General features: G+C 57.5%; 101 protein-coding genes, 2 pseudogenes and 1 riboswitch. Of the genes and pseudogenes, 37 read left to right on the top strand and 66 right to left on the bottom strand.

The genetic code is table 11. The features are described 5' to 3' along the window. Positions 1-417, bottom strand: a 417-nt coding sequence (locus tag AKU79_RS03595) for a helix-turn-helix domain-containing protein (protein WP_156209447.1), incomplete at its 3' end; no start/stop codon positions are given. Positions 418-517: 100 nt separating this feature from the next. Here AKU79_RS03595 and AKU79_RS03590 point away from each other — a divergent pair. The 3 genes from AKU79_RS03590 to AKU79_RS03580 are packed head-to-tail and all read left to right on the top strand — an operon-like array spanning position 518 to position 3,704. Next, positions 518-1,117, top strand: a complete 600-nt coding sequence (locus AKU79_RS03590; protein ID WP_050522210.1) for a DUF4432 family protein — start codon at positions 518-520, stop codon at positions 1,115-1,117. Position 1,118: 1 nt separating this feature from the next. After that, a complete protein-coding gene (locus AKU79_RS03585) occupies positions 1,119-2,648 on the top strand; it encodes a sulfatase (RefSeq protein WP_050522209.1) in 1,530 nt (509 codons plus the stop codon). Positions 2,649-2,651: 3 nt separating this feature from the next. Next, entirely contained in the window at positions 2,652-3,704 is a 1,053-nt protein-coding gene (locus AKU79_RS03580) for an ABC transporter ATP-binding protein (RefSeq protein ID WP_050522208.1), read from the top strand. 19 nt (positions 3,705-3,723) lie between these two features. Here the strand turns inward: AKU79_RS03580 and AKU79_RS19690 are convergent. From AKU79_RS19690 to AKU79_RS03555, 6 genes and pseudogenes are all read right to left on the bottom strand, one after another. Next, positions 3,724-4,172, bottom strand: a pseudogene (locus AKU79_RS19690) (hypothetical protein); the annotation flags it as partial. 896 nt (positions 4,173-5,068) lie between these two features. Continuing rightward, a complete protein-coding gene (locus AKU79_RS03575; protein ID WP_156209445.1) occupies positions 5,069-6,166 on the bottom strand; it encodes a flagellar basal body P-ring protein FlgI in 1,098 nt (365 codons plus the stop codon). After that, positions 6,163-7,128, bottom strand: a complete 966-nt coding sequence (locus AKU79_RS03570) for a flagellin (protein ID WP_197087219.1) — start codon at positions 7,126-7,128, stop codon at positions 6,163-6,165. The genes AKU79_RS03575 and AKU79_RS03570 overlap by 4 nt, the downstream gene beginning before the upstream one ends. 43 nt (positions 7,129-7,171) lie before the next feature. Then, positions 7,172-8,626, bottom strand: a complete 1,455-nt coding sequence (gene flgK / locus AKU79_RS03565) for a flagellar hook-associated protein FlgK (protein WP_050522205.1) — start codon at positions 8,624-8,626, stop codon at positions 7,172-7,174. An 11-nt stretch (positions 8,627-8,637) separates the two neighbouring features. Next, the gene (locus AKU79_RS03560; RefSeq protein WP_050522204.1) at positions 8,638-9,948 is read right to left on the bottom strand and encodes a flagellar hook protein FlgE; all 1,311 of its coding nucleotides are present in this window, start codon (positions 9,946-9,948) and stop codon (positions 8,638-8,640) included. 115 nt (positions 9,949-10,063) lie between these two features. Further along, entirely contained in the window at positions 10,064-10,906 is an 843-nt protein-coding gene (locus AKU79_RS03555) for a flagellar motor protein MotB (protein WP_050522203.1), read from the bottom strand. 228 nt (positions 10,907-11,134) lie between these two features. Here AKU79_RS03555 and msrB point away from each other — a divergent pair, with 228 nt between their 5' ends. Genes msrB through AKU79_RS03540 form a run of 3 tightly spaced genes read left to right on the top strand, consistent with a single transcriptional unit; the run spans position 11,135 to position 13,347 of the window. Further along, positions 11,135-11,578 (top strand): peptide-methionine (R)-S-oxide reductase MsrB, encoded by a 444-nt coding sequence (msrB, locus tag AKU79_RS03550; protein WP_050522202.1) that lies wholly within the window; start codon positions 11,135-11,137, stop codon positions 11,576-11,578. Further along, entirely contained in the window at positions 11,578-12,090 is a 513-nt protein-coding gene (msrA, locus tag AKU79_RS03545; RefSeq protein WP_050522201.1) for a peptide-methionine (S)-S-oxide reductase MsrA, read from the top strand. The genes msrB and msrA overlap by 1 nt, the downstream gene beginning before the upstream one ends. A gap of 57 nt (positions 12,091-12,147) precedes the next feature. Beyond that, positions 12,148-13,347: a cation:proton antiporter gene (locus tag AKU79_RS03540; protein ID WP_050522200.1), complete on the top strand. Its 1,200-nt coding sequence runs from the start codon at positions 12,148-12,150 to the stop codon at positions 13,345-13,347. On the opposite strand, the gene AKU79_RS03535 is transcribed toward AKU79_RS03540, so the two are convergent. Genes AKU79_RS03535 through AKU79_RS03495 form a run of 9 tightly spaced genes read right to left on the bottom strand, consistent with a single transcriptional unit; the run spans position 13,334 to position 20,821 of the window. Beyond that, positions 13,334-14,356 carry a histone deacetylase family protein gene (locus AKU79_RS03535; protein ID WP_050522199.1) on the bottom strand — a complete coding sequence of 341 codons (1,023 nt, stop codon included), beginning with the start codon at positions 14,354-14,356 and terminating at the stop codon, positions 13,334-13,336. The genes AKU79_RS03540 and AKU79_RS03535 overlap by 14 nt on opposite strands. Positions 14,357-14,358: 2 nt before the next feature. After that, the gene (locus AKU79_RS03530) at positions 14,359-14,820 is read right to left on the bottom strand and encodes a GNAT family N-acetyltransferase (protein WP_231580090.1); all 462 of its coding nucleotides are present in this window, start codon (positions 14,818-14,820) and stop codon (positions 14,359-14,361) included. After that, on the bottom strand, positions 14,817-15,743 hold the full coding sequence (locus AKU79_RS03525; protein ID WP_050522198.1) for a BKACE family enzyme: 927 nt from the start codon (positions 15,741-15,743) through the stop codon (positions 14,817-14,819). Before AKU79_RS03525 ends, AKU79_RS03530 begins: the two co-directional genes overlap by 4 nt. Further along, on the bottom strand, positions 15,744-17,075 hold the full coding sequence (locus tag AKU79_RS03520; protein ID WP_050522197.1) for an aminotransferase family protein: 1,332 nt from the start codon (positions 17,073-17,075) through the stop codon (positions 15,744-15,746). A gap of 1 nt (position 17,076) precedes the next feature. Next, complete coding sequence (locus AKU79_RS03515) at positions 17,077-17,844, bottom strand: amino acid ABC transporter ATP-binding protein (RefSeq protein WP_050522196.1); 768 nt, start codon at positions 17,842-17,844, stop codon at positions 17,077-17,079. Positions 17,845-17,859: 15 nt separating this feature from the next. Beyond that, complete coding sequence (locus AKU79_RS03510; RefSeq protein ID WP_050522195.1) at positions 17,860-18,516, bottom strand: amino acid ABC transporter permease; 657 nt, start codon at positions 18,514-18,516, stop codon at positions 17,860-17,862. Positions 18,517-18,528: 12 nt separating this feature from the next. After that, complete coding sequence (locus tag AKU79_RS03505) at positions 18,529-19,176, bottom strand: amino acid ABC transporter permease (protein WP_050522194.1); 648 nt, start codon at positions 19,174-19,176, stop codon at positions 18,529-18,531. 8 nt (positions 19,177-19,184) lie between these two features. Beyond that, the gene (locus tag AKU79_RS03500; protein ID WP_197087217.1) at positions 19,185-19,976 is read right to left on the bottom strand and encodes a creatininase family protein; all 792 of its coding nucleotides are present in this window, start codon (positions 19,974-19,976) and stop codon (positions 19,185-19,187) included. Positions 19,977-20,035: 59 nt separating this feature from the next. Then, positions 20,036-20,821, bottom strand: a complete 786-nt coding sequence (locus AKU79_RS03495) for a transporter substrate-binding domain-containing protein (protein ID WP_050522192.1) — start codon at positions 20,819-20,821, stop codon at positions 20,036-20,038. 142 nt (positions 20,822-20,963) lie between these two features. Here AKU79_RS03495 and AKU79_RS03490 point away from each other — a divergent pair, with 142 nt between their 5' ends. Beyond that, a complete protein-coding gene (locus tag AKU79_RS03490) occupies positions 20,964-21,920 on the top strand; it encodes a LysR family transcriptional regulator (protein ID WP_197087215.1) in 957 nt (318 codons plus the stop codon). A 95-nt stretch (positions 21,921-22,015) separates the two neighbouring features. On the opposite strand, the gene AKU79_RS03485 is transcribed toward AKU79_RS03490, so the two are convergent. From AKU79_RS03485 to AKU79_RS03465, 5 genes are all read right to left on the bottom strand, one after another. Then, complete coding sequence (locus AKU79_RS03485; protein ID WP_050522191.1) at positions 22,016-23,404, bottom strand: TRAP transporter large permease; 1,389 nt, start codon at positions 23,402-23,404, stop codon at positions 22,016-22,018. A 3-nt stretch (positions 23,405-23,407) separates the two neighbouring features. Next, positions 23,408-24,088, bottom strand: a complete 681-nt coding sequence (locus tag AKU79_RS03480) for a TRAP transporter small permease (protein ID WP_050522190.1) — start codon at positions 24,086-24,088, stop codon at positions 23,408-23,410. 65 nt (positions 24,089-24,153) lie between these two features. Continuing rightward, positions 24,154-25,161, bottom strand: a complete 1,008-nt coding sequence (locus AKU79_RS03475) for a DctP family TRAP transporter solute-binding subunit (protein ID WP_050522189.1) — start codon at positions 25,159-25,161, stop codon at positions 24,154-24,156. A 382-nt stretch (positions 25,162-25,543) separates the two neighbouring features. After that, the gene (locus AKU79_RS03470; protein ID WP_050522188.1) at positions 25,544-26,662 is read right to left on the bottom strand and encodes a Gfo/Idh/MocA family protein; all 1,119 of its coding nucleotides are present in this window, start codon (positions 26,660-26,662) and stop codon (positions 25,544-25,546) included. A gap of 73 nt (positions 26,663-26,735) precedes the next feature. Further along, positions 26,736-27,437, bottom strand: a complete 702-nt coding sequence (locus tag AKU79_RS03465; protein ID WP_197087214.1) for a GntR family transcriptional regulator — start codon at positions 27,435-27,437, stop codon at positions 26,736-26,738. Between the two features lie 90 nt (positions 27,438-27,527). On the opposite strand from AKU79_RS03465, the gene AKU79_RS03460 reads away from it, so the two are divergent. Genes AKU79_RS03460 through dctP form a run of 6 tightly spaced genes read left to right on the top strand, consistent with a single transcriptional unit; the run spans position 27,528 to position 33,099 of the window. Then, on the top strand, positions 27,528-28,685 hold the full coding sequence (locus AKU79_RS03460; RefSeq protein WP_050522186.1) for an LLM class flavin-dependent oxidoreductase: 1,158 nt from the start codon (positions 27,528-27,530) through the stop codon (positions 28,683-28,685). Next, entirely contained in the window at positions 28,685-29,575 is an 891-nt protein-coding gene (locus AKU79_RS03455; RefSeq protein ID WP_050522185.1) for an aldo/keto reductase, read from the top strand. Before AKU79_RS03460 ends, AKU79_RS03455 begins: the two co-directional genes overlap by 1 nt. Then, positions 29,575-30,081, top strand: a complete 507-nt coding sequence (locus tag AKU79_RS03450; RefSeq protein ID WP_050522184.1) for a flavin reductase family protein — start codon at positions 29,575-29,577, stop codon at positions 30,079-30,081. The genes AKU79_RS03455 and AKU79_RS03450 overlap by 1 nt, the downstream gene beginning before the upstream one ends. Before the next feature lie 46 nt (positions 30,082-30,127). Next, a complete protein-coding gene (locus AKU79_RS03445) occupies positions 30,128-30,718 on the top strand; it encodes a TRAP transporter small permease (RefSeq protein ID WP_050522183.1) in 591 nt (196 codons plus the stop codon). Continuing rightward, complete coding sequence (locus AKU79_RS03440) at positions 30,718-32,007, top strand: TRAP transporter large permease (protein ID WP_050522182.1); 1,290 nt, start codon at positions 30,718-30,720, stop codon at positions 32,005-32,007. Before AKU79_RS03445 ends, AKU79_RS03440 begins: the two co-directional genes overlap by 1 nt. Before the next feature lie 33 nt (positions 32,008-32,040). Further along, the gene (gene dctP / locus AKU79_RS03435) at positions 32,041-33,099 is read left to right on the top strand and encodes a TRAP transporter substrate-binding protein DctP (protein WP_050522181.1); all 1,059 of its coding nucleotides are present in this window, start codon (positions 32,041-32,043) and stop codon (positions 33,097-33,099) included. Positions 33,100-33,153: 54 nt separating this feature from the next. Here dctP and AKU79_RS03430 read toward each other — a convergent pair whose 3' ends face one another. The 3 genes from AKU79_RS03430 to AKU79_RS03420 are packed head-to-tail and all read right to left on the bottom strand — an operon-like array spanning position 33,154 to position 35,514. Beyond that, entirely contained in the window at positions 33,154-33,870 is a 717-nt protein-coding gene (locus tag AKU79_RS03430) for an LrgB family protein (RefSeq protein WP_050522180.1), read from the bottom strand. Beyond that, positions 33,867-34,217 (bottom strand): CidA/LrgA family protein, encoded by a 351-nt coding sequence (locus AKU79_RS03425; protein ID WP_050522179.1) that lies wholly within the window; start codon positions 34,215-34,217, stop codon positions 33,867-33,869. The genes AKU79_RS03430 and AKU79_RS03425 overlap by 4 nt, the downstream gene beginning before the upstream one ends. Before the next feature lie 37 nt (positions 34,218-34,254). Further along, on the bottom strand, positions 34,255-35,514 hold the full coding sequence (locus AKU79_RS03420) for a urate hydroxylase PuuD (RefSeq protein ID WP_050522178.1): 1,260 nt from the start codon (positions 35,512-35,514) through the stop codon (positions 34,255-34,257). A 100-nt stretch (positions 35,515-35,614) separates the two neighbouring features. Between AKU79_RS03420 and AKU79_RS03415 the strand changes: the two genes are divergently transcribed. After that, a complete protein-coding gene (locus tag AKU79_RS03415; protein ID WP_050522177.1) occupies positions 35,615-36,538 on the top strand; it encodes a LysR family transcriptional regulator in 924 nt (307 codons plus the stop codon). An 11-nt stretch (positions 36,539-36,549) separates the two neighbouring features. After that, a complete protein-coding gene (locus AKU79_RS03410; protein WP_331458369.1) occupies positions 36,550-36,987 on the top strand; it encodes an RbsD/FucU family protein in 438 nt (145 codons plus the stop codon). Here the strand turns inward: AKU79_RS03410 and AKU79_RS03405 are convergent. After that, entirely contained in the window at positions 36,971-37,897 is a 927-nt protein-coding gene (locus AKU79_RS03405) for a GntR family transcriptional regulator (protein ID WP_050522176.1), read from the bottom strand. The genes AKU79_RS03410 and AKU79_RS03405 overlap by 17 nt on opposite strands. A gap of 129 nt (positions 37,898-38,026) precedes the next feature. Between AKU79_RS03405 and AKU79_RS03400 the strand changes: the two genes are divergently transcribed. From AKU79_RS03400 to AKU79_RS03370, 7 genes are all read left to right on the top strand, one after another. After that, complete coding sequence (locus AKU79_RS03400) at positions 38,027-39,052, top strand: zinc-binding alcohol dehydrogenase family protein (protein WP_050522175.1); 1,026 nt, start codon at positions 38,027-38,029, stop codon at positions 39,050-39,052. Then, entirely contained in the window at positions 39,049-40,569 is a 1,521-nt protein-coding gene (locus AKU79_RS03395; protein WP_050522174.1) for a sugar ABC transporter ATP-binding protein, read from the top strand. The genes AKU79_RS03400 and AKU79_RS03395 overlap by 4 nt, the downstream gene beginning before the upstream one ends. Continuing rightward, positions 40,566-41,564, top strand: coding sequence for an ABC transporter permease (locus tag AKU79_RS03390; protein WP_050522173.1), 999 nt, complete (start codon positions 40,566-40,568; stop codon positions 41,562-41,564). Before AKU79_RS03395 ends, AKU79_RS03390 begins: the two co-directional genes overlap by 4 nt. A gap of 61 nt (positions 41,565-41,625) precedes the next feature. Beyond that, positions 41,626-42,573 carry an ABC transporter substrate-binding protein gene (locus AKU79_RS03385; protein ID WP_050522172.1) on the top strand — a complete coding sequence of 316 codons (948 nt, stop codon included), beginning with the start codon at positions 41,626-41,628 and terminating at the stop codon, positions 42,571-42,573. A 58-nt stretch (positions 42,574-42,631) separates the two neighbouring features. Continuing rightward, on the top strand, positions 42,632-43,426 hold the full coding sequence (locus AKU79_RS03380) for an L-fucose dehydrogenase (protein ID WP_050522171.1): 795 nt from the start codon (positions 42,632-42,634) through the stop codon (positions 43,424-43,426). A gap of 9 nt (positions 43,427-43,435) precedes the next feature. Then, positions 43,436-44,950: a UxaA family hydrolase gene (locus AKU79_RS03375; protein ID WP_050522170.1), complete on the top strand. Its 1,515-nt coding sequence runs from the start codon at positions 43,436-43,438 to the stop codon at positions 44,948-44,950. 3 nt (positions 44,951-44,953) lie between these two features. Further along, positions 44,954-45,787, top strand: a complete 834-nt coding sequence (locus AKU79_RS03370) for an amidohydrolase family protein (protein ID WP_050522169.1) — start codon at positions 44,954-44,956, stop codon at positions 45,785-45,787. Between the two features lie 3 nt (positions 45,788-45,790). Here the strand turns inward: AKU79_RS03370 and AKU79_RS03365 are convergent, their stop codons facing one another. From AKU79_RS03365 to AKU79_RS03320, 10 genes are all read right to left on the bottom strand, one after another. Then, positions 45,791-45,976 carry a hypothetical protein gene (locus tag AKU79_RS03365; protein ID WP_331458368.1) on the bottom strand — a complete coding sequence of 62 codons (186 nt, stop codon included), beginning with the start codon at positions 45,974-45,976 and terminating at the stop codon, positions 45,791-45,793. 40 nt (positions 45,977-46,016) lie between these two features. Continuing rightward, positions 46,017-47,561 carry a nitrite reductase gene (locus AKU79_RS03360; protein ID WP_050522167.1) on the bottom strand — a complete coding sequence of 515 codons (1,545 nt, stop codon included), beginning with the start codon at positions 47,559-47,561 and terminating at the stop codon, positions 46,017-46,019. Continuing rightward, positions 47,536-48,750, bottom strand: a complete 1,215-nt coding sequence (nirJ, locus tag AKU79_RS03355; protein ID WP_050522166.1) for a heme d1 biosynthesis radical SAM protein NirJ — start codon at positions 48,748-48,750, stop codon at positions 47,536-47,538. The genes AKU79_RS03360 and nirJ overlap by 26 nt, the downstream gene beginning before the upstream one ends. A gap of 1 nt (position 48,751) precedes the next feature. Beyond that, positions 48,752-49,234, bottom strand: a complete 483-nt coding sequence (ahbB, locus tag AKU79_RS03350; protein WP_050522165.1) for a siroheme decarboxylase subunit beta — start codon at positions 49,232-49,234, stop codon at positions 48,752-48,754. After that, positions 49,231-49,704 (bottom strand): Lrp/AsnC family transcriptional regulator, encoded by a 474-nt coding sequence (locus tag AKU79_RS03345; RefSeq protein ID WP_050522164.1) that lies wholly within the window; start codon positions 49,702-49,704, stop codon positions 49,231-49,233. The genes ahbB (AKU79_RS03350) and AKU79_RS03345 overlap by 4 nt, the downstream gene beginning before the upstream one ends. Next, positions 49,704-50,690: a siroheme decarboxylase subunit beta gene (ahbB, locus tag AKU79_RS03340; RefSeq protein WP_050522163.1), complete on the bottom strand. Its 987-nt coding sequence runs from the start codon at positions 50,688-50,690 to the stop codon at positions 49,704-49,706. Before ahbB (AKU79_RS03340) ends, AKU79_RS03345 begins: the two co-directional genes overlap by 1 nt. Continuing rightward, entirely contained in the window at positions 50,690-51,835 is a 1,146-nt protein-coding gene (locus AKU79_RS03335) for a cytochrome D1 domain-containing protein (RefSeq protein WP_050522162.1), read from the bottom strand. Before AKU79_RS03335 ends, ahbB (AKU79_RS03340) begins: the two co-directional genes overlap by 1 nt. Then, positions 51,832-52,134 (bottom strand): c-type cytochrome, encoded by a 303-nt coding sequence (locus AKU79_RS03330; RefSeq protein ID WP_050522219.1) that lies wholly within the window; start codon positions 52,132-52,134, stop codon positions 51,832-51,834. The genes AKU79_RS03335 and AKU79_RS03330 overlap by 4 nt, the downstream gene beginning before the upstream one ends. Then, entirely contained in the window at positions 52,127-52,930 is an 804-nt protein-coding gene (cobA, locus tag AKU79_RS03325) for a uroporphyrinogen-III C-methyltransferase (protein ID WP_050522161.1), read from the bottom strand. Before cobA ends, AKU79_RS03330 begins: the two co-directional genes overlap by 8 nt. Before the next feature lie 70 nt (positions 52,931-53,000). After that, entirely contained in the window at positions 53,001-54,758 is a 1,758-nt protein-coding gene (locus AKU79_RS03320; RefSeq protein ID WP_050522218.1) for a nitrite reductase, read from the bottom strand. A 177-nt stretch (positions 54,759-54,935) separates the two neighbouring features. On the opposite strand from AKU79_RS03320, the gene AKU79_RS03315 reads away from it, so the two are divergent. The 8 genes from AKU79_RS03315 (at position 54,936) to AKU79_RS03280 (ending at position 63,341) form a co-directional block, all read left to right on the top strand. Further along, the gene (locus AKU79_RS03315; protein ID WP_331458367.1) at positions 54,936-56,921 is read left to right on the top strand and encodes a 4Fe-4S binding protein; all 1,986 of its coding nucleotides are present in this window, start codon (positions 54,936-54,938) and stop codon (positions 56,919-56,921) included. Beyond that, entirely contained in the window at positions 56,918-57,784 is an 867-nt protein-coding gene (locus AKU79_RS03310) for an FAD:protein FMN transferase (RefSeq protein ID WP_050522159.1), read from the top strand. Before AKU79_RS03315 ends, AKU79_RS03310 begins: the two co-directional genes overlap by 4 nt. A gap of 143 nt (positions 57,785-57,927) precedes the next feature. Further along, positions 57,928-58,380: a c-type cytochrome gene (locus AKU79_RS03305; protein WP_050522158.1), complete on the top strand. Its 453-nt coding sequence runs from the start codon at positions 57,928-57,930 to the stop codon at positions 58,378-58,380. Between the two features lie 11 nt (positions 58,381-58,391). Then, positions 58,392-59,789, top strand: coding sequence for a cbb3-type cytochrome c oxidase subunit I (locus AKU79_RS03300; protein ID WP_050522157.1), 1,398 nt, complete (start codon positions 58,392-58,394; stop codon positions 59,787-59,789). A 5-nt stretch (positions 59,790-59,794) separates the two neighbouring features. Next, the gene (locus AKU79_RS03295; protein ID WP_408002829.1) at positions 59,795-60,601 is read left to right on the top strand and encodes a CbbQ/NirQ/NorQ/GpvN family protein; all 807 of its coding nucleotides are present in this window, start codon (positions 59,795-59,797) and stop codon (positions 60,599-60,601) included. Between the two features lie 7 nt (positions 60,602-60,608). Beyond that, positions 60,609-62,522: a nitric oxide reductase activation protein NorD gene (locus tag AKU79_RS03290; protein WP_050522155.1), complete on the top strand. Its 1,914-nt coding sequence runs from the start codon at positions 60,609-60,611 to the stop codon at positions 62,520-62,522. Beyond that, positions 62,519-63,076, top strand: a complete 558-nt coding sequence (locus AKU79_RS03285; RefSeq protein WP_050522154.1) for a cytochrome c oxidase subunit 3 — start codon at positions 62,519-62,521, stop codon at positions 63,074-63,076. Before AKU79_RS03290 ends, AKU79_RS03285 begins: the two co-directional genes overlap by 4 nt. 4 nt (positions 63,077-63,080) lie before the next feature. Continuing rightward, a complete protein-coding gene (locus AKU79_RS03280) occupies positions 63,081-63,341 on the top strand; it encodes a hypothetical protein (protein WP_050522153.1) in 261 nt (86 codons plus the stop codon). 87 nt (positions 63,342-63,428) lie between these two features. On the opposite strand, the gene AKU79_RS03275 is transcribed toward AKU79_RS03280, so the two are convergent. Beyond that, positions 63,429-64,004, bottom strand: coding sequence for a DUF4202 domain-containing protein (locus AKU79_RS03275; protein WP_082223907.1), 576 nt, complete (start codon positions 64,002-64,004; stop codon positions 63,429-63,431). Next, entirely contained in the window at positions 63,989-64,690 is a 702-nt protein-coding gene (locus AKU79_RS03270; protein ID WP_050522152.1) for a Crp/Fnr family transcriptional regulator, read from the bottom strand. Before AKU79_RS03270 ends, AKU79_RS03275 begins: the two co-directional genes overlap by 16 nt. Positions 64,691-64,904: 214 nt before the next feature. Between AKU79_RS03270 and AKU79_RS03265 the strand changes: the two genes are divergently transcribed. Genes AKU79_RS03265 through AKU79_RS03245 form a run of 5 tightly spaced genes read left to right on the top strand, consistent with a single transcriptional unit; the run spans position 64,905 to position 69,805 of the window. Beyond that, on the top strand, positions 64,905-65,558 hold the full coding sequence (locus AKU79_RS03265) for a transglycosylase SLT domain-containing protein (RefSeq protein WP_197087212.1): 654 nt from the start codon (positions 64,905-64,907) through the stop codon (positions 65,556-65,558). Further along, positions 65,555-67,627 (top strand): flagellar biosynthesis protein FlhA, encoded by a 2,073-nt coding sequence (gene flhA, locus AKU79_RS03260; protein ID WP_050522150.1) that lies wholly within the window; start codon positions 65,555-65,557, stop codon positions 67,625-67,627. The genes AKU79_RS03265 and flhA overlap by 4 nt, the downstream gene beginning before the upstream one ends. Beyond that, positions 67,624-68,403, top strand: coding sequence for a flagellar biosynthetic protein FliR (locus AKU79_RS03255; protein WP_050522149.1), 780 nt, complete (start codon positions 67,624-67,626; stop codon positions 68,401-68,403). Before flhA ends, AKU79_RS03255 begins: the two co-directional genes overlap by 4 nt. Next, entirely contained in the window at positions 68,400-69,494 is a 1,095-nt protein-coding gene (locus tag AKU79_RS03250; protein ID WP_050522148.1) for an EscU/YscU/HrcU family type III secretion system export apparatus switch protein, read from the top strand. Before AKU79_RS03255 ends, AKU79_RS03250 begins: the two co-directional genes overlap by 4 nt. After that, positions 69,491-69,805, top strand: a complete 315-nt coding sequence (locus tag AKU79_RS03245) for a hypothetical protein (protein ID WP_050522147.1) — start codon at positions 69,491-69,493, stop codon at positions 69,803-69,805. Before AKU79_RS03250 ends, AKU79_RS03245 begins: the two co-directional genes overlap by 4 nt. 224 nt (positions 69,806-70,029) lie before the next feature. Here the strand turns inward: AKU79_RS03245 and AKU79_RS03240 are convergent, their stop codons facing one another. The 10 genes from AKU79_RS03240 to AKU79_RS03195 all read right to left on the bottom strand — a co-directional run bounded on the left by AKU79_RS03240 (position 70,030) and on the right by AKU79_RS03195 (position 80,394). Further along, positions 70,030-70,422, bottom strand: coding sequence for a GFA family protein (locus AKU79_RS03240; protein ID WP_050522146.1), 393 nt, complete (start codon positions 70,420-70,422; stop codon positions 70,030-70,032). Between the two features lie 35 nt (positions 70,423-70,457). After that, positions 70,458-73,265 (bottom strand): DUF2339 domain-containing protein, encoded by a 2,808-nt coding sequence (locus AKU79_RS03235; RefSeq protein WP_050522145.1) that lies wholly within the window; start codon positions 73,263-73,265, stop codon positions 70,458-70,460. A 28-nt stretch (positions 73,266-73,293) separates the two neighbouring features. Then, a complete protein-coding gene (locus tag AKU79_RS03230; protein WP_050522144.1) occupies positions 73,294-73,947 on the bottom strand; it encodes a DUF1523 family protein in 654 nt (217 codons plus the stop codon). 10 nt (positions 73,948-73,957) lie between these two features. Continuing rightward, complete coding sequence (locus tag AKU79_RS03225; protein ID WP_050522143.1) at positions 73,958-74,224, bottom strand: hypothetical protein; 267 nt, start codon at positions 74,222-74,224, stop codon at positions 73,958-73,960. Then, positions 74,221-75,582 (bottom strand): DUF6638 family protein, encoded by a 1,362-nt coding sequence (locus tag AKU79_RS03220; RefSeq protein ID WP_050522142.1) that lies wholly within the window; start codon positions 75,580-75,582, stop codon positions 74,221-74,223. Before AKU79_RS03220 ends, AKU79_RS03225 begins: the two co-directional genes overlap by 4 nt. Next, positions 75,579-75,905, bottom strand: a complete 327-nt coding sequence (locus AKU79_RS03215) for a hypothetical protein (RefSeq protein ID WP_050522141.1) — start codon at positions 75,903-75,905, stop codon at positions 75,579-75,581. The genes AKU79_RS03220 and AKU79_RS03215 overlap by 4 nt, the downstream gene beginning before the upstream one ends. 91 nt (positions 75,906-75,996) lie before the next feature. After that, the gene (locus AKU79_RS03210; protein ID WP_050522140.1) at positions 75,997-77,937 is read right to left on the bottom strand and encodes an AAA family ATPase; all 1,941 of its coding nucleotides are present in this window, start codon (positions 77,935-77,937) and stop codon (positions 75,997-75,999) included. Between the two features lie 18 nt (positions 77,938-77,955). Next, positions 77,956-79,068: a hypothetical protein gene (locus tag AKU79_RS03205; protein ID WP_050522216.1), complete on the bottom strand. Its 1,113-nt coding sequence runs from the start codon at positions 79,066-79,068 to the stop codon at positions 77,956-77,958. Between the two features lie 8 nt (positions 79,069-79,076). Next, the gene (locus AKU79_RS03200) at positions 79,077-79,346 is read right to left on the bottom strand and encodes a hypothetical protein (RefSeq protein ID WP_156209441.1); all 270 of its coding nucleotides are present in this window, start codon (positions 79,344-79,346) and stop codon (positions 79,077-79,079) included. Continuing rightward, positions 79,321-80,394, bottom strand: coding sequence for a coiled-coil domain-containing protein (locus AKU79_RS03195; RefSeq protein WP_050522215.1), 1,074 nt, complete (start codon positions 80,392-80,394; stop codon positions 79,321-79,323). Before AKU79_RS03195 ends, AKU79_RS03200 begins: the two co-directional genes overlap by 26 nt. 230 nt (positions 80,395-80,624) lie before the next feature. On the opposite strand from AKU79_RS03195, the gene AKU79_RS03190 reads away from it, so the two are divergent. Next, positions 80,625-80,975: a cupin domain-containing protein gene (locus AKU79_RS03190; protein ID WP_050522214.1), complete on the top strand. Its 351-nt coding sequence runs from the start codon at positions 80,625-80,627 to the stop codon at positions 80,973-80,975. A 62-nt stretch (positions 80,976-81,037) separates the two neighbouring features. Here AKU79_RS03190 and AKU79_RS03185 read toward each other — a convergent pair whose 3' ends face one another. From AKU79_RS03185 to AKU79_RS03150, 8 genes are all read right to left on the bottom strand, one after another. Continuing rightward, a complete protein-coding gene (locus AKU79_RS03185; RefSeq protein WP_231580089.1) occupies positions 81,038-81,853 on the bottom strand; it encodes a L,D-transpeptidase in 816 nt (271 codons plus the stop codon). A 202-nt stretch (positions 81,854-82,055) separates the two neighbouring features. After that, entirely contained in the window at positions 82,056-83,294 is a 1,239-nt protein-coding gene (locus AKU79_RS03180) for an aminopeptidase P family protein (RefSeq protein ID WP_050522138.1), read from the bottom strand. 199 nt (positions 83,295-83,493) lie between these two features. Further along, positions 83,494-84,195, bottom strand: coding sequence for an ATP-binding cassette domain-containing protein (locus AKU79_RS03175; protein WP_050522137.1), 702 nt, complete (start codon positions 84,193-84,195; stop codon positions 83,494-83,496). After that, positions 84,195-85,370 (bottom strand): ABC transporter permease DevC, encoded by a 1,176-nt coding sequence (gene devC / locus AKU79_RS03170; RefSeq protein WP_050522136.1) that lies wholly within the window; start codon positions 85,368-85,370, stop codon positions 84,195-84,197. Before devC ends, AKU79_RS03175 begins: the two co-directional genes overlap by 1 nt. Beyond that, a complete protein-coding gene (locus AKU79_RS03165) occupies positions 85,367-86,578 on the bottom strand; it encodes an HlyD family efflux transporter periplasmic adaptor subunit (protein ID WP_050522135.1) in 1,212 nt (403 codons plus the stop codon). The genes devC and AKU79_RS03165 overlap by 4 nt, the downstream gene beginning before the upstream one ends. Before the next feature lie 116 nt (positions 86,579-86,694). Next, a complete protein-coding gene (locus AKU79_RS03160; RefSeq protein ID WP_050522134.1) occupies positions 86,695-87,549 on the bottom strand; it encodes a C40 family peptidase in 855 nt (284 codons plus the stop codon). Beyond that, positions 87,546-88,937: a leucyl aminopeptidase family protein gene (locus AKU79_RS03155; RefSeq protein ID WP_050522133.1), complete on the bottom strand. Its 1,392-nt coding sequence runs from the start codon at positions 88,935-88,937 to the stop codon at positions 87,546-87,548. Before AKU79_RS03155 ends, AKU79_RS03160 begins: the two co-directional genes overlap by 4 nt. 120 nt (positions 88,938-89,057) lie before the next feature. Then, the gene (locus AKU79_RS03150) at positions 89,058-89,441 is read right to left on the bottom strand and encodes a hypothetical protein (protein ID WP_050522132.1); all 384 of its coding nucleotides are present in this window, start codon (positions 89,439-89,441) and stop codon (positions 89,058-89,060) included. Between the two features lie 139 nt (positions 89,442-89,580). Between AKU79_RS03150 and AKU79_RS03145 the strand changes: the two genes are divergently transcribed. Continuing rightward, entirely contained in the window at positions 89,581-90,228 is a 648-nt protein-coding gene (locus tag AKU79_RS03145; RefSeq protein ID WP_050522131.1) for a carbonic anhydrase, read from the top strand. Between the two features lie 37 nt (positions 90,229-90,265). Here the strand turns inward: AKU79_RS03145 and AKU79_RS03140 are convergent, their stop codons facing one another. The 11 genes and pseudogenes from AKU79_RS03140 to petB all read right to left on the bottom strand — a co-directional run. After that, complete coding sequence (locus tag AKU79_RS03140) at positions 90,266-91,873, bottom strand: DUF4139 domain-containing protein (RefSeq protein ID WP_156209439.1); 1,608 nt, start codon at positions 91,871-91,873, stop codon at positions 90,266-90,268. Positions 91,874-91,987: 114 nt separating this feature from the next. Next, positions 91,988-93,010, bottom strand: coding sequence for an aspartate-semialdehyde dehydrogenase (locus AKU79_RS03135; RefSeq protein ID WP_050522213.1), 1,023 nt, complete (start codon positions 93,008-93,010; stop codon positions 91,988-91,990). Between the two features lie 119 nt (positions 93,011-93,129). Further along, positions 93,130-94,296: an MFS transporter gene (locus AKU79_RS03130; RefSeq protein WP_050522129.1), complete on the bottom strand. Its 1,167-nt coding sequence runs from the start codon at positions 94,294-94,296 to the stop codon at positions 93,130-93,132. A gap of 133 nt (positions 94,297-94,429) precedes the next feature. After that, the gene (locus AKU79_RS03125; RefSeq protein WP_050522128.1) at positions 94,430-95,674 is read right to left on the bottom strand and encodes an MFS transporter; all 1,245 of its coding nucleotides are present in this window, start codon (positions 95,672-95,674) and stop codon (positions 94,430-94,432) included. A gap of 105 nt (positions 95,675-95,779) precedes the next feature. Continuing rightward, positions 95,780-96,472, bottom strand: coding sequence for a thiamine ABC transporter ATP-binding protein (locus AKU79_RS03120; RefSeq protein ID WP_050522127.1), 693 nt, complete (start codon positions 96,470-96,472; stop codon positions 95,780-95,782). Next, positions 96,459-97,997: a thiamine/thiamine pyrophosphate ABC transporter permease ThiP gene (locus AKU79_RS03115; protein ID WP_050522126.1), complete on the bottom strand. Its 1,539-nt coding sequence runs from the start codon at positions 97,995-97,997 to the stop codon at positions 96,459-96,461. Before AKU79_RS03115 ends, AKU79_RS03120 begins: the two co-directional genes overlap by 14 nt. Continuing rightward, on the bottom strand, positions 97,973-98,962 hold the full coding sequence (gene thiB, locus AKU79_RS03110; protein ID WP_050522212.1) for a thiamine ABC transporter substrate binding subunit: 990 nt from the start codon (positions 98,960-98,962) through the stop codon (positions 97,973-97,975). The genes AKU79_RS03115 and thiB overlap by 25 nt, the downstream gene beginning before the upstream one ends. A gap of 19 nt (positions 98,963-98,981) precedes the next feature. Then, complete coding sequence (locus AKU79_RS03105; protein ID WP_050522211.1) at positions 98,982-99,959, bottom strand: thiamine ABC transporter substrate-binding protein; 978 nt, start codon at positions 99,957-99,959, stop codon at positions 98,982-98,984. A 36-nt stretch (positions 99,960-99,995) separates the two neighbouring features. Further along, positions 99,996-100,103: riboswitch (TPP riboswitch) on the bottom strand. A gap of 33 nt (positions 100,104-100,136) precedes the next feature. Further along, positions 100,137-100,679, bottom strand: coding sequence for a dihydrofolate reductase family protein (locus AKU79_RS03100; protein WP_050522125.1), 543 nt, complete (start codon positions 100,677-100,679; stop codon positions 100,137-100,139). A 71-nt stretch (positions 100,680-100,750) separates the two neighbouring features. Then, positions 100,751-101,605 (bottom strand): cytochrome c1, encoded by an 855-nt coding sequence (locus AKU79_RS03095; protein WP_156209450.1) that lies wholly within the window; start codon positions 101,603-101,605, stop codon positions 100,751-100,753. Between the two features lie 20 nt (positions 101,606-101,625). Further along, positions 101,626-102,490: pseudogene (petB, locus tag AKU79_RS03090) on the bottom strand (cytochrome b); the annotation flags it as partial.

Raw genomic sequence — 102,490 nt, 5'->3', positions numbered from 1 at the left:
GTCCTCGCTCCAATCGAACTGGAAAGCCTCGCCCGGCGCGAACACCAGCGGCACGAAAGTCCCACGATCTGTCGTGTGATGCGCACGCTGCCGGTCACCCTTCCATTCCCGCACAAAGGCCGCAACACGTTCGTAGGAACCGTCATATCCAAGCTTTACAAGATCGGCATGCATCAGCTTCGCCGTTCGGCGTTCCTTGCGTGATTTGCGCTGATCAGTCGTCAGCCACGCAGTAAGATGCTTAGCATAAGGGTCCAGCTTGCTGGGGCGATCTGGCACCTGAAATGCAGGTTCAACAATCCCCTCCCGCAGATACTTCTTGATCGTGTTGCGAGATACGCCCGTCCGCCGCGCGATCTCGCGAATAGGCATCTTATCCCGCAGTGCCCATTTCCGAATTACCCTCAAAAATCCCATGTCTATCACTCCATGCGCCCCCAGCTGATTCAAGCCGGGGCAAGGTTACACATGGGTCAATTCTCAATGACAATTTCTGCTGGTGCCGGGTCAGTTCTCAATGACAATCAACAGCGAGGGCGAAGTCATCCAGTCCATGACCTTTCGCGGCGCAATCCGCTTGCGGCGGCGGATCGAAATCCCCCTGGGCGGCACAAGCCTGACCCTCCGCGATACTGTCACCAATATCGGCCCGACCACGGTGCCAAGCATGATGCTCTATCACTTCAATCTTGGCTATCCGCTGGTCGATGCGGACAGCGTGCTGGACCTTGGCGCGACCACGCAGCTTTGGGCGAACCTCGACCATGAACCAAAGCACCCCTATGGCCCCCCTCCGCACCAGCCCGTCGCGGAAATCTCGGTCCACCGGCAACAGGCGACCAATGGCAAGGCGCGCTGCGGCCTGCACAATACGGCAACCGGCCTCAGCGTCGAAATCACCTATGCGACCGATACCTTGCCCTATCTCCAACTTTTGCGTGTACGCGGCGAGGGCTATTCCCTGATCGGCATCGAACCCTGCACCACCGCGAAACGCAGCCGTGCCGAGGCGCGCGATGCGAGCGAAATGCCCCAGCTTGCCCCCGGCGAAAAGCGCCACTTCTCGCTTGATGTCAGCGTCACCACCCAATCTTCCGAAATAGAGGCCACGTCCTGATATGCGTGTAATTTTTGTTCTGTTCGATACGCTCAACCGGCATTTTCTGGAGCCCTACGGCGCGGACCGGATGCGCACGCCGAACTTCCAGCGGCTTGCGGAAAAATCGGTACGCTTTGACAACCACTATGTCGGCAGCTTGCCCTGCATGCCCGCGCGCCGCGACCTGCTGACGGGGCGTCTGAACTTCATGCATCGCAGCTGGGGCCCGCTGGAACCCTTTGATCAGGCGATGACCGAGATCTTGCAAAAGCAGGGCGTTTACAGCCATCTGGTCACCGATCACTATCATTATATGGAGGTGGGCGGCGCCGGCTACCTCAACAGTTTTACCAGCTACGAATTCCAGCGCGGGCAGGAAGGCGACCCTTGGAAAGCGCATGTGACCCCCGATCTGGACCGCTATCGACAGAATTTCCACCCCTCGCAATTCAGCGACAAACTGGGCGCCTCGCCGCTGCATTACATGATCAACCGAGACTATATCCGCGACGAGGCCGATTTTTCCTCGGTACAATGCTTCGATCTTGGCTGCGATTTTCTGGACAAGAACAGTGCGGCGGACAACTGGTTCCTGCAGATCGAAACCTTTGACCCGCACGAACCCTTCCACGCCCCCGACCGCCTGCGCGCGCAATATCCCACCGCCTATGATGGCCCCATCCGCGATTGGCCGCCCTATGCCCGCGTCAGCGAAAGCAATGCCGAAGCGGATGAGCTGCGCGCCAATTACATGGCGCTGCTGGCCCATTGCGACGAACAGCTTGGCCGCCTGCTCGACAAGATGGACGCGCTTGATATATGGCGCGATACCATGCTGGTGGTTTCTACCGATCACGGTTACCTGACCGGAGAGCATGACTGGTGGGCAAAGAACAAGATGCCAGCCTATCAGGAAATCGCACATATCCCGCTGTTCCTGCACCACCCCGACCATATCAACCTTTGGGGCCAATCGCGCAACGGCCTCACCCAGACACCCGACCTGATGCCAACCTTTCTGGATGCGTTTGGCTGCACCCCGCCGGATGCGGTGCGGGGTAAATCCCTTCTGCCGCTTCTGCACGACCCTGCCACCACCAACCATGGCTGCGTGATTTTCGGCTATTTCGGCGGCGCGATCAATGTGACCGATGGTCGGCACAGCTATTTCCGCTATCCCGAAAACTTGTTAGAGCAGGCGTTTTTTCAATACACCCTGATGCCCAGCCACATGTTGCAACATTTCGCGCAAGATGAGCTGGCAACCGCAACGCTGATCCACGACCTACCATATGCGAACGGCTATCCGGTGCTACGCATTCCTGTGTCCTCCGCCTCGCCTTGGTATCACACCCACGGGCCGGCGGTGATGGAAGGCAATGCCTCGCTGCTGTTCGATACGGTCGCGGACCCGTTTCAGCAAAACCAGATAGCGGATGCGGGGCTTCACGCCGAAATGGCCCGCAAGATGATTGCCGAAATGAAGCGCAATGACGCCCCGCCCGAAGCATTTGCTCGGCTAGACCTAATTCCAGATGCGGAGACCTGACCCATGTCCAACCTGACCATTTCTGCCCTCAAAAAATCATTCGGGGCTGTGCAGGTGTTGCATGGCCTAGATGCCGAAATCCAAAGCGGGGAATTCATCGCCGTTCTTGGCGAAAGCGGCTGCGGCAAGTCCACCTTTCTGCGCATCGTCGCGGGGTTAGAGGATTCGACAAGCGGCAGCATCACGATTGACGGCAAAGATGTGACACAGCAGGCCCCCCGTGACCGCGATATCGCGATGGTGTTCCAGTCCTACGCGCTTTACCCACATATGACGGTGCGCCAGAACATCGACTTCCCGCTAGAATTGATGGGCATCGAAAAAGCCGATCGCGGCCGCCGCATCGCCGAAACGGCAGACCTTTTGAACCTGACCCCCTATCTGGACCGCAAACCCAAGGATCTTTCAGGCGGGCAGCGTCAGCGGGTCGCGATGGGCCGCGCCATTGTACGGGAACCGAAGGTGTTCTTGTTTGATGAACCGCTCTCCAACCTCGACGCCAAGCTGCGTGTGCAGATGCGCGGCGAAATTCGCAACTTGCAACAGCGGCTGAAGGTGACGGCCATCTATGTAACCCATGATCAGGTCGAGGCTTTGACAATGGCCGACCGCGTGATGCTGCTCAATAGAGGCAAAATCGAACAATTCGCCCCTCCGCTGGAACTCTATGACCATCCCGCAAGCGTCTTTGTCGCAAGTTTCGTTGGCACGCCGCCAATGAACCTGATTGACGGAGAGATTTTGGCCGACAGAACCATTGCCGCTTTGGGCACAACTTTCCCCTATGGCGGCAGCGGGCTGGGCGATGTAACGCTGGGCATGCGTCCTGAACAGATCAAACTTGCCACCACCGCGGATGCGCATTTCTCGGGGCGCCTGATATCCTCGGAAAATACCGGAGATCGGGTCAATCTGGTTCTTGATGTCGTCGGCACCCAGATGCAGGTCAGCCTGAATGAGCGGCACAACATTGCCCCCGGCGATGTGATCCCCTTCAAGATCGCAAGCGACAAGCTGCATGTCTTCAATCGGGCAACGGGGCTGCGCATTCCCTAGGTTCCTGTCTCATTGATCGTCAAAGCCAGTAGAGATTGGTTGCGGCAAAGGCGGCGAGGAGGCCCGTCCGGCATCTGTCGCAACGCGTTGCCACCCGTCGCCAGTCCCTCAAACGCCCGAACATAGTCTCGAAGTGCCACTTGGCAGCGCATGTTTACATGCGCGAGTAGGCGGCTTCGGCATTTGAAGCGACGCATGTCGTATTTCACCGGTTTGCAGCTGGGCTTCCCGCCCGGGACGCACGGTTTTATGCCTTTGTCTTTCAACGCATCTCAAATCAAATCGGCATCATAGCCACAGGTCTTTGCCCGGCAGCGGTTTGCCTGCAAACCTTGAGAGTATCCAACAACCATTCTGCCGCTAGCAAGCTGCTCAATAAGGCCGCAGCACCTGTATAATCGCTGATTCCACCTGCTGCCCTTAGGAAATGGATCGGCGACCATTTTCATCAGTGACAGCATGCGATTTTATCCCTCACGCCGATTGTTGCAATTGTGTGCCCGGCAACGGTTCATTCCCCCCCTTGGTCCGCCCCCCCTTTCGGGACATTGCTGCGCAATACCCTGTCGGGCAGTGATCATTCGACCTCCCCCCCCTTTTCACCCCAAGGCTCAAAGCCGTACCCCACCCACACATGCTTTGCATTTGCTACAGGGCAGCGTGTGAATTGAGACTGGTCTCGTCGATCAGTCAGGCATGACAGCCTAAGGCAAATTGGAGGGGCTGGAGCCTAAGAAGACGTGGGCCATTTGGGCGTGACCAGCCCGAACCCGGCCAAATGCCCACTAGTTATATTGTTCAATCGCGTAGTCTGCCGTACAAAGCACCGATGCGTCCGAAAAGGTCGTCCATAGTGGCATCGGTCCAAGCCCGACGGACGACGCGCGCTTGTTTCCCTGCGCTCCTCACTGCAACAATATCCATGACGAGACGTGACCTGCCATTACAACTGCCTCCGCACCAGCAAAACTGTGCTTCTCCCCCTTTACCAAGGGTTTCACATAGATCGCAGAGATAATGCGCATAGCATGGCCATGTGTCTGGGCAATCCACCCCGAAATGTGACGCGGCGCAAGCGTCCATCGCCACGATACAGGCTTTGTGACCTGACAAAACCTAAGTCGGCCGTAATCGCGACATTGACTTGTTGATCATTCAGACGCCAACAGCCTTGACGCCGCAAACCTGAAAACTGTCCATAGTAAGAACGATCGCCAATATGCCAATCTCCGACATGGATGCCTACCTCTTGTTGGCTACAACAAAACCATTTTGGCACAATTGTTGACGTTGGGCAGGCGCATCCAATGCATCAACTCAGATTGCGCCCTGCGACTTCGCTGGGCAATGCATGCATCGCTGACTTAATGAACCAGGAACTCGGCATGAAGCGCACCCGCAGCATTGATGCTTTTAAGAATGTCGATCATGTCGTGCGGGGCAACGCCCAAGGCATTCAGGCCCGCCACGACTTCGGACAGGTTGGTAGACCCGTCAACCTCGGCCATTCCTGTGCCTGGTGCGGGCGTAATACTTGCCTTGGTCCTAGGGACAACAATAGTTTCTCCTTCGCTAAAGGGATTTGGCTGCACGACGATCGGGCTTTCTTCAACACGCAAGGTCAAACTGCCCTGCGCGACCGCAACACGACTGATCCTTACATCAGCACCCATCACAATCGTACCAGAACGCTGATCAACAACGACCCGGGCGCGTGTTTCAGGCTCGACCAGAATATTCTCGATCCGCCCAATGGCATGTGCGGGCGAGGGCATGCGCGCTGCCCCCATGTCAAAAGCAATGGTGCCGGCATCAAGCATCACAGCCACACCTCGGCCAAAATTGGTATTGATCGCCCCCTCGATACGCCCTGCGGTTGTAAAATCGGGGGTCCGCAACGCGAGCCGAATGGTTTTCAGACCTGCAAAATCAAAATCAACCTCATGTTCTACTCGCGCACCTGACGGAATCACTCCCGCCGTTGGCACCCCTTGAACCACGCGCGCCGCAGCGCCCTCGGCGACAACGCCGCCGGCGATAATTGTCCCTTGCGCAACAGCATAAACTTGGCCATCTGCGCCATTCAAGGGCGTCATCACCAAGGTTCCGCCCAACAGGCTTTTGGCATCCCCAATTGCCGATACGGTAACATCTATGCGCCCCCCCATGCGCGCAAACGGCGGTAAAGTGGCGGTTACAAACACAGCCGCGACGTTCTTGGGCCGGAATTGCTCACCGTTCACATTTACGCCCAAGCGTTCCAAAAGATTGGTCATGATTTCTTCGGTGAATGGCGCGTTTCGCATGCCATCCCCTGTACCATTCAAACCAACCACAAGCCCGTAGCCGACGAGGTCATTTCCCCGAACACCGTCAAACTCTACCAAATCTTTGATCCTGATTGGCGCGGCAAGTGCCAAACTCGGCAAGAGTAGCAGAAGACAAAGAAGCCTAATCATTATAAGAAATCCACCAAGCTTAGGCGTGAAAGTCGCGCAGTAACTGAATACAATGTTTCCAACTGTGTCTGCGCCGCTTCCATTCGGGTTGCAGCTTCATAGGGGTCGACCGCCAAAAGATCTGAACGCGCCAATTGCAGCGCTGACGTTTCGGCCTCATTGCGCGTTTGCGCCAAGTCAACTCTTGCCTGAGCCAACCCAATTTTCCCGGCAAGAACGGCGCGATCTGACTGGTTTTGCAGCATTTGGCTTCCGGCTGCAAAGGCCAGTTCTGCGCCTGTCTTGGCATCAGCTATGACCGTACCACGATCGACCAACGCAACCATAGCCATAGATTTAAGGGTATCCCTAATCGCCGGATCTGCGGCTGTTACCCCAAAATCGAGCTTGTCTTCAACCGAGATCGAAAGCGCTAGAGCGGCCCCGCCCCCTACGTAGCCAACGGCTTCATAGCCGCTTGGATCGTTGAACCAGGCCGAAACCGCTGCCTCAACATCCACAGCTGAAACAGCACCAGCCCCGACAACGGCAGCTTCAATCGCCAAAAGGATTGTGTCTGCGCTTGCAACGGCCGGGCCATCGCTTGCGACACCTGCAAAGATCGTTTTGTCGCCAATTCGCGTATTCAGCGAAGACAAGAGCGCGTCAAATTTCTGTGCTCCGTCGACAACAAGGCCATTCAGAATTGCAGGCTGAGTGTCTGTCGCGGCATTCATCAATGAGATTCCGACTCCGTCGGTAAGCCGATCCAGTTGTTCCAAAACCGTTTGCATGCCACCGGTTATCCGTGTTCCCGCATCCGTCGCGACTTTGTAGCCGTCCAATCGGATCAGAGTGGATTCCAAACCTGTCAGGTTCGAAAACGCCCCCCCAAGCTTTCGCCCGACATCTGCGGTAATCCCGGTCGTAAGCTCTTGGGCTGCTGTATTGGCTGCCTGCTTCATGCCTGCAGAAAAACGACGCATGCTAACAGTTTGCGCCAAGTCGCCGATGCCATTCATACCCATCTTACATTCCCAACAAAATTTGCAGCATATCGTCTGCGGTTTGGATGACTTTCGCATTCGCAGCATAGGCTTGCTCAACCATCAGCAGATCCTGAAGTTCGCGGTCGGTATCGACGCCGCCTTCCAGCTCTAAACTATACAAGGCCGTCGCGCGCGCGGTGGTGAAACCGGTCTCGGTTTCAAGCATCAGTCTATCGCCCGCGACCGAGGACAACAGCTTTGAAGCAAGCATAATCGTATCGCTTGCCCCCCCTGCAAACTGCCCTGATGCCGTGGTTCGGGCGTCATTCAAGGCCGATTGCATCGCAGCGAAAAGTGTCGAGTCCCCCGCCGCACCAGGCGTGGTTGCGCCGATGCCATCCCGGGTCCGCCAAACCGCGCCGCCATTTGACGCGTCAACCGCAGTGTTTAGCCCGATCCGCGCCGCAAGCCCCTCTTCATTCGCGGCAGAAAAGGCCAGACCGCCATCAGTGAACAAGCCGGCATCCGTCGCCGACAAAGTCGGGTCGACGGATGGGTCTTGAAAACGTGAAATAAGATCGCGCGCCAGCGCATCAAGTTCGGCCTGTGCTGCGGGTGCCAGATCATCGCGCACTGCAAAATTTGCGGCCAATGAGCCCCCGGCAATTGCGCCTTTGTCTCCGGTATCAATCGCGCGACCATTGATTGTTAGACCTGATAGCGCGCCTGATGCCAAGGTCATATCAGGGGTGATCAGCGACACCGAGGAAAACCCCAGTTTTGACGGCAGTCCATCCAGCAGCGCCGCGCCGCCCGTCGTGTACAAAGCCACCTTCCCGTTTTCACGCGGAATCTCTCGCAGGGGAACGATTGACGACACTTGATCAATCAGTTGCTGGCGCTGATCCAACAAAGCAGAGACGTCTTGCCCGCCCCCGCTGGTCGAGGCAATACTTGTGTTCAACTTTGCAATCGAAACCAAGGCCCCATTGATTGCCTCAACTTCAGACGCAATTTTGGCGTCGGCATCGCTTCGCGCTGACTGGATTTTGGTTGATACCGATCGAATGCCAGAGGCAACCGCGCGCGCGCCCTCGACGACTGCGCTTTGCCGGACGCTGCTTTCGGGTTCGGCCGAGGCCGCAACCAATGCACTGTCAAAAGCTCCCAGCCGACCCGTCAAGGAAGCGCCGTCTTCCGGACTGCCCAAAGCCGTAGCCAACTGTGTCAGGAAATCCAAACGGCCATTCATATTCGAGGCACTGGCATCGGCAAGCCGCCGATCTGCCACAAGAGCATGATTGATTTCACGCGACACGCCGATCACCCGAACGCCTTGACCGCTGCCCCCAAGGGTTTGCGCCCCAACCTGCAGTTCGCGCCGCCCGTAGCCATCGGTCAGCGCGTTCGCAATGTTTGACGAAATCAACTCCGCAGATCGCGCAGCTGCCGTCAGCCCGGATAGTGCGCTCGACATGGATCCTGAAATGCTCATCCTTCAGCCGCCTATCGTTTGATGTTGGTGGTTTCTTGCAACATCTCATCAACGGTCTGAATGACCTTTGCGTTGGATGAATAGGCACGCTGCGTTTGAATCAGTGCCGTCAACTCTGCGGCAACATCTGTGGTCGACCCTTCACGGGCGTAACCAACCACAGACCCGGTTGGGCCATCGCCGGCATCCCACAAGAAGAACGAGCCCGAGTCTGGTGAAATCTGGTAGGTCTGATTGTTCAACGCAACAAGGCCATTCAGGTTGGGAACATCAACCAAGGGAATTTGATACAAGCGCCGCGTGAATCCTGTGTCATATGTGGCATTGATAAAGCCGTTCTCATCAATTTCGACGGCGGTCAAATTGCCAACGGGCGACCCGTTTTTCGTAATCGAGGTCGGTGCAAAACTGTCAGAAAGCTGGGTCAACCCGTTCGGGTCGCCAAGCCCCCCGATCTTCATCGACATCGGCCCCCCGGCGACCGTTAAAGCCAGCGTACCATCTGTCGCATTATAAACACCGCCCGAAACCGTCGTCACAGAGCTCAGCGTCCCGCCCGAGCCGCGCGTATCGTCAAATGTCAAAGTATACTCACCAATAACAGCCCCTGCCTGCGCGGAATCGGTGATAACCATGGTCCATTCATTGGACGAGCCTGTCGCAGGGACGGTTGGCGTAAAGCTGACATCCAGTGTTTCGGATGTGCCCAAATTGCCAAAATACTCGATAGACAGCGGAAGTGTGGTGCCCGGCGAGCCTGTCGCCGTGCTGGTTGCAGGCAGGTTCACACCCAATTTCATCGCTGTCGTAGGGTCACCGGCTTGCTGGTTCGCATTAATCGTAACCGGCCTTAATCCGGTAACCGTATCGCGCGGCAAAACCGGAATTGTGCCGTCCGAATTTGCAGGCCACCCCAACAGCACCAGCCCAGAGTCAGTACGCAGCACACCGTCTGAATCCGATCGGAAAGAACCTGTCGTTGTCATCATCATCGAACCATCGCCAACGCCATCGGCCGAAACATTGACCGCCGAAACGACGGGCAACATACCACGCCCTGAAATCGCAATATCAAGCGCGTTCGACGTACCCACCAAAGCACCACGCTGATCGATCATCCTGTTGCTTGTGGCCCGCACACCACCGGCGGAATATACGCCTGCCCCTGCCGCATTGGTGATAACCATGCTTTGGAAATCTGCGTCAGCCCGCTTATACCCATAAGTGCCTGAATTAGCGATGTTATCGGAAATTGTCGCGAGCCGGGTGGCATTGGCGTTCAGCCCTGCCACCCCGGCATTGAGCGAAGAGGAGATTGTCATAAGTTAGCGCCTTTCTGCTGCTAGGACCCCAAGTCAAAGTCCAAACTGCACGCTGCGCCTTAAGATCGTCCTAATAGCTAAAACTTGATCTGATTTTCCTGTGTATTGGCCCCTTTCAACGGTCTCTGCGCAGCAAAACAACCTCTATCCGGTTGTTGCGGACAGCCATCGGATCTGCAGTTATCGCCTTTCGGTCTGCAAAACCGCTGACACGCTGTACACGCCCCGAATCGCTGCCTGCCTCTTGCAACAGCTCGCGCATGGCTTGGGCCCGTGCCGCTGAAATTGCCCATGACGGATTCTCTATCAGCATAATGGGAAAGGCGCGCACATAGCCGTTCACGGCGAGCTTGTTGGTTGTAATTGCCAGAACTTCGGCAATAACCACGGCGATTTCTTTGAGTATCGGCGTCGGTTCTGCAGTCTGGCCTTCAAACAGGGGCAGATCATCCAGATCAAAAATCTCGATAATCAAGCCCTCATCGGTGACCTTTGTGGTGACGTGGCGCAGCGCACGCTGCATCGTCATGCTCTCACCGCTTCGCGCCGCCAGCGCCTTTTCAATCTCGGCCGCTTTGTCCTGCATTTCACGCCGCGAGAGGGCATCATCTTCGCCATCCTCGCCACCGCTTGGCAAAGTCTCATTTGAGAACGCGGCCGACGCACCTGTGCCGCTTTCCATGTTCTGACCGTCGGCGGTTATGCTGTCGCCGCTAAAGGCCCCATCCCCGCCGCCGGAAATACGGTTGATCGGAATCGTCGGGCTGAAATAATCAGCCAGCCCTTTCCGTTGTTTTTCAGTTGTCGCATTCAGCAGCCACATAAGCATAAAGAAGGCCATCATGGCCGTCACAAAGTCTGCATAGGCAACTTTCCACGCCCCACCATGGTGCCCGCCGCCTTTTATAACTTTCTTACGCTTAATGATGACTGGCCTGGCATTTGATTGCCGGTCCATCACACCACCCTTTTATTCACCCGATATCAGGTTTACTGCAAAGGGATGAACGTCACGTTAACCTGTACAATTGTTCAGATTGCAGTGGGCGTGCGGCCTGTCTGTCTGCTCACGAAACATTGCCCACATCCTGTTTGGGGTTTGCGCTATAACACCCCACATATAGCCCGTGTCTGCTATCGCACACATAGGTAATACACTGACCCAAGCCACAGATAAGAGGTGAAGATGACCTATCAGAAAACCAAAGAAGCCCTTGCGCGGCTGACCCCTCAGCAGTTTGATGTCACACAAAACAGCGGTACCGAACGGGCATTTACCGGTGAGTTCGACAAGCATTTCGCACCGGGCATCTACGTCGATATCGTCTCGGGTGAGCCACTGTTTGCGTCTTCGGCCAAGTTCAATTCGGGCTGCGGCTGGCCTGCGTTTTCCAAAGCCATTGATACCGAAATGGTAACGGAACTCAGCGATACCAGCCACGGGATGCGCCGCGTCGAGGTACGGTCCAAACATGCCGACAGCCATTTGGGCCATGTCTTCAACGATGGCCCGCGCGAAATGGGTGGCTTGCGTTACTGCATCAACTCGGCCAGCCTGCGCTTTGTGCCGCGCGATGACATGGAGGCCGAAGGCTATGGCGCCTATCTAAGCCAAGTGGAGGAAAATTGATGGAAACCGCAATTCTGGCAGGCGGCTGCTTTTGGGGCATGCAAGACCTTATCCGCAAGCTGCCCGGCGTTATCGCAACCCGCGTCGGCTATACCGGTGGCGATGTGAAAAACGCGACCTACCGCAACCACGGCACCCATGCCGAAGGGATCGAGATCAGGTTTGATCCGGCCAAAACCAGCTACCGCGCGTTGCTGGAATTTTTCTTTCAAATCCATGATCCAACCACGATTGACCGCCAAGGCAATGACCGCGGCACCAGTTACCGCTCGGCCATCTACTACACCTCTGATGCGCAAAAACAGGTGGCGCTGGAAACCATCGCCGATGTCAACGCAAGCGGGCTTTGGCCAGGCAAAGTGGTCACGCAAGTTGAACCAGCAGGCGATTTTTGGGAGGCCGAGCCCGAGCATCAAGACTATCTTGAACGCCTGCCCAATGGCTATACGTGCCACTTCCCCCGTGCCAATTGGGTTCTGCCCAAACGCACAGCCGAACAGGTCGCCGAATAACTGCCCCCTTTTTCCTGCCCCTAAACGCGGGGCAGGCAAATTATAACGGACCCCTAGATGACCCTTGCCGCGCTGATTATCCTGCTGGCTTTTGCCGCCTATTCCCTGTTCAGCAAATCCATCGCGCGCTCGGTCGTCACTTTGCCTATTCTGTTCACCGCTTTGGGTTTATTGCTGTCAGACAGGCTGAATGCGGCCCTGCCCGCAGCGCTTATCTATGACGGCAAGAAAATTCTTGCCGAAGTGACGCTGGTATTGGTGCTGTTTTCAGATGCCAGCCATGTGCGTTTCAACAAGCTGAAAACCGATTGGCAACTGCCCGCACGCATGTTGGTGATTGGCCTGCCGCTGACCGTGGCCTTGGGTACGGCTGTGGCCTATTGGCTGCATCCGGCCTCGGGCTGGGCGATGGCCTTGTTTACCGCGGCCGTGCTAACGCCGACCGATGCCGCGTTGGGGCAAACTGTGGTGACCAGCGACAAAGTGCCCGGCCATCTTGGCCAAACCATCAATATCGAAAGCGGGTTGAATGACGGGTTGGCGCTGCCATTCGTGCTGTTTGGCGCGGTCTTGGCCTCGACATCGGCGACGGGGTTAGAAACCACCACAGGTTTGGCCCTAGAGGCGCTGCAACAGGTTACCCTCGGGCCCTTGGTCGGTATCACCGTGGGCTGGTCTGCCGCCCGCGCGATGGATTGGACCAAGGCCCAGGACACGATGAATCAGGCCGGCGGCGCCGTAGTTTTCCTCTGCACCGCCTTTATCGCCTATGTTTTGGCGGCGCTGGTCGGCGGCAACGGCTTTATCGCGGCTTTTGTCGCCGGTATGGTTTTTGGCAACAGTTTTCAGCACAACATCCGCACCATCAGCACCTTTATGGACAGCGAAGGCCAGTTGCTGACCATGGCTGCCTTTCTCATGTTTGGCGCGTTTTTGCTGCCTGCGGGTCTGGCCTATGCCACACCGGGCACGCTGCTTTTGTCCGTTCTGTTCCTGACAGTCGTGCGCATGCTGCCGATCTTTCTCTCGCTGGCAGGTACAGGGCTGCCCCTGCGTGAAAAGCTGTTTCTGGGGTGGTTCGGCCCGCGTGGCATTGCCTCGATCCTGTTCACGCTGCTGATGATTGACCAGTTCGACTTTCCCAAAGAAGAGGCCTTTTTGGCCACGGTCTCATTGACCGTTGGCCTGTCAATCCTGCTGCACGGGCTGACGGCCGGCCCTTTGACCAAGCAGATCGACAAACCTAAGCCTCGGTAAACCCGCCCAGAACGCTGGTCAGATTATCACCCAAGGCATCGCAAATATAGCCGCCCTCTTGCACGAAAAGCGTGGGCAACCCCAGCCCCGCAATCGCCGCCCCAATCCGCGCAAAGCCGGGCGTGGTTACGGCCAGCCCTTTGAACGGGTCACCCTCATAGGCATCCAGCCCCAAGGCCACCACAACCACATCCGCGCCAAAGCTGCGGATCTGCGCCAGTGCCGCATCCAAAGTCGCCAAGAACCCCGCATCATCGGTGCCACGCGCCAAAGGCAGGTTCAGGTTATACCCCAAGCCCGCGCCTTCGCCCCGTTCATGCGCGTGGCCCCAGAAAAACGGATAAAACCTTGCAGGGTCGGCGTGGATAGACACTGTCAGCACATCGCGACGGCCATAGAATATGCCTTGTGTGCCATTGCCATGATGCACATCGACATCCAAAATCGCTGGCCGTAACCCGTTGGCCAAAAAGCGTTCTGCCGCGATGGCCGAATTGTTCAGAAAGCAAAACCCGCCGGCCAGATCACCAAAGGCATGGTGCCCCGGCGGACGCGACAGCGCATAGGCCGCCCGCTCGCCCCCCAGCACAACGTCGGCCCCGGAAACCGCAGATTGCGCCGACCAATACGCCGCCTCCCATGTTCCCGACGCGATGGGGCATGCTGTGTCACCCTGATGGTACCCCGCCTGCCCGATTGCCGATTTCGGATAGCTGTCGCCGCGATTTGCGGGATGGATATTGGGAATAACCTCTTCGCCTGCCCCCTCAATCCGCCGCCAGCGGGCATAGATGTTTTGCAGGAATGTCAGATACTCGGCCGAATGGATCGCCGCGATCGGACCCAGCCCCGCATCCACAGGCGCCTGCACCTCGCAGCCCGCCGCGCGCGCGCCTGCCAGCAAAATATCTATCCGCTCGGCCTGTTCGGGGTTGGGCAAAATTGCCCCGTTGGCCATGAAATGGCGCGGTGTATGCTTCCATTGCCGGTCGTCAAATATCGCTTTCATGGCTATCCTTTCAGGCGCATCAGCGCTGCGCCGTGCAAAATCATATTGGTATCGGCCTGCGCCTCAAAACCCGCGCGGGTGTAAAACGCCTGGCCGCCCGCATTGCTGTCATAGACTGACAATTTCACAAAAGCCGGTTCCCATTCACGCAAAGCACGCGCCAGCAACTGCTGCCCCAGCCCTTGCCCGCGACAATCTGCATCAACCCAAAGATCCGACACAAACAGCCCCAGCCCCCCCCGCGTGGTGGAAAACAAAGGCGACGCCAGCAGCGCCCCCACCGGCACTTCACCGCGCCGCGCCAGTAGCGCCTGCCACGCAGGGGCCGCGCCAAAGCCTGCGGCCTCTAACGCCGAAACGCTGGCCAAATGCGTGTCGCCCAAATCTTGTGACAATTGCGACAAGGCCTGATGCAACAGGGCCACATCGTCACAGGTCACAGGTGAGATCGTAATTCCAGTCACATCGCCGTCCTATCTGCGCCCTTCAGCTGCAGCATCTCGCGCACCTCGGCGGGCGTGGCGACAGTGCGCCCCAAAGCCTCGACAATGCCACGGATTTTCACAACTTGCTCGGCGTTTGACCGCGCCAGAACCCCGCGTGAGATCATCAAACTATCCTCAAGCCCCACGCGGACATGGCCGCCCAAAATCGCCGACATGGTAATCAGTGGCATCTGGTGCCGCCCCGCCGCCAGCACCGAAAACATATAGTCATCTCCGAACAACCGGTCGGCAATCAGCTTCATATGTGTCAGGTTTTCCGGGTCCGGCCCCATGCCACCCAGCACGCCAAACACGAATTGAATGAACAATGGCCCCTGCACCAGCCCCCGATCTTTGAAATGCCGCAGCATATAAAGGTGGCTGATGTCATAGCACTCAAACTCGAACTTCGCCCCACGCTGCGTGCCCATTTGGTCCAGCACATGCGCCATATCGCGCGGCGTGTTTTTGAACACCAGATCGTCCGAGCCTTCCAGAAACGGCTTTTCCCAGTCGAATTTCCAATCCGTAATCTTCGCCGCCGCCGGATAAAGCGCGAAATTCATTGTTCCCATGTTCAAACTGCACATTTCGGGCGCGGCCTGTTTGGGTGCGGCAAGCCGTTGGTCCAACGTCATCGTGGCACTGCCGCCGGTGGTAATGTTCAGCACTGCATCTGACGCCTGTTTGATCCGTGGCAAAAACGCCATGAAATGCTCGGGCGCGGCCGAAGGCCTGCCATCAACCGGGTCCCGCGCATGCAAATGCAATATTGCCGCCCCCGCCTCCGCGGCATCCACAGCGTTTTCAGTGATTTGATCGGGTGTAATCGGTAAATAAGGCGACATGGAAGGCGTGTGAATTGACCCCGTAACCGCGCATGTGATGATAATCTTGGACATTCAGGCCACACTTGCGGGCAGTTCCGCCACATATTGCGCCAGTGACCGGTCCAGCAAATCGGTGATCTCATCCAGCTGCGCCTCGGTCGTGATCAGCGGCGGGCAGACAAGGAAATGATCACCGGACGTGCCGCCCCGCGTGCGGCGGGAATAGATGATCAGGCCGTTGTCATAGGCAATATCGACCAAGCGCGCATGGGCATTCAACGCCGGGTTCAGCGGCGCCATTGTCTGGCGATCGGCCACCAGTTCAAATGCTGTCAGCAGCCCCTTGCCGCGCACATCGCCGATCAGGGCATAGCGTTGCATCAAGCCCCCTAGCCGCCGCTGCAAGGCTGCACCCATGCGGGCGGCGTTTCCGGCCAAATCGCGCTTGGCAATCTGGGTCAGCACCGCCACCCCCGCCGCACAGGCCAGCGGGTTGCCCGCATAGGTAAAGCCGTGAATAAACCCGCCATTGGCCATGACGGCCTCGACCATGTCATCCCGTGCAATCATCGCCCCCAGCGGCGCATAGCCCGCGCCAAACCCTTTGGACAGCGCGATCAAATCCGGCGTTGTGCCCCAATGCTCGGCGCCGAAAAACCGGCCCGTGCGGCCGCCGCCTGTCATTACCTCATCATGGATCAGCAACACACCATACTGGGTACATATCTCGCGAATACGCTGCATATAGCCCGCAGGCGGCACCAAAGCACCTGTTGAGGCCCCACCCACCGGTTCCACAATAAAGGCCAAAACCGTTTCTGGCCCCTCTTGCAAAATCGCTGTTTCCAGCATGTTGGCATAGTGCAAGCCCGTCGCGGGGTCATCCATATCCAACCCGTCCAGATAGGCCCGCGGGGCCGGAATTTTCGGCATCCGCTGCATCATCGGATCAAAGGGCGCGGCCATCGGCGCATAGCCGGTAATCGCCAGCGCGCCCAGCGTGCAACCGTGATAACTGGGATAGCGCGAGATCACCTTGAACCGCTGCGGCTGCCCTTGGGTAATCACATATTGCCGCGCCAGCTTCAGCGTGCTTTCCACCGCCTCGGACCCGCCGGACACGAAAAACACCTTGTTCATCCCCTCGGGCGCCAGATCCGCGGTCATCCGCGCCAGTTCTTCGGAACTCTCGGTCTGAAAATGCAAGCGATAACCAAAAGTGGATTTATCCATCTGCGCCCGCATCGCCTCCAGAACCGCAGGGTCGGAATGGCCAAGGTTTGACACCATCGCACCGGACGAGCCATCAATATAGCGCTTGCCGTTCACATCCCACATGTAGATGCCCTCGGCGCGGTCGAGAACGGGGCGCGGGGATTTGGTTTGGTAAAACAGGTTGCTCATATCAGCCCCCGTTCCGCGCAAGATGCTTGCGCAGGAAATTGCGGGTGCGTTCTTCCTTCGGGGTTTTGAAAATAACCGAAGGCGGGCCTTCCTCAACCACAACCCCTTGGTCCATAAACAAAACACGGTCACAGACCGAGGCCGCAAAGTCCATCTCATGCGTGACGATGATCATGGTCATGTGCTCTTCGGCCAGTTGCTTCATGACCATATTCACCTCTTCGACCAGCTCAGGATCAAGGGCGCTTGTCGCCTCATCAAACAGCATCACCTTGGGTTTCATCGCCAAGGCCCGCGCAATCGCAACCCGCTGCTTTTGCCCCCCCGACAGCCGCGAAGGGTATTCGTCAATCTTTTCCAGCAACCCCACTTTGGTCAGCTGCTCTTCGGCCAGCTTGTTCGCCTCGGCCTCAGACAGCCCTTTCAACATGCGCGGAGCAAGGGTGATATTGCCGCGCACAGTAAGGTGCGGAAACAGGTTAAAGTGCTGAAAAACCATACCAATATCTTGGCGCACCTGATTGACGTGCTTTTCGTATTGGCGATGCGGCAGCTTGCGGTTGATCTGCACGCCTTCCAGCCACACCTCGCCCGAGGTCAGCGGGTCCAGCTCGTTTATCGCGCGCAGCAGTGTCGATTTACCCGAACCAGACGGCCCGATAATCGCGACGATCTGCCCGCGATCGACGGTCAGGTTGATGTCTTTCAATACCTGCAATTTGCCAAAACTCTTGGCGGCATTCTTGATTTCAACGAAAGCAGATGTCATCCCGATCCCTTTTCCTTAGCGCGAAGCGGCAATGCGGCGTTCCAGCCGGCGCAGGCCAGCCTCTAGCGCGAGGTTGATGATGTAGTAGCAAAAAGCGGCAGCAAGATAGAATTCAAACGGCCGGTAAGTGCGCGAAATCGCCTGCTGAGCGGCAAGTGTCAGCTCCATCACGCCGATCACCGAGACCAGCGCGGAATCCTTTAGCAAGGCGATCATATTATTGCCCATCGGCGGTATCACGGCACGCACGGCTTGCGGAATGATAATCCGCCGCAGGGTTTGCCCGCGCGACAGGCCCAACGTCCGCGCGCCCTCATACTGGCCCTTATCCACCGCCAGAATAGACGCCTGAATCAATTCGGAATTATACACCGCAAAATGCAGCCCCAAACCGATGACCCCGGCAACAAAGGCAGGCAGATCGATGCCAATCTGAATAAGGCCGAAGTAGATCAGAAACAATTGCAGCAACAACGGTGTGCCCATGAAAAGCCATGCGAAACCCCGCATCGGCAGGCGGATAACCCAATGGCCATAAAGCGCGGCCACCGCAAAAATGATCCCGCCGAAAAACGACAGCAACCCCGCGCCAATGGTGATGGCAATTGTCCAGCCCATGCCTTGCAAAAGCACGCCGAAGTAGCTGGGCACTACACTGAAATCAAGCCCCATGGTGATGCCCCTTCATGTAATCCGCGCCTTGCGGTCTAGCCAGTTAATCCCTTGGCCAACCACGTAAATAATGATCATGTACAAAGCACCCGACAGCAAAAACATCTCAAACGGTTTATAGGTGCTGCCAATATAGCGCTGCGCCGTATAGGTCAGTTCAATCACCGAGATGGCCGCAACCAGCGCCGTGCCTTTGATCAGCGCGTTAATGTTCACCCCCAGCGGCCGGATCATCATCCGCATCGCTTGGGGCAGCACAACCTTGCGCATGGTCTCCCAGCGGCTCATCCCCAGCGTGCGTGCAGCCTCGGTCTGGCCCTTATCGACCGATTGGATCGCGCCACGCATGGTTTCGGCCATATAGGCGCCGATATTGACGCCAAGCCCAATCACCCCCGCCTCAAACGCATCGAGCTGAATGCCAATCTGCGGTCCACCGAAATAAAAGATGAAAAGCTGAATCAACGCCGGCGTGCCACGAAAAATGCTGACATAGGTGGCACCGATTGCCCGCAAGATCGCGCTGCGCGACATCCGCGCCGCCGCCCCCAAAGCCCCGCAGATCAGGCCCAGAATGGTGGTTAGAACCGACAGCTCTATCGTGACCCAAGCCGCCTCAAGGAAAAACGGATAGACCCGCAGGATAAGTTCAAAATCCATGCCGCCCCCTAATGATGATCGGTGCGCGGCAAAATCGGCAACGCGCGGATTTCACGGACAAGGGCGGTGGTTTCCTCAATCGCCGCAGCTAAAAACTTCTTGCCATTCCCGGCCGTTGCCACCGTCGGGTCGCCCATCGTGCCATCGGGTGACACCGCCGACCACCACCGCATCAGCATGGCGCCGCCGCCTTTGCCCGCCAGATCGAGGTTGAAAAACTTGCTGTTCGCATCATGCACATTTTGCGTAGCGGCGCGGGACAGATCGACCCGCTCGGGGTGCAAATGCATATACATCGCCGCCTCAAATTCACCGGCATGGGCAATCCCGCCCATCTCGGACGTGCGAATCTCATTAATTCGTGCCGACATCAGGTTCCAATAACTGGCCGAGACGCAGATAACCCCCGTCTCAATCACCGTTTTCCGCGCCGCAAGGTCCAGAACCGGATGGTTGGACCCGTGGCTGTTCAACAGCAAAATCCGCCGAAAGCCGTGATGCGCCAATGACTTGCAAATATCACAGACAAAGGCGATCAGCGTTTCGGGCTGAATCCAGATTACCCCCGGAAAATCCTTATGATGCTCGTTGAACCCATAGGGCACAGCGGGCATCACAAACACCTCATCCGGTGCGGCCGCCGCCACGCCCTCTGCCACAGCCATGCCCAAAACCGTATCGGTATCCAGCGGCATATGCGGCCCGTGATCCTCTGTCGCCGAGACGTTCAGAATAACCACGCGGTCCTTATCGGCATCGCGCACGTTTTCCCATGTCAAATGTCCGTAAGTTGTCGTCATGCGCGGCCCTCTAGGTAAAAATGGCCCGCCGGAATGCCCGGCAGGCCAGATTTCACAGTTCAGCGAATGTCGCCGCCGACCCATTCGTTGGCGATCGCAAGATAGGTGCCGTCTTCCATCATGCTGTCCAACGCAGCCTTCATCGCTGCCGCCAGTTCCGGGTTACCTTCACGAATAGCAATCCCTGCGCCCACTGGCACAGCCGACGGGTCATCAATCACCGCGAGGTCATATTGGCCGGCTTTCATCGCCAGCATCACCGGAATCGAATCGTTCACAATCGCATCGACACGGCCATTGGTCAGCTCCAGCAACAGCTCGGGCAGGCCTTTGTAGGTGTTGATGTCATAGCCTTGGTCCCGCGCCCATTGCTCATGCGTCTCGCCCAAGGTCACGCCCACTTTCACGTCTTTCAACTGCTCGACGCTCGTAATTGGCGAACCCTTCTTGGTGAAAATCGCACGCTTGGTGGTGTAATATGGCCCGACAAAATCAATCACCTTGTCACGTTCCTCGGTGATCGACATCGAGCCTACAACAGCGTCGTATTTATTGGCCAGCAAGCCTCCGATAATGCCATCCCAGGCAGTGGTGATAATCTCGGTCTTCAGGCCCATCCGCTTGGCGATCTCGGTACCGATCGCCGGGTCAAACCCCACAACTTCGTTCTTTTCATTCACAAAGTTAAAAGGCGGGTACTGCCCGCTCATCGCAATCTTCAAAACGCCGCGCTCTTTGATTGCGTCCAGCTCATCGGCAAAAGCCGCAGGTGCCAGCGCCATGCCCATAGCAGCCACACCGCCTGCAAGAACGGTACGGCGCAGAATGTTTCCAATTTTGCTCATGTTCAGTTTTCTCCCGGTTGAATGTTTGTTTTTGGGCCGCCGCGCTGCTTTCACAACCAAAGGCGATCAATGACACATAAGTTGCATTGACTGGCATCATAGGGCAAATAGATAATAAAAATGGTTTGGATAGATCTTGTCTATGCTGAAAAAATACGAACAGCGCCTGCCCTGGCAACTCGATTGGAACCTGCTGCGCACCTTTATGGTTGTGGTCGATGAAGGCGGCATCACGCCCGCCGCCAATTTCCTAGGCCTGAAACAACCCACCATTTCAGCAGCGCTCAAACGGCTTGAGGATAGCTTTGGCCGCAAATTGGTGAACCGCTCGCCCAATCATTTCAGCGTCACCCCCCTCGGGCAGGTGCTCTATGCCGAGGCCCGATCAGTCTTTGGCACCATCTCGCAACTGCCCAATCTGATGAGCGGGATGGACGACCAAATCACCGGCCATATCAGCATCGCTGTTGCCAGCCATGTCGTCTCACGCCACTTCGATACCGTGCTGGAACAGTTCAACGCCGCACACCCGCAGGTCACCTATTCCATCTCAACCATAGACAGCGCCGAGGTTATCGCCCATGTGCAGCAAAACCGCGTCACTCTGGGCATTTGCCTGCTGCAAGAACCACCTTTGCGGCTGGAAACCCAAGTGCTTTACCGCGAATATTTCGGCTTTTACTGCGGCCCCAAACACCGGCTTTTTGGCCGCGACGATATCCGCCTGACCGAATTAAAAGGCGAAAATGCCGTGTCTTTCCAGACAGATGAGGTAAACGGCCCACTCTTTGGCGTCGCAGGTCTGCGCCAACAACTCTGCATGAAACCGGGTTTAAAAGGCATCTCCTCCAGCCTGCCCGAGGTGCGGCGGATGATCATCTCCAACATCGGCATCGGGGCGTTGCCTGTCCACGTGGCCCAGCGCGACGTCGCCCAAGGTCTGCTTTGGCAATTGCCGCCCTATTCCAACCTGCCTGCGATTGACATCTACCTGCTCACCAACCCCAAACGCACCAAAAACGGGGCCGAGGCGGGCCTGTTACACAACCTCAACGCCACGCTCACCCAGACCCCTCTGTCAGAGCGCACCTACCGCTAAAGCTCCACAAAAAGACCCCGCTTTCTGTTCGGCACAAATATCCTCAGGGGGGAATTCGCCGTCAGGCGAAGGGGGGCGCGAGCGCCCCCGCTTCTTCACTTGATAATCGTCTCCGGCCCCATGATTGACGTTGGCAACCAGGTTGAAAGAAACGGGATATAGGTGATCATGATCAGGAACACGAACAACACCGCCAAAAACGGCAGCGACGCCCGCACCACCCGCATGATCGGCATCCCCGCCACGCCCGAGGTCACAAACAGGTTCAACCCGACCGGCGGCGTAATCATCCCGATTTCCATGTTCACCACCATGATGATGCCCAGATGGATCGGGTCTACCCCCAGCTCAATCGCGATCGGGAACACCAACGGTGCGACAATCAGAATCAGCCCCGACGGTTCCATGAACTGACCGCCAATCAACAAGATCACGTTGACGATAATCAGGAAGGTAATCATCCCCAGACCAGCGCCCAACATCGCCTCGGTAATCTTTTGCGGAATCTGCTCATCCGTCAGAACATGCTTCAAGATCAACGCGTTGGCGATGATGAACATCAAAGTGATGGTCAGCTTGCCGGCCTCGAACAGCGTCGCCTGTGTGTCCTTGTGGAAAAAGCTGGTCAGTATCGCCTGCGGCTTGCGCCACAAGGCTACATTGCCCGCATCATCCTGCAACGGCCCCATATCGCGATAGATAAAGTTCGCAACAAAGAACGCGTAAACCGCAGCGACCGCCGCCGCCTCGGTGGGCGTAAATATCCCGCTGGTAATGCCCGGAATGCCATAGAGACCGACCATGATGATCGCAATCAGCATCAGCCCCCAGAACGCATCGCGGAAGCTTTCCCACACTTCGCCCCAGCCGTTCCAATCGCCCTTGGGCAGCTTTTTCACAATCGCAATACCCAAAATCGTCGCCATCAGCATAAAGCCTGCCAACAATCCCGGAATAACGCCTGCCAAAAACATCCGCCCGACCGAAACATCGGTCGCCGAGGCATAAACCACCATCACAATCGACGGCGGGATCAGAATCCCCAGCGTGCCTGCGTTACAAATGACGCCCGCCGCGAAATCCTTGGAATACCCAACCTGCCGCATCGCCGCAATCACAATCGACCCGATTGCCACAACAGTTGCCGGCGAAGACCCGGACAAAGCCGCAAACAGCATACAGGCAAACACGCCCGCAATCGCCAGACCACCCGGCAAATGCCCCACGCAGGCAATCGCAAAGCGGATAATCCGCCGCGCTACCCCGCCCGTCGACATGAATGACGAGGCCAGAATAAAGAACGGAATGGCCAGCAGCGTCGCGTGCCCTTCCATCGCCTGATACAAAGTCTGCGCAATCGAGGCCAGCGACGTATCGGAAAACATCAGCAAGAACAGAATGGAACTCAGGCCCAGCGATACCGCAATCGGCACGCCGATCAGCATAAAGCCAACGACCATCACAAATAAAAGTATGACTTCCATGGCTTATTCCTCGTAATTCATGTGGCGAACATCTTCGATTGCGTCTTCCGCCTCATGGCTCACGATCAATCCCTCACGCTCTCCGGTCACAATGCCCCACCCCGCCTGAACAAAACGGAACAACAACAGCGCACTGCCAAAAGGCAGCATGAAATAGGGGATAAACCGTGGCAGCTTGCCATAGGCCTCGCCCGCGTTGAACGTGCCTTCGATAAACCGCAACCAGTCGGGCATCGGAATGGTTTCCGTCTCATACCAACCTTGGTCGCGCGTTTTTATAAATCCTTCGGGAAACCAGCGCCCGCCGGTTTGCTGAAACCCGCCAAAGGGCGCCCAGTAATCCCACGCGCCTTTCATCAGCAAAACCGCGTAGAGAATGCACAGCGCCGCCGCGACCAGCGCCAGAATGCGCCGCGTTTTGCCGGGAAACATCACGATCACCGCATCGACGCCCAAATGCGCCGTTACCTTGACCGCATAAGACATGCCAAACAGCACCAGCCAGGCAAACAGCGACAGCGTGAATTCAAACCCCCAAAAGATAGAGCTGTTGAACCCGTATCGCAAAACCACATTCGCGAATGTCAGCAAGGTCATCAGGCCCAAAATCACGGCAATTGCCGATTCTTCGAATGTGTTGACAACGCGGCCCAAGGCCGTTCGCGGCACGTATTTCGTGCTCATCGCATCCCCTCCCAAGGAAGTGTGGGGCGGCGCACAGATCCCTCGGCGCGCCGCAAATGCCGTGCTTAGTGCTTGGCGTTGATCGCCTGTGCGGCGTCAATGTTGTCTTGGCCAACGCCTTCGGCAAACTTGGCCCAAACCGGTTTCATCGCATCAACCCAGGCTTGGTTTTGCTCTGGCGTCAGTTCACGAATAACACCGCCGGCATCGATGATCGACTGGCGCGCCGCGAGGTCAACCTCGTTCACCGCAGCGTTGCGTTCCACCGTGACCTCTTTCAAGATCGTCAGCATCTGGTCGCGAATGGCTGGGTCAAGGCTGTCCAGCCAATCAACAGATGCGACGACCATATAATCCAGCAAGCCGTGGTTGGTTTCGGTTGTGCCGTCTTGGACTTCATAGAACTTCTGGCCATAGATGTTCGACCAGGTGTTTTCCTGACCGTCCACAACTTTGGTCTGCAACGCACCATAAACTTCCGAAAACGCCATTGGCTGCGGGCTTGCGCCCAGCGCTTCCATCTGCGCGACAATCACGTCAGATGGCTGCACGCGGAATTTCAGCCCTTTGGCATCTTCCGGCACTAGCAATGGCTTGTTGGCCGAAAACTGCTTCATCCCGTTGTGCCAGAACTGCAAACCTTGCAAACCGCGGCGCACCATCGAATCTTTCATGGCTTGGCCGGTTTCCGAATTCTGGAACTCATCCACAGCGGCGATGTTCTTGAACATGAACGGCAGATCGAAAATCTGGAAAACCTTGGTGAAGGCTTCGAATTTCGACAAGGACGGCGCAGCCAGTTGCACGTCGCCCTGCAACATTGCCTCAAGCACTTGGTCGTCATCATAAAGGGTCGAGTTCGGGAAAACCTCAACGCAGGCTTTGCCGTCCATCTCGGCGTTCACGCGGTCGGCAAACAGTTGCGCGGCAATCCCTTTGGGGTGCTTGTCCCCGTTGGTCACATGCGCAAATTTGATCTTAACTTCGCCATCATCACAACCCGCGCTTGCAAAAGCTGCAGTTGTTGTCAGTGCCAATGCGGCGGCAGTCATGGCTAGATTGGTGAATTTCATGTCTCTCTCCCTTGTTAACGTCGGTCTTGATGACCGTTTGGCCATACAGTCTTACGGGTTTCTCTTGGTATGTCACGGAAGTTTTGCAAAACATGTCTGCACATATGCAAACAGAGCCACTGCTTAATTGCGCAGCGTCTGCATTCCCTCCGTCACGTCCTCCTCCGAATGGGCGCAGCATGCTGCCCCTCGCGCAAGCTTGGCCATAATTGGCACGAATACCAATCCTTTTGCGCTAACAGCGCAGCAATCATGCGGAGAAATCTTGCCAAACCTCTGGCGGAATGCTGCCAAGGCGGGTTCTGGCGGGTGTTTTAGCGCCCGAGGGCCAAATCAATGGCCCTCGCACTCTTCCATTTCGCTTCGGTCACTTCCGGCCAGTTCAGCGCGCTGGCGCCATGCCGCGCAATTCTGCGGCACCAATCACGCGACCCTCGGCCGCTGAAATCTGCGCCGCCATGCCCATGACCACGGCCCACCACCCATCGTCCAGCCCGACTTCGGGCTTGGCACCATTGGCCACCACATCAGCAAAGCCGCGGTGCTGATAGAATGTCGATCCGTTATGGTCGCCCGCCGCCAACAGCGACGGATCAACCGGCACGTCCAGCACAATCGGGCCGGCGGGGTCACGCGGGCTTACAGTTACCTGCGGCACAGGTGCTGCCCCCAGATGCGCAGGCCAGAACCGGCCCGGCCCCGGCACTTGGCATTCAATCTTGCCCTTTGGCCCAACCGCGCTGATCTCTTCTTGATAACGCGAGCCTTCGGCGAACATGCACAATTCAAGCATCGCACGCATGCCGTTTTCAAAATCGACAATCACATAGGCATTGTCCCAAATGTCCGATTTCTCGCCGTTATACACCTCATCCAGATGGTTCACGTTCTGCCCACCCGAGGCCATGATCTGCACAGGGTCACAGCCCGCAATCAAACGCATCAGATCAAAGAAATGGCAGCATTTTTCAACCAGCGTGCCACCCGAGTTACGGTTAAAGCGGTTCCAATCGCCGACCTTTTCCAGGAACGGAAAACGATGCTCGCGGATGGTCAACATCTTGATGCCACCGGTCGCCGCCTCGGCTTGCGCAATCAGGTGCGCCACTGGCGGCATATAGCGGTATTCCATCGCCACCCAAATCGGCGCAGGGTATGCTGCCCGCAATGCGGCCAGACGCGGCGCATCGGCAGGGTCGGTGAACAATGGTTTTTCACACAACACCGGCAGGGGGCGAATCGCGGCGATTTCTTCCAGCTGTGCCAAGTGCATGAAGTTCGGGCTGACAATCAGCAGGCAGTTCACCGCCTCAACCGCCAGCACCTCGGCCACCGACCCCACCATCACCGCATCCGGCACCAAGGCCTGTGCCCGCGCGGCCATATCGGGGTTCGGCTCATAAATCGCCACCACCTCGGCCTGCGGCAACAGGGCGATGTTGCGCAAATGCTCTTGCCCCATCATGCCGCAACCGATGATGCCATACCGAACCGTTTTCATTCTGATTTCCTCATGTTTGACGCATCCTCCTGCGTCTTCTTTCAATTCTCGACGCGTTACACGGCGTCGGGTCTCACTTCAAACGCGCGACATATTGCGCGATATTGGGGTCGTACCACGTCCAAGAGGCCTCGGCCGTTCGGCCATCCTGCCCCCAACTGACGCGGGTAATCTTTGGCAAAGGCATGCCTGCCCCATGCGGAAAATCCTCTGGCACCCAATCGGGGCAAGGCCCTTGGCCCACCCGATCCTCGGCCCGCGCAATCCACAGGCCCAGCCGTTCGCGGTAATACAGATACAACGATTCCGAGAGATCGCTTTTCGCGATCACCGGCACATAGCTGCCATCCAGCCAGATCTCTTCAATCGCTGCCAGCTTGCCCGATAAAAAGCGCATCCGCCGAATCCGGTGGCCTTCGGCACTTTCGCCAAACACGGGCAGGTTCTCGTCTTTCACGCGACGCTCGACCGACAAAACCCGCGCTGTGGGCAAACCACCCCCCGCCACCAGTTCCAGCCGGAACATCGCATAGACCGAGGCGGGGTCTGTCACGGCACGAATGTAATTCCCCGAGCCTTGCACCCGCACCAACATGCCTTTGGCCACAAGTTCCTTTAGCGCCTGCCGCAACGTGCCAACGGCTATCCCCAGCTGCGCCGCCATCTCACGCTCGGGCGGCAATTTCTCGCCATCAATCAATCGCCCAGCCGCGATGTCACGGATCAGCAATTCGCTGATCTGCATGAACATGGGCAAGGAACCGGGGGCTGGCATTGGCTGCTCCAAATAAATTGATACAGTATTGATCTACATCAAATGCGATGCTACGCAAGTGAAAAGCTGAATCTCAGGGAGAGAGAATCAATGACTGTCGTTCCAATCACATCACCCGATCTGGATGCCGCCGAGGTAAGCTGGTTCGCGGCCCTCTGTTCCGATGATTACCAGTTTCTTGGCCAACCCGATGGCGCGCTGCGCTCGTCCTGGGAACATTGCTCAAGCATCGTGAAACGCGCTGAAAAGCACGGGTTCCGCAACATTCTCTGCCCGTCTTCCTACCAAGTCGGTCAGGATACGCTGTCTTTCGTGGCAGGCTGCGCGCCAATCACCGAAAACATCAATTACCTTGCCGCCATCCGGTGTGGTGAGGTGCAGCCGGTCATGCTTGCACGCACCGTGGCAACGCTGGACCATATGCTAAAGGGTCGCCTGACCCTGAACGTCATCTCCTCGGACTTTCCGGGTGAGGTGGCCGAAAGCAAATTCCGCTATAAGCGCAGCCATGAGGTCGTTGAAATCCTGCGGCAAGCATGGACCCAAGATCACATCGAATATTCAGGCGACATCTATCAGATCAGCAAACTGTCGGCTGACCCTGCCAAACCCTACCAGCAAAACGGCGGCCCTCTGCTGTATTTCGGCGGCTATTCCCCCGATGCGCTGGAACTGTGCGGCGCGCAATGCGACGTTTACCTGATGTGGCCCGAACCCAAGGACCAACTGGCCCAGCGTATGCGTGACGTACACGCCCGCGCCGAGGCGCATGGCCGCACGCTCGACTATGGTTTGCGCGTCCACATGATCGTGCGCGATACCGAGGCCGAGGCCAAGGAATACGCCGATTACATCGCCAGCAAACTGGATGACGAATACGGCAAACTGATCCGCGACCGCGCGCATGACAGCATTTCGCTTGGCGTGGCGCATCAGGCCCGCGCCCGCGAACTGGCCGACCAGTTCGGCTATATCGAACCCAATATGTGGACAGGTATCGGCCGCGCCCGTTCGGGCTGTGGCGCTGCCCTTGTCGGGTCAACCGATCAGATTATGTCAAAGCTTGAGGATTACCAGAAAATGGGCATCCGCGCGTTTATCTTCTCGGGCTACCCGCATCTGGATGAATGCGATCATTTTGGCACCAAGGTATTGCCGCAGCTTAAAACCTGTTCATTGCCACATGCTTACGGACGGGTGCCAGCCAGCACACCGGCCACACCACTTGGAAACGGGGAACGGCGCTAATGGAACGGATTACACTGGGCAAAATCGAGTTGTCGCGGCTGGTTTATGGCATGTGGCGTTTGGGCGATGATGCCGACACCAGCGCCAAGCACGTGCAGGCCAAGATCGAGGCCTGCCTTGCCCAAGGCATCACGACCTTTGACCAAGCTGACATCTATGGCGGGTATGAGGCCGAGGCCCTGCTGGGCCATGCCCTGCGTGCAGCTCCACATCTGCGCGACAAGATGGAAATCATCACCAAATGCGATATTGTGGCACCGGTTGGCCGCCATTCTGCCGTACGGGTAAAGCATTATGATACCTCGGCCGCGCATATCAACGCCTCTGTGGATGCCAGCCTGAAAGATATGGCGATTGACCATATCGACATGCTGCTGATCCACCGCCCTGACCCGCTGATGGACCATATGGAAACCGGCGCGGCACTGGATGCTTTGGTGGCTTCGGGCAAGGTGCGTGCGGTTGGGGTTTCAAACTTCCGCCCGTGGGATTTCACTTTGCTGCAGTCCGGCATGAAAACACCGCTGGTCACCAACCAGATTGAACTTAGCCTTGTGGCGCATGACGCCTTTACCAATGGCGACATCGCGTTTCTTCAGGAACGCGGCATTGCGCCGATGGCATGGTCGCCGCTGGCCGGTGGCCGCCTGCTGGCGGAATCGGGCGAAACCCTGCGCAACCGCCTAACCGAGATTGGCGCCGCACATGGCACCGATTGGTCGGCAGCCGCGGTTGCATGGCTGCTGCACCATCCGGCCCGCATCATTCCGGTGATGGGAACCAACAGCTTGGCCCGCATTTCGACAATCGGCGCGGCGATGGATATCAAGCTGGACCGCCAGACGTGGTTTGAACTGTACACCATGGTTCTGGGGCATGAGGTCGCCTGATGACGACAGCCGACGAGACCTGTTTCATACCCGACCCCAGCCAGCAACGCGCGTTTCGCGATGCCTTGGGCTGCTTTGCCACTGGCGTCACGATTGTCACCACGCAAACCGAACACGGGCCGATGGGCTTTACCGCCAACAGCTTTGCCGCTTTGTCGATGGACCCGCCTTTGGTGCTGTGGTCGCCCGCGAAATCGTCACAGCGTTTCGCGCATTTTTCGGGCGCAAAGCACTATGCGATTCATGTGCTGGCCAATGACCAGCCCGACCTGATCCAGCGCTTTATTCGCGGCGGGCTGGGGTTCGAGGCCATGTCCTTTGCGCATAACGCCGAAGGGGTGCCGCTTATCCCCAACACGTTGGCACGGTTTGAATGCGAACAAAACGCCACCTATGAGGGAGGCGATCATCTGATCGTCGTAGGTCGCGTGCTGCGTTGCGCCATGCGTGACGGCGCACCACTGGTGTTTACAAAAGGTCAGTATGGCGGGTTTACCGCCAACTGAAACGCCCCCGCAGCCATAAGGCCGGGTGAAATGGGAGGAGAGCGCCATGGGCGCAGTTTTAAGCCTGACCAACGGGCTGGGGATGGTCAACGCCGCCCTGTTAACCCTTGGTCGTCGCATCGGTGCAGGTATGGTTGCCGCAATGGTGATCATCATCCTGTTGCAGGTGTTTTTCCGCTACGTCCTTGGCAACGCGCTGGCATGGCCCGAAGAGGCCTCGCGCTTTTTGATGCTGTGGATGACCGGCCTTATGGCGCCCACTGCCTTTCGTCGCGGCGGATTTGTCTCTATCGAAATGCTCACCCGGCTTTTGCCCACCGCCGCCTCGGCCATCCTGTCGCTTTTGCTGCTGGGCCTATCGCTTGTTGTGCTGATCTCCGGCCTCAAAATCGGCTGGGCCGAGGTCACAGGCTTTGGCGGGCGTTTTGCCACCGACAGCCTGCACTACCCCACATCACTTGATTTCAGCACCATGGAAAAGATGCCGAAAAGCTGGATGATGCTGTCGATGGTTGTCGGCCTCGGCATGCTGATTTCGGTCTGCATAGAGCTGATTTTGCGCAGCCTTGCCACACTGACAGGCCGCGCTGAAAACCTGATCGAGATCCCCTTTACCGTTATGGGAGGCGCAGAATAATGCTGTCCCTTTTCCTGCCTTTGTTCCTTGTTTTCCTGCTGCTTGGCCTGCCGGTGTTTTTCGGTCTGATCGCCGCCCCCGCTATTTTGCTATGGCTGAATGGTCAGGAACGCGACATCGTGCTGCTGTACCGCAACGTCTATAACGGCATGGACAGCTTTCCGCTGATGGCGATCCCGTTCTTTATGCTGGCGGGCGAGGTGATGAACAAATCCAACATCACCATGCGTCTGGTTGAATTTTCACAGGCGATGATGGGCCATTTGCGCGGCGGGCTTGCGCATGTAAACGTGCTGTCGTCGATGCTGTTCGCAGGGCTGTCCGGCTCGGCCGTGGCCGATGTTTCGGCGCTGGGGTCGATGCTGATCCCCGCGATGGAAAAGCAGGGCTATACCCGCAGCTTTGCCGCCGCAATCACGGCTGCAAGCTCTATCATCGGGCCGATCATTCCACCTTCGGGCATCATGATTATCTATGCCTATGTGATGGGCGAAAGCGTGGCCGCGCTGTTTCTTGCGGGCATCGTGCCGGGTATCCTGATCGGTGGCGGCCTGATGCTGATGATCCATTTCCTTGCCGATAAATACAACCTGCCCGCCCGCACCCAGCGCGCCACATGGGGCCAACGCGGACAGGCCAGCATCAAGGCCATCTGGCCCCTGCTTACGCCAGTTATCATCCTTGGCGGCATCTTGGGCGGCGTCTTTACCCCGACCGAGGCGGCAGCGGTTGCGGTTGGCTATTCCACCCTCATCGGCTTTTTCGTCATGCGCACATTGAAACTGGGCGACATGCCGGCAATCCTGACCAATGCGGGCATGACCTCGGCTGTGGTCCTGTTGCTGGTGGGCGCTGCCATGGCGTTCAAAACCGTGGCCAGCCTTAGCCACACACCTGAACTGCTGGCCGAAATTATCCTTGGCCTGTCCGATAACCCGCTGATTTTGCTGTTCCTCATCAACCTCTTGCTGTTCGTCGTCGGCATGTTCCTTGATGCGGGCCCCGCGATTATCATCCTCGGGCCAATCCTCGGGCCAATCTTTACCTCGCTCGGGGTCGACTCGGTGCATTTCGCCATCATCATGGCGGTCAACCTGACCGTAGGCCTGCTGACACCGCCGATGGGCCTCGTGCTCTTTGTCACCTCATCCGTCTCGGGCCTTCGGGTTGAAACCATCGCCCGCGCCACGCTGCCCTTTCTCGCCGTCGAAGTGCTGGTGATCTTTATGATCACTTACATCCCGGCGATCAGCCTCACCGTCCCGCGCCTTTTCGGGTTCATCCACTAACCACACGACCAATCACTAGGGAGAGAAGACCAAATGAAAACCACACTGAAAACCCTGATGCTCGCCACGCTATTGGCAGGCACATCCACCATGGCACTGGCCGAGGCAATCACGCTGCGTGCCACCGCAAACAGCAACGAAGCCGACGAAGATTATGACGGCCTTGTCGTGTTCAAGAACTATGTCGAGAACGCTTCGAACGGCGACATCAAGGTTGAACTCTTCATCGGTACCCAGCTTTGCGCCAAAGGCGACGAGTGCCTGGCCGGCGTGGCAGATGGCTCGATCGACATCTACATCTCGACCTCGGGCGGTGCAGCGGGCCTGTTCCCCTACATCCAGGTTCTCGACCTGCCATATTTGATGAGCGATGACCGCGTGGCTGAAACTGTGCTGACCAGCACCGATTTCACCTCAAATCTGCGCAATATGATTTTGGCCGATTCCGGCGACAAAATCCGCCTGATGACCATCGGTAACACTGGCGGCTGGCGCAACTATGCCAACACCAAAAAGCAAGTTCATGGCCCGGCTGACCTTGCCGGCCTGAAAATGCGCACCGTTCCTGCCGACCTGCCACAAGAAGCGGCCCGCGCAGTGGGTGCCGCACCAACACCAATCGCATGGCCAGAGCTGTTCACCTCGCTGCAAACCGGCGTTGTTGAAGGCACCGCAAACGGCATCACCGACATCATGAACATGAAGTTCCCTGATGCCGGTCTGAAATACCTGACGCTTGATGGCCACAGCTACATGGGTGCCTTCTGGTGGATGGGCCAGGACCGTTTCGCCAGCATGACAGACGCACAAAAGCAAGTTGTGGTTGACGGCTTTGCCGCCTTGCAACAGGCAACTTTCGCCAGCCCGAAGCGCAAGGAAATTCAGGCCTATGCTGATTTCAAAGCTGCGGGTGGCGACATCTATGTGCCAACAGTCGAAGAAAAAGCTGCGTTCAAAGCCGCTGCTGCGCCTGTGTTTGAATGGTTCAAATCATCGGTAAAAGGCGGCCCGGAAGTTCTGGCAAGCTTTACCGCAGCCGTTGACCAAGCGCAGGGCGTGGTTGACGCCGAACGCGCAATGGAACTGAAATAAGCCGCACCAAGACGTGCGTTAAAACTTCGGGGCGCGCGGGAAACTGCGCGCCCTTTACATAAAAAGCCGTACAATCCACGGTGCGATGATCGCCGTCAAAACCGCGTTCAACCCCATGCCGATACCGGCAAAGGCCCCCGCCGTCTCATTCACCTGAAACGCCCGCGCCGTGCCTATCCCGTGCGAGGCCACACCGACAGCAAAGCCCCGCGCCTGCCAGTTCTTGATCCGCAACAGGTTCAGCAAAGGCGTCGCCATGACCGCCCCCATAATACCGGTCAAAATTACCAAAACCGCCGTCAGCGTTGGTGACCCGCCGATTGCCTCAGACACGCCCAAGGCAACAGGCGCTGTGACCGATTTCGGGGCCAGCGACAACAACACCTCGCCGCGCACGCCCATCGCATAGGCAATGCCCAGCGCCGAAATGATCGCCGTAACCGACCCCGCAACCAGTGCCCCGATCATCGGAATGGCCGAGGCTTTGATCTTGCCAAGATTTGCATATAGCGGCGCGGCCAAGGCCACCGTCGCAGGGCCAAGCATAAAGTGAACAAACTTTGCCCCTTCAAAATAAATCGGATAGGGTATCCGCGCCGCCCAAAGCAATGCGGCCAGCAAGACAACCGCAATCAACACCGGATTGACATAGGGGCGCTTGCCCGAGGCGCGAAACAACGCATCACCCACCGCATAGGCAACCAAAGTCGCGGTCAGCCATAGCAGCGGCTCTTGCGCCAGATAGGTCCATATTTCGGGCAGGCTGTTCATGCGCGCCCCCCCACCAGCCGCGCCAAGCCCACGAACACCAGCGCCCCCACCGCAATCGACAGCGCTGTGCTGACCAAAAGCGCCAACAAAATCGGCAAGCCGTCTTGGCCCAGCTTATCCAGATGCGCCACAATGCCCACACCCGCAGGCACAAACAGCAACGACAGATGCGACAACAGCCCGTTAGTGGTTGGCTGTACCGCTGCCGCCACTTTTGGCGCCGCGATGAAAAAGACCAGCAGCAAAACCATGCCAATCACCGGGCCCGGTATAATAAGCCCCAACCCGCGCGACAGGGTTTCGCCCGCCAATTGAAACGCCAAAAGCATGGCCAGATGGACGATCACGCCAAAACCCCTTTCAAACTGTGCCGATGGCCAAGGGTTAGTCTGCAGCCATCGTAAAAGGCAAATCCTTTGCCGCCGCGTGATACCATTTGCGAATGGCTGCCCGCTCGGGCGCCTCCATGAACGACACATTGGCCGGCGGCATTGCCTCGGTCGCGCCGGCCTGAATAAAAATCAGACGCGCGTTTTTGGCAATATCGGCAGGGGTTTCCAGCAAAATCCCTTTGGGCGCGCGGTGGATGCCATCATAGCCCGGCTCGCGGGCATGGCACATCGCGCAACGCCCCGGAATGATTGCGCTCGCCTCGTCAAACCCCTCGGCACTTGCAAATATCTGCTCACGCGGGGTCAGGGCGCGGGCTTCCGACTCTTCATAACTGTCTTGCATCAATGGCGTGGTAGATAGCGCCATGATCAGAATAAACAGCACCACAGTCACCAGCCACGTCCAATGCGGGCCAACGCCTGTGGCGTGCATGGTGTTAAAGTAATGCCGGATCGTGACGCCCATCAAAAACACCAAGGCCGCGATCAGCCAGTTATACTCGGTCGCAAAGGCCAGCGGGTAGTGGTTGGACAGCATCAAAAAGATAACCGGCAGCGTCAGATAGTTGTTATGGGTTGACCGCAGCTTGGCAATCTTGCCGTATTTCGCATCGGGCACCTGCCCGTTCTGCAAATCCTTTACCACAATCCGCTGGTTCGGCATGATGATGAAAAACACGTTTGCCGTCATGATCGTCGCGGTAAACGCGCCCAGATGCAGCAAGGCCGCACGGCCGGTAAAGATCTGGTTATACCCCCAAGCCATTGCCACCAGCAGCACAAACAGCAGCACCATCAGCAAGGTCGGTCGATTGCCAAGGCTGGATTTGCACAGAAAATCATAGATCAGCCAACCCAAAGTCAACGACGCCGCCGAAATCACAATGCCCTGAAACACCGACAAATCGGCCTTTTGCGCATCAATCAGGTACAGCTCGGCCCCCGCCCAATAGACGATCATCAACAAAGCCGCACCCGAAACCCAGGTCATATAGCTTTGCCATTTGTGCCAGATCAGGTGGTCGGGCATATTGGCAGGCGCGACCAGATATTTCTGGATATGGTAAAACCCGCCACCATGAACCTGCCATTCCTCGCCATAGGCGCCCTCGGGCATGTTCGGCACTTTGCGCAGCCCCAAATCCAGCGCGATAAAGTAGAATGACGCACCAATCCACGCCATCGCGGTGATGACATGCACCCAGCGCACGGCAAACCCAAGCCAATCCCAGATGATCGCCGCCTCATGCATGTCACTCTCCTTTTAGTTTCGCAAAGGTTAAACTGTCACTTGATTTGATTGTATTACAAAAAGACTTCTAGCTGTTTCAAAATAGTACTAACAATAGCCTATGGCATACTTGGACAACATCCGAACCTTTATCCGTGTCTATGAATTGGGCAATATGTCGTCGGCTGCCCGCGATATGCGCATTTCTGCGGCCGTCGCCTCGGCGCGTATTTCACAGCTAGAGGAACATCTTGGCGTGCGGCTGTTTCAACGCACCACGCGAATGCTGAACCCGACCGAGCAGGGCAACATCTTTTACCCCGGCGCGCGCAAAATCCTTGAGGCGGTGGATGAGGCCGAAGATGAGGTAAACGAGGTCACACTGGCCCCGCGCGGCGTTTTGCATGTCTCGGCGCCGTTGGGTCTTGGCCGCCGCTTGATCGCGCCCGAGGTGGCCGCCTTTCACACCGAATATCCGCTGATAAAAATCCGCCTGCGCCTGTCGGATCGCAAGATTGATCTGGCGACCGAAGGGCTGGATGTTGCCTTCTTTCAAGGCGTGCCCGAAGATTCCAGCCTGCGCATCCGCAAAATCGCCGATTGTGAACGGGTGCTTTGCGCCTCGCCCGCCTATATCGCGCAGCGCGGAACGCCCAAAACCATCGCAAGCTTGCGGGCCGAGCATGCGTGTTTGAACCTGCGCTATCCCGGCGCGCCCGAATTCCAATGGCCGCTGCAAACCAAAGAGGGTGTAAAGCGCATCGAGGTCAGCGGCCCGTTTGAATGTGATGACGGCGATGTGCTGACCAATTGGGCGCTGCAAGGCCTCGGGATAATCATGAAACCGCTGTTCGAGGTCGCAGACCACATCAAGGACGGGCGCTTGGTAACAGTGCTGCCCCAGCACCCCCCCGTGCCGATCCAGATGGCCTGTCTCTATTCGCATCGCCGCAAACAAGACCCCAAGGCGCGGTTGTTCATTGACTTTATGGCCACTCGCATTACCAAAAGCATCGGCGATTTGCGGCAGGCTCCATCTGCCTAAGCCGCCCCCCAATGAAGGAGACCACGATGCTGATAGGCCTGAACCCGCTGCTGTCACCCGACCTCTTGCACGCGCTTGCGGCGATGGGCCACGGTGATGAAATCGCGATTGTCGATGCCAATTTTCCCGCCACCACCTGCGCCAAACGCCTGATCCGGATAGATGGCGTCTCGACCACCGCCGCCTTAGAGGCCGTGCTGTCGCTGTTGCCGCTCGACAGTTATGTCGAACACAGCGCCAATGTGATGCAAGTGGTCGGTGACGCCAAAGCCGTGCCGCCGGCCGTCGCTGAATTCACCGCAATGATCGGCACGCGGGCGCGCGTCGGCTCGGTTGAACGCTTTGCCTTTTATGAACGTGCCAAGCAGTGCTTTGCCATTGTGCAAACCGGCGAAGGGCGGCTTTACGGCAATATCATCCTGACCAAAGGCGTCATTCCGGCGGCATAGCATCGGACGGGATAAGCGCATTCACCCGCAAAGACCCCAGCAAAGTCGCCTTGGAGGTCAGTAAATGGGCCGAGGCCGCAGCCACCGCGGCCGCCTCGTCCCGTCTTTTCAGCGCTTCGATCAAGGTCAGATGCTCGGCAATCGCAGCCTCGTTGCGGTGCCGCTCCATCTTTTTATCCCATTGGTAATGATAGTGAAAAATCAATGATATGCTCTTTTGAAACTGCGACACAAAGCGGTTTTCAACCACCGAGTTCAGCGCCATATGAAAAGCGCCATCCAATGGCGAGAAATCATGGAAATCGGTGTCAATCCGCGCGGCAAGATCGTGGTGCTGGCGTTCCAATGCATCAAGTTCGTCCCAGATCGCATGGGCTTTCGGCAGCTGCACCAGTTTGCGCACGGCGTTCAGTTCCAGCAGCGCCCGCAGCTCGGACAGCTCGATCGCGTAATCAGCAGTAAACCCCAGCAGCAGCCAACCGCCCCGTGGCCTGCGCGCCACCAACCCCGTTTGCGCAAGGCCCGACAGAAACTCTTGCAACGCGTGGGGCGGAACAGAAAATTCCTTGGCCAGCTTTGCCACGTTCAAAGGCGTGCCCGCAGGCACGTCAAATCGCAAAATCCATTCCAGAAAACATCTTTCAAGCACGTCACGCGGCACATAATCCCCGCGCAAGGGCAATCTGTCGGCTTTCACCGGCAAACGCAGGATGGTCTTTTCGCGGCCCTGCCAATGCACCACGCCCGCGTCACATAGCGCTGTAAGCACTGTCCGCACAATCGTACGGCTTACCTTCAACTGCTCGGCCAGCGCCGTTTCAGCAGGCAAACTGTCCCCCACCTGATGCTGACCGACCAATGTTAAACAATCGTTAAAGGCAGATCGAAACCGCTCATCCGTGCGCGCCATTTGCCCCCCCCCTGTTTCGGCCGACTGAATGTTTTTTGTATAGAAAGATTAAAAACAATAGGCAAGCGCGCGATGCCCTGTTTAACTGTGCTCAAGATAAAAACCAGATTCTGCGGGAGGGGAGGACCAATGGATCGGCAAAACGAAACCATGCCATGCGGCGTCTGCATTGCCCCCGGCCAGTTTGCCGTGGTCCCACGCGACATGCCGCAAACAGCCCCCAAAGGCTGGGTTCTGGTTGATACCGCCTCCGTCGGGATTTGCGGCACCGATTACCACATTTTCGAAGGCAAGCACCCGTTTCTGGAATACCCCCGCGTCATCGGGCATGAGCTGTCGGGCCATGTCGCCGCCGATGCGCCGGGCTGGGCCAAAGGGCAGCTTGTGGTCGTAAACCCCTATGTTTCCTGTGGCACCTGCCATGCCTGCACCCGCGGCAAACCGAATTGCTGCATGGCGATTGGCGTGTTGGGCGTGCATCGCGATGGCGGCATGTGCACCCGCTTTGCTGTGCCATCGGGCAATCTTTACCCAGCCGACGGGCTGTCACCCCGTCAGGCTGCGATGGTTGAATTTCTGGCGATTGGCGCCCATGCCGTAGCACGGTCGGGGGTTGCCAAGGGCGATCTGGTACTGGTTACCGGTGCAGGGCCGATCGGGCTTGGCACTGCATTGTTTGCCCGGCTGGCGGGGGCGACTGTCCATCTGCTGGATACCAGTGCCACGCGTTTGACGGCCGCGCGCACCGGCTTTGGCTTTGATGCCATCTTCCAACCCGGCCAAACCCTGCCTGCCCCAGATGGCTATGACGTGGTGTTTGATGCCACCGGCCATGCAGGCGCGATAGAGGCCGGCTTTGCCCATGTCGCGCATGGCGGCACGTATGTTCTGGTCAGCGTGGTCAAGGATCAGATCGCGTTTTCCGACCCCGAGTTTCACAAACGCGAAATGCGCCTGATCGGCAGCCGCAACGCGCTGAAGGCCGATTTTGAAACCGTCATGGCGGCGTTGCGCGATGGCCGGATTGACGCGGCCAAGCTGGAATCCGAGGTGCTGCGGCTTGACGCCCTGCCCACCCGCTTTTCCGAACTGGTCGCCAACCGCGACAGCATCATCAAAGTCATCGTAGATTTTTCGACCAAGGGGGCCGCATGACCGAACTTGTTCGCATGATGGGAATTGATAAGCATTTTCCCGGCGTTCACGCGCTGAAATCGGTGCAGTTTGATCTGGTCTCTGGCGAGGTTCACGCGCTGATGGGCGAAAACGGCGCCGGCAAATCAACATTGATGAAAGTGATGTCGGGTATCTACCAACCCGATGGCGGCAGCATTTCTGTGGCTGGCAAAACCGTCACCATCAACGGCCCCCGCGCGGCCCAAGACCTCGGGATCGGGATTATTCACCAAGAACTTGCCTTGATGAACGACCTGACAGTTGCGCAAAACATCTTTATCGGCCGCGAACCCCGCCTGCGGTTTGGCCGCTTGGATGAGGCATCGCTGAACGCGCAGGCCGAGGCGATCTTTGCCGCGATGAAAGTGCGCATCGACCCCCGCGCCGAGGTGCGCAGCCTGTCGGTCGCCAAGCAGCAAATGGTTGAAATCGCCAAGGCGCTGTCCTTCAAATCCAGCATTCTGATTATGGATGAACCCACCGCCGCGCTGAATGATGCCGAGACGAATGAGCTGTTCACCATCATCCGCCAGCTGAAATCCGAAGGCGTGGGGGTGGTATATATCAGCCATAAAATGGATGAAATCAAACGCATTTCCGACCGCGTAACCGTAATGCGCGACGGCGCCTATATCGGCACCGTGCAGGCCAAAGACACCCCGATCAACACCATTATTTCGATGATGGTAGGCCGCGAGCTTGAGGCGGTGCATGTCGAAATTCCCGACCTTTCCAACGCCCCCATGGCGCTTGAGGTAAAAGGCCTGAACCGTGGGCGACTAGTGCGCAATGTCAGCTTTACCCTGAAACAGGGCGAGATTTTGGGCTTTGCCGGCCTGATGGGTGCGGGCCGGACTGAGGTGGCCCGCGCGATCTTTGGCGCCGACAAGCGCGAAAGCGGCGAGATTTTGGTGCATGGCAAGCCCACGCAAATCCGCACGCCAAAGGATGCAGTTGCGGCGGGCATCGGCTATTTGTCCGAAGATCGCAAGCATTTCGGCCTCGCGCTCGGGCTTGACCTGCGCGACAATATCGCGATGGCCAGCCTGCCCCGTTTTGGCAACAGCTTTGGCGTGATTGATGACGCCAAACTGGGCGCTACTGCCGATGGTTACATCAAAACCCTGTCCATCCGCACGCCCTCGGCACGGCAGGAATTGCGCCTGCTATCGGGCGGCAATCAGCAAAAGGTGGTCATCGCGAAATGGCTGCTGCGCGATTGTGACATTCTGATTTTCGACGAACCCACGCGCGGCATCGACGTTGGTGCCAAGGCCGAGATTTACAAACTACTGCAATCACTTGCGGCACAAGGCAAAGCGGTGATCGTGATCAGCGCTGAACTGCCCGAGGTGCTACGCCTGTCACACCGTATCGCCGTGATGTGCGAAGGCCGTCTGACCGGCATTTTGCCCGGTGGGCCAGCCACCAGCCAAGAAGAGATTATGCATCTGGCCACCCTGCGCACCGATGAACCTACAGGAGCAATCGCATGACAACCGCCCCCGCCCTTTCCGCCAAAGCCAAACCAAAGGCCAATGGCGCGCAGCAAAAACTTTGGGCCTTTGCCAGTTTGATCGTGCTTTTGCTGTTCTTCTCGGTCGCCTCGCCCAACTTCATGCAAACCTCTAATATCCTTGCGATTTTGCAGGCGACTTCGGTCAATGGCGTACTGGCAATCGCAGCAACCTTGGTCATCATCACCGGCGGCATTGACCTGTCGGTTGGCACATTGATGACCTTTACCGCCGTCATTGCGGGCGTGGTACTAACCTATGCGGGCCTGCCCTTTGCGGTGGGCGTGGTCGCGGCCGTGGCGGCCGGCGCGGGTTGCGGGCTGATTTCCGGCACCTTGGTCGCCAAGATGAAGGTGCCGCCCTTCATCGCAACCTTGGGGATGATGCTTATCCTCAAAGGTCTGTCGCTGGTAATTTCGGGCACCAAGCCGATCTATTTCAATGACACGCCGGGGTTTGACCAAATCTCGACCGGCTCATTTGTCGGGGCCATCATTCCGGCGGTGCCACTGCCCAATGGCGTGCTGATCCTGTTTCTGCTGGCGCTGGCGATTGGCTATGTACTGAACCGCACCGTGCTGGGCCGCTATTGCTTTGCGCTTGGGTCGAATGAAGAGGCCGTGCGCCTGTCAGGCGTCAATGCCGATGGCTGGAAAATGGCGATCTATGCGCTGGCCGGCGGGATTTGCGGTATCGCGGGGCTGATCATTGCCTCGCGCCTCAACTCGGCACAGCCCGCCTTGGGCCTCGGGTATGAATTGGACGCGATTGCCGCTGTGGTCATTGGCGGCACCTCGCTTGCCGGCGGCCGCGGGTCGGTGCTGGGCACCATCATCGGCGCGCTAATCATGTCGGTTTTGCTGAACGGGCTGCGCATCATGTCGGTCGCACAAGAATGGCAAACCGTCGTCACCGGCTCGATCATCATCATCGCAGTTTATGCCGATATGATGCGGCGGCGCCGGCTGAGTTAACAAACCAGAAATAGGGCCAACCTATTCACACATCACCATAATTTTAACGGGAGAGAGAACCATGATGAACAGAAGAACCCTTTTCGCGGCTGTCAGTGCGGCGGCGCTATTGGCCAGCACCGGCTTTGTCGCAGCGCAAGACAAGCCCTATATCGCGCTGATTTCCAAAGGCTTCCAGCACCAGTTCTGGCAGGCCGTAAAGGCAGGTGCCGATAAGGCCGCAGCTGAATTTGACGTGACAGTAACCTTTGAAGGCCCGGATACCGAGGCACAGGTCGACAAGCAGATGGATATGCTGGCCGCCGCTTTGGCCAAAAACCCTGCCGCCATCGGTTTCGCCGCGCTGGATAGCCAAGCCGCCATTCCCATGCTGCGCAAGGCCCAAGAAGCCGGCATTCCGATCGTCGCATTTGACTCTGGCGTAGACAGCGACATCCCTGTTGCAACTGCGACCACCGATAACGCCGCCGCTGCCGGCCTTGCTGCCGATAAAATGGCTGAACTGATCGGTGATGCGGGCAAAGTGGCGCTGGTGGTGCATGACCAAACCTCGCGCACCGGCATCGACCGCCGCGATGGTTTCGTGAACCGCATCAAGGAAAGCCACCCGAACATCGAAATCGTCGACATCCAATACGGTGCCGGCGACCAGCTGCAATCGACCGAGATTACCAAAGCCATCCTGACCGCCCATCCTGACCTGAAAGGGATTTTCGGGGCCAACGAAGGTTCGGCCATTGGTGTGCTGAACGCGATCAAGGAAACCGGCCGGTCAGAAGTGATCGTCATCGGTTACGATTCCGGTGCGGCGCAAAAGGCAGCAATCATGGATGGGTCTATGGCTGGTGCGATCACGCAAAACCCTGTTGGCATTGGCTATGAAACCGTCAAGGCAGCGCTGATGGCATCCAAGGGCGAGTCCGTGCCAAAGCTGATCGATACCGGCTTTTTCTGGTATGACAAAACCAACATGGACGCGCCGGAAATCGCGGCAGTTCTTTACGATTGATTCATGACCTTGGGGCGGCCCGCGACCTATGGGCCGCCCTATTTATTTGGAGAGACTGATGGACCTGGGCCTAAGAGACAAAGTGGTGATTGTAACCGGCGGTGGCGCGGGCATTGGCGGCGCAATCAGCCGCGCTTTGGCCGCCGAAGGCGCCATTCCGGTTATCTTTGCCCGCAGCAAACCAGAACCCGCCTTTTTGGCCGCTTTGCAAGCCCAAGTGCCCGCCTGCGACTGGCTACAGGTTGAACTGTCAAATGACGATCAAGTGCGCGCGGCGGTTGACGCCACACGCCAGCGTTGGGGGCAGGTTTACGGGCTGGTCAATAACGCAGGCAATAACGATGGCGTCGGCCTTGATGCCGGCCCCGAGGCGTTTCGGGCATCCTTGAACAACAACCTCGTGCATTGCTACCTGCTTGCGCATCTTTTGGTGGGCGATCTCAAGGCCAGCAAAGGCGCGATTGTAAACATCTCGTCGAAAACGGCAGTCACAGGCCAAGGCAATACTTCGGCCTATGTCGCGGCCAAGGCGGCGCAACTGGGCCTGACCCGTGAATGGGCCGCAGCATTGGCCGCCGACGGTGTGCGCGTCAACGCGGTCATTCCGGCCGAGGTGATGACCCCGCTCTATGACCGCTGGCTGAAATCTCTGGACGATCCGGCGGCCAAGCTGGCCGAGATTACCGCCCGCATCCCGCTAGAGGGGCGCATGACGCTGGATGATGAAATCGCCGCGACCACCGTGTTTTCCCTGTCGCCCCGCGCGGGCCATACCACAGGGCAATGGCTATTTGTCGATGGCGGCTACACCCATCTTGACCGCTCGCTCTCCACGCTTTCCCCCCATGCCTGAAGGTGGCCCATGACCAACCAAACCAGCATCCGCCTGCACGCTGACGACAATGTCGATATTGCCCTTGCCGATTTAACGGCCGGTGAAACCGTGGCAGGCTATACCATGGTCGACGCCGTAAAACGCGGCCATAAAATCGCCAACCGTGCGATTGCTGCGGGCGAAAACATCCGCCGCTACGGCCAGATTATCGGTGCCGCCACCTGTGACATTGCGCAAGGCGCGCATGTGCATGTGCAAAACCTTGCGATGGCCGACCACGAACAGGATTACGCCTTTGGCGCACAGGCCACCCCCCTGCCCGCAATAACCGAGGCACGGGTGTTCCAAGGCTATCGCCGCAGTGACGGCCGCTCCGGCACCCGCAACTATCTGGGCGTGCTGACCTCGGTCAACTGCTCTGGCTCGGTCGCGCGCTTCATCGCCGAGCAGGCCGAGAATACCGACTGGTTCCGCGCCCTGAAAAACGTCGATGGTATTGTACCAATCGTTCACAGTTCCGGCTGCGGCATGTCGGGCGAGAATGAGGGCTATGACACCCTGTTTCGCACCCTGCAAGGCTATGCCCGCAACCCCAATTTCGCGGGCATCCTGCTGGTGGGACTTGGCTGTGAGGTGATGCAGATCCCTGATCTGATCGGCGCGGCACGGATGCGCGACGATGGCAATTTCCGCTATATGACCATCCAGCAAACCGGCGGCACACGTCGCACGGTGGAACGCGGCGTTGAAATGCTGCATGAAATGGCGATCAAAGCCGATGCCTGCACGCGCGAATCTATCCCCGTATCTGAACTGGTGATCGGGATGCAATGCGGCGGCTCGGACGGCTATTCCGGCATCACTGCCAACCCGGCGCTTGGTGTGGCATCCGACCTGCTGGTGCGCCATGGCGGCACGACAATCCTGTCGGAAACGTCCGAGATTTACGGCGCCGAGCATCTGCTGACCCGCCGCGCCGTCACCCCCGAAATCGGGCAGAAACTGGTTGATCGCATCCATTGGTGGGAGGATTACACCGCCCGCAACAAAGGCGAGATGAACAATAACCCCAGCCCCGGCAACAAACGCGGCGGGCTGACCACCATTCTGGAAAAATCGCTGGGGGCTGTGGCCAAAGGCGGCACTGCCCCGCTGGCAGGCGTGTATCTGTTCGCCGAACCGATCACCCAAAAGGGTTTCGTGTTCATGGACAGCCCCGGCTACGACCCCTGCTCGGTCACCGGTCAGGTTGCCTCGGGCGCGAACCTGATCGTGTTCACCACCGGTCGCGGTTCGGTTTCGGGTTATAAACCCGTGCCTTGCATCAAAGTGGCCACCAACACCGACATGTTCACCCGCATGGAGGAAGACATGGACATCAACACCGGCGACATTATCGACCGCGATGTCAGCCTTGCCGACAAAGGCGCCGAGATGTTCGAGATGTTCATTCGCGTCGCCTCGGGTGAGGTCACGAAATCCGAGGCGTTGGGCTTTGGCGGGGCCGAATTTGTGCCGTGGCAAATCGGCGCGGTGATGTAGCGTATGGAGTTTCTTGATACCCATCAACACCTTATCTACCGCGACCCGCTGCGCTATAGCTGGACAGATGACATTCCGGCACTGGCCCAGCGCAGCTTTACGCTGTCAAACTATGCAGCACTTACGGCGGGCAAAGGCATCATCGGCACGCTGTTTATGGAGGCGGGGGCAGACGATGCCGACTATCAGGCCGAGGCGCGGTTTATCGCAACCCTTTTGCGCGAACCGCTCTTGGGGCAAATCGCATCGTGTCGGCCCGAAACCGATGCAGGCTTTGATGCCTGGCTGGAAGAGTGCGAAGGCCTGGGCGTGAAAGGCTATCGTCGTATCCTGCATGTGGTGCCCGATGATCTGTCGCGCTCGGAGACCTTTCGCCGCAACCTGCGCAAAATCGGGGCCAAGGGCCTGCCGTTTGATCTGTGTTTCCTTGCCCGCCAACATGACGTGGCCGCGGAATTGCTGCGTGCCTGCGATGACCAGATATTTATGCTCGATCACTGTGGTGTGCCCGATATTGCGGGGGGCGGTTTTGCACCTTGGGCGGCATCGCTGCGGCGCTTGGCCGCCTTCCCCAACCTGAATTGCAAGCTGTCCGGCATCACCGCCTATTGCGCGGCGGGTCAGGGTGAAACCGCCGACCTTATGCCTTGGGTTGCGCATGTGATCGACTGTTTCGGCCCCAACCGGATTGTCTGGGGCAGCGATTGGCCGGTGGCCAACCTTGGTGTCGGCCTGCCGAAATGGATAGACCAAAGCCGCGCCCTGCTTGCGGCCCTAAGCCCGGATGAGGCCCGCGCGATCACACAGCACAATGCCCGCCGCATCTACGGGCTTTAACCGTCAGGACGCCTGCTCAATCAGACTGCGAACCCAGCGCGCCGCGGCATAGGTGGCAGGCAGGCCCAAAGGCAGGCACCACCACAGCGCCGCCACCGGCGAAATCGCGGGCAGGCCAATCGCTTGGGTCAAAAGCCCCAGCATGAACAGATTGATCGCCACAGCCGAGGTTGCAAAAGGCCACAGCAACGCCCCCAAGACCCACATGTTTTTATAGACGGGCGGGCCTTTAGTGGCTGGTTCCGTCGCTGAAGGTGATTTTGTTCCAGACATTATATTTCCCCGAAGGCTTGCGCATTGGCAGCCGCTTTACCTCTTCAAAGGTTTTCGCATCATACACGATCACCGCGCCGTCATCTTCCCAAATTGATACCAACGCATAGCGGCCATCCTTGGTAAACTCGGTATGCGCCACGGTTTTGCCCGGCGCAGGGTCAAGCGTACGCACAATCTCTAGGCTTTCCTTGTCAATGATATGCATCTTGCCCTTGTTCGGGCCAAAGAACACATCGGCCCAGACATAGGCCGAGTTTTCGTGACTGCGCAGAAAAAACCCCGGCCCTTCCATTTGAATGGTTTTCACCAGCTTAAAGGTTTCAAGGTCGATCACCGACAGCACCCCTTCTTGCAGATGCGGCGTGGCCATCACTTTGCGCCCGTGGCTGGTCCAGGTGATGCCTGACCCCAGATGCGGCATACCGGGCAGCGGTAGCTCGGCAATCTCATGGCCGACAACCATATTGACCACCACACCTTTGTCGCCTTCGCGGTTGGTGCCGATCAGGTTTGTATAGTCGGGGGTGAAAAAGAAATCATCCAAAGGCGCGTTAATCTTGATGCGGCGGCGGGCAAACAAGCCCTTCTCGGCGGCAAGCCCTTCCTCCATCGATTTTTCATGGCTGTGCACAAAGCCGTCATAAAACGGGCCGGCATCGGGGTCGGTCGCAATTTCCCAAATCTCGGGAACATCCTTTAGCGCCAGCACGAAACTGTTGCGCTGCGGCGCTTGGTACACCGCCGAAACGCGGCTGGGGGTGCCGTCATGGCCTGCCACATCGATCACCTTCGCCACAGTCAGATCATCGGTCGCCAGAATGGTCAGCGTGCGCGGCAGGTAATTGGCAACGGCCAGCCACTTGCCATCATTGCTCATCGCGATATTGCGCGAATTCAGGCCCGCCCGCACGCGCCCCACCTGTTGCAGCGACCAGATATCGTATTTCTGCACCCAACCATCACGCGACATGATGAACACATAGCGGCCATCGGGGCTGAACTTTGGGCCGCCATGCACGGCAAAGGGGGTTTCAAAACGGTCAAGCACATCGAACGTGTCGCCATCCAGCACAGAAACATGATGATCGCCGGTTTCCACCACCAGCGTGATATTCATCGGATCGGCCTTGAACACCGGCGCGCTGGCAGGCGTGTAATCTGCATCCAGACTGCGGGTGGCCTCAATATCGGCCTCGGTCCAGCTGGGCGGCGTGGCCAGCGGGGTACTGATATATTCAGCAACGGCGGCAATCTCTTGGGCGCTCAAGGTGCCTTTGAACGCGGGCATTTGCGTCGCAACACGCCCTCCCGCGATAATTGCCTCAAGGCTCTCACCCTTTAGCCGCCCAAGGCTTTCGGGGATCAGCGCGGGGCCAGTACCGCCCAGCCGTGTTTGCGCATGGCAGGCGGCGCATTGATCGACGTAAATCATTGCCCCATCAGGGTTGGCAAAGGCCGTAGTGGCAAGCAGACTAAAGAAAACGATGTGCCGGATCATGGCTTTTGCCTCGGAAAGGGGTAACGGTTAGGCGGTCGGCATCACCAATGCCAATCTCGGCGTTGGTCAGATAGCAGGCCGGGTCTTCGGCCCACGGATCGCCGGTAACTTGCAGCGCCCGAATGCGCGTGTTGCCACCGCAGACTTGCTTGAAAGCACAATCACCACAGCGGCCCTTTAGCGGGCGCGGGCGCTGGCGCAGATTGGCCAGCATGGCATCGGGGCCCGTCCACAGCGTTGAAAAGCTGTCTTTCTTCACCGATCCAATGGTGTAATCCGACCAATAGGTATCGGGATGCACCTTGCCTTGCGGGTCGATATTGGCCACGCCAAGCCCCGACGAATTGCCGCCCCACGCCGTCAGATGCGCGCGGACATGGGCGGTTTGTTCGGCACTGAAATTATCCGCAACCCATTGCAGAAAATAGACCGCATCGGCATCATTATTGCCGGTCACAACCTCGAAATCCTTACCCGCCGCAATCGCCGCCCAAGCGCGTTCAATCAGCACATCCATGGCGCGGCGGGTGTGGGAATGCTCGGTATCCTCGCCGCGGTGCTTGTCGCCGCGACCTGCATAAACCAGATGCGACAGATAGAATTTATCCACCCCTTCAGCCTGACACAAATCCAACATCTCATTCAAATGATGCCCGTTCTGTTCGGTGATCGTATAGCGCAAACCCACTTTGACGCCCCGCGATTTGCAGGCCCGCACACCGGCCATCGCCTCATCAAAGGCGCCATCAACCCCGCGAAACCAGTCGTTCGTGGCCCCAATCCCGTCGATCGAAATGCCTACATAATCAAAGCCAAGCGCATCAATCCGGTCAATGTTTTCAGCCACCCGCGTGCCGTTGGTTGACAGCGACAAATGCCGGAACTTTAATTCCTTGGCCCGTTCGGCCAGCGTGAAAAAATCAAAGCGGCTCAACGGCTCGCCACCCGATAAAATCAGCGCCGAAATGCCGAAGCCTTTCAAATCGTCCAGCACGCCCAAGGCCTGCTCGGTCGTCAACTCGCCCGGAAACGGCACATCGGCCGAGGTGGTATAGCAGTGTCGGCATTTCAGGTTGCAGGTGCGCGTCAGGTTCCAGATCACCACCGGCTTTACCCCGCCCGCACTGACCCGTTTGCGCACTGGCGTTGGTGTCACCAGCTCGCGCATATATTGGGTTAGTCGAAACATATCAGGTCCCTCCGCTGATCCGCATGCCGGTTTTTTTCAAGATGCGGGTGGAATAGAGAATGTCATTGGCACGGCATGCATCGCCCAAAATCCCTGCGATCACCTGACGCTTTTCCTCAACCTCGTCGCGGGTGCTGCCGTGAATCATCGCAAACAGATTATAGGGCCAGCCCTCGGCGCGCGGCCGCAAATAGCTGTGCGACACAAAAGGCAAAGCGCCGATTTTCTCGCCCAGATCGCCGGCGCGGGTGTTATCAACATCCCAAACGCTCATACCATTGGCGACCATGCCCAGCGCGTAATGATTGGGCGCAAGGGCAATCCGGCGAATGATGCCACGGGCCTGCATATCCTGCATCCGTGCAATCACCTCATCCTCGGTCAGCTTTAGCTGTGCCGCAACCACGGCATAGGGCTGCGGAGACAGCGACAACCCGCTTTGCGTGGCCGCGATAATACGGCGATCAACAGCATCCAGCGTCATGCCTGCACCCGAAAGCCGATGAAAAATTCCCGCAGCTTGGGAAAGCGCAGCACGGAATGGCCGGTCTCGGTTTCAATCTCTTGCGCCACACGCTCAATCCCTTGTTCGGTTTCGCAGGCCAGCACGAACCACATGTTCAGCCGGTGCATCCTTTCATAATTATGCGCGACCTCGGGGTGCGCATTGACCAAAGTCACGACCTCTTCAAATTCCGCTGCTGGCACCTCCATCGCGCAAAGGCAGAATGCCCCCCCCATCGCCGCCGCGTCGTAAAACGGGCCAAACCGCGTGATCGCCCCGATTTCGCGCAGGTTTGTGATGCGGGAAATCAGATCATCCTCGGCAATCCCCAGCGCGGCACCCGCCTCGGCAAAGGGGCGCTTGGAAATGGGAAAGCCCTCTTGCAACGCGTTCAGAATGGCGCGATCGGTAGCATCCAGTGCATCTGGCGGAAGGCTGCTGCGGCGCATCAGGCGGCCCTTTCTTGGGTTAAAAGCGCGCCGGATTGTTTGAAACAGCGCGTTGAAAACAGAACTTGCGGTGTAGCCCCTGCCAATTCCGGCAAGGCTTTGGCCTGCTCCAGCACGGCCAGCGCCTCGGCGCGGGTGCGGGCATGAATCATGGAATACAGCGGATATGGCCAAACATCTGGCAGCGTAACACGCTGGTAACACAGGCTAATCCCCGGCAGGGCCGCAAGCGACACCCCCGCCGCCGCAATCTGCGGGGCCGCGACATCCCAAACCACCATCGCGTTTGATGTCCATCCCACCGCGCGATGCCGTACAATCACCCCCACCCGCGTTAAAATCTCGGCAGCACTCAGGGCTGCAATGCGGGCAATGATATCGCCTTCAGTACGTTCCAACCGTTGCGCCAAATGCAGATAGGGCTGCGAAACCAGCGGCAGGCCAGACGACAGCGCCTGCAAAATCGGCCTGTCTTCGGGCCGCAGCACCATCATATCGGGCGCAGGGCGCGGCGCCATTTGCGCGCGGGGTCCGCACAAGGCAAAGCCCAGATCAATGTTGAACGCCCGCACCAGCCGCAGATCAAGGATCTCCAACCCCGTCACCTTTCGCAACCGCGCCAGCTGCGCCGCCAGCGCCTCCGCATCGGCCGCCGTGGCCACAAACCACAGATTCCACGCGTTTTCGCGCAGGTAGGAATGGTTCACCCCCGCCTCGGCGTTCACCAGTGCGGCCACCTCTTCAATCCGGTCTTCGGGCACTGCCATTGCCGCCAAGGTTGATGCGCCCGCCGTATTCGGCCGCACCGTGGCCCCCACCCGCGAAATCTGCCCCCGCGCCTGCAACGCCGCCAACCGCGCAATCACCTCTCCCTCATTCAGCCCCAAGTTCCGCCCCAGCACCGCAAAAGGCCGCGGCACCAGCGGGAAATTGCGCTGATAGTCATCCAGTAAATGGCGGTCGATCTGGTCCAGACGCTCGGTCATCACAACCCCGTCCGATGGGCGCGCGCGGTAAAGAAAATCCCCGACGGGCTTTGCGCCGGAATTTCCCCGATTTTCTCGCGGCTCTGGGTGTCATAAATCACGATCTTGTCGTCATCGCGCGATGAAATCCAAACCTCGGCCCCGCGCGGCGCAAATTCCATATGCAGCACGGCTTTGCCGGGGGTCAGGCTGGCAACCACCTTGTGATCGCGGCTATCAACCACTTGCACCGTATCGTTCAACGGCGTCGCAAAATTGACCCAGACAAAGGGCGAGGCAGGCTGCGCGATAATAAACACCGGCTGGCCGTGGGTTGGCGTGCGGTCAACCTCGGCCAATGTTTCGCGGTTCACCCACAGCAATTCATGCTGGCCCACGGCGGGCAAAACAAACTGGCCTTCGGTAAAGGCCCAGCCTTGCAGGTGCGGCATTTTATAGACCGGCAGGTCATCCTCGGTCTTGCCGTAATCCTTCAAAAACCGCACTGGCGCGGGGGTTTCATCCCACAGGTCAATCGCCGTCACACCCTTTTCGCCAAACAAACCAATCAGATAGGTATGGGCATCATCGGTCAGCACCGCGTCAAACGGGTTTTTGCCCACATCGCCCAGCTTGGTGACTTTCATCTCAGTGCCCGAGAAATCGGCCATGAACGCCTCGCCGCTGTCCCATGTCGACCACGCGAAACGGCGGCCGGGCACATCAACCAACCCGATGGTTTTGGAGTTGCCGGGAATATCCCCAACCAGCGCCAGCGTATCCGCGTCAAACACCTTCACCCCGCCGGGTTCATAATTCGACACCGCGATCAGCTTGCCATCGTCCGAGATGGCCCCGCCGATGGAATTGCCTGCCTGTATCACCCGCGCCGCAATGCTGCGCGTCAGCATATCCACCTTGGTCAACCCGCCATCGCGGCCAAAGACATAGGCAAAGCGTTCATCAGGGCTAAAGGTGACCGAGGCATGGGACAAATCGCCCAAGCCCTCAACCCGCCCGATTGCGGCATGGTCAGACCGGTCCACCACCAACAGCGACCCGGTGGCGCGTTCAACCACCACACCTAAATCGCCGGTGGCACAGCACGGGGTCTGCGCCAAGGCAGGCGCGGCCAACAGGGCAAAACATAGGGCAAGCGTTTTCATTTCTGGTCCTTCAAAAGGTAATGGGCAATCCAATCGGCCTCTTCTTCGGTCAAAAGCGGGCGCCATGGCGGCATCGCGGTGCCGGGAACACCGTCAAGAACGATCAAGGCCAGCGCCTCGGGATCAGCGCCATCCAGCGCCTCGGCGGTCAGGGGTTTGCCCAAACCACCCTTCATCGTCAGCCCGTGGCACGACCCGCAATCTTGAATAACCATGCGTTCCAACGCCACAGCCCTTGGCGCGGCAACCTCGGCCGAGGCCGCGACTGGCAACAAACACAGGGCCGCGATCCTAAGCATAGGCATCCATCCCCGCCCCGTCACAGGCCAGCGCCGCATGCAAAACGGCAGGCGCATAAAGCGAAACGACATGCCCGATGATGAACAACACCGGCAAACCCTCGGGCAAAACAGCCGCCTTGGCCGCGATATCATCCAACCGGCCCGTCACCCGCAATTCGCGCGGCGTCGTTGCACAGGCAATCGCCATTGCCGACATATCATGCGGCATACCGTGGCGGATAAGCTGGTCCGAAATTTCGGGCATATTGGCCACGCCCATGTAAACCACCAACGTGGTTTGCGGGTTGGCAAGGCTTGCCCAATCCAGATCCAGCGCCGCATCTGCCGCGCGGTGGCCGGTGACATAGCGCACACCCGTCGCCAATCCGCGATGCGTCAGCGCCACGCCGGTACTGGATGCGGCCCCTTGGGCGGCAGTGATACCGGGCACATATTCAACAGCAATTCCAGCGGCTTGCAGCTCGGCCGCCTCTTCCGATCCGCGCCCAAAGATCAACGGATCGCCGCCCTTCAGCCGCGCCACCTGCAGTCCTTGGCCCGCCAGATCAACCAGCAAAGCATTGATCCCGTCTTGCGACAGCTTGTGGCATTTGGGCAGCTTGCCCACGTCGATTTTCCGCGTACCTGCCGGAATAAGCGCCATAATCTCGGGGCTGACAAGCCGGTCAAACACCACAGCATCGCAGGCCTGCAACAGACGCAGCGCCTTGACCGTCAGCAAATCAGGGTCACCCGGCCCGGCACCGATCAGGAAAACCTTGCCCGAAATCATGCTGCGCGCGGTGTCTTTCATGGCGTCTCTCATTCAAAATGCGAAAAGGCAAAGGATGGGGCGGCAGGCAACCCGCCGCCCCGATGTTTGATCAATAAACGTCTTCGCGTGTGTTAAAGACGTTGAACTTGCCAGTTGGCGTAATCAGTGCCGGGTCCTTGATGACCTTTTTCAATTCCAGCGTTTTGTCATCAACCACGACAATCGCGCTTTCCTTGTCTTTGGCGTTCCAGACCGAGAACCACACCTCGGTGCCCTCTTTGTTGAACTCAGGCTGCACAACGCGCGGCTGCCCGTCTGCAATCCCTGCCCATTCACCGATTGGCAGCGTCACATATTCCGGCGCCTCGCCTGCCTTCATGTCGCTGATCTTGAAGACAGCAACCGAGCCAGAGGTTTCGGCATCGGGGTTTAGTGTCGCGTCAACATAGAGGTGGTCCGAGTTGGGGTGGGTTTTGATGAACAGCGAACCGCCGCCAAGGGCGCCAAAGCTGTCAACAATTTTCCAGGCGTTGTCTGCGTGGCCTTCGGGGTCTGTCCCGATAAGCGCTACAGATTCGTCACCAAGGTGCGACGTGGCCCAAACCGGCCCAAAGTCCGGGTGAACAAAGTTGGCACCCCGACCCGGATGCGGTGTCGCCCCACCGGTTTCGGTAATCGCAACAAGCTTCGATTCCTTGGTGTCGATCACCACCAGCTTGCCCCGCGCGTTTGCCGCAGTGATGAAATAGCGGTGCGTGCTGTCCAAGCCGCCATCGTGAAGGAAGCGTTCAGCCTCAATCTCGGTGGTTTTCAGGTTCTTCAGGTCGGTATAATCGACCATCAAAATCTTACCGGTTTCTTTGACGTTGACGATGAACTCCGGCTTATAATGGCTCGCCAAAATCGCGGCCACGCGGGGCTCGGGGTGGTAAACCTGCTCGTCATAAAGGTTGCCACGGGTGGAAACGATCTTTTTCGGCTCCAGCGTGTCGCCATCCATGATGACAAATTGCGGTGGCCAATAGTCGCCGGCAATCGCGTATTTGTCCTCATAACCCTCAAACTTTGAGGTCTCGATAGACCGCGCTTCCATCCCGACTTTAATTTCCGCCACCGGGCCGGGGGTTTCCATCCACAGGTCGATCATAACCACTTTGGCATCGCGGCCAATCACGAACAGATAGCGCCCCGAGGCCGAGATGCGGCTGATGTGAACGGCATAACCAGTGTTGATAATCGCTTTGATCTCATAGGAATCGCCGTCGATCAGGGCAATCTTGCCCGCATCGCGCAACGTGGTCGAAAAGAGGTTGTCGATATTGATATCGTTCATCTTTTCCTTCGGGCGATCCTCGGGTTTGACGATCACTTTCCAGCTTGCCATCATTTCCGGCATGCCCCATTCGGGCGGTTGCGGCGGATCAAGCAGCACATAACGCGCCATCAGATCAACATCATCCTCGGACAAATCGCCAGACGTACCCCAGTTCGGCATCCCTGCGGGCGAGCCATAGGTGATAAAGCTGTGCAGATGGTCATAGCCCAACTCACGGGTAATATCGGGGGTCAACGGCTTGCCGGTCGCGCCTTTGCGCAGCACACCGTGGCACCCTGCGCAGCGCTCAAAATAAATCTTGGTGCCGCGTTGGAATTCGTCTTGCGTCATCACGGGGTCGCCCTCTTTGCGGCCCGGAATCTCGACCTGAATTTGGCCAAGCGTGGTCATCGAAGGTTCATAAGCGGCGGCAGGGCCGTCTTTATGATCCGCAGGCTTGTCTTGCGCGAGGGCGGGGCCTGCAAGCAGGGCCAGCGCCAAAGCGGCACTGCTCAGCATCATGTGCTTGGCACGCGAGCGTTGGTGTTTCATCGGCTGTATCTCCGTATCGGCTGGTGAGGCTGACATCACTATGTCGTGATCTGACGACCGCCGCTTTGACTTACGTCAAGGCGCAAGGCGCGACCCTTTGGCAGGGTCTGCGCACCCCGAACCAAAGGCCAAGTGATGCAATTTTTAAAAGGAGCGTGCCTTTTCATAGCCCTCTGTTTGGCGGGATATGCACCGCAGGCAGCGGCCAGCGGCGTGTCAAATGACGTGTTGCAAACCATCGCACCAGATGCTGCCATGGCCCGCCAACTTCTTGATACCCAAGCGCCTGTTCAGGTTTCGCGGCAGGATGATGGCGTCCCCGGCTGGACGGTGCGGGCCGATGGGCGTGTGATCGGTTATATCGGCTCTACATGGGAAATCGCGGGCTCGGTTGGCTATTCAGGCCGGCCCTTGGATGTTTTGGTGGCGCTGTCGCCTGATGCCGTAATCCGTGGCGCACGGCTGATACAGCATAATGAACCCGTGCTGACATTGGGCATTTCAGACGAAGACATCGCCAAATATGTCAGCGGCTTTGCCGGTCAGAACCTGCGCGCGGCCGTCACCGAACGCCAAGACCTGCCCAAGGTCATTTCCCGCGCCACCGTTTCCACAGGCGTGATTCGCGATGGCATTTTGCGCACCGCCCGCACCTTGGCGATTGGTCGCGGGTTGATTGATGCCGCCGGTGGCATCGACCGGCTGGGTTTTACCCAAACCGATTGGCCCGGCCTTTTGGCCGCCAGTGCGCTTGTTGAAACCCGCGTTTCCATGACCGAGGCCGCTGCCGCACTTGCAGGCTCCACCCCGCCGCTGCAACCCGGAGACGGCGATTTCATCCACCTCTGGCTGGGCCTCGTAGACCCGCCAAGCGTCGGCCAATCCCTGCTGGGCCAGCAAAGCTATACCGCCGCCGTGGGCAATCTCGGCCCTGGCGAATCGGCTTTGGTGGTCATTTCATCGGGGCTCTATTCGCATCGCGGCACCGATTGGCGCAAATCGGGGGTGTTCGACCGCCTGACCCTTTCGCAAAACGGCACAACCTATCAGCCGGGCGCAGACAGTTATCAAATGATCAAGCGTCTGCGTATCGACGGCGCACCTGATGTCAAAGAGATCAGCCTGTTTCGCCTGCCCAAAACCATCGACCCGCTGGCCCCCTTTCGCGTAACCGTGCAGGCCAGTCGCCCCACGGTTGATGGCGTGGCAACGATGGACATCCTTGTCGATTACCGCCTGCCCGATGCCTACCGCCTTGCCCCGCCCCCGCCCGACGCACCGCTGTGGCAAACCATCTGGCAGGCAAAGCGCCTGCAAACCGGCGTGGTTGTCGGCATGCTCGCCGTGCTGACACTGATTCTATTTGCCCAGGAATGGATCACCCGCCGCCCCCGCCTGTGGCGCATCGGGCGCATCGGCTTTCTGACCACCACGCTGTTTGTGCTGGGCTGGGGGTTGAACGGGCAGCTATCGGTCGTGCAGGTCGTGGCCTTTGTCCACTCACTCCTGAACGGTTTTCGCTGGGAAACCTTCCTGATCGAACCCGTGATCTTCCTTCTCTGGGGCTTCACCGCGCTTGGCCTGTTGTTCTGGGGGCGCGGCGTCTATTGCGGCTGGCTTTGCCCCTTTGGCGCGCTGCAAGAGCTAACAAACACCGCCGCCCAGGCGCTTGGCGTGCGGCAAATCGCCGTGCCACAGGCCCTGCATGAACGGCTTTGGGTCATCAAATACACGGCCTTCGTCGGCATCCTCGCGCTGTCCTTCTATTCGATGCATGACGCCCTGATCGCGGCCGAGTTTGAACCGTTCAAAACCGCGATTTCCCTGCGCATGCTCCGCGCCTGGCCGTTCCTTTTGTTCGTGGCAGCCATCCTGTTCGCGGGCCTGTTTATCGAACGTTTCTACTGCCGCTACCTGTGCCCCTTGGGCGCAGGCCTGGCGATTCCCGCCAAGCTGAAAATCTTTGACTGGCTGAAACGCCGCCCGCAATGTGGCCGCGAATGCAGGCTTTGCGAAACCAAATGCACCGTCGGCGCCATAGACCCGCTGGGCCGCATCAACGCCAATGAATGCGTTTTATGCCTGCGCTGCCAGATCATCATGAATGACGCCCACAGCTGCCCCGTCTTAAAACGCCGCGCCCGCACAGGAGAGCCCGCATGAACCGACGCCGTTTCCTAACCATCACCGCCGCCGCGCTCTGCACCTCGCCCGCCGCTGCCAATCCTGCGATCTGGAAAGGCCGCGCTTTGGGGGCGGATGCGCAAATCGCACTTGTTGGCCTGCCCGAAAACCGCGCCGCCTTGCTCTGGCCAAAGATCGAGGCGCTGATTGACCTAATCGAGGCCGACTTTTCGCTGTTTCGCGACTCTACCCTGACGCGGTTGAACCAAACCGGCTATATCGCCAATACCACCCGCGCCTTTCAAACCGTAGTGGCCACAAGCGACCGCGTGAACAAGGCCACAGGCGGCATGTTTGACCCGTCGGTTCAGCCGCTTTGGCTGGCCACAGCGCAGGGCCGCGACCTGAACGCCGCGCGCGCCCTAGTGGGCTGGAATAAGGTGAAATGGTCGGAAACCGATATCCGCCTTGCCCCCGATATGGCGCTTACCTTCAACGGTATCGCCCAGGGCTTCGCCGCCGATAGCATCGCAGAATTTCTGTATGGCAAAGGCTATCACAATGTATTGGTCGATATGGGCGAGGTGATGGCGCTTGGCGATCACGGCGCAGACCCGTGGCGCGTCGCTATCGCGGGCCCCCAAGGCAACCGCCTGGGCGAGGCGCTGCTGCAAAACCGCGCGCTGGCAACATCTTCGCCGCGCGGCACGGTGATTGGCGCAGATGCACCGCATATCATCAACCCGCACGGCCCTGCCCCGCTGTGGAACACGGTTTCGGTTTCTGCCCCTTCGGCGGCTGTGGCCGATGCACTGTCCACCGCATTTTGCCTGATGGACCGCCCCGCCATTGATGCAGCCCTTGCCCAAACCCCGAACACGCGGCTGGAACATATTTCCTGACCAATAAACTGTGCATTTTCCTCCGAGCATTTGACTTTCGTTAAGGCACGACTCGCCCGCTCGCTTCACAGATAGTTTACCATCAACGGCCCCGAGCTTGCCCCGCGCATCCCTCGGGCAAGCTCTGAGAAAGGGAAGGCGCAATGCGCGAAGTCATGACCAAGAGCATGGCCCGTAATATCTTTTATGGCGGGTCACTGTTCTTTATCCTTATTTTTATCGGGCTGACGTGGAACAGCCACCGATATATCGTTACCACCTCGACCAATGCTGAAACGCTGACCCCTTCGGTCGCGGCAGGCAAACACCTGTGGGAAAAGCACGGCTGCATCAATTGTCATACCCTGCTTGGCGAAGGTGCCTATTTCGCACCAGAACTGGGCAATGTGATGACCCGCTGGGGCGTGAATGACGACCACGAGGCGGCAATGGACAGCCTGAAAAGCTGGATGGACGCCATGCCCACGGGCATCGAGGGCCGTCGCCAAATGCCACAATTCAACCTGACCGATGCGGAATACCGCGAATTGGCCGATTTCCTTCTCTGGACCAATACGATCAACACGCAAAACTGGCCACCGAATGATGCGGGCTAAGGAGGCCTGACATGAAATATCAAACTCAAAAAATTGCTCTGGTCTACTTTATCGTAGCCATGGCTTTGTTCGCCGTGCAGGTCAGCCTTGGCCTGATTATGGGCTATATCTACGTAGACGGAAACTTCCTGTCGGAAATCCTGCCGTTCAACATCGTGCGGATGCTGCACACCAACAGCCTGATCGTCTGGCTGCTTCTGGGCTTTTTCGGTGCTGCCTATTACCTGCTGCCCGAAGAGACCGAGCGCGAGATGTATTCGACCAAGCTCGCCTATCTGCAGCTTGCCATTCTTGTTCTTGGCACCGCAGGCGTGGTTGTAACCTATACCTTCAACCTGTTTGAAGGCAGCTTCCTGTTCGGCAAGGAAGGCCGCGAGTTTCTAGAGCAACCCCGTTGGGTCAAGGCCGGTATCGTTGTTGCGGCGCTGATCTTTTTGTTCAACGTCACCATGACCGTCTTGGCAGGCAAGAAAACCGCGATCACCAACATTTTGTTGCTGGGGCTTTGGGGGCTGTCGCTGTTGTTCCTCTTTGCCTTCGTCAACCCTGCCAACCTTGCATTGGATAAGATGTATTGGTGGTTCGTTGTCCACCTGTGGGTCGAAGGCGTGTGGGAATTGGTCATGGCCGCGATCCTTGCCTTCCTGATGCTGAAATTGACCGGCGTTGACCGCGAAGTGGTCGAGAAATGGCTCTATGTCATCGTTGCCACCGCGCTGTTCTCGGGCATCCTTGGTACTGGCCACCACTTCTTGTGGATCGGCACCCCCGGCTATTGGGCTTGGGTTGGCGATGTGTTCTCCAGTCTCGAAATCGTGCCGTTCTTTGCGATGATGTCCTTTGCCTTCGTGATGGTTTGGAAAGGCCGCCGCGACCACCCGAACAAGGCCGCTTTGCTTTGGTCGCTGGGCTGTGCGGTGCTGGCGTTCTTTGGCGCAGGCATCTGGGGCTTCATGCACACGCTGCACGGGGTTAACTACTATACCCACGGCACGCAGATCACCGCAGCCCATGGCCACCTTGCGTTTTACGGTGCCTATGTCTGCGTAAACCTGGCGATCATCACCTATGCGATGCCGGTGCTGTTGGGCCGTGACCCCTATAACCAGGTGCTGAACATGGCGTCCTTCTGGCTGATGTCGGGCGGGATGGTGTTTATGACCTTTACGCTGACCTTTGCAGGCACGGTCCAAACCCACCTGCAACGCGTGCTGGGCATGGGCTTTATGGAGGTACAAGACCAGCTTTGGATCTTCTACGCCATGCGCTTCGGCTCGGGTATTGCGGTTGTTCTGGGTGCGCTCTTGTTCATCTATTCAGTGATGGTGCCACGCCGTGAAATCGTAAGCCCCGGCCCGATCGAGCGCGACCGGCTGGAGCGTGACCCGGATCATGTGGCTGCGGAGTGATGGTTATGGATGGAACCCTGAACCTGAAGGGGGCGGCAGATGCCCCCTTCTACCTGCCCCAAGCCGATGAGATTGCGGTGTTTCAAGCGGCCTATGACAACCAGCTGCCGGTGCTGCTAAAAGGCCCCACCGGCTGCGGTAAAACCCGTTTTGTGGCCCATATGGCCGCCCAGCTTGGCCGCCCGCTGTATACTGTGGCCTGCCATGATGACCTGTCCGCCGCCGATCTGATTGGCCGCTACCTGCTAAAGGGCGGCGAGACGATCTGGGTCGATGGCCCCCTGACCCGCGCCGTGCGCGAAGGGGCTATCTGCTATCTGGATGAGGTGGTCGAGGCCCGCAAAGACGTGACCGTGGTCCTGCACCCGCTAACCGATGACCGCCGCATCCTGCCAATCGACCGCACGGGCGAGGAGCTGGAGGCCGCAGACGGCTTCATGCTCGTGGCCAGCTATAACCCCGGCTATCAGAACATCCTGAAAACCCTCAAACCCTCAACCCGCCAGCGCTTTGTGTCGCTGGAATTCACCTTCCCCAAACCGGAACATGAAATCCCTGTGGTCATGCGCGAATCCGGTCTGGATGAGGCGCGGGTAAAACCCCTCGTCCGCCTCGCCAATAAACTGCGCGACCTGAAAGGGCAGGATCTGGAGGAAGGCGTCTCAACCCGCCTAGTCGTCTATGCCGCAACCCTGATCCGCCAAGGCATGCCGGTTGAACGTGCCATTCTGGCCGCGATGATCGAACCTTTGACCGACGACCGCGATACCAAACGCGGGCTCCTCGATCTTGTAACCGCTGTTTTCGGGTGAGGCCAGCATGACCAAGATCGACATCGAGCCATGGGAACCCGAGGAAACGATGGGCAAACTGTGGCACGAGCTCGCCAGCCGTCTGGATGCACCAAGCAGCCACGACGGAGCCCGTGTCAACCTTGCAGAGGTTGGCGGACGGCTGGCAGTGCTTTTCCGTGGCCTCGGTGGCAATCCGGCAACCGAGATCAAAGCGGTGGGTGAGGAGAAATCCCACCACCGCCTGTCCTTTCTGCGCCGCCTTGGCACCGATACCGAACACCTGCCCCGCGCGTCCTTTGATGGCGAAAGCCTGCGCCTGCCGGAAAGCCTGTCCACCTTCCCCGCGCGCGAGGCTAACGCCGCGCTCTACCTGTGGCTTACCGCCAGCGCGGCCCATGCCGATGCCGCCCCCATTGAAACCGACAACCCGCTTGCCGCCGACATCGCAGCCCTAGATGCCGCCGATGCAATGGTGCGCAACACGCTCGAAAACGCCCCCGGCTTTACCGCCCTCTACCGCGATCTCTGCGCCGCCACCCTGGCCCTGCGCCCCCGCCCCACCCTGCCACGGGTAGAAGCCGCGATTGAGGCCCGCATCCGCCGCATGCTGGGCGATGATTGCCCGCAACCCGCTTTGCCCGCCAAAACCCCGCGCGGCTATAAACCCTTTCGCCCCGTAGCCCTGTGGCCCGACCTGCGGCATGTGACCTTTTCCGCCGAAACGCAGGTCGAGGCCCGCGCCACCGATGGCATGGCCGAGTCATCAGACAGCGCCAAAACCCGCCGCGCCAAACGCAAACGCGCCGATCAGGCCGAACGCAACGACAGCTTTATCCTGCATAAATTCGAGGCAATCCTGTCTTGGGCCGAATTCATCAACCTCAACCGCCGGGTCGAGGATGACGATGATGACAGCGCCAAAAAGGCCGCCGATGATGCCGAAGAAATCGGGCTTGGACAAATCTCCAAAGCCCCTGCCACCCGCCTGAAACTGCACCTTGACCTGTCTCCCGAAGATGTGGACCGAGAGGCGCTTTCCGGCATTTCCACCTATCCTGAATGGGATTGTCGCACTGGAGTTTACCTGCCCGCTCATACACGCATTTTGTCGTCGCAGGCACAGCCCATTGACCAATCCCCGTTTCAGGACGATCCGCGCGCGCAATCCCGTATCCGCGCCGTCAAACGTCAGTTCGAGGCTCTGCGTCCCAGCCGAATTTCGACCTCTGGCCACCTTGACGGCGACGAACTTGATACGGATCGGGCTGTCCGCGCACGGGTCGATTTTTATGCAACCGGCCAGGGCGATGACCGCATCTGGCGGCAAACCCGCCCGCAAATGCGCGATCTGGCGGTGTCGATTTTGCTCGATGTCTCACGCTCTACCGAAAGTGCGGTTCCGGGCCATGGCCATGATGGCCGCACAGTGATTGGTGTAGAACGCGAGGCACTGGCCGCCCTTGCGTGGGGCCTGAATGCCTGTGGCGACGACTTTGCCATTCACGCCTTTTCATCGCTGAAACGGAACCGCGTCTATGTGCAAAGCTGCAAGGATTTTGCCGAGCCGATGAATGACACCGTCATTCGCCGCATCGCGTCACTGACCCCCGGCCATTACACCCGTCTTGGCGCCGCCATCCGCCATGTGTCCAAGGAACTGTCCGGTCAGGCACGCAAACGCCGCCTGCTGCTGGTTATCACCGATGGCAAACCCAATGACCTCGATCATTACGAGGGCCGCCACGGCATTGAAGACAGCCGCATGGCCGTGCGTGAGGCCCGCCGCGCAGGCCACGCCGTTTACGGCATCACCGTCGATCGTGACGGCAAAGCATGGTTCCCGCGCATGTTCGGCCCCGGCGGCTTTACGGTCATTTCAGACCCGGACAAACTGACGCAGGCTTTACCCGAAATCTACCGGCAACTGGTCGGCGCATGACAGATACATCCGACGAAAGCGTTTTTGACCAACTGCCCGGCGATCTGATGATGTGGATTCTGATCGTGTCGGAATTGCTGGTGTTCGGTGCGGGCCTTGCCGCCTTTCTGGCTGTGCGCATCACCGACCCCGCCGGTTTTGCCGCTGCCCAAGACCACCTGCACCGCGCAGGCGCGGGGGTGAACACCGTGGTTCTGGTCACCTCGGGCTATCTTGCGGCGCGGGCCGTACAGGCGATTGAATCCGGCCGGATTGCTGCGGCGCGCTACAACCTTGCGGCTGCGGCGGCTCTGGGGCTGGTATTTCTGGTGGTCAAAGCTGCCGAATATGCCGAGAAAGCCGCCCAAGTTATCGGCACCGATACCCATGCGTTTTTCACCTTTTACTATCTGCTCACAGGGTTTCACGCGGCCCATGTCGTTGCCGGTATCGTCATCCTCGGCTTGGTCGCCGCCTTTCCCAAAACGGGTAACGCGCACACCGGTGTCGCCTTTTGGCATATGGTCGATCTGGTCTGGGTGCTGCTGTTCCCCGTCATCTATCTGTTAAGGTAAGAAAATGTCTCTGACCCGCGCTTGGATCGCGCTTCTTGCCCTATCTGCGATGTCTACCCTGCTGGCTTTGGGTCTGCACGCCGGTTGGGGCCGCTTGGGCCTTGGGCTGACAGCCAGCGCCATTCTGGTCCTTGCATGGGCCAAGGCCCGCATTATCGCGAACCGCTATCTCGGCCTTGCAGCCGCGCCGCCCCTCCGCCAAGGCTTTGCAACCGTTTTGGCCTTTTACATGTTGGGGCTTCTTGCGCTCTATCTGATGGGCTGACATCGCGCGGCGAAAAGATTAAGATCCGGTAAACGGAATATGCATTTTCGTGTTATATCAATGAGTTGAAAATATGTCCGCGTGCGGTCAATCGCGAAAAACCGCCGCGAAATCCTCGGGCAGATCAAATTCCCTCAACGCCCGCGCCCGCGCCTCGGCCGACATTTTCCGCGCAGTTTTTTCTACGATTTTCAGCAAATCCTCACCGCTGCGTTTGGCCGCGAAATCAGCAAAATACCAGCGGATGAACACGAAACAAATGATATCTTCCAGCGCCTGAACCTCTGGGTCGCGCTTGATCCCTTCTTTGCGCAGCAAAACACCGACCCGTGCCTGATCTTCGGCATTATAACCCGCCTCGGCCATAATCCCCGCCACGCGCACGCCATGCCGCCGCCCCTGCTCGCGCCGCCACGCATGGTAGCCTTCTTTGCCCTCAGGATAATCGGCGCGTTTCAACAACCACCGTTCAACATGCTGGCCCCGCGCCGCGATCCGCAGCACATCGGACGCATCCGGAAACAACCGCCCCGCCTCGGCCGACATACGCTCACCATAAAGCAAAGCGGCTGGCTGGCCATTTTCCAAGGTCGGGTCGGCAGCATTGGCGGCATCAATCAACTTCAAAGCGACGTGGATATCTTGCATCAATTCTTGCTCCATGACATGGCCGGATCTTCAAACGCAAAATCGCGCAGTTTCGCAATGTCGGTAATCGACGCATGGTTTTGCCGAATATTGACCCCATGATCGCGCAGCTTGGCAAAGGCACGACTCAGACTCTCGGGTTTCATCCCCAAACGTCCGGCGATCAATACCTTGTCATAGGGTAAAACCACCTCACAATTGCCGGCAGCACAATCAGATAGTTCAAGCAAGAACTCGGCCAGCCGCTGCGCACCTGTCTGGGCTTTCAGTGCCTCAACCTGTGCGACGAGTGATTGCAAATGAACAAACGTTGCAGACAGAATCGAGATAGCAAACTCGGGGTTTTCACGAATCTGCCGTAAATAGGCCTCTGCTTCGATGCGGATCACCCGGCAATCCGTCACGGCCTCGGCGGCAACCGGGTAAACATCATGCTGAAAGGCGACAGCTTCGCCAAAGCTCCGGCCTTTGGTAAAGACGCCCACAACAGCCTCGGCCCCGTTCGGCGCGATTCGGTAGAGCTTTACCCATCCGTTTAGAACAACATAGATTGCGTTTGCTTTTTCGCCCTGCAAGAACAGTGTCGCTCCGCGGTCAAATCCCCGTACCCGAGCCGTTTTCAACAACAGGTCAATTGCCTCTTGCGATGCGCCCGACAACAAGATCGACCCCGAAGCGATTTTTCTTTCGTCTGGCGTCATGTGCCGACCCTAACCATTTGCTTGGCCCCATAACTCGCATAATTACACAGCAAAGCCAATTGTTGGTTTGCTGACAAAAACACCATAAATCGGCCCCGCGAGTTATGTGCCGGTTACCAATTGGTAAGACTACGCCCCTAAGGTCAGTCTTGGGGGCTAGAACGGGCCCCGATAAAACGGTGGTGCAATGTATAGGTGGCGTCTTTTTTGCCAAATGATTCTGGCCTTTTGCTTAGCTTTTTTCAGTTCTTCAGCTCAGGCGTCTCCGGCCTCGCTATGCGAAGATGCCGCTCGATATGCATCGCAAAGCACGGGAGTACCACTTTCGGTATTGCGCGCTGTCGCGCTTGCCGAAACCGGGCAAACCAAGTTTGACAAAGATGACTATTCAGCTTGGCCTTGGACGGTCCAATCCGGCAATAAAGGACATTGGTTCGACAACGAAAATGCAGCGATCCAGTTTGTTCAGTCATTGATGGCCGAACAAAGAACCAACATCGACATCGGTTGCTTTCAACTTAACATGCGGTGGCACAGGCAAGCATTTCAAAACCTGAATGACATGTTTTCACCAAGAAACAATGCGCTTTATGCCGCGCAATTCCTGCAAAAACTGTACAGCCAGACCGGCGAGTGGCGGGCCGCAGTTGGCCGCTATCATTCTTCTGATGGCGACCGTGCCGAGGCTTATGTTCTTCGCCTTAAACGGTTGTATGAAGCGCATCTCGCAGGGCAATCGGCACCTATTCAGTTACCACCAACACAAAGAAACAGACCACCCCAGCAACGCTTTGGCCTTTCGGGCGCGCTCGGCCCGCTACTTCTGATTTCAACTGAGGCACGCCCATTGCTTGGAGGGCGGCCATGAAGAACCTGACAATCAAAACGATTTTTCAACCGACGATTCTGCTCGCGCTCGCGCTGATGGCCGTCATTGTGATGATGGTCTTGCCGGTCCCCGCCTGGATGCTTGATATAGGCTTGGCCGTCTCTTTCGCCCTCGCAATCTTAATGTTTACAGTAACGCTGTTTATCCAGCGTCCATTAGAGTTTTCTGCCTTTCCTACCATTCTGCTGGCGTCTCTGATGCTTCGCCTCGCGCTCAACGTCTCTTCGACAAAGTTGATCATCGGCCAAGGCCATACCGGAACCGGGGCGGCAGGCAAGGTTATCGAAGGCTTTGCAAATTTCATCATGGGTGGCTCGGTTTTGTTGGGCGTCGTGGTCTTTTGTGTTTTGCTGATCGTGAATTTCGTGGTGATCACAAAAGGCGCAGGTCGAATGGCCGAAGTGGGTGCCCGTTTTGCTCTTGATGGTATGCCCGGCAAACAGCTTGCGATCGACAGTGATATGTCGGCCGGTGCTATTGATCACGCCGAAGCCAAAAGGCGGCGTGAGAATGAGTTGGCGGAAACGAACTTTTTTGGCTCACTTGACGGTGCCTCAAAATTTGTAAAAGGCGATGCCGTTGCAGGCCTGTTGATCACGCTGCTGAACATTGTCATGGGGTTGATAATCGGTACTGTCGTTCACGGAATGCCAATCGGGCAGGCCTTTGAAACCTATGCGATATTAACGGTAGGGGATGGGTTGGTCAGCCAGATTCCTGCCGTCATCATTTCGATAGCGGTGGCCCTGCTTTTGGCACGGGGCGGACAGACCGGTGCCGCGGATGTGTCGTTCTTTGAACAGCTTGGCAGGTACCCCGGGGCATTGGCCACAGTTTCGTTCTTGATGGCGCTCTTTGCATTGGTGCCGGGGCTTCCGTTTTTGCCATTTATCTTGGGCGCTCTGATTTTGGGGGCGGCGGCCTATTGGGGGGCCGAAGCAGCCAACAAACCAAAGCCCGAGGCGGAGGAGAGCGTTGCAACGCCAACCGAGCGGCGTATGGGGGATATCCTTGATTTTGATGACATTCACATCGAGTTTGCGCCCGACCTTGTTGCGATGGTTTTGGATCCTGCAACGGGGCTTGATACCCGCATCGCAAATATGCGCAACCATATTGCTAGCGCTTTTGGCCTGATTCTGCCTGAAATCAGATTGACGGATGAGCCATCCTTGCCAACTGGAACCTACCGCATTCGCTTGCAAGGCGTTGAGCAGGTGCGCGACAAGTTGTACTATAACCGCGTACTGGCACTGCTGTCAGACGGCTTGCCGGTACCCGAAGGAATGGACGTACGCGAACCGGTCTATGGGGCCCCCGCAAGGTGGATTCCGCCGGATGCCCAGGAACAGGCGTCCATTCAAGGCCTTACGGTTGTCTCGCCGACAGAGGTGCTTGCGACCCATTTGCTTGAAGTGCTGAAAAACAATCTGTCGCGCCTGCTGTCTTTGCGTGGTTTACGCCGCCTGCTGGAAGAGTTTGCCAATTTGTCGGACCCGGTGCGCGCCGATGCAAACAAGCGCCTTTTGAACGAGCTGGTACCAGACAAAGTTCCCATCGATATGCTGCTAGCCGTTTTACGCCTTCTGTTGGAGGAACGGGTCTCTATCCGGAACTTGCCGCTCATTCTTGAAAGTATTGCCGAAGCGCGTTCGGCAGGAGCGCCAGAAGTTATTTGCGAGCACGTCCGACAACGGCTTGGCTTTCAACTCGTGGCAGCCTTACGCCGCGAGGATGGGACAATTCCGCTTATTCAACTGGCCCCCGAATGGGAAAAAGCCTTTTCCACCTATCAGATTGACGGCGAAAAGGGTCAGCGCGATGTAGCATTGCCACCCGATCAGTTTAGCCGACTTGCAAATAATCTGGCGGAAAAACTGAACAAGGCGGCTGAGAGCGGCTTGCATCCTGCCTTTATCACCTCGACCCTTCGTCGTCGTTTTCTGCGGACAGTATTGAGTGCCAAAGGCCTAAACGCGCCGGTGCTTTCGTATGAAGAAATCGGCCTTGAGGCCCGACCCGCTATGGTAGGCCAAGTACCAATATGACCCAGTTGCTCAATCTTCTGACCCAGGCAAGCGGATACACCGAACACTGGGTTTGGGTCATATTTTTGGTGTTCCTGCGTGTTGGGGCTGCTATGGCATTGCTGCCCGCTTTTGGTGAACAGGCTATTCCGCAAAGGGTTCGGTTGGCCATTGGCATTTGTTATACGATGGTCGTTTTGCCGATCGTCGCAGATCAGGTCGGACCCTATAGCGGCACGTTTGCGGGCCCAATTGTCGTTGAAGTATTGGCCGGTCTGGTTATTGGCATCGGGATGCGGCTATTCGTACATGCCCTGCAAATTGCGGGCACTTTGGCAGCACAAGCAACTTCGCTTTCGCAGCTTTTTGGCGGGCAAAGCGGTGAACCGCAACCTACAATGTCGCATCTATTTGTGATGACCGGCCTGGCCTTGGCTGTCAGCCTTGGGCTCCACATCCGTATCGCTGAGCTCTTTGTCTATTCTTACCAAGTCCTGCCCCTCGGCGTTTTGCCCAGCGGCGAGGATATTGCAAGCTGGGGTGTTTCGCAGGTTGCCAACGCGTTTTCACTGGCGTTCCAGATGGCATCGCCTTTTATCGCGGCCTCGCTCATCTATAACATTGCGCTTGGGGTGATAAACCGGGCGATGCCGCAACTGATGGTTATTTTTGTTGGGGCGCCGGCCCTTACGCTTGGCGGGCTTATGATGCTGGCGATGGCATCGCCTCTTTTGCTACAACTTTGGCACATGGCTTTGCTCACTTTCCTCAATAACCCGTTTGCAGGTGCGCCATGAGCGACGAGCAAAGCCCTTCGGACAAAGAACACGAAGCCACAGACAAAAAGCTGTCCGACGCACGTGAAAAAGGCGAAATTCCGCGGTCGAATGACCTGATTACTGCGGGAGCCTACTTGGGGTTTCTTTTGGCAGGGGCGGCACTTGGCGCAAGCATGCTCACAAAATCGGGCGAGGCCGCAGCAGCAATACTTGAGCAGTCCGACCGCCTTTCGGCCGTGTGGACAAAAGGTGCGGGGCGCAGTGTTTTTACCGTTCTGGCCACAGTGATCGGCCCGGTTGCTCCATTTTTTCTGATACCTTTTGCGACCGCCACGCTTATGATTCTCGCGCAGCGTGCCATGATATTCACGCCGTCCAAGCTTGCGCCAAAGCTGAACCGGATCTCGCCAATTTCGGGTATTAAAAATAAATTGGGCCGCAAGGGACTTTTTGAGTTTTTCAAAAGCTTTGTGAAACTGCTGATCATTTCTGTTCTGTTGTTCAGCTTTTTAAGCCATCAAGCCGATGACCTGTTGCGCATGATCTATTTGTCGCCGGCGGTTTCCATCGCGATGCTGTTTGAAATTGTCATCCGTTTTCTTGCCATCATCGCCATGCTTGTCCTTGCAATTGGTGGGATCGACTATTTTTGGCAACGGGCAGAGCACTTTAGGTCAAACAAGATGTCGCGCAAAGAGCTGATGGATGAGCATAAAAACGCGGAAGGCGACCCACACACCAAAGCAAAACGGCGCCAAAGGGGGCAGGAAATTGCGACGAACCGCATGTTGCAAGATGTGCGGACAGCTGACGTTGTAATCGTGAACCCGACGCATTTTGCAGTTGCGCTAAAGTGGGACAGGCTTTCCGGCCGCGCCCCCATTTGTGTCGCAAAAGGGGTAGATGAAATAGCGCAACGTATACGCGAACGCGCAGCAGAAGCCGCCATTCCACTACACTCTGATCCGCCTACGGCCCGTATGCTTTTTGCATCGCTCGACGTCGGGCAAGAGGTACACCCTGACCATTACCGCGTTGTCGCGGCCGCAATACGCTATTCAGAATCCATTCGTCAGCGAAAGACTGCGGCGCAGCGGGGGCCAGATTGAAAGATGTGAAAAACCTCAGACGTCTTAAGGCGCTGTCTGACCTTATCTTAAACCAGCATCTTGCCCGCCTGCGCGCATGTGCAGAGGCGCGAAACCAAAGCTTGCAACGCCTTAGCGATTTGGTTGTAGAACCGGATGATCAACTTGGTCCGTGTGCTTCGGCAGCGGCAGCATTTCAATATGAAAGGTGGGCAGAGTTACGGCGATCCGAACTGAACATTCTTCTTGCGCGCCAGACGGTTGCTTGGATGGGGGCACGCAAGGACGCAGAAGTAGCCTTTGGGCGCTCGGAAGTTTTAAGAAAACTTTAGCCAAGTTGTGCTTATTTTTTGCGGCAAGGGCTGGGAAACCGACCAAAGCGAACAACACTTAGCGCGACCACCAAAGGTTCAGCGACGGTCTTTTGCGCCGACAGGCTGCATCAAATAAATTCTTCCTTTAGCCATCGCAGAAACAATCAAAACTGATGATTTGAGGAACGGCTTTGAAGAAAGCGTGGTCGGAATGCTTGCGCCAACCCAAACGGTGTTTTGCGTTAATCTTGATGCGCCGGCTCGACCGGCCGGTCATATTGATGGCGTTCAGACACCGGAAACTCTGGCAACCATGCCTCGCGGCGCTGTGTCCACAACTCGTAACTTGGCACGAACTGGTTGGGGGCGTCAAAGGCACCGAGATGGACCTCGACCTCATGGCCACTGATGGAAAATACAGGCGAGCCGCAGCGCGGACAGAAAAACCGCCCCTTATAACTGTGCGTTACGCCAAAGACAGTTACGTCCGTCTCATGAAATATTGCTGCGGCGTGGAACAGTGCGCCGTGGTGCTTTCGACAATCAAGGCAGTGGCAAATGCCAACACGGTTCGGCTGACCGGTTGCAACAAAACGAACGGCACCGCAAAGGCATCCCCCTGTAAACGTTTCCATTCTTCACCTCCTTTCAAACCTTGATTGATGCCGGATTAAACCAATGGCGCTTTGGGCGAAGGCTTGACGGGCGCTCTGCGTTCCCATTGGGCTGTCATCTTTTGATTTAGCCATGCAAGGCCAACCAACGACAGCCCTAGCCCCATAAAAGAAAACACCCTAATCAAGCCAGAAAGGCCGGACATATCTACCAAGAACACTTTCGCAACAGTCAACGCCACACCTGCCATCGCAATCTTGCGCACATTATCGGACCGACGACTAAAGGCTAGCGCCAGCAACACAACCGAGGCGACAAGCATGGCCAGCGTATAGCTGTACAGCTCGGGGTCAGTAAAGCCGGGAACCGACAAGTCGGTGCCACGCCAGAGGCGGCGGATCTCCATTCCGACATAGCACGCAGCAAACGCGCTTGCCACGAGGGTGAAACCGATGCGCAAGAAGCGGCCGAGATGGGTAATCTTCCACCCGGCAGCTGCGAAAACCACGCAAAGAGGCAAAAACGCCAGTGCAAGGCTATCTAGAACCGGTGGCCCTTGAACCAATTCATTATAGCCGAACAAAGGGTTGGAAACAAAGAGCAGCACAAACTGTGTTCCCGCGGCTGCCAAACCATACACCCCTGCAACAATGGCGCGAATGATGGTCATCATCTTGCCGCCCATTTGCATCCGGTACAGCTGGTTCAGCGCCAAGGCGCACCAGATTGCCGACATCAGACCCATGACCCAATGGCTATCGCCTGCCTCTCTTGGCGCCACGCGCAGCAGGGTGACAGCAAGAAATACGCCAAGTATGGTCCAACACGCGCTTTCCAGCACGAGCGCGGTTTTCAGGCGTTGACCGCGCGAGATCCACCATGCGGCGGCCAGCAGTGCAAGTGTGGCAAGGAAGGCAAAAGCCACCTCAAAATAAGCGATTTCATACAGGTTGGCGGTATAATCCCAGCCCAAGGCCCAGTCAAACCCGGGCCAGACCACAAGCCGGAACGTGATGATCGCAACGGCGATCTGCACAAAATAGCTTAACGGCGGCATTGGGGAACGGCGATCCAACAGCGCCGTGCCCAGCACCATGACCGCCAACGCCACTGTCAACGCCGATTTTGTCAGCACAAGGAACACAGCCAGTGTGATCAGCGTCAGCGCACCTACGGCAAACAGGCCCATGCGCAATGGCGCGCCCTTATCTGCGGCTTGGGCGCGTAAGGTTAGCAGAACCGTCAAGCCCGCCATCGCTATTGCCGCAAGCGCCCATTGATATTGCCCCAGCACCGCTCCTGGTGTCCACAGGAACTCTAGGATAATCAGGGTTGTTGGGGCAAAAACCGCAGCACTAAAGGCCCAAAACGCGGAGCTGCGGCTTACTGCAGCGCTCTGCACTGCGCTTTGCATCCGCCAAAACATCAACAACGTTCCAAGCGCACCAAGCCCTGCCAACACCCAAACCGTCATCGGTACAGGGTTTGCAACCGGCGTTGCCTCGCCCACCGCAACCGTGATGCCGGCCTGTTGGAATTCGCCCAATAATGGGCCGTAATTGCTGCCCTCAAAGGCGAGAATTGCCAGAAACGCAAACCCGGGGAGAAGCACGTGATCATACAGCGCGGGCGCGTCACGCGTCCACAGCGTTGTGCCTGCAATCATTAGCGCCAATGTGAATACCGCCAGCCAAACGGTATCAGGCGACTGGGCGTTGGCGGCCACAGCAAGCGCAGCAATTGTGACGGCAAGCGTGGTACCAAATGCCATGCGCGTCGGAAACTCGGGCCGCAGTTTGCCCCGCGTTACCGCGGCATCTAAGAACGCAGCCCCTGCTTGGCGTGGAAATAGCCCGCGTTCGGGGATGGCAAGGACCGCGAACCAAGTTATCAAGCCGCCCGCAAGAAAGTGCAAATCCGCAACCCGATCGAGCCACAGCAACCACGAGCCTGCAATCGTCGCCACCAGGCCCAGCACCGAAATCCAGGCCCAACGCTTAACCGTATCAATTCCCAGCGCGACCATAGCAACAATGGCCAGATAGTAGTGAACCATCCACGCGTTGTCGGAACTGCTGCCGGTGATGAACGGCGCAAGTGACGCCCCCAACACACCCACCGCCGCCAGAACCGGCCCGTAAAACCAGCCCAAAACCAACGCGACCGCCGACACGACGCCAAGCCCTGCAAAGCAGGTTAGCGGGTCGATAAGGCCGTAAAGCGCGCGGGCGGCGAACACCGCCACATAGAGCACAACAATGCCCGCACCAGACAGGGTAGAGGGCAAAAACCGTGTCGCGCCCACCGCATCGCCATCTTCAAACTCATCACCGGTTTTGCGGCGAATATACTCGCCCCCCGCGATCAGCGCCGCACCAAACGCCAATGCCCCTGTCACCCGCCAGAACGGCGTCAACAATCCATTCTCGATGCCATATTGCACCATGAACACGCCGGCCAGCACCAAGGACGCAGCCGCGATCGCCAGAACCCAGTTTTCGCGCAGCCATGTCATCAACTTACTGATCAGATCAGTCCTGAACACAAAAGCTACAGGCGGCAGCACTTCGTCCGGCGCGGGCTGTGGCGGCGCTTTGGGCCAGAATTGCGGTATCGGCGCCTGTGGGGGCGCAGATTGCAGCTCTTTCGCCGCCTGAGGCGAAATCGTCGCAGCTTTCGTTTGCTCACCCTGCGACGAGCTGGACTTTTCCTGAAGCTCTGATTGCAATCGCACTATCAGCTGCTCTAATCGATTGACCTTTGATTTCAGGCCAAGATGCGAAAAGAATAAATAGGGAACAAGCAGTACGACCAGCAATGCTGCGGTCCCTGCAAAGATGACCAACATCTCTAGCTCATCCATGCTGCGCCCTGCCTATCCCCCAAAATGCCTAACGGCGCGGCTTGCCGGTCCAAGTCGCCAGCCATGCCTTAAAGCGCGCCCAAACACTATCGGCGGTCTCATCAAGCTCGTCAATCGTGTCGCCGATGCTTTCCAGTGTCGGGTCAATCGTGCGCTCGCGAAACTGCGCCCACATCCGCCACAGTAAAAAGAGCACGCCAGACAACACAATCAAGAACAGAATGTTGAACCATGGAATAATCCGCACATCAGGCCCATCGACCACCTTTACCGAAACTGCGTTCGGATAGATGGTGAAAAACTCATTGCGCCAACCGTAATGCGTGATCGATGCCCAAATCGGGTTTGCCTTGTCGTTCGAAATCAAAGCCTGCGCTTCGGCTTGCAGGTTGGAACTGTCCAATTTGAAATACGGTGGCCACCCCCAGCCGGTATCTTCATTGCGATAAACGATTATTTTACCATTGGCTTTTTCAGCATTGATAAAGCGCACATCGCGGTTGGTCCCTGCCGCGGTTCCCACGTCTGGGCTGGCCCAAAAGAACGAATTTTCGCCAAAATCAATGCGGCGGTTTTCGGTGCCAACGATCCGCACAATATCATGCTGGGGCAATGTGTAGTGAAAGAACGAGAATAGCAAAACTGCTATGATCGTGAAAAATGTCCATTTTACATAGCGCATTGGCGGTCCCTCAGGAAAAATTCAATAGATAGATTGCGGCTATCACGGCCAGCGTCGGGAGAACATAGACCAACCAAATCAACTTTTTACGCAGACCCTTTTCATAGGCGGCCATACCCGAGGCGATAAACTCCTCTCGGTCGCCGGGGCTCTGCGTGGCATCCCATTCTTTTTCCAGTTCTTCGCGCTGAACCGATCGCGAATAGAGGTTCAGCAAAAAGAACATGATCGTCATGCCGATAAAGCCGAACAGCATCAGGCGAAACAATCCAATCATTTGCGGGCCTTTCGAACGGCGCCCCACGGGCCGACCAGATCGGCCATCGTTGGGCTGGGTTTCGGTTCGGAACGCTCGGCCTCATCCATGCCCGGCTCGGCACCGAACAGGGCAGCACGCGCGCCCGCCTTATCCACTTGATACTCTCGTTCCAGAAAATCGGCAACATAACCGCGTTTCCGGTCGGACCATCTGGCATAGCTGGCGTAGAACAATTCTTTGTGGGTGATGAACATCTGCCGCACGTCCAAAGGCGCAAGCTGGCTGAGCAACATGTTAACCAAATCGCGGTCTTTGTGCGGGCGCGAGCGCAGCGTGTAAAAATAGGCAGGGTGCTCGGACGTAATCCGCGGCCAGTCACCTCCGCCTTCTACCCATGCCAAAAGCCGCGCAAGCCCAAGGAATTCTTGCGGCAAGTTCGCGCCCAAACGCTGCGCGATTTTACGCAAGTCATTTCGTGTCGCATGGCCAAGATCAAGGTTCAGCGCATCTGCTGCCTCAACCAGAATGAAGTCCATTTTCTGGCGCAGCACCGCCGCACTGTCCATGCCGCGTGCCTTGACAATCGGCTCGACCAGCCCGTTTTTCTCCAGCCAGTCCGCGATCATGTTGCGCTGGCTCAGGTCCATCACCTGGTCAATCGGCAGCGTGCCAAGGCTGTCACGCGGCAGCACCGAAATCACCGCCGGAAAACTGGCATCACGAAACACGTACAAACCGCCGAAATGCGAGGTCCAGAAATTCGCTTGTTCGAATGCCATCTTGGGCAGGGCAATCGGTACCCGCGTCACATCACCGGTCTTTTTCGCCAACCCGATCATCTCGGCTATCAAAACATCATCGCGCCACCCGGTTGGTTCAGTGCGAAAACGCTCAATCATCTGGCCCAGTTTGGCCGCATCGGCGACATGCCCGCCAATCGTGTCGCCTTCTACCGTAATTCGGCGAATATCCAGCAATCGCGAGGGGTTAGATACCTCATACACACTGTTAAACAGCTCGCCAGCCACGGCATCGCGGGCAGTCAGGGCAAATAACTGCGCCTCATTCGCCTCGATAAACTGCTTTAGCACACCACGCGATGTCGAAAACGTCACGTTCAACAGAGGCGCGGCTTTCTGCGCTGTGGTCAGCAAAATAAACTGCCGATTGCAGCCGTTGGGGTTAAGATAACGATCATCACCCAATTCGTCACCGATCTCGGGCGAAAACCCGGAAATATCAATGTGAAAATCTGTGAGAACTGTGCGCTTGCCCGCCAAGTGCTCCAGGGCGCGGTTATAGCGTTCAATCAGCGCGGGCGAAGAAACCTCGACCAGATTCCCGAACATCAGCCCCTTTTGGATAAGACGTTTCATGATCGGCCCCTCTCAGTCGTGGCCTTTACCAAATTGGCACGGCGGGTGAATGCAAATAGGTACCACGGCAACCAGAAGATAGCCGAGAAACCTGCCAACCCTGCCGCCTCCCAAAACCTCGGCTTCAAGTCAGCCATGCGGTCAGGATTCAGCGCAAACAACACCGCAACCGCCACACTCCCGCAAATGAGTATCCCCATCATCCGCGCATGGGACGGCCCTTTGTCAAACAACATCGCGGGACGGGTTACAAAAGGCACAACGGCAAAGGTGATAAAGACAAAGCCCGCAACAACAAGCAAAGCAAGGACCAAAATGTTCATTAAAAACACCCCCTGCTTTCTTTTCGGCTAAAATATCCTCGGGGGGGTCTGGGGGGGCAGACAGCCCCCCCAGCGATTGTCACAAAGACCATCATGATCCCTTCCCCTCCAAATACCGCCGCTTGGCCTCTTCCTGCCGTCCAAAATCTCGGATCATGTTCGAAATGGCCACCTCGTCCGACTTGTCGGCATAGCGGAACTCTGAATCCGCATAGCGGTTGATTTCTTGCACAACCATCTCAACGGTGATCGGCTGCTGCATACCCTTAATCATCGCCAGCTTTTCGTCATAGCCCTTAAACAAAAACAAGTCCGGCTGTTCCATCCACTCATCCGGCAGTTCAAAATCCATCGCCCGCACTTTTACAGCATCGGTGATGTTCTTGATCGCCCGGCCGGTAAAGCGCGGGTCGGCCTCTTGAATCGCCTTCAAGTAGGTGCCCAGTTTAACAATCGTGTCCAGCCGCCCAATATCGCGGCCCACCTGGTCCCATACTTTCAACAACCCGTCTTCATGCGGGCGGGAATGGCCCTCAAAGCTGGCGGCGACGGCGCGTTTCATTTCTTGGGCGGCAAATAAATCATGGTCACCCACCGGGATGTTATGGTTTTTGCCCATCAGCAGGGCGAGAATATCAATGTAGTCGTCGCGCGTTTGCGGCCCATCGACCAAGAACCGCGCACCCGCCCGTTGCCGCAGCGCATCATCGACATTTTCGGGATAATTGGAAAACATCCCAAATGTACAGTTGCCGCGCACCACAGTATTCGCGCCTGCAAAGGCCTCCATGAACACGGCAGTCACCTCTTGCTGGCCTGCGGATGATTGCTTGTCGCCGCGCTTGCCCGCGATTTGGTCGATATCGTCAATCGTCCCGAACCCGATCACCGCAGGGTCCAAAACATTGGTAATAAAGGCTTTGGCATTTTGCCCCGATTTGCCTTGATAGCTGTCGATCTGGTCAATCGAAAAGTTCTGATAGCGAAACGGATAGCCCGCTACCTTGCAGTAATCATTCAATAATCCTGCCATCATCTGGATCAGCGTTGTCTTGCCTGTTCCCGGTGCGCCATCACCCATAAAGGTAAAGATAAACCCGCCCATTTCGGCAAAAGGGTTCAACTTGCGGTCAAAATCATAGGCCATCAGCATCTTGGCCAAACGCAAGGATTGGTATTTGGCGATATGGTTGCCCACCACCTCATTCGGCTTTTTGAACGTCATCGTCAGCGCCGTGCCGCGCGCAGCCAGTGCCGGCTTGAAGCCCGCAATCGTCAGCTTGTCGGCCTCGACCCGCCAGCTTGCCGCGGTAAAGCCTGCAAGCCGTGGCGCATCTTGGCCGCGCAGTGCCACCGCAGCCATAAGCTGCTCGGCATAGGCCAGAACCGTTGCAACAAGGCTGGCGTCATCGCTTGCATGGGCGGCGATGGTTTGGTCCAATTCCCACAACGCGCCATGCAAGGCCAGCGGCGCGTTATCGGTCAGAATTTCCTCCACAGGGCCAATCTCGGCAGTGCGTTCATTCGTTTGCGGGGCTAGCAAAAACGCGGTTGCATTGCCAAAGGTATAAAGCACCGCCAATGCCTCGGCAGCCAACAGCTCGGTAAATTCGGCCTTACGCTCGGCAGGCAAACGGCCTTCTAGATTTGCTTTTTTCAGCTCTACCAGCGGCGTTTGGCGCGCAAACTCTTGCCCTACCGCCAGTGCAATTGCCAAGGCCCGACGCAATGCCTGCCCCACCGTGGCCTGAAGTGCCGAAGTCAGCGGGTCGTCATCATCCTTGTCGGCGATCCGGTCCAACAGGCGCACCCCTTCGGCCCGCGCAGTACTGCGCGTCACCAAACCCGGGGTCGTAGACCGAAACCTGCGCCCTGTGGCCGCCACACCCGGCGATTTTTCAGGTGCCACGGCCGTGTGTCGTGCAGTGCCGATACGGGGAGAGTGATCCACCCCCATCAGCATTTCGGTCGCCGCGCGGTAATGCGATTTAATATCGTCTTCGCGCAGTTCCATCGTGTCACGTGTGGTCATCTTGGCACTTCCTTAATCTTACCGCTGCGGTAAAACGCGGTCCCCCGCGCCCACAACAAACTTGCGAATATCGGCAAAACCCGGCGGGCTTTTTTCTGCCAAGGCCTGAAACGGACGTTCGGGCATGATCAACATTCGCTCCATATTGGTTGCGCCAATGTCGGCCAGCGTTTTGCCGATGAACGGACCCGAAGCGAAAATCTGCCGTTCTGCAGATGAAAACCAGCCGGTTTTCACGGTTTCCTCGCGTTCTGCCAACAAATCCTCAACCGTCCAGACAAATGCCCAATCCTGGCCCGGCTCGGGTTTGGCATCGGCCAGAACCTCCGAAATCGGGCCGGATTGCAGTGTGAAACTGCTGGAATACATCGGCCCAAGGTGGATGCGGCGCAGGCGTTTGGGGTGCAGGTCATCAAAATCGGTATCAAAGCCTTTGGCAATCGTCACAAGCTTTAACCCGTCGAGACTTTGCGCCATCAGATGCGCCTGCACTTGCGGCCAGCGCCGATTGTCACGCGGAAGCGGCGTTTTTCCGCTATCCTCAAGGTTCATCAGATAGATCACCGGCAAGTTGGTTTGCGTATCATAAACCGCCCAATGCACCAGCCACGACTTGCGGTCCGATGTTTCGCCCAGCCATTGCACGTCAGCGTCATTGCGCGCCCAAAACTGGTGCCCGCCGCGCAGGCTTTCATAATACAGCCGCTGCGACATGGTGAATTGCAGCTTGGTCGGGATGGCCAACTCACCCACAATCTGCCGGATCATCGCATCTTTCAGCTCGGTATCAGTGGGCAATTGCGCCAGATGTTTTTCGGCCTGCTGCGCGTCATTGGCCATGACCATCAGTTCTTGCGCGACCGGAAAGCCGGATTCATGCCGGTCAAAGGTCAGCTTGCCGGGCAAGGGCCCATCGACCCGCCCCGTCATCAGATATTTGTAGCCAAGCGCCTGAAAAGTCAGGTTCAACCGCTGCACATAGCCGCCGATAACCCGTGACTCGATTCTGGTCAGATGGCCCTCGGCCTCAAGTTCCGCCGCGACATTGGCCAGATGGCCGGTAATCCGGTCAAACTTGTCAAAATAGCGCCGGACAATGGCGGTATCATAAAGCTCTGCATGATCATCCATCAAGGTGTTCACTGATCGTCTTTCCTCTTGCGGCGAATATAGACGCCGACTGCACTAATCGCCACGAACACAGCCATAAACACGATCTGCCCAAGGCTGGGGGCCGCGATAAAGCCGTCGGTCGCGGCCCATAGGAACAGGCCCACCAAACCCGCCATGACCACAGCCCAAACCGACCAGCGATCGCCTTCGCCAAAGAACATGACATAGACCACCTCAAGCGCCCGCAGCGTGGCCCGCCATAGCCGCATCTCAGCCGCCATACTGGTTTTTGTCATGCTTTTCGACAATTGCAGCAAAGCGACGGGCGAACCGCTCATCCGCTTTGGCCTTGGCTTCCAGCACTTTGCGGGCAAAGACCATGTGGTCTTCGTGCGCTTCCATCATATCAGCCATGCGGTTGTTGGTGGCGGTACCAATCGCCGCCATCGCAGCCTGCGCCTCTTGGTCGGTTTTCACGCCGATTTCGTTGATGCGGTGGGCTACATCCTGCTGCTGTGCAGTTTTCAAGGATGAGGTCAGCGCATCATACAGCACCACGCGCTGCTTGGTGTCGGTCTGCAATTTGTTGATAAGCACCATCTGGGTGGCCGCTTGGTTTTGCAAGCTGTCCATCCATGTTTTTCCCTTTTCGATATAGCGTTCAAGGGTTTGCGACTTGGCCAGATCGACCTGCTCTTGCTGTACCAGCGCATTGTAGCGAGTGTTCAGCGCGGCTAATTCACTTTCCAGCTTGGTGCGCTTGGCGGCGTCTTGCTCGACGCTGATCTTGTTTTCCAATTCAATAATTGCGGGGTCCATGCCGGCAATCTCGGCGCGCACGGATTCAAGGCTGCCCACCGTTGCTTCGCGCTCGTCCAGCGTTGCAGTCAGGTTGGTTTCCACGCTGTTTTTCTGGCCGTTCAGCAAATCCAACTGGCCTTGCAACAGCTTGACAATTATATCCGATTTTCCGATTAAATCCTGCAACTTGTCGTCGATCGACGCCGCGCGCATACGTTCCTGCCGCATCGATTCTGCCTTGGCATTCGAGAAAACGCCAATAAAGCTTTCCATGCCTGTCTTGTTGCGCATTTCATCGAAATCGCGGCTAAAGCCGGCCGTCACATCATCCAGCCCCATGATCAGATCGGCGATATTGGCGTTCATCAGGTCGGTATGTTTGTGCACATCGTCCAGCGTGGCGCTTTCTACGTCAATCGCCGCCTCACCTGCCTCAATCTTGGCGCGAGCGGCCTCAATCCGGCTGGTGACTTCGGATATCTTCGTTTGCGCTTTTGCCACTTGCTCTTGGCTTTCACGGATTTTGCTGTCGAAATCTGCCATGCTGGTCTCCGATGTAAATACATTTAACATATGTGTAGGAGTTGCGGAAAATTCCAGCCCGTATCGCGAAAAAAATGCGCCACAGGTTCACCCCGAATTACCAATAAACTGCGACAAGGGGGCGGGGATTGCAAGATTCGAACGCAAAGGCCTTTGAGCTTGACCCGCCACCCCGACTTGAGGTGACATATGCAACCAACCGAAATGCCAAAACCAGCATTGGAACCCACATGCCAAACCCTGCTTTGCTTGCCCCCGTTTCACGCGACGGCATTCCACCCGAAACCGAACGCCCCGCAGCCGATAAGCTGCTGTCAGGCGATCCGGTGCATACCACTTGGAATATCGAGGACCGTGACGGGCTTTACTGCGGCATATGGCAATCGACACCGGGCAAATGGAAAGTGTCCTACTCCGAGTGGGAATATATCCGCATACTGAACGGAGTCTCGGTTCTGACCGATGCGGATGGGCTCGCCACCACCCTGCGCGCTGCTGATAGCTGGATCATCCGTCCTGGTTTCAATGGCACCTGGGAAGTGCTGGAAACTACGGTCAAAGAATATGTGATCCGGCTCTGAGCGGTTGTGAACAGCAAAACGGCCCCGAAAACGGGGCCGTTTGCTTGGGTACTACGCCCGATTTACAGTGGCACATTGCCCTGATCAATAACGGCCGTAGTCTCATCGTCAAACACCGGCAGCGGGTCATTGGCAATTGCCTCTTCGCTGTAAATCGCCTCTGGATCGGTGCGGTGTGCCGGAATCTCGATCCCGCGGTTAAAGTTTTCAGGGTCCACCCGTAGCGCTTCTTCTTCCGAGCGCACATGCACGCGGGTCCCGATTGGTACCATTTCGAACAGTGCAATTACGTCTTGGTTAAACATCCGGATACATCCGGCCGAGCTGGAGTTGCCGATGGAATCCTGAGCGTTCGTTCCATGAATGCGGTAATGCGTATCGCGATTGCCCTGATAAAGGTACAGTGCCCGCGCGCCCAGAGGGCTGCGCAAACCGCCCCGAATACCGCGTGCAAACGGGCCGTAGATTTCTGGCTCTGTGCGCAGCATATTTGCGGTTGGCGTCCAACCCGGCCATTTCTTTTTCACCCGAATGGTGCCACCACCGGAAAAGCTGCGGCCTGCGCGGCCCGCACCAATCGGAAAGCGAACCGAATTCGACCCTTCACGCACAAAGTACAAGAACTTGGCATAGGGATCGACATCAATCGTCCCCACGGGCTGCTCACCCAAATAAGTGCCGGTGATGCGACGGTTTACCCCTTTGGTGTATTCGGGCGGAATACCCGGCAAGGTATAGCCGCTATCGAAAATCGGGCCATAGCCTTCTACAAAACCTGCATTCGGATTCGGCGCCACTTGCGGCGCGGCGCAGGCCCCCAGCACAGCAGAGCCGGAAAGCGAAAGGAATGTACGACGATCCAATAAGGTTTTGATCACAATGCGCTCACTTGGTTAGGGAATTCGTTACATACTTACGGCCACTTCTGACGGCCAACGTCAAGCCCTTCGGCCCAATCACAACAAGAATGGCCCCAAACGTTGCAGTTTGGGGCCAGTCAACTTTCAGACGCTCACAGGTGTCGGCGTCAACCGCTAACCCACTACAATCACGGCACGAACCATGCAGTGGCGCGACGCATCAGCCAACCACGTTAAACTCTGGCCCATAAGGATAGGCGGTAATGTTCTCATTGCCTTCCTCGGTAATCACCAAAATGTCATGTTCGCGGTAACCACCGGCCCCCGGTTGACCATTGGCAATAGTTAACATCGGCTCCATCGAAATCACCATCCCCAGTTCCAACTCGGTGTCGATATCTTCGCGCAGCTCCAACCCGGCCTCACGCCCGTAAAAATGGGAAAGGATGCCAAAGCTGTGACCGTAGCCAAAAGTGCGGTATTGCAACAGGTCCCTATCCGCCAGGAAATCATTGATCTGCGCCGTGATGTCCGAACAGGTCGCCCCCGGTTTCAACAAGCTCATACCATATTCATGCGCAGCAACATTGGCCTGCCATATCTTCAGGCTGGCATCATCGACCGCACCTAAAAACATCGTGCGTTCCAAGGCGGTGTAATAGCCCGAAATCATTGGAAAACAGTTCAGACTTAGAATATCACCATGCTGCAAAACCCGCCCAGTTGCCGGGTTATGCGCGCCATCCGTGTTCAGCCCAGACTGAAACCAAACCCAAGTATCGCGGTACTCGGCATCGGGAAAGCGCTTGGCGATCTCCAACTCCATCGCATCGCGGCCCGCCATCGCCACATCAATCTCGCGCAAGGCTTTGCCCTTGCCCGCGATCAGGCAATCGCGAATGGCATAGCCGCCCACGTCGGCCACCTGCGCGCCGTGCCGGATCAGGGCAATCTCGGCATCCGATTTCATCATCCGCTGTACCATTGTCGCAGGCGCAATATCCATCCCACGCGTGGGCTTCAGAAAATGATTCAGCTTTTCCGATTGCACCAGCGTCAGATGGTCGCCTTCACAACCGACGGATTTACCATTCCCGACAACTCCGGCCACCACGCGCCAAAAATTGTCACGCTGCCAGTCGGTATAGGTAATATTGTCGCCAATACTGCGCCGCCAGGGCTGGCCCGCGTCAATCCCCGCGCTGACCGTCACACATTGGGTCGCTGTCACCACGCAGGCATAGGGCCGCCCGAACGAGCAATACAGAAAACCCGAATAATAGGCGACATTGTGCATCGACGTCAGAACCACTGCGTCCAACCCGTGCAGCTCCATAATATCGCGCAGGCCCTCCAGCCGCGCTTCATATTCTTCGGGCGCAAAGGGCATCACCTCCTTGCTACCATTGTGAAAGCGGTAATTCTCTGGGCGGGTATTTTGGGGGCGCGTAAGCGTCATCGTCAGACCTCATGTAATATGGGGCGGCATCAGGTCGGCCCCGAAAGGCCCCGGTGTACAGGACGAAAGTTTGGGCCATCTGCCTTGCGACGACGCCATCGCGGCTGTTTCATCTTTTGCCGTGTTTGTTGCCTTCGCACAACCGCCTGATTTCATCTTGGCAAAAATACCTAAACCCTGCCTTTCCCGCAAACCCGGCTTATGGCGCAGTATCCTGAACCACCCGCCCCTCTTCCAGCGTGATGATCCGGTCGGCAAGGTCCATGATCCGGTTGTCATGCGTCACCATGACAGTCGTCGTGCCCCTTGCCTGACCCAGCTTTTTCAGCATCTCAACCACCACCCTGCCCGACTCCTTGTCGAGCGCGGCTGTCGGCTCATCTGCAAAAATCACTTCGGGGTTTGAAACCAAGGCCCGGGCAATTGCCACCCGTTGCTTTTGCCCACCCGACAGGTTTTGCGGCAAATAATCCGCCCGGTCCGCCAGCCCCAACAAGCCCAAAATATGACGCGCCGCAACCTGTTGCTTGGCGGCATTTCCCCGCCCATGCACTTGTAACGCCATCAACACGTTCTGCGTGGCGGTCAGGCTTTCATGCAAATTATGGGCTTGAAAGATAAACCCGAGCCGCCGTCGCAACTGCACCAATTGCGCCTCGGATGCGCCGTGCAACTCATGCCCAAGCAACCCAACACGCCCTTCTTGCACATTGCGCAAACAGCCCATTAGCGTCAGCACTGTGGTTTTCCCTGACCCAGATGGCCCCATCAAAATCGTCAGACTCCCGCGCTTGATGGTCAGGTTCAAATCCCAGATCGCTTGTTTTCGTGCCTCGCCCGTGCCGAAAAAATGGTTCAGACCCTGCACTTTGATGGGATGCGTGATTTGGTTATCAGCCATCAGAACAAGTCCGCCGGATCAGCCGCCGCCAAACGCCGCGTTGCAATCGCGCCCGAAGCAGAACAGGCCACCAGCGTGCCAACAAACACCAGCACCGCGCGGCTGGCGACCATCGCCACCGGCAAACCCGTCACCGCATTCAACGCTGTATAGAGCCCTATTGACACAATTAATCCCGGCACAAACCCCAGCACCGCCAGAATAAGCGCCTCTTCAAACACAATCCCGAGGAAAAACGGCTGGTCATAGCCCATCGCCTTGAACGTTGCATATTCCCGCAGATGGTCGGCGACATCGGTCGACAAGACCTGATACACAATCACCAACCCCACTAAAATGCCCATAAACACGCCGAAACCAAAGATAATCCCTGTCGGCCGCTCGGTCGCCATAAAGGCCAGATCGGCAGCACGCGCTTTTGCAACGGTTTGCACCTTTACGTTTTCCGGCGGTAAGACGGCCCGCAGCCGCTCAACCACCACATCCGGCGCTATTCCATCAGCCACACGCAACAAGATCTGGTCCGGAGCACCGGAATTGCGCGACGGGAAGAACCGCAGAAAGCTTTGATCTGATGTCACCATCATCCCATCCGCCAGAAAACCGCCCCCGACCGCCATAGACCCAACCGCATTTAGGGTTTTGCCATTTGCCTCAAACGTAAACCGCCCGCCGGTGGCAAGGCTTGCCAAAGCATCGGCGGGCATGCCGCGCGTGTCTTTATCCAGTAAAACTGCATTTTCGATCGCCAGACGCCCCATTTCGGGTGCAATGCTTGCGGCGACAAAGCCCGTCTGCGTCACGTCCAGCCCAAAGGACAATAAGGAAATAGAGCTGCCATCCGCCACCGATAGCGGCAGGTTGCCAATATAAAGTGGTGTCCCCGCGGCAACCCCTGGTACGCCCAGCGCCTGAAACATATAGGCCCGCGCGATATTCCCGCTATCGGTCAAGGTGTTACCCTCTTGCGAGGACAGAATAATATCGGCATTCAACAGTGAATAGGGCGCCACGGTCGAACTGTTCAGCGCCCCCATGATGCCCAATTGCATGAATACCAACAGATTGGCAAAGGCCACGCCTGCTACCGCTGCAAACAACCGCGTGCGACTGTGCGACAGCTGCAACCAGCCGATGGGCAAGCGGCCAAACAGCCATGTCAGTACAGCGTTCATTCCATCCGGCCTGAATCTATACGCACGATGGTTTCCAGATTGGTAAAACCTTTCGCCAATTCCGAAGACTGCGGATCCAAGGTCACAATCACATCTACAACGCGCGCATCCGTATTCACAGCAGGATCATCCGAAGTGATCGACTGCCGCCCGATTTCCAGCCCGATAGCGGTCACAATGCCGGTCAAATCCTGCGCCAAAGCCTCGGCCGACACGGTCACAGGGTCGCCAATCGCCACCCTGCCGATCAAGGTCTGGTACACCTCGGCCTCTACCGTCATCTGGCTGGTGTCGCCCAGATCAATGATCCCGCCACTAGGCCTCTCACCCGCGCGGGCTTTAATATCCAGCACAGTGCCTGCACTTGGCGCACGGACATAGGCGCTTTCAAGATTGTGCTCGGCACGGGTCAATTCCACTTTTGCAGCGGCCAAATTCGCGTCGGCGACGGCAATATCGGCCTGGGTTGCATCTACAGCCTGATAGCGCGACAGGGTGGCCACGGCGCGCTCGACATCGCGACCCGCCTCTGATGCACGCGCCACAGATTGGTCGAGATCGGCCCGCGTTGCCACGCCCCGCTCAAACAACGATGTAATCCGCTCCATATCTGAATGCGCATTTTTCGCCGTTGCCTCGGCCCGCTCCAAGGCAGCTTGCGCCTCATCCCGACTGGCGCGAATTGTGGCTTTGGTCTGGGCCAAGTTCGCTGCGCGCACATCAATCGTCGCCTTGGCCGTTGCTACCCCGTTTTCCAACGCGGTCAGATTATCCAAAACCGCCAGCACGTCACCTGCCGCGACAACATCACCAAGCTTGACCCGCACTTCGGCAAGCCGCGCGTCGCCGGCACCCGAAGGCGTGGCCACACTGACGATATCACCCTTGGGGATAACACGGCCAAGCGCGACGACATCGCCCTCGCTCATCACGGCGACCAGTTCTTGTGCTTTAACCTTTTGAATTGCGACGGCAATCGGTGTGTCGCTACCCGCCCCCGGCTCCAAACCCGTCAGCCCGAAAAACACGCGCAACCCCGGTGGCTGAAAGTACATCCCGATTACCGCACCGGAAAACAGCAGCAGCATAACCACTGGAATATACAGCAGCTTGGACCGCCGATTTGGTACCACCGCTGAAACAGCCGGCACCATGCCACTATCTTCCAGCGGCAACTCGGACGGAACGGCTTTCGGGTCTTGGGTCATCAACAATCCCTTAGATTGGGCAGGCGCGGACATACCGCGACACTACACATACCCTAAAACGTACAGCCAAGCCGCACAAAGTGACCTTTTGCGCGGGTGACATGGTGTCGCGCAGATTAGATCAAACGCCGCCGTGCTGTTACTTCGCCGCCGGTTTTTTCGCGGATGCGCGTGATCGCTTCATCTGCTGGTTCGATAACCGTCGCCATGAACGCGCCGGTTGCGTGTATCATCAGCGAGGCATCCAGCATCATGGCGACATGACCTTTCCAGAACAGCAAATCATTGCGCTGCAGGGCGGCCCCTTCAGGCACAGCCTGTCCCAATGACTGCTGCATATCGCTGTCGGCGGGGCACGGAATGCCGCAGGCTAAGAGCGACATTTGCACGAGGCCCGAGCAATCAATGCCCGAATGGCTGTTTCCGCCCCATAAATACGGCACACCCAAGAACAAACGCGCCACCTCGGCAGGGTCACTATACCAACGTCCGATTGGTTGTAGATGCCCAGCAGGCACAAACCCGTGCGGCGTCTCGGCGAAATTGCCAGTTTGCCCAACAACCCACAGGCGGCTGCCAAAACTGATACCGACAGATTGCGGCGCCTCGGCCCGAGGTTCCGAGTACAAATGGCTGGCAGGCGAGGCAAGCCAATGGGTCACACGCGTCGGCTCGCACAAAGCGTTTTCAGGGACATAGCCGCAGTAGCCATCCTTGGTGCTGCGCCCAAAGGCAAAGCCATCGCTTTGCTCAATCACCTCAAACTTGTCTCCTAGCAGCAATTGACGTTCGCGCGCCCCCCCCGGATCACGCGACAGATCAACCAAAGGCACAGCGATCTCAAACGGCATCGCATCGGCATAAGTGGGGGCCTTGACCACCCCTTGCAAGGAAATATGCGCCACACGTGCATTCGCCAGCGTCAGACGACGGTCGCTATGCTGCCCCGTATCTTGCGGAATATCATTCATATTTCAGTCCCCAACATCCGTGGCAAAGCGGCCAAGATCGCACGTGCACCTTGGCCGACACCGCCCTTGGGCCGTGCTGGTGCGGTACTTGGCTGATGGCCGTAAATATCGAAATGGACATAGGCCGGGTTGGCCACAAAGCGGCGCAAAAACAGTGCTGCGGTGGATGCCCCTGCAAAGCCGCCGCTCGGGGCGTTGTCCAGATCGGCAATCCCTGGTTCAATCAATGCTTCATAACCCGGCCAAAGCGGCAAGCGCCAAACCGGATCGCTGGTTTGCGCCCCCGCTTGCGACAGTGCGGCGGCAAACCCTTCGACATCCGTGAAAAACGGCGCCAGATCAGGGCCAACCGCTACCCGCGCCGAGCCTGTCAATGTTGCCATGGAGATTACCAAATCAGCAGGGCTTTCATCGGCAAGCGCCAAAGCATCTGCCAGCACCAAGCGGCCTTCGGCATCGGTATTGTTCACCTCAACCGTCAACCCCTTGCGCGAAGTCAGAATATCGCGTGGCCGCATCGCAGACCCCGAAATCGCATTTTCAACCGCAGGCACCAGCACCCGCAACCGAATCCGAAGGCCAAGCGCCATAATCATATGTGCAAGCCCCAGCACTGTGGCCGCCCCGCCCATATCTTTTTTCATCAACAACATGCCCGCGGCGGGTTTGATATCCAATCCGCCTGTGTCAAAGCAAACACCTTTGCCAACCAACACCAGCTGCGGCCCTGCATTCCCCCAACGCATATCCAGCAATCTCGGCGCGCGGCTAGAAGCCCGCCCGACCGCATGGATCATCGGGAAATTCTGCACCAGCAAATCATCGCCCCGCGTCACCGAAACTTGTGCATCATGCCGCTCGGCCAAGGTCCGAAACGCCATCTCAAGCTCATCCGGCCCCATATCCGACGCGGGTGTATTGATCAGATCGCGGGTCAGAAACTCCCCTTCGGCCATGACCAGCAACCGCGTGGCATCTATTCCTGCGGGTGCTTTCAGTCGCGCCTGCGCCTTGCGCGTTGTGCCGGGGCGGTAAGCATCAAAACGATACTGCCCCAATAGCCATGCAAGCACCGCTTCATCCAGCGCTTCGCCCGTCAGATCAGTCTCAAAATGCCAATCGCCTGCAGGTACAGCAGTCGCCACAGGTGCCACACCGAACCGGCAGCGGGCGCGCGCGGCAGGGTTGCCATACCCCACCACTGCTGCCGCCACTTGGCCTGCGGCATCCGGCACCAACATCACTGCGCCCAATGCGCCGGTAAAGCCAGTTGCCTCTATCCAGCCGCGCACGAGGCCAGACTGCGCAACGAGCCATTCCGCCAACCCCGCCTCGGACACAATATGAACCGGGCGCGATAAGGCTGCCGCAGGGGCAAATTCAGGCATAGGCAAAACTCCATTCAATCTCGACTGCTCTTGAGTGAAGCCTATTGGGTTTTGCCACGCATCATAAACCCCAAAATGCGCGGCTAGGTCGAAATTATTCTGATACTGTCCTTTTGCCCTCTAGATCTGCAAATCCAACGTGCCTTTTTCTGTGGCCAATGATACCTCGGCCACCCGGATCAGTCGTGCCCAAACGGCAGAAAAGGCGGTCATATCATCACGCTGCAGGCAATCCTGCGCATCAAGTGCTACAGCACCAAAACTTACCAACCCCAGCTGAACTGCCATACGTTCCAGGCGCCGCAATTGCCGCACCATATCTGCCAACTCACCGCAGCGGGCCAATTTCGACAACCCCGACACTGTTAACGCCAACTCACTCAGTGCGCGGTTCACCACCTCTTCGGCGGCATGTGTACCCATCGAGCGGTAAATCAGCGCTATCGGTTCAGCATCCTGTTGCACCCTATCTTTCGGTCTTAATTCCATTACATTTGCGCTCATGACCCCAGTCCTTCCATTCACACCCAAGCCCAGATTGCGCCAAGGTGTTGAATAAAAGGTTGCTGACAGATACCGAAACACCTCGAATTTTCCTAAACCTCAGCTTATTTAGGGCAGGACCCATCTACAGGAGCCAACGATGAACCGTGCCAAATTGCTTCCTACCTATCTGACCCAGCGCTATTATGGCTGGAAGGCAACCGCATACGCCGAGAATAAGGCTTGGTATCGTCGTCTGGCAGAATCAGGCCAACACCCCCGTGCGATGGTGATTTCATGCTGTGACAGCCGTGTGCATGTGACTTCGATCTTCGGCGCGGATGAAGGTGAGTTCTTTATTCACCGCAACATCGCCAACCTTGTGCCGCCCTTTACGCCCGATGGCAAAAATCACGGCACCTCGGCCGCGGTTGAATATGCGGTTACCGCGCTTAAGGTCGCGCATATCGTCGTGCTGGGCCATTCGAACTGTGGTGGCGTCAAAGGCTGCCATGATATGTGTTCAGGCCACGCGCCTGAGCTTTTGGAAAGTTCCAGCTTTGTCGGCCGCTGGATGGATATCTTGCGGCCCGGATACGAACGCGTTGCACATGTTGAAGAAAGCCAACGTGCCCGCGCCTTGGAAAAAGAGGCTGTATTGGTCAGCCTCGAAAACCTGATGAGTTTTCCATTCGTCAAAACGGCAGTTGAGGATGACCGACTCACGCTTCACGGCTTGTGGACCGATGTCGGCGAAGGCGGGCTAGAACAATACGATGCCAACAGCGCGACCTTCATTTCGGTCTAGCCCGTTAGGGTGCGCATCCAATGCGCACCCCCAATTTTCACTGCAATTCTTTCCCTTCCGGCCAGCTTTCGCGCGTCAAAACCGTAATCTCTTGCACTTCTCCTGCTGGCACCGCGATATCCCAGGCCAGCACCCCGCGTTTATCGTCTACGTCTTGCTCGCTCACAGGCGGAACAGCGGTAAAGTTGATCTCCAACTCCTCCTGCTCGGAATAGGGCACCACGTCCACAACCCGCACAGCCCATTTCTCGGCCGTAAGGTTCTCAACCGTCAAGACCGCTGTCTGCTCGATCTGGTTCGATTTGCTGAATACCCCCCGATCACCTTCGGCCCGCGCCGGCACAACACGTTTCAACCTCAGCCCCTCTATGGCGCCAAAGCCAAGGCTGGCTCGCCCCCCCGGCGCCACGGTGCCCAAGGACACCTCGCCCACCAGCGCCCCGTCTCGCATCAGCACTGCAGTACCAGGCAGTAAGATCTGACCACTGGTATTGGTGAATGCGGCCATCATATAGGCCGATGCATCGTAACGCGGAACTGCCTGCGCCTGTGCTTGGGCAGGCAAGACAACTTCATCCAAGGTCAGTCGTAAATTATCGGCCCCATCGGCAATGCTTACCTTTTGAGGATAGGCATAGCTCACAATATCGCCCTGAAACTGTACCGCAGCTTTGCTAAGAGGGGCCGCAGACGCGGCCTCCATTACCGGCTCGGCCATCATGCCCATAGTGTCGGCGCGGGCATAATCCTGTTTCACAGGCTCTTCGACGCGGTGCAATTCCGGCCAAAGTTCCGAGGCTTCGGCCCTGTTACCAGGTTGCGCTGTTGAAACCGTCAGCGCGACCCCCGCCCAATCCTCACCCGTGTTTTGCGATACCAAAAGCGAGCGGTCAATCACCACATTCCCTGCACCGCGGTCCAACGCAATATCATAAATTGGTTGCCAGGTCGCCTGCGCCACAAATTGCGTCACCTCCAGATGCACCGGCCCCGCCTTTTCCATTGAAACAGCCATCGACACGGCCGCATGATCCTTGACGCTTGCCGTCAACGCGTCCAACGCCGCCTGCGCGCGCACCTGCGCCTCTTGCGCGTCTTGCAGTTCCTTTTGCACGGCGGGTAAATCGGCCCGCGCCGCCAGTGCTGCGTTCGACGCAGCCAACACCTCGGCGCCGATCATCTGTGCTGTGGCCTGTAAATTCGCCACATCAGCCTTGGCGTCGCCCGCCCCGATCCGGTTCAGATAGGCTATCTGCGCAGCGGCCGCATCTATCCGTGCGGCAACCGCATCCATCGCCAGTTGCGCCCGGCCACCGGCCAGTTCGGCGGCTTCCAATGCCGCTTCGGCCGCAACTTGCGCGTCAGATTTCGCCACGTCCTGCGGCATCACCCGATCATTGCGCAAAGCATAGGCACCGATTTGCACCCCTTCGGACGGCATCAACCGCAGGCTTGCGGCATTTGTATTCAACGGCAAATCGGTGATAATCACATCATGCTGCCCCGCTGTGGCCGTGAACTCAACCAACCGCGTCAGCTTGGCCCCCTGCGGGTAAACCACTACATCGGTAATCCTGCTGCCCACAGAAATCGTTTCAGCCTGCGCTGGCACAGCAAGCAGCAAAAACCCAAAAACCAAACGCATGAAAACCCCCTGAAAATTCAAACCAAGCCTATCGTTGGCTTGCAAAAACACAAGGCCGCAAAGCAAAAGGCACCCGCCGTTGGGCGGATGCCTTCCTATCCGATCAATCTGTGATCAGCCTTTTTTCAGGCAGCGCTGGCCCAAAACCTCGGCAATCTGCACCGCGTTCAGCGCCGCGCCCTTACGCAGGTTGTCCGAAACGCACCACAGGTTGATACCGTTGTCGATTGTGCTGTCTTGGCGAATGCGGCTGATGAATGTCGCATAATCGCCCACGCATTCCACCGGCGTGACATAGCCACCGTTTTCGCGCTTGTCGATTACCATGATCCCGGGCGACTCGCGCAGAATGTCGCGCGCTTCATGCTCGTCCAAGAAGTCTTCAAACTCGATGTTGATCGATTCCGAGTGGCCAACAAACACCGGCACGCGCACACAAGTCGCGGTAACCTTGATGTTTTTGTCCAAAATCTTCTTGGTCTCAGCAACCATCTTCCACTCTTCTTTGGTGGAACCATCGTCCAAGAACACATCAATATGCGGGATCACGTTAAACGCGATCTGCTTGGTGAATTTCTTTGGCGGCTGGTTGTCGGTCGGGTTGTAGATGCTTTTGGTCTGGTCCCACAGCTCGTCAATGCCTTCCTTGCCGGCACCCGACACGGATTGATACGTGCTGACAACCACTCGCTTGATTTTCGCACGGTCATGCAACGGCTTCAACGCCACAACCATCTGCGCGGTCGAGCAGTTCGGGTTGGCGATGATATTGCGCTTGGTATAGCCATAAATCGCGTCGGCGTTCACCTCTGGCACGATCAACGGCACATCGGCGTCATAGCGGTACAGCGACGAGTTATCGATAACCACGCAACCCGCAGCGGCAGCCTTTGGCGCATAAATCTTGGTCGCATCCGACCCTACGGCAAACAGCGCGATATCCCAGCCGGTAAAGTCGTGGGTGTCAAGATCCTTGGTCTTCAGGGTTTTGTCACCAAAGCTGATCTCGGTACCCATGGATTTGCGCGACGCAAGCGCCACAATCTCATCCACCGGAAACTCGCGCTCAGCGAGGATATTCAGCATTTCGCGGCCCACGTTACCCGTGGCCCCAACGACAGCGACTCTATAGCCCATCTTGGCCTCCATTTATGCGGTCACCGCGCCATAGCGCAAAGGGCGCGCAGTGAAAAGCCCCACCATACCACCCGCCAAAAATAACCGCGTAGGGTGCGCTTCAGCGCACCACCCCCGGCTTAATCAGTGCGATCCTCGGCAAATGCATAGACAACCAGTCCCAAAATCACCACTACCGCAAAAAACCCGAAAATCGCCACGTAGCCAGCTTCAGCACTTGCCGCCCCTGCCTTTAAATGCCCCGTATAAACCTGCGCCAACCCGGTCGCCCCGATGCCGAAAAGGTTCATCAAAGTCACCCCCCGCCCCACCAGATGCGGCGGGAAAAATGCTCGTCCGTGGGCCATAACCATTGGGAATGAGGCGCCGAAAATCCCAACCGTAACCAACATCGCCCCTGCAAAAACCACGCCTTGCACAGGCATCGCCCACAGCGCCAATAGCGCCACGGCCACAACCGCGTTGCCGCAAAAAACAAGCCATTTCCGGGTACCCAAAACCCGGTCGAGCGGCCCGTAAGCCAAGTTCCCCAATACCATTCCCAGCCCCATCGCCAATGTCACGCGGCCAATCCCTGCTGCCTCCATTCCGTAGATGTCGGTCATATAAGGCCCGATCCACAGCCCTCGCAACGCACCGGATGGCAAGTAATTCACCGCCATAACGGGCAAAATCAGCCACAAGGCCCGTATCCGCAAAATATCCAAAACGCTGCCTCGCTGGGTCATCTCCACCCGCGCCGGATCACGCACCAAGGCCGCGATTGCCACCGATACTGCAAAGCTCAGCGCCGCCAACATCCAAAGCGCCCCCCGCCAACCAAACGCCTCCAATGCAAGGGCAAGCGGCAACGAACTTGCAATATTGCCCAAAGAGCCAACTCCAATCACCAACCCGGCCAAAGTCCCGAATACCTGGGCCGAAAATTGCCGCGCAAAGATGTAATAACTTGCCATCAACACCGGCGAACAGCCCACACCAATCAATGCCATCGCCAGCTTTACTTCGAACCCTGTGCTTGCGACCGCAAACAAAGCTGCGCCGCCTGCCGCGCCGATGCCAAACAACACCGCCGCCGTCCAACGCGGCCCCACGCGGTCCAAAGCGACCCCGACGGGAATTTGCATTGCTGCAAAGGCCAAAAACCAAATCCCCGAAGCATCGGCCAAATCCGCCGGGCTCAATCCCAAATCGCTTGTCAAAACCGGGCTCATCACCGCCAAGAACGCACGGTAAAACTGGCTCAACACATAAGCCAAAACCAAACTGGCAATCCCAACCTTCATCCCCACCCCATTCATCTTGGCAAAAATACCTCCGCCGGAGGCTCCGCCATCAAGTAACTTTTCCGCTTTCAAGAACGCACCGCGTCAGCGCCGTTTGCGGGGCGGCTCGATGCCCCCCGCAAACGGCAGCCCCTTAGGCCGCAACCAACTCTACCCGGCGCTCTTTTATCGGCAAATGCACCAGCGCCGAAAACGCGCCGACCCCGATTCCAAGCCACCACACCAAGGTGTAATCGCCTGTCAAATCATACATTTTGCCACCCAACCACACCCCAAGGAACGACCCCAACTGATGGCTGAAAAACACAAGCCCATAAAGCGTGCCCATATAGCGCAGCCCATACAAATGCGCGACCAAACCACTGGTCAGCGGCACCGTAGCCAGCCACAAAGACCCCATCACCAAAGAAAACACCAGCACGCTTGCAGGTGTCATCGGCAGCAGGATAAACGCGGCGGCTGTTACAGTGCGCCCTGCATAAATCGCTGCCAACAGGTTCTTCTTCGAATACCGCTTGCCCAGCCATCCCGCGTAAATCGCCCCCGCAATATTCGCCAATCCAATAACCGAAATGGCAATCGCCCCCAGGGCCGATGTACTCGAAATCCCGATTGCCGCCAGATACCCCGCTTGGTTTATCGGCCCGCACATCTCGGTCACAAATGCAGGGAAATGCGCCGTAATAAAACCCAACTGATACCCGCAGGAAAAGAACCCCAGAAAGATCATGATATAGCTCGGGTCCTTGAACGCCCGCACCAACACATGCCCTAGGCTTTCTTGCAACTCGACTTTGCCCGCCGTGATTGGCGCACGCAGAAACGGCAACGCAAAAAGCACCGACAAGATTAGAACAGCAAAGATCAGGAACACCGTTTGCCAACTATAGCTTTGCAGCAAAAACTCGGCCGTTGGGGCGCCAAACACCTGCCCTGCCGACCCTGCCGCCGTGGCGATCCCCAGCGCAAGACTGCGGTTTTCATCCGAACTGGCCCGCCCGACTATCGCCAGAATAACGCCAAATCCGGTGCCCGCGATGCCAAAGCCTACCAGAATTTCCAATAGCCAATGCTGGCCCGGCGTCACTGCCATCGACGACAGCACCAATCCCAATGCGTATAATATCGCCCCCGCAATAATCGCGCGCCTGTCGCCAAACCGTTCGGCAAGCGCGCCGAAAATCGGCTGCCCTACACCCCAGGCAAGGTTCTGAATAGCAATCGCCATCGAAAAATCGGCCCGCATCCAGCCAAATTCGGCGGCGATCGGAATTTGGAACACGCCGAAACTGGCACGAATGGCGAAGTTCACCATCAAAATCGCGCAGCCCGCGATCAGAACGGGTGTGAACAGGTCAGATTTACGGGCAGTGGTCATTGCTATCGTCCTCGGGCTAAGCCCGAACTTTTGCGTTTCCCCGCAGCGCTGGTCAATCGCTGAATTGTGTGGGGTGCAATGACAGATCGTGATGAACCAGCGCCCTTAGCCCAGATAGGCCGCCAATTCAGGGGGCGGATTGCGCAACAATGCCTCGGTCGGTTGTGGCGCATAAGCTATGCCGCCCGCGACCAAACAGGTTAGCGGCGCAAAGGCCTGGGCATCTTTGGGGTCATGCGTCACCATTAACACAACTGCCCCGGTTTCATCTGCCAGGTCGGAAACCAACCCCAGCATTTCCGCCTTTAATGCCGGTCCCAGTGCGGCAAAGGGTTCATCCAGCAGCAAAACCGGTTTGTCACGCAACAGCGCCCGCGCCAGCGCCGCGCGGCTTTGCTGCCCGCCAGAAAGCTGCGCAGGCTTGCGCGGGCCAAAACCAGCAAGGCCCGTGCGTTCCAACGCGCCCTCTATCCGCTCTTTGTCGGCCTTGGTCAGCCGCAGGTTTGGCGAGATACCAAGGCCAAGGTTTTGCGCGATAGTCAGGTGCGGAAAGAGGTTCTGGTCTTGGAACAGCGTAGTAATAGGCCGCGCCCCCGGCTCTAACCGCGTCAAATCTTGGCTTTGCCACAGCACCTTTCCCGTATCAGGTGCCGTAAATCCGCCAATCAGGGACAGCAGGGTCGATTTACCTGCCCCCGAAGGCCCGATAATCGCAATCCGCGCACCTTTCGGGGCCTGCCAATCGGCGTGCAGCGCGAAATCACCCATGCGAATGGACAGGTTTTCAAGTGCCAGCATAGCGCCGCCCCCCGTAGTCAAAGACCCAAAACAGCGCAAAAGACAGCAGCACCAGAAGCAGCGCCGCGCTCGCTGCGGTCTCCATCCGGTAGGCGCCCATCAAGCGTTGCACCAGCAAGGGCAATGTCGCCTCCCCCTCGCCCGCGAACAGCGCGATCACTCCCAAATCGCCCATCGACAGCGCGGCCACAAGGCCCGCCGAAAACCCCAAAACCCGCGCAAGCCTGGGCAAGACCACCCAGCGCAGCCACGCCCACCCGCCCATGCCCAATGACGCACCCAACCGCTGGTAATCTGCATAAAGCGTGCGGGCCTCGGGCGCCAATATGCGAAAGGCAAAGGGCAGTGACAACGCGGCGTTAATGGTCATGGTCACCGGAAGGGCAAGGCTTGCCGGTTTAAAATAAGGTTGTAAAATCAAGAACAAACCTGTCCCTAGCACAAGGCTTGATGCAGCCAGCGGCAAGGTCGCGGCCAATGCCACCCAGCCCCTGCCCTGTGCGGCCGCCAAGGCCAATACCGTTGCTGCCGCTAGGCTGATCGCGGTTGAAGCCAACGCAATCGCCAATGACCGCCCTGCCGCCGCCCAAACCGTCTCAGGCAGGTCTACCAACCCCGGAAGTCCATTCAAAACAACCGCCAGCAAAGGCAATGCAAGGAACAGCGCCGCCAGAACGATCGCAAAAGTATCGACCACTTTGCGCCACCCGTTCGGCGAAGGTGGACCACCGTCGCGCCCTTGGCCCGCGCCAAAACCCGACGGCAAGCTGACCCGTGATGCCACGACAAAGGCCGCAGCACAGAGTGCAAACTGCAACAAAGCCAACCGCGCCGCTGTCGGCAGATCAAAGTCAAACCGCAATGCTTGATAAATCGCCAGCTCAATCGTCGTCGCCTTTGGCCCGCCGCCCAGCGTCAGCGCCACAGCAAAACTGGTCAGGCAGATCACTAAAATCACCAAACCCGCGCCGGGCAACACCTCACGCAGCATCGGCGCTTCGATATGGCGCAGGCTGGCGCGGGGCGTAAACCCAAGACTGGCAGCAAGGCGAAAACGCTCGGCAGGAATAGCCTGCCAGCCGTGCAAGATCATCCGCACTGCCAAAGGCATGTTGAAAAACACATGCGCCAAAACAACACCTTGCAGCCCGTAAACCGAAAATGACGGCAGGCCCAACAGGCCCAATGCGTCATTGAACCAACCGGCCCGGCCAAACACGGCCAACAGCCCCAGAACAGCCACGATAACGGGCAAAATGAACGGCGCCCCCAAAATAGAGATCAGGGCCGAGCGCCCCATAAACCGCCGCCGCGCCAATGCCCGCGCAACCGGCACGGCCAAAGCAACCGAAAGCGCAGCCGAAAGTGTGGCTTGCAGCAGCGTAAAACGCAGCGCGGCAAGCTCGGGCGCGCTAAAGGCAAAACCTTGAAAAGTGAGCCCTAGCGCGCCCAACGGGGCCAGCAGCAGCAGAAAAACCGCTGCGGCCAGCCCTGCGGCGGCTAGCGTGACAGCGCGGTCAGCCATTCATCCAACGCCGGTTTACGTGCGGCTTGTGCTTCGTCGGCCGTCATCAGCAGCGACTTTTCCGGTGCGATCATCTGCTCAAACCCTTTTGGCAACCCATCCGCAAGCTTATGCGCTGGGTACATCCAGTTGGTCGTCGGGATAATCGACTGGAACGCGTCGCTTGCCATAAAGGCTAGGAACTGATCGGCCAATTCGGGCTGTGGTGCATGCGCCAGCTTGCCCGCAACTTCGACTTGCATGTAATGCCCCTCGGCAAAACCCGCCGCTGCTTTGGTATCGTCATTTTCAGCGATCAGGTGATAGGCGGGTGAGGTGGTGTAGGACAGCACCATATCCGCCTCGCCGGCTGTAAACATGCCATAAGCTTCGGACCATCCGGGGGTCACGGTGACGATATTGTCGGCCAATGCGGCCCAAATCGCCGGCGCACGCTCACCGTAAGCCGCCTTGACCCACAGCAACAACCCAAGTCCGGGGGTCGAGGACCGTGGATCCTGAATCACTATTTTCAGATCGGATGCAGCCAATTCCTCAAAGGAAGTGGGTGGTGTGGTGAGCTTGGTTTTATCATAGACAAAGGCGAAATAGCCCCAGTCATATGGCAGGAAAACCGGATCGGCGTAGGGTGCCGGCAGATCGTTGGCCGCTGCTTGGCCATGTGGTGCAAACAGACCGGTGGCCGCTGCCTGTGCCGTTAGGTTGGTATCCAACCCCAGCACAACTGAAGCGTCCGAGTTCGCGCCTTCAAGCTGCAAACGCGCCAGCAGTTCCGCACCGTCGCCAACGGCTGAAAACACCAGATCACAACCGCAAACCGCCTCAAACGCCTTTTCAACCGCTGGGCCGGGGCCCCATTCAGAGGTAAAGCTGTCATAGGTCAGCACTTTCAACACTGGTGTATCGGCTTGGGCAACCGAGGCCAAAAGCACAAACGCAAGCGCTGCGGGAATCGTTTTGGTCATAAATACCTCCATCACAGGGTTATTGGCTAAGGCCGCGTTGCCACTCGGCCACGGCGGCATCACGCAGGGCCGCGCCTTCAGCCTCGGAATAGAACAGCGATTTTGGTGGCAGGTTCAGCTTGGCAAATTCGGGCGGCATCAGGCTGGAATCCAGCTTGACCGGAAAGCCAAAATTCACCCGTGGGATCATTTCCTGAAAAGTCTCGCTGAGCACGAAATTCATGAAAGATTGCGCAAGTTCGGGCTGATCAGTGCCGGCAATTTGGCCCACAACCTCGGCGGTGAAATAATGACCCTCGTCAAACACCGCTGCAACCTTGGTGTAGTCGTTTTCAACGATCATGTGATAGGCGGGCGAGGTGATGTAAGACATTACCAGATCCGCCTCGCCTGCCGTAAACAGGCCATAGGCCTCGGACCAACCTTTGGTCACAGTCAGGATATGCGGGGCAAGGCGGCGCCAATACTCCTCGGCCTTATCGCCGTAAACCGATTTCACCCAAAGCACCAAGGCCAGCCCCGCCCCTGAGGAGCGCGGGTCTTGGATCACAATCTTCACATCTTCGGGCAGGGATGCCAGCTCTTCGAAATTGCGCGGCGGGTTGGTCAGTTTGGTGTTGTCATAGATAAACGCCGTGTCGCCATAGTTGAACGGCAAAAAGACCGTGTCCGTCCATTCGACCGGCAAGGACAGGCTGGCAAGATCTTGGTTATGCGGGCCAAACAGCCCAGTTTCCCGCGCGCGCAGCGTTTCATCGGTAGAAATGCCGATCACCACGTCGGCATCGGTATTCTTGCCTTCCAACATCAGGCTAGGGATCAGATCGGTGGTGCGATACTGCAGATCACAGCCGCAAACCTTCTCGAACGCCGTCTCAATCGCGGGGCCCGGGCCCCACTCGGACGCGAATGAGGTCGAGGCATAAACCGTCAACACAGGCGTGTCCGCCAGCGCAGGGGTGGCCAAAAGGGGTAACAGAAAAAGTCGTTTCAGCATGGGTCTCTCCAAAAACGACGGCAAAAAGTCGGGATGGATCATTCCATGCACCTTCCCTCCGCCGGTCTTAACCGGTTCAGGTTCAACGGGTCTTTGGCTGTTGCCAAATCTCAGCCCTGCACAAGGGCACCCCGAGGTGCTGGTCAATTTAACGCCCCCAGCGGCAGGGGCAAGCGGTTATTGCGCGGAAATGCCGTACTTTGTGCTAACAAGGCCAGACGGAAAGCTGACCGTATGCTGATGCGTCAGTTGCACATCGGCAGATAGCGCACCAAACAGCGGCCGCCCCTGCCCCAGCAACAGCGGAACGCGGGTTACGGTAATATCATTCAGCAACCCATCGCGCAGAAAAGATTGCAGCAGTTGCCCGCCATCAACATAGACTTTTTGCCAACCTTCCTCGGCCAAGGCCACCAACAGCTCGGCAGGTTCCATGTCACAAATAGCCACCAATTCGGCCAGCGATTCGGGAATATCGTCGACGGTCAGGGTTTGGCTCATGATGATCACCGGCAAGGCATAGGGCCAATGACCAAATCCCAGCACGGTTTCAAAGGTGCCGCGCCCCATCACAATACCATCCTTATCGGCAATAAAGGCGTCATAGCCATGGTCTTCATCAGCCGCATTGAAAGGCTCCAACCAGTCAATGCTGCCGTTAGGGCGGGCGATAAAGCCGTCAAGGCTGGCGGCTACAAAGGCATGGCAGGTCAGGGGCATGGTGAGGCCTTGGCAGATACAAGAAAGGCCCCACCGTTTCGGGCGGGGCCTTTAAATCGTGTCAGATCAAATCAAGCGTGCTTTTTCTTGGGGCCTTTCACGGCCGACCAGATACGCTTGTTCGTCAGGTACAACAGCACAGACAAGATGGTCAGAAAGATCACAGCGGTAAAGCCTGCTTGCTTGCGCGCCATCATCTTTGGCTCAGCCGCCCACATCAGGAAGGCAGAAACATCTTCGGCCATGTGGTGAATGTCGGCCTCATGCCCGTCTTGATACTCAACCAAACCATCCGAAAGCGGAGGCGGCATAGCGATCCAAGTGCCGGGCACGGTGGACACACCATGCTCGTCCTTGCAGCTATCCGGCACCGAACCTGCGCTAAAGGCAGTGTTGTAATAGAATCCGTCAACGCCATCAGGGGCGCATTCCGGGTTTTCCTCATAATGGGCAAGGATAGAGTAAATATACTCGGGTCCGCCGATACCCTTGAACAACTGGTTGATACCCAAGCCATATGGCCCGTGGAAACCGGCGCGCGCCTTGGCCATAAGGCTAAGGTCTGGCGCGTTCGGCAAACCTGAATGCGGGAAGTGATCGGTCGGTTTACCCGGCCGGTCTTCACCCGTTTCAGCATCAACTACCGTGAACTCGGCAGCATAGGCACGAACCTGATCCTCTGGCAAATGCGGCCCGCCCACATCCGAAAGGGTGCGGATAGGAACAAACTTCATACCGTGGCAGGCAGAACATACCTCGGTATAAACCTGAAGCCCGCGTTGCAGCTGATGCTCATCATAGGTGCCAAATGGCCCTTCAAAGCTGAATGGCACATCAGTCACATGACCACCGCCGCCCGAAGCGAGTGCCGAGCCGGCCCCCATCACGAGGGCAGAAACGGCGCTGATTGCGATTTTACGAAACATAATCATCAGTTCCTTTTCCCTCACTCGGCCGGATCGGCGTAGTGCGATTTGAAGTCTTCCTCAATGGTCGCAGGCTGGGCCAGCGGCTTTTCGATCACGCCCAACAGTGGCAAGATCACGAGGAAATAGGCGAACCAGTAAGCAGAAGCAATCAGCGAGATCCAGTCATATGGGAACTCGGCAGGCTGCGCGCCAACCCACATCAGCACCACAAAGTCGATGCTCAGCAATACGAACCACATCTTGAACATCGGGCGGTAGCGGCCCGAACGTACCGAAGATGTGTCCAGCCAAGGCGCAAGTGCCATAACTGCAATCGCACCAAACATCGCCATAACACCAAAGAACTTGGCGTCAACGATGCCGAAGGTGACAAAGTTCACCAACTGCACAACCCAAACATCGGCCGTGAACGCACGCAGAATGGCGTAGAACGGCAGGAAGTACCATTCCGGCACAATATGCGCAGGTGTCGAAAGCGCGTTGGCCTCGATGTAGTTATCCGGGTGGCCAAGGAAGTTCGGCATAAAGCCAACAACCGCAAAGAACACAACCATAATCACGGCCAGCGCGAAAAGGTCTTTCATCACGAAGTAAGGCCAGAAGGGCAATGTGTCTTTCTCGGCTTCTGCTTTCGAGGTGCGGCGCACTTCAACACCTGTCGGGTTGTTGTTGCCGGTCGAATGGAAAGCCCAGATGTGAATGGCGACAAGGGCCGCAATCACGAAAGGCAGCAGATAGTGCAAGCTGAAGAAACGGTTCAGCGTGGCGTTATCAACGGCTGGGCCGCCCAACAACCAAGTCTGAATCGATTCGCCGATGCCCGGAATAGCGCCGAACAGGCCGGTAATAACCGTCGCACCCCAAAAGGACATTTGCCCCCAT

The organism is Pseudorhodobacter wandonensis (genome assembly GCF_001202035.1).
In the GTDB taxonomy this organism is placed as follows: domain Bacteria; phylum Pseudomonadota; class Alphaproteobacteria; order Rhodobacterales; family Rhodobacteraceae; genus Pseudorhodobacter; species Pseudorhodobacter wandonensis.
Note: the sequence above shows the minus strand (reverse complement) of the source record. Positions and strands in the feature narration are given on the sequence as shown.

Excerpts from the sequence above, each read along its gene's own strand:
- AKU79_RS03270 (WP_050522152.1), bottom strand. The coding sequence starts at position 64,690 with ATGACGCCAGACGAAAGAAAAATCGCTTCGGGGTCGATCTTGTTGTCG.
- AKU79_RS03105 (WP_050522211.1), bottom strand. The coding sequence starts at position 99,959 with ATGCTGAAACGACTTTTTCTGTTACCCCTTTTGGCCACCCCTGCGCTG.
- AKU79_RS03440 (WP_050522182.1), top strand. The coding sequence starts at position 30,718 with ATGCTGTCCCTTTTCCTGCCTTTGTTCCTTGTTTTCCTGCTGCTTGGC.
- AKU79_RS03310 (WP_050522159.1), top strand. The coding sequence starts at position 56,918 with ATGAACCGACGCCGTTTCCTAACCATCACCGCCGCCGCGCTCTGCACC.
- AKU79_RS03415 (WP_050522177.1), top strand. The coding sequence starts at position 35,615 with ATGGCATACTTGGACAACATCCGAACCTTTATCCGTGTCTATGAATTG.
- nirJ (WP_050522166.1), bottom strand. The coding sequence starts at position 48,750 with ATGTTTCGACTAACCCAATATATGCGCGAGCTGGTGACACCAACGCCA.
- dctP (WP_050522181.1), top strand. The coding sequence starts at position 32,041 with ATGAAAACCACACTGAAAACCCTGATGCTCGCCACGCTATTGGCAGGC.
- AKU79_RS03285 (WP_050522154.1), top strand. The coding sequence starts at position 62,519 with ATGACAGATACATCCGACGAAAGCGTTTTTGACCAACTGCCCGGCGAT.
- AKU79_RS03475 (WP_050522189.1), bottom strand. The coding sequence starts at position 25,161 with ATGAAATTCACCAATCTAGCCATGACTGCCGCCGCATTGGCACTGACA.
- AKU79_RS03395 (WP_050522174.1), top strand. The coding sequence starts at position 39,049 with ATGACCGAACTTGTTCGCATGATGGGAATTGATAAGCATTTTCCCGGC.
- AKU79_RS03480 (WP_050522190.1), bottom strand. The coding sequence starts at position 24,088 with ATGAGCACGAAATACGTGCCGCGAACGGCCTTGGGCCGCGTTGTCAAC.
- AKU79_RS03095 (WP_156209450.1), bottom strand. The coding sequence starts at position 101,605 with ATGTTTCGTAAAATCGCAATCAGCGCCGTTTCTGCCCTCGTGATGGGG.
- AKU79_RS03495 (WP_050522192.1), bottom strand. The coding sequence starts at position 20,821 with ATGAGCAAAATTGGAAACATTCTGCGCCGTACCGTTCTTGCAGGCGGT.
- AKU79_RS03585 (WP_050522209.1), top strand. The coding sequence starts at position 1,119 with ATGCGTGTAATTTTTGTTCTGTTCGATACGCTCAACCGGCATTTTCTG.
- AKU79_RS03220 (WP_050522142.1), bottom strand. The coding sequence starts at position 75,582 with ATGAAACGTCTTATCCAAAAGGGGCTGATGTTCGGGAATCTGGTCGAG.
- AKU79_RS03430 (WP_050522180.1), bottom strand. The coding sequence starts at position 33,870 with ATGAACAGCCTGCCCGAAATATGGACCTATCTGGCGCAAGAGCCGCTG.
- AKU79_RS03370 (WP_050522169.1), top strand. The coding sequence starts at position 44,954 with ATGGAGTTTCTTGATACCCATCAACACCTTATCTACCGCGACCCGCTG.
- AKU79_RS03275 (WP_082223907.1), bottom strand. The coding sequence starts at position 64,004 with ATGGAGCAAGAATTGATGCAAGATATCCACGTCGCTTTGAAGTTGATT.
- AKU79_RS03470 (WP_050522188.1), bottom strand. The coding sequence starts at position 26,662 with ATGAAAACGGTTCGGTATGGCATCATCGGTTGCGGCATGATGGGGCAA.
- AKU79_RS03360 (WP_050522167.1), bottom strand. The coding sequence starts at position 47,561 with ATGATCCGGCACATCGTTTTCTTTAGTCTGCTTGCCACTACGGCCTTT.
- AKU79_RS03300 (WP_050522157.1), top strand. The coding sequence starts at position 58,392 with ATGAAATATCAAACTCAAAAAATTGCTCTGGTCTACTTTATCGTAGCC.
- AKU79_RS03410 (WP_331458369.1), top strand. The coding sequence starts at position 36,550 with ATGAAGGAGACCACGATGCTGATAGGCCTGAACCCGCTGCTGTCACCC.
- AKU79_RS03485 (WP_050522191.1), bottom strand. The coding sequence starts at position 23,404 with ATGGAAGTCATACTTTTATTTGTGATGGTCGTTGGCTTTATGCTGATC.
- msrA (WP_050522201.1), top strand. The coding sequence starts at position 11,578 with ATGGAAACCGCAATTCTGGCAGGCGGCTGCTTTTGGGGCATGCAAGAC.
- flgK (WP_050522205.1), bottom strand. The coding sequence starts at position 8,626 with ATGAGCATTTCAGGATCCATGTCGAGCGCACTATCCGGGCTGACGGCA.
- AKU79_RS03175 (WP_050522137.1), bottom strand. The coding sequence starts at position 84,195 with ATGGCTGATAACCAAATCACGCATCCCATCAAAGTGCAGGGTCTGAAC.
- AKU79_RS03465 (WP_197087214.1), bottom strand. The coding sequence starts at position 27,437 with ATGCCAGCCCCCGGTTCCTTGCCCATGTTCATGCAGATCAGCGAATTG.
- AKU79_RS03225 (WP_050522143.1), bottom strand. The coding sequence starts at position 74,224 with ATGATTGGATTGTTTCGCCTGATGCTGTTCGGCTTTATCGGCATGACG.
- AKU79_RS03155 (WP_050522133.1), bottom strand. The coding sequence starts at position 88,937 with ATGCCTGAATTTGCCCCTGCGGCAGCCTTATCGCGCCCGGTTCATATT.
- ahbB (WP_050522163.1), bottom strand. The coding sequence starts at position 50,690 with ATGACCGAGCGTCTGGACCAGATCGACCGCCATTTACTGGATGACTAT.
- AKU79_RS03165 (WP_050522135.1), bottom strand. The coding sequence starts at position 86,578 with ATGACCCAAGACCCGAAAGCCGTTCCGTCCGAGTTGCCGCTGGAAGAT.
- AKU79_RS03130 (WP_050522129.1), bottom strand. The coding sequence starts at position 94,296 with ATGAAGGTTGGGATTGCCAGTTTGGTTTTGGCTTATGTGTTGAGCCAG.
- AKU79_RS03555 (WP_050522203.1), bottom strand. The coding sequence starts at position 10,906 with ATGGACCGGCAATCAAATGCCAGGCCAGTCATCATTAAGCGTAAGAAA.
- AKU79_RS03345 (WP_050522164.1), bottom strand. The coding sequence starts at position 49,704 with ATGCGCCGCAGCAGCCTTCCGCCAGATGCACTGGATGCTACCGATCGC.
- AKU79_RS03580 (WP_050522208.1), top strand. The coding sequence starts at position 2,652 with ATGTCCAACCTGACCATTTCTGCCCTCAAAAAATCATTCGGGGCTGTG.
- AKU79_RS03375 (WP_050522170.1), top strand. The coding sequence starts at position 43,436 with ATGACCAACCAAACCAGCATCCGCCTGCACGCTGACGACAATGTCGAT.
- AKU79_RS03500 (WP_197087217.1), bottom strand. The coding sequence starts at position 19,976 with ATGACGACAACTTACGGACATTTGACATGGGAAAACGTGCGCGATGCC.
- AKU79_RS03100 (WP_050522125.1), bottom strand. The coding sequence starts at position 100,679 with ATGCCCCTGACCTGCCATGCCTTTGTAGCCGCCAGCCTTGACGGCTTT.
- AKU79_RS03445 (WP_050522183.1), top strand. The coding sequence starts at position 30,128 with ATGGGCGCAGTTTTAAGCCTGACCAACGGGCTGGGGATGGTCAACGCC.
- AKU79_RS03390 (WP_050522173.1), top strand. The coding sequence starts at position 40,566 with ATGACAACCGCCCCCGCCCTTTCCGCCAAAGCCAAACCAAAGGCCAAT.
- AKU79_RS03590 (WP_050522210.1), top strand. The coding sequence starts at position 518 with ATGACAATCAACAGCGAGGGCGAAGTCATCCAGTCCATGACCTTTCGC.
- AKU79_RS03520 (WP_050522197.1), bottom strand. The coding sequence starts at position 17,075 with ATGAGCAACCTGTTTTACCAAACCAAATCCCCGCGCCCCGTTCTCGAC.
- AKU79_RS03160 (WP_050522134.1), bottom strand. The coding sequence starts at position 87,549 with ATGAATGATATTCCGCAAGATACGGGGCAGCATAGCGACCGTCGTCTG.
- AKU79_RS03560 (WP_050522204.1), bottom strand. The coding sequence starts at position 9,948 with ATGACAATCTCCTCTTCGCTCAATGCCGGGGTGGCAGGGCTGAACGCC.
- AKU79_RS03405 (WP_050522176.1), bottom strand. The coding sequence starts at position 37,897 with ATGGCGCGCACGGATGAGCGGTTTCGATCTGCCTTTAACGATTGTTTA.
- AKU79_RS03420 (WP_050522178.1), bottom strand. The coding sequence starts at position 35,514 with ATGCATGAGGCGGCGATCATCTGGGATTGGCTTGGGTTTGCCGTGCGC.
- AKU79_RS03205 (WP_050522216.1), bottom strand. The coding sequence starts at position 79,068 with ATGGATGATCATGCAGAGCTTTATGATACCGCCATTGTCCGGCGCTAT.
- AKU79_RS03140 (WP_156209439.1), bottom strand. The coding sequence starts at position 91,873 with ATGCGTTTGGTTTTTGGGTTTTTGCTGCTTGCTGTGCCAGCGCAGGCT.
- AKU79_RS03385 (WP_050522172.1), top strand. The coding sequence starts at position 41,626 with ATGATGAACAGAAGAACCCTTTTCGCGGCTGTCAGTGCGGCGGCGCTA.
- AKU79_RS03515 (WP_050522196.1), bottom strand. The coding sequence starts at position 17,844 with ATGACATCTGCTTTCGTTGAAATCAAGAATGCCGCCAAGAGTTTTGGC.
- AKU79_RS03540 (WP_050522200.1), top strand. The coding sequence starts at position 12,148 with ATGACCCTTGCCGCGCTGATTATCCTGCTGGCTTTTGCCGCCTATTCC.
- AKU79_RS03235 (WP_050522145.1), bottom strand. The coding sequence starts at position 73,265 with ATGGATGAGCTAGAGATGTTGGTCATCTTTGCAGGGACCGCAGCATTG.
- AKU79_RS03450 (WP_050522184.1), top strand. The coding sequence starts at position 29,575 with ATGACGACAGCCGACGAGACCTGTTTCATACCCGACCCCAGCCAGCAA.
- AKU79_RS03330 (WP_050522219.1), bottom strand. The coding sequence starts at position 52,134 with ATGCTTAGGATCGCGGCCCTGTGTTTGTTGCCAGTCGCGGCCTCGGCC.
- AKU79_RS03265 (WP_197087212.1), top strand. The coding sequence starts at position 64,905 with ATGATTCTGGCCTTTTGCTTAGCTTTTTTCAGTTCTTCAGCTCAGGCG.
- ahbB (WP_050522165.1), bottom strand. The coding sequence starts at position 49,234 with ATGACGCTGGATGCTGTTGATCGCCGTATTATCGCGGCCACGCAAAGC.
- AKU79_RS03120 (WP_050522127.1), bottom strand. The coding sequence starts at position 96,472 with ATGCTGGCACTTGAAAACCTGTCCATTCGCATGGGTGATTTCGCGCTG.
- AKU79_RS03190 (WP_050522214.1), top strand. The coding sequence starts at position 80,625 with ATGCCAAACCCTGCTTTGCTTGCCCCCGTTTCACGCGACGGCATTCCA.
- flhA (WP_050522150.1), top strand. The coding sequence starts at position 65,555 with ATGAAGAACCTGACAATCAAAACGATTTTTCAACCGACGATTCTGCTC.
- AKU79_RS03200 (WP_156209441.1), bottom strand. The coding sequence starts at position 79,346 with ATGACAAAAACCAGTATGGCGGCTGAGATGCGGCTATGGCGGGCCACG.
- AKU79_RS03230 (WP_050522144.1), bottom strand. The coding sequence starts at position 73,947 with ATGCGCTATGTAAAATGGACATTTTTCACGATCATAGCAGTTTTGCTA.
- AKU79_RS03490 (WP_197087215.1), top strand. The coding sequence starts at position 20,964 with ATGCTGAAAAAATACGAACAGCGCCTGCCCTGGCAACTCGATTGGAAC.
- AKU79_RS03290 (WP_050522155.1), top strand. The coding sequence starts at position 60,609 with ATGACCAAGATCGACATCGAGCCATGGGAACCCGAGGAAACGATGGGC.
- AKU79_RS03145 (WP_050522131.1), top strand. The coding sequence starts at position 89,581 with ATGAACCGTGCCAAATTGCTTCCTACCTATCTGACCCAGCGCTATTAT.
- AKU79_RS03195 (WP_050522215.1), bottom strand. The coding sequence starts at position 80,394 with ATGGCAGATTTCGACAGCAAAATCCGTGAAAGCCAAGAGCAAGTGGCA.
- AKU79_RS03460 (WP_050522186.1), top strand. The coding sequence starts at position 27,528 with ATGACTGTCGTTCCAATCACATCACCCGATCTGGATGCCGCCGAGGTA.
- AKU79_RS03135 (WP_050522213.1), bottom strand. The coding sequence starts at position 93,010 with ATGGGCTATAGAGTCGCTGTCGTTGGGGCCACGGGTAACGTGGGCCGC.
- AKU79_RS03180 (WP_050522138.1), bottom strand. The coding sequence starts at position 83,294 with ATGACGCTTACGCGCCCCCAAAATACCCGCCCAGAGAATTACCGCTTT.
- AKU79_RS03455 (WP_050522185.1), top strand. The coding sequence starts at position 28,685 with ATGGAACGGATTACACTGGGCAAAATCGAGTTGTCGCGGCTGGTTTAT.
- AKU79_RS03380 (WP_050522171.1), top strand. The coding sequence starts at position 42,632 with ATGGACCTGGGCCTAAGAGACAAAGTGGTGATTGTAACCGGCGGTGGC.
- AKU79_RS03305 (WP_050522158.1), top strand. The coding sequence starts at position 57,928 with ATGCGCGAAGTCATGACCAAGAGCATGGCCCGTAATATCTTTTATGGC.
- AKU79_RS03535 (WP_050522199.1), bottom strand. The coding sequence starts at position 14,356 with ATGAAAGCGATATTTGACGACCGGCAATGGAAGCATACACCGCGCCAT.
- AKU79_RS03335 (WP_050522162.1), bottom strand. The coding sequence starts at position 51,835 with ATGAAAACGCTTGCCCTATGTTTTGCCCTGTTGGCCGCGCCTGCCTTG.
- AKU79_RS03510 (WP_050522195.1), bottom strand. The coding sequence starts at position 18,516 with ATGGGGCTTGATTTCAGTGTAGTGCCCAGCTACTTCGGCGTGCTTTTG.
- AKU79_RS03150 (WP_050522132.1), bottom strand. The coding sequence starts at position 89,441 with ATGAGCGCAAATGTAATGGAATTAAGACCGAAAGATAGGGTGCAACAG.
- AKU79_RS03125 (WP_050522128.1), bottom strand. The coding sequence starts at position 95,674 with ATGACCACTGCCCGTAAATCTGACCTGTTCACACCCGTTCTGATCGCG.
- AKU79_RS03505 (WP_050522194.1), bottom strand. The coding sequence starts at position 19,176 with ATGGATTTTGAACTTATCCTGCGGGTCTATCCGTTTTTCCTTGAGGCG.
- AKU79_RS03295 (WP_408002829.1), top strand. The coding sequence starts at position 59,795 with ATGGATGGAACCCTGAACCTGAAGGGGGCGGCAGATGCCCCCTTCTAC.
- thiB (WP_050522212.1), bottom strand. The coding sequence starts at position 98,962 with ATGACCAAAACGATTCCCGCAGCGCTTGCGTTTGTGCTTTTGGCCTCG.
- AKU79_RS03240 (WP_050522146.1), bottom strand. The coding sequence starts at position 70,422 with ATGGAAACGTTTACAGGGGGATGCCTTTGCGGTGCCGTTCGTTTTGTT.
- AKU79_RS03525 (WP_050522198.1), bottom strand. The coding sequence starts at position 15,743 with ATGTCCAAGATTATCATCACATGCGCGGTTACGGGGTCAATTCACACG.
- msrB (WP_050522202.1), top strand. The coding sequence starts at position 11,135 with ATGACCTATCAGAAAACCAAAGAAGCCCTTGCGCGGCTGACCCCTCAG.
- AKU79_RS03570 (WP_197087219.1), bottom strand. The coding sequence starts at position 7,128 with ATGCGTCGTTTTTCTGCAGGCATGAAGCAGGCAGCCAATACAGCAGCC.
- AKU79_RS03210 (WP_050522140.1), bottom strand. The coding sequence starts at position 77,937 with ATGACCACACGTGACACGATGGAACTGCGCGAAGACGATATTAAATCG.
- AKU79_RS03280 (WP_050522153.1), top strand. The coding sequence starts at position 63,081 with ATGTCTCTGACCCGCGCTTGGATCGCGCTTCTTGCCCTATCTGCGATG.
- AKU79_RS03400 (WP_050522175.1), top strand. The coding sequence starts at position 38,027 with ATGGATCGGCAAAACGAAACCATGCCATGCGGCGTCTGCATTGCCCCC.
- AKU79_RS03320 (WP_050522218.1), bottom strand. The coding sequence starts at position 54,758 with ATGAAACACCAACGCTCGCGTGCCAAGCACATGATGCTGAGCAGTGCC.
- cobA (WP_050522161.1), bottom strand. The coding sequence starts at position 52,930 with ATGAAAGACACCGCGCGCAGCATGATTTCGGGCAAGGTTTTCCTGATC.
- AKU79_RS03255 (WP_050522149.1), top strand. The coding sequence starts at position 67,624 with ATGACCCAGTTGCTCAATCTTCTGACCCAGGCAAGCGGATACACCGAA.
- devC (WP_050522136.1), bottom strand. The coding sequence starts at position 85,370 with ATGAACGCTGTACTGACATGGCTGTTTGGCCGCTTGCCCATCGGCTGG.
- AKU79_RS03250 (WP_050522148.1), top strand. The coding sequence starts at position 68,400 with ATGAGCGACGAGCAAAGCCCTTCGGACAAAGAACACGAAGCCACAGAC.
- AKU79_RS03215 (WP_050522141.1), bottom strand. The coding sequence starts at position 75,905 with ATGAACATTTTGGTCCTTGCTTTGCTTGTTGTTGCGGGCTTTGTCTTT.
- AKU79_RS03115 (WP_050522126.1), bottom strand. The coding sequence starts at position 97,997 with ATGGCTGACCGCGCTGTCACGCTAGCCGCCGCAGGGCTGGCCGCAGCG.